This window comes from Streptomyces sp. NPDC049687, from assembly GCF_044465285.1.
Lineage (GTDB): Bacteria > Actinomycetota > Actinomycetes > Streptomycetales > Streptomycetaceae > Streptomyces.
Window position 1 is genome coordinate 114,773 of sequence record NZ_JBITLN010000006.1, and the last position, 113,226, is coordinate 227,998.

The window sequence follows — 113,226 nt, forward strand, 5'->3', positions numbered from 1 at the left end:
GGGGAGCGGCCCCGGTTCGTACCGTGCCGCACGGCACGCGCCCGCACCTCGCCGCGCAGGTCGACGGCACAGACGGCGAGATGGTCGACGCCGACCTCGGCTCCCAGCCCCGCCGGGCCGCGTCCGCTGACCGCGAGCGCCGACCCGGGCCTGCCCACCCGGCCGGGCCGCTCGGGCCCCAGCTCTTCCAGCAGTCCGGTGCGTATCAGCTCGTCGACGAGCGTGGACACCGCCGCACGGGTCAGACCGATGCGTGAGGCGACCGCCGCCCGCGACAGCGGCCCCTCGGCGCTGACGGCGTGCATCACCCGGGCCAGGTTGCGGCGGCGCATGCCCTGCTGGGTGTCGGGCAGCGCACGCCCCGGGCCGGTGGCGCGGGCCTCGTGCAGCGGTGCGGTCATCCCAAAGTCGATTCGTCGATGGTCAGCGGGTGTGGGTGCTCCGCTCCAGCAGCGGCGCCGCGTCGGAGAGTACCCCGGCGATCCTGGCCAGCGTCGCGTCGTCCCGCTCGACGGCGTCGAGCACCGGCCCGCGCGCGGTGTTCCAGCGGCGGGCGACCGCGCCCGGGTCCTCGCCGGTCAGCAGCCCCGCCGCCTGGGCCGCCGCGCCGAGCGCGACGAGCTCCCTCGCCTCGGGGATCTGCACCGGCCGTCCCGACAGTCGCCGTACGGTCTGCTGCCAGGCCGCGCCCCGGGCGCCGCCGCCGATCAGCAGCAGCGGAGCCGAACGGTCCGCGTCCTCGTCGAGCACCAGGTCGAGCGCGCCGAGCAGCGAGTGCACGGCACCGTCGTAGGCGGCCTGCAGGAGCTGTCCGGCCGTGGTGTCGTGGCGCAGGCCGTGCAGGAGGCCCGAGGCGTTCGGCAGATTCGGGGTGCGCTCGCCGTCCAGGTAGGGCAGGAGTGTGAGCTCCTCGGTGGGTTCCACGGCCTCGCGGTCCAGGCCCAGCAGGGCCGCGAGGCGGTCCACGGCGAGGGTGCAGTTCAGGGTGCAGGCCAGCGGCAGCCAGTCGCCGTGCGCGTCGGCGAAGCCGGCCACCGTGCCGGTCGGGTCGGTGGGGCGCCGCCTCGACACCGCGTACACCGTGCCCGACGTGCCCAGGCTCAGCACCGGAGTGCCGGGCCGCAGCCCGAGGCCCAGCGCGGCCGCCGCGTTGTCGCCGGTGCCGGGGGCGACCAGGGTGCCTTTGGCGAACGGCAGGTCGTGGCTGTCGCGCACGGTGCCCGCGACCTCGCCGGGCCGCACCACGCGGGGCAGCAGCGCCGGGTCGAGGCCCACGTGCGCGAGGATCTCCTCGTCGTAGCCCTCCGTCGCGGACGCCCACCAGCCGGTGCCGGAGGCGTCGCCGCGATCGGTGGTGCCCACGCCCGTCAGCCGCTCGGTGAGGTAGTCGTGGGGGAGCCGTACGGCCTTGGTCGCGCGCAGGGCCTCCGGCTCGTTCTCGGCCAGCCAGGCCCACTTCGTGACCGTGAAGGAGGCGGCCGGGACGGATCCGGTGCGCTCGGCCCAGAACTTCGCGCCGCCCAGCTCCTCGGTCAGCCGGCGGCCCTGCGGGGCCGAGCGTACGTCGTTCCACAACAGCGCCGGGCGTACCGGCTCGCCCCGCTCGTCCAGGGTGACGAGACCGTGCTGCTGCCCGCCGATCGACACCGCGGCGGCCTCGCGCGCGGCGTCACCGCACTGGCGCAGCGCCTCGTGCAGGGCGTCCCACCACTGCCGCGGGTCGCTCTCGCGGCCGGCCCCGGAGGACACCGTGTGGGGCGCCTGGCCGCCGGCGACGACCTCGCCGGTGGCCGCGTCGACGACCAGCGCCTTGGTGGACTGGGTGGACGAGTCCACGCCGACGACGAGCGGACCCTCGGCTGCTGACATCGGGCTCTCCCTCAAGTTTTTCCGCGGCTCTGCGGGATCTGTCTTCCCAGAGATGCGTCCGCATACTAATTTGTAAACGGCCATGACGAAATAGTCGGCGAGACAGTCTTCAAGCAAGGAGCCGCGGTATGAGCTACCAGCCCACCCCCGAGGACAGGTTCACCTTCGGCCTGTGGACCGTCGGCTGGCAGGGAAGGGACCCGTTCGGCGACGCCACGCGGCGCGCCCTCGACCCGGTCGAGACCGTGCAGCGCCTGGCCGAGCTCGGCGCCTACGGCGTGACCTTCCACGACGACGACCTGATCCCGTTCGGGTCCTCCGACAGCGAGCGCGAGGAGCACGTCAAGCGCTTCCGTCAGGCGCTGGACACCACCGGTATGACCGTGCCGATGGCCACCACCAACCTCTTCACGCACCCCGTCTTCAAGGACGGCGCCTTCACCGCGAACGACCGCGACGTGCGCCGCTACGCCCTGCGCAAGACCATCCGCAACATCGACCTGGCCGTCGAGCTCGGCGCGAAGACCTACGTCGCCTGGGGCGGCCGTGAGGGCGCGGAGTCCGGTGCCGCCAAGGACGTACGCGTGGCCCTCGACCGGATGAAGGAGGCCTTCGACCTGCTGGGCGAGTACGTCACCTCCCAGGGCTACGACCTGCGCTTCGCCATCGAGCCCAAGCCGAACGAGCCGCGCGGCGACATCCTGCTGCCCACCGTCGGCCACGCCCTGGCGTTCATCGAGCGCCTGGAGCGCCCGGAGCTGTACGGCGTCAACCCGGAGGTCGGCCACGAGCAGATGGCCGGTCTGAACTTCCCGCACGGCATCGCGCAGGCGCTGTGGGCGGGCAAGCTCTTCCACATCGACCTCAACGGCCAGTCCGGCATCAAGTACGACCAGGACCTGCGCTTCGGCGCCGGTGACCTGCGCTCCGCGTTCTGGCTGGTCGACCTGCTGGAGAGCGCCGGTTACGCGGGCCCGAAGCACTTCGACTTCAAGCCCCCGCGCACCGAGGACCTCGACGGTGTGTGGGCTTCGGCGGCCGGCTGCATGCGCAACTACCTGATCCTCAAGGAGCGCGCGGCCGCGTTCCGTGCCGACCCGGAGGTCCAGGACGCCCTGCGCGCCTCCCGCCTAGACGAGCTGTCCCAGGCCACCGCCGCCGACGGCCTGCAGAGCCTGCTGGCCGACCGCACCGCCTTCGAGGACTTCGACGTCGAGGCGGCCGCCGCCCGCGGCATGGCCTTCGAACGGCTCGACCAGCTGGCGATGGACCACCTGCTGGGCGCCCGGGGCTGACCCATCGCCCACGGAGCGAACCTCCGCACGGAATACGTCGGAATCATGCCCTCCGCGGCATGAGCCGGTATCAACTTCCGTGCGGAGGTTCCCGTCTCGAGCGGTTCGCGGGAACGCTGGACGCATGGCCATGCCCCCCGTACCGCCCCAGCCGCCCGGACCGCCGGATGACGTGCCGCCCCAGGGCGGCTTCGGACCACCCTCCTCCGGCTACGGACCCCCTTGCACAGGCTCCGGCCCCGGTGGCCGCGGGCGGCGCGGGAACCCGCTCTTCCTGGTGCTCGCGCTGCTGGTCGCCGCCGGAGCCCTCCTCGCCGTCGTGCTGATGGTCTCGGGCGGAGACGACTCCCCGGACGACGAGCCGACCGCCGGGAGCAGCACCGGTTCCTCTCCCGCCCCCTCGATCAGCCTTCCGGTGGAGCTGCCCAGCGGGTTGCCGAGCGAACTGCCGTCCCAGCTCCCGAGCACACTGCCGACCGAGATCCCCAGCGACCTGGAGTCGCTGTTGCCGTCCCTCAGTGAGCTGTTGCCGTAGCCGGCACGCGCGCGTGGAGTCCCCCACTCCGCAGACGCGCGCGTACCGAAAGCGGGAGGGGCCGGCCGTCACACGCCCCGCGGCAGCCGCACATAGTTCACCGTCGTCTCGATACCGCTGTCCACCAGCCGGCCCTGCGCGTCGAACGCGCCGGCGCCGTCCGTCATCCCGAAGTCGTTGTCGTTGATCAGGGCAAGGGTGCCGTGATCCACGCGCGCGACGCCCTCGATCTTCCCCGGCACCCCGGCGACCGCGCCCAGGTCGACGACCAGCCGCTTGGACAGCACCCGCACTCCCGAGGCGGTGGGGTCGTCCAGCTGCTCCAGCGACGGGGACGTCGTGTCGTCGTCCCAGCGGCTGCCCAGGATGTTCGCCCCGCGCCCGAGGCGGACGAGCTGAAGGCGGGCCGCCTTGTCGGTGCGCTCCTCGACGAGCACCCGGTCACCTCCCACGGCGACCACCGAGGAGATCTTGAGCTCGGAGGTGTCGTCCTCGCTCGGGTCGACGACGTCCACCGGATCGAAGCGGTACGCGTACTCGGCGGTTACCGCCTTCTTCCCGGGCGAGAAGCGCAACAGCCGCGCGGTGCGCGAGGACTCCCCGGCGTCCGTGTCGGGCAGCGACAGCGGGCTCTGTACGGCCAGTACCAGGTCGCCGCCAGGCAGCTGGGCGAGTCCCTCGAAGCCTCGGTTGATCTTCCGGTGCAGCAGCACCGAGGGCAGCGCCTCCACCACCGGGTAGTCGGTGCCGGTGAGGTTCAGTCCCTTGGGCACATAACGCGTAAGCACCTTCCCGCGCGCGGAGACGTGCACCAGCGAGGGCCCGTACTCGTCGGCGAGCCAGAAACTTCCGTCCGCCGCTCGCACGATGCCCTCGGTGTCCAGCCCGTTCGGGTGGTACGACAGCGGTGTCCGGGCGTCGTAGGAGTACGGCGCCTCGTCGCGCCCCGCCTGGTTCGGCAGACCCGTGACGCCCTTCCCGGAGGAGGTGGTGACCGGGATCGCCTCCAGCACCTTCACCGTCTCCCCGGTCACCTGGATCCGCACGATCGCCGGATCGAAGCCGGGGACCGGGAACGTGCGGCGCTTGGCCCCGTCGACCTTGATCTGGCCGTTGGGCCCACGGTCGGTGACCGTCCAGAACTCGCCCTTGCGGCCCGCCGGGTAGATGTCGCTTCCGATGCCGCCGAGGTCCACGCCCCGGTCGTCGTCCACCGTCCCGGGCAGCAGACCGTTGCTGAACGCCCCGAGCGGGATGTCGCCGAGCGTGGCGGCCCGCGTGACGTACGCCTGCCCGGAAGAGGTTCCCGCGGTCGCCGGGCCGGCCGTGACGAGGGCGGCCAGCACGGCGAGCGGTACGCCCGCCGCGACGGAACGGTGGACGCGGCGCCGGCCGGCGGAGTGCGAGGACATCGGGCCTCCTGAAGAGCACATTCGGTGACAGCGGCCAGAGTCGGGGCACCCGCCGAACGGTGTCCGACGCTCCGGTGAACGGGGGGCGTCGACCGCTCGACGGGCCGACGGGTACAGCACTCAGGGATGCCTCGGGGTGTACGTCAGGGACCTTTCAGGGGCGGGTCCGGAACCGCGCGCGGCGCGGACCCGTTTTCATGACAGAGAGCGGCAGGCGCCGCGAAGGAGGCGACACACATGTCGAGGAACGCGAAGATCGCCGCAGGAGGTGTGGCGGTCGGGATTCTGCTGTTGATCTGGCTGCCCTGGTGGGCGGCGCTGTTGATCGTGCTGGGAGCTCCGGCGGTGGCCTACCTCACGCTGGATCCCTCGCAGCGGCGCAGGCTGCGCCGTGTCACGCGCAAGGAGCTCGGCCGCTGAGAGCCGAGGACCGCGGTGGGGTGCGCGTCCCCTGTGGTGCGGCGGGGCCATGGCGGCCCCGCAGCCCCCACCGCGGGTCCTCGTGCCGTCTTAGAACGGGCGTACGGCCATCTTGTCGAGCGCCTCCAGGAGTCCCGGCAACTCCGGGCCGCGGCCGACCGTCAAGACCTCGCCGGGCCTTTCGTCGAGCAGCAGGAACGCGATGTCGTCGGTCCTGGCCACCAGGGACCAGCCGGGCCCGTCGGCTCGCAGGGTGCGGGCGTCGCCGCCGGCGAACGAGGACCGCACGCGGCCCAGCGGAGGCGGAGTGTCCACGTAGGTGCGGGCCTCGGCGAGCACGCGCCGTATCTCGCTGTCGCCCTGCGGCGTGGAATTCGCGCTCCCTGTCCCCGCTTCCCCGTCCGGCCCGTCCGATCCGTCTGATCCGTCGCTCGGGTCCGATCCGTCGTTCGCGTCGGCTCTGTCGCCGCCGTCGGATCCGCCGTCACCGTCCGCCCCCTCGACGCCTTCGGCCGGACCGCCCGCCTCGGTCCGGGGCGCGAACTCGGTGTCGTCTATCTGCCCGCGCCACAGGGTCCACTGGAGCGCGATCTCGTCGGCCCCCATGCGCCGCTGGGCCGGACCCCAGACGGTCGTGTCCGGTGGGGAAAGAGCCGGGCCGTCCGCGATCTCGGGCGCCGGATCATGCGGCGCGGGCACGCCGGGCGCCGCGACGGCGACCGCCAGGGGCCAGCCGGGGAGGGCCGCGACAACCGTCCGCTCGTCGGGCGACAGCTCGTGCTCCATGCCGCAGTCCCACGACGCGATGGCGACGGCCACCAGTGACACGTCGTCGATGACGACCGTCCACCGCGCGCCGGCGCCGTCCTGGCCCAGCACCAGGCCATAGCCGTCGGCCAGCGGCGCGAGGCCGAGCGCCGCACAGGCCTCCGGGTAGTCGTCGCCGAGCACACTCGGGAACTTCGCCGGCGTCAGCAGCGCCGCCGTGAGCACGTAGAGCGCATCGTCCGCGGCGGCGACGGCGTCCTCGTCCGTCCCGGCCATCCCAGCCTCCCCATCGGTTCGTCCAACGGCGCGCACCCTAGTGCGGCGGGAAGGCGCTTGTCACGACTCCCCGACACACCCGAGCTGCAGCTTTCCGACCTGACGGGGCGAATCGACCACCCTTCACCGTCCCGTCACACGGTCGGCAGCCCCAGAAGCGCCCGCGCCACGGTCCGGGGCGACTCGTCGCGCTCCCGGGCGAGCGCGAGGACGGCTCGGCAGGCGAGCTCGTTGACACCGAAGGACAGCGCCTCCGGCGACACCCACCCCGCCGCCTCGTCGATCCGGTCCTGATCGTCCTCCGCGCAGGCCGAGACGTAGGCGGCGGCCGCCTCGAACAGGTTGTGCGGGCGCTTCCCGGCAGCGGGCCGCTGCCCACCGGGATCGCCGGCACGGCCGGTGGCTCCGGGGCGCGGCTGTGTACGCAGTGCGCCGAGGAACCTCGCACAGGCCTTGCGGACCCTGTCGAACATGGTGATGACCTTCCCCCTGCGTGGGTGTACCAGTCGAACTGATCCTTTCATGTGCCTTTACCCAAACGTAGAGTTGGAGCCACGGCGGCAGAAGGGGGAGGGCGGTGAAGCGCTTCGAGAGGCTCGAACAGATCCGGCGCATGGACCCCTACGACGACGCGTTCGAGATCTACCGGCTCACCGCGGCGTACGAGTTCCCCTGGGACCTCACCCGCGCACTGGAGCTCGCCCTGTACCGCACGTACGCGGTGCCGAGCATCGGCCGGCTCCTGGCCGAAACGGCGGAACTCACGGACCGCCCCCAGAAGCGCTACGACGACACCTCGCTGCTCCTCGACGCCGTCGTCGAGTACGGCTTCGACAGCGACCGGGGTCGAACGGCCGTCCGCCGCATCAATCAGATGCACCGCGCCTACGACATCGGCAACGACGACATGCGCTACGTGCTCTGCACGTTCGTCGTGATGCCCAAACGGTGGATCGACGCCTACGGATGGCGGCGGATGTCCCGCCACGAGATCATCGCCTCCACCGTCCACTACGGCACTCTGGGCCGGCGTATGGGCGTCAAGGACATACCCGAGACCTACGAGGAGTTCGAGGACTGCGTCGATGCCTACGAGGGGGCTCATTTCGCCTGGGACGAGGGCGCCCGCCGGGTCTCGGACGCCACGCTCGACCTGATGGCCTCCTGGTACCCGCGACCGCTCGCCCCGGTCCTGCGCACCGCGACGCTCGCCCTGCTCGACGAGCCGCTCCTGAAGGCCTTCCGTTACACCCCTCCCGGCCCGGCCGTCCGCAGGCTGGTACGCACAGCGGTGCGCGCGCGTGGGCGCGTGGTCCGGCTGCTGCCACCCCGCCGCGCACCGCATCACGCGCGTCAGAACCGGGAGATCAAGGGCTACCCCGACGGCTACCGCCTGGACGAACTGGGCACCCACCCGGTCCCCGGCATACGGGGCTGCCCCGTACGGCACGTGATGGACGAGCCGCCCTCCCCGTGAGTCCAGTGTCTCGCTCGGCGGCCTGACCCCGGCCGTGCCGGGGGCGCATGAGCCTTCAGCCCTCCCGCACGGCCAGGGCCAGGAAGCGGGCGTCCTCGTCGACGTACGACGTCATCCGCCAGCCGGAACCGGCCAGCAGGGGACGCAGGTTCGGCTCGGCGCGCAGGTCCTGCGGGGTGATCTGCCGGCCCTGGCGGGCCGCGAGGGCCGCCCTGCCGATCGGGTGGAACAGCGCCAGGACGCCGCCGGGGCGCACCACCCGCGCAAGTTCCCGCAGATTCTCCGCCGGCTCGGGCAGATGGGCGATGAGCCCGGCCCCGAACACCGCGTCCAGCGACTCCGAACGCAGGGGAAGCGCGGTGACGTCGGCGAGCAGCAGCCGCCCGTCACGGTCCCGTCCGGCCCGCACGGCGGCCTGAAGCATGGCCGGGGTCAGATCCGCGCCGACGACCACTCCCGAGGGCCCCACGGCCGCACGCAGCGGCGTCAGCGCCCGCCCGGTGCCGCAGCCCGCGTCCAGCACACGGTCGCCCTCCCGCAGGCCGAGTTCGGCGACCGCGGCCGCGTAGGCGGGAGCGTCGTCGGGAAAACGGCTGTCCCAGTCGGCCGCGCGGGCGGTGAAGAACTCCTGGACATGTGTGTGGTCGTCGCTCATGTTCCGCATGATCCCTCACCGTGAGGAGGACGCTGTTGTGCGCACGTTCGAGCGTGCCGCGATCGGCTCGGCGCACATATGCGTCATATTCCATCACCTTTCGAAATGCGCCCCCTTTGTGCACCTGTGCCCCCGCTAACGTCCCCTGGCCATGGGACACCTGGACCACGCCGCGTTCGGCTGGCTGACCCCCGTGCTGTCGTACGCGATGGCCTGCATAGGCGCCGCCCTCGGGCTGCGCTGCACCGTGCGGGCGCTCGGCGCCACCGGGCGCTCGCGCCGCAACTGGCTGATCACCGCCGCATCCGCGCTCGGCACCGGCATCTGGACCATGCACTTCGTGGCCATGCTCGGCTTCGCCGTCAGCGGCACCGACATCCGCTACGACGTTCCGCTGACCGTGCTCAGCCTGCTCGTCGCCATGGTCGTCGTCTGCGCCGGCGTCTTCGCCGTCGGCTACAGCCGGGACCGCACGCGCGCGTTGCTGATCGGCGGGCTCACCACCGGTCTGGGCGTGGCGAGCATGCACTACCTGGGCATGGCCGCGGTCCGCCTGCACGGAGACGTCACCTACGATCCGACACTCGTCGGACTGTCCGTCCTGATCGCCGTCGTCGCGGCGACCGCTGCTCTCTGGGCGGCGCTCAACATCAAGTCGCCGATCGCGGTCACCGTCGCCTCCCTCGTGATGGGAGCGGCGGTCAGCAGCATGCACTACACCGGCATGTTCGCGGTGAGCGCGCACATCACGCCCTCCGGCGCGGCGCTGCCCGGGGCCACGGCGATGCAGTTCATCTTCCCCCTCGCCGTCGGCCTCGGGTCCTACCTCTTCCTGACCTCGGCCTTCGTCGCGCTGTCGCCCACCACGGGGGAGCGCGAGGCCTCCGCCTCGGCCCAACAGCCGGAGGAGAGCGTCACCGGCCGCCGACAGGCCCGGACCGTGTGACGGGCCCGGACGGCACGCCCCCCAACTTCTTCCGAGCGAGGAGGCCATGCGTACACCCCGTAGGACCCCCACGGCCGGCGCCGAGGCGCCGCCCCCCGTGCGCGGGCGTCGCGCCCACGCCGGGCCACCCGCAGACGAGGGGCCGGACACGCGGACCGGCGAGCCGGAGGACGCCATACCCACGCCCGCGGGACGTCGGCGCCTCCGGCCGCGTACCGTGCGAGCCAAGATCGTCTGTCTGTTGATGGTGCCGGTCGTCTCCCTGCTGGCCCTGTGGGCGTACGCCACCGTCAGCACCGCCCAGGACGTCTCCCGGCTGCGCCAGCTGCAGCGCGTGGACTACGAGGTCCGCGCCCCCGTCGCGGCCGCGGTGGCCGCCCTGCAGACCGAGCGGGCGGCCGCCGTACGGTACGCGACCGACCCGGACGCCGGACTGGACGCCGACCTCGGAAACCTCGCGGAGCGCACGGACGAGGCCGTGGCCAGACTCAGGCTCGGCGACCACAGCACCGTCGCGGACAGCCAGGAACTGCCCGCCGGAGTCGCCCAGCGGCTCGAGACGTTCGTCTCCGGCGCCGAAGGGCTCCGCTCGTTGCGGGCCGCCGTGCTCGACGGCAGCGCCGGCTGGCAGGAGACGTACGACCGGTACACGACGACGATCTCGGCGGCCTTCTCGATCGGCGGCGCGCTCTCCGGCATCCAGGACGCCGAACTCGGCTCCGACGCGCGCGTGCTTCTCGAGTTCTCCCGTGCGGGCGAGGCACTGGCCCAGGAGGACGTCGTCCTCACGGGTGCCCGCCTGCACGGACGCCTCGACGGCGAGCGGCTGCGGCTGTTCACCGGCGCCGTCGACACGCGCCGCACCCTGACGGAATCGGCCGTGGCCGACCTGCGCGGACCGGAACGCACTGCCTGGCAGCGCCTCGCCGCGGGCAGCGCCTACACCGCCCTGGCCGCCACCGAGGACAAGGTGCTCGCGGGCGGTCCGGGCACGAAGGCGCTGGCAGCGGCTCCGGCAGCCACCTGGGACAAGGCCCACGCGCGCGTGCGGGACGGCATGCGAGGCATCGAGGAGGACGCCGGACGTGAGGCGGCGGAGCGCGCCGACCCGTTCACCCGCGGACTGCTCACCCCCGCCGGCGCCGCGGTCCTGTTCGGCCTCGCCGCCGTCGCCGCCTCGCTCGTCATCTCGGTGCGCATCGGCCGCGGACTCGTCGTCGAACTCGTCAGCCTGCGCAACGGCGCCTTGGAGATCGCCCGGCGCAAACTTCCGGAAGCCATGCGGAAACTGCGCTCCGGAGAAGAGATCGACATCCAGGCCGAGGCACCGCCCGGACCACCCTCCGAGGACGAGACCGGCCAGGTCGCCGAGGCCCTGACCACCGTGCACCGCGCCGCGCTGCGGGCCGCCGTGGAACGCGCCGAACTCGCCAGCGGCATCTCCGGGGTGTTCGTCAATCTCGCCCGCCGCAGCCAGATCCTCGTCCACCGGCAACTGAGCCTCCTGGACAGCATGGAGCGCCGCTCCGACGACCCGAACGAGCTCAGCGACCTCTTCAGGCTCGACCACCTCACCACCCGTATGCGGCGCCACGCCGAGAGCCTGATCATCCTCTCCGGGGCGGCCCCCGGCCGGGCCTGGCGCATGCCGGTGTCCCTCACCAACGTCGTCAGGGCCGCCGTTTCCGAAGTCGAGGACTACGCGCGCGTGGAGGTGCGGCAGCTTCCCGAGGCGTCCGTCGTCGGCGCCGCCGTCGCCGACCTCACCCATCTGCTCGCCGAACTCGTCGAGAACGCGGCCCAGTTCTCACCCCCGCACACACGCGTGCGGGTCACCGGCGAACCCGTCGGCAACGGCTACGCCGTGGAGGTCGAGGACCGCGGACTCGGCATGGGCAAGGAGACCCTCGCCGAGGCCAACCGGCGCATCGCGCAGTCCGAGGCCCTCGACCTGTTCGACAGCGACCGGCTCGGTCTCTTCGTCGTCAGCCGGCTCGCCGCCCGCCACGGCGTCAAGGTGCACCTGCGGACCTCGCCCTACGGTGGCACCACCGCGGTCGTCCTGCTGCCCACAGCCCTGCTGCACAGCGCAAAGCCGGAACGTTCCGCCCGAGAGGTGGCCCAGGCCGAGCAGTCCGCGGAGCGCGCGTACGCGCGTGTGCCCGCCGCCGACCGGCCCGCCGTCGATCAGGAGGCCGTCACCGCGCCCGCCGACCGGCCCGCCCTGGTCGCCCCCGTCCGGGCCGCAGCCGAACCGGCGGCCGCCGACACCCCACCCCCCGGAGTCACCGCCTTGCGCCTGCACCGCTCCCCGGACGACTCCGACGGATCGGACGACCTGCCGCGCCGGGTACGGCAGGCGCACCTCGCCCCCCAACTGCGCAGGCCGCTCCCGGAGGAACCCGCCCAGGAGACCGGCCCGCGCGACGACGGGCGCACCCCCGAACTCGTCCGGGACCGGATGGCCGCCTACCGGGCCGGCTGGGCACGCGGCGGCGGCAGACGACCCGGCCGCGGTGCCACCCCCGATCCCGCACCGGGCAGTGACAGCAGCGAAGGAGACCCCGCATGATCCATGACCCGAGCACGAGGTCGGCCCAGCGGTCGGGCGAACTCGACTGGCTGCTGGACGACTTGGTGATGCGCGTGAGCGAGGTTCGGCACGCGGTGGTGCTGTCCAACGACGGCCTCGCCGTCGGCGCCTCCGGCGACCTCCGCCGCGAGGACGCCGAACACCTCGCCGCCGTGGCCTCCGGCTTTCACAGCCTAGCCAAGGGCGCGGGCCGGCACTTCGGCGTCGGCGGCGTCCGCCAGACCATGGTCGAGATGGACGACGGCTTCCTGTTCGTGGCCGCCGCCGGCGACGGCTCCTGCCTCGCCGTCCTCACCGCCGTGACCGCCGACATCGGCCTGGTCGCCTACGAGATGGCACGGCTGGTCAAGCGGGTCGGCGAGCATCTCCGCACGCCGACGCGCGTCGCCACGCGGCCGCCCGCCGCCGGATGAGGCGAGAGAGCGACCGGCGCAGATGACCGAGGACACGACCGGCGCCCGGCGCGAGCCGGGCAGCCAGTGGTACGACAACGAGGCCGGGCCGCTGGTGCGTCCGTACGCCATGACGGGCGGACGCACCCGACCAGGGCCCACCGGAGTGCGCTTCGACCTGATCGCCCTGGTGACCCTGGACCCCGGCGCGCCGGGCACGGACGGCATGGCGCTCGGGCCCGAACACCGGGCCCTCATGGGTCTGTGCCGCACGGAGACCCAGTCCGTCGCCGAACTCGCGGCGGGCGCGGACCTCCCCGTGGGCGTGGTCCGGGTCCTCCTCGGTGACCTGCTGGAACTCGGCTGCGTCACCGTCAGCCGTCCGGTGCCGCCCGCGCAGTTGCCCGACGAGCGGATTCTGCGCGAGGTGATCGAAGGGCTGCGGGCCCTGTAATGAACGTGCGGAACCATCCGGACGCGTACGAGCCCGTCCCGCAAGGGCTCGTGCACACCTACGGACACCGAACGCGCAACAACCGGTCAGATCGGGCAGACAGCGGTCGAACCCTCCGGGGGCGGACCGCGGTCGTCATGATGCTGACTTCGCACACCTGCGTCATAGCCGAATTCTCCCGAGAGAAGTGATCCATGGTCTCCGAGCACTCCGATGCCACGGGGGGCGACACGGCCCCCCTGGCGTTGAAGATTCTGGTCGCCGGCGGGTTCGGCGTGGGCAAGACCACCCTGGTGGGCGCGGTCAGCGAGATCAAGCCGCTGCGCACCGAGGAACTGCTGAGCGAAGCCGGCCAGTTGGTGGACGACACCGACGGCGTGGACCACAAGGTCACGACGACCGTCGCCATGGACTTCGGCCGGATCACCATCCGCTCAGGCCTGTCCCTGTACCTGTTCGGCACCCCGGGCCAGGACCGCTTCTGGTTCCTCTGGGACGAGCTGTCACAGGGGGCGCTGGGCGCGGTGGTCCTGGCCGACACCCGCCGCCTGGAGGACTGCTTCCCCGCGGTCGACTACTTCGAGCACCGGCACATCCCGTTCGTCGTCGCCGTCAACTGCTTCACGGGCGCCCGGACATACGGGGCCCAGGACGTCTCGCGCGCCCTCGACCTCGACGGCGGCACCCCCGTCGTCCTGTGCGACGCGCGGGACCGCGACTCGGGCAAGGAGGTGCTGATCCGGCTCGTCGAGTACGCCGGGCGGATGCACACCGCCCGCCTCCTGGACTCCGTGAGCTGAGGCGGCCGCTCGAGACGAACGCCCGACGTCCCTCATCGGTCATCTTCCGCGCCATGCCGCCATCCTCCTTGCTCCGTCGGCGGGTCCTGGGGAAGGCTGGCTGGCGGTTCCTCCCGCGAGACGGAGGAGCACGTGGGGACATCAGACGGGGAACGTCACACGGGGAGAAGGAAGATGGCGCACAACCAGGGACTGGGCTGGCTGCTGGACGACCTGACCGAGCGGGTCGACCACGTCCGGCACGCGCTGGTCCTGTCCAACGACGGGCTGGTGGCGGGCGCGAGCACCGGACTGCGCCGCGAGGACGCCGAGCACCTCGCCGCCGTGTCGTCCGGACTGCACAGCCTGGCCAAGGGATCCGGACGCCACTTCGGCGCGGGGCAGGTGCGGCAGACCATGATCGAGTTCGATGACGCGTTGCTGTTCGTCACCGCGGCCGGCAGCGGCAGTTGTCTGTGCGTGCTCAGCGGCGCCGAGGCCGACATGGGCCAGATCGCCTACGAGATGACCCTGCTCGTCAGCCGCGTCGGCGAGCATCTCACCGTTGACGCCCGCCAGCCCGATCGGGCCCCGCTGACAGACCTCTGACCTGCACCTTGTTCGACTCCCGGGGAGTTATCCACAGGCTCGCCACGAAATCCGCGATTCCGGCTACGGTTTTTTCCGGGCCACCGCGGACCGTGCGGGGCCGCCGCACTCCATTCCACTTCACTCCACGGGGGAGACCGATCATGCCCGGGCACACCGTCGCACCACAGCAAGCCCAGCTCTGCTCCGCGAGCCGAGCCGCACGGGAACTGAGTCTGAAGCGAGGCGAGTTCGACCTCGCTGTGCACCTGGGGCGCATCAGGACCGTGCCCGACGAAGGCGGAGGCGGACGCCGGGTGCCCCGCGCGGAGATCGACCGACTACTGGACTCGGCCGAGGAACTGCGCGAGCGCGTCCGGGTCGTGGGCACCGGCGAGGGCGCCGGCCTCATGAAGGTGCCGGCCGCCCGGTTCACCCGCCTCGCCCGGCTGGGGCTGGTCGTGCCGGTCCGCTTCTACCTGAACCGCTACCGTGCCGTCGTCTGGCTGTACCTGGCCGAAGAACTACGGCAGTTCGCCGCCGACGTGAACAACGCGCCCCTGCTCAGGGGCCGGGCGCCCGAGCCGATGCGGGCCCAGGTCGCCGCGGGTCTGGACCTCAGGCCCCGGAACTGGCGAGGGCGCCACCTGGGCTTCCTGCTCCGGCAGGCCGACGATCCCTGGCACCGGGCCGGAGCCCTGGCCTCGTTTCTCGATCCCGTGCAGATCGCGGAGATCGTCAAGGATCCCTGCGAACGTTCCCACCTGAACCGGTTCCGGCCAGGACCGCCCGCCCACGGCACCCCTGGCAGCCCGGCCGCGCACCTCGTCGAGAAGATCGCCACAGCGGCTGATCCCGACGAGATCGGGTGGCTCAGGTCCGACTTGGAACGCACCCTGGCAGAAGCCCGCGCACACCAGCCCGCACCGCGCCCGGCCCGGCAGCAGCACCCACCGCGCCCAGCGCGCGGACCGGAGACGACGGAGCGGCCTCAGCGCTCGCCACGCGGCCTGCTGAGGCTGCTGCGCCGCAGAAGCTCCTGACCCCGGCGCCCTACAGCGTCCGGAACAGCCCCTCCTGGACGACCGACACCAGCAGGCGCCCCCGCAGGTCGTAGATCCGACCGCGGGCGAGTCCGCGTCCACCCGTCGCGATCGGTGATTCCTGGTCGTACAGGAACCACTCGTCCGCGCGGAACGGCCGGTGGAACCACATCGCATGGTCCAGCGACGCCATGTCGAAGCTTCGCGGGCCCCACAGGGGTTCCACCGGCAGGCGGACGGCGTCCAGGAGGGTCATGTCACTGGCGTACGTCAGTGCGCAGGTGTGCACGAGCGGATCGTCTCCCAGGGGGCCGACCGCGCGCATCCACACCGCGCTGCGCGGCTCGGCGTCCTTGACCTCGTCCGCGCTCCAGCGCAGCCGGTCCGCATACCGGATGTCGAAGGGCTGGCGGCGTGCCATCCGCTCCAACTGCTCGGGCAGCGCGCCCAGATGCGTCCGGACCTCCTCCGCCACCGTCGGCAGGGACTCCGGGTCCGGGACCTTGCGGGACGGCGGCAGCTGGTGCTCGAAGGGACCTTCCTCAGGCTTGTGAAAGGAGGCGGTGAGATTGAAGATCGTGCGGCCCTGCTGCACGGCGGTCACCCGGCGGGTCGTGAAGGACCGCCCGTCCCGCACCCGTTCGACCTGGTACACGATCGGCACACCCGGCCGCCCCGGGCGCAGGAAGTACGCGTGCAGCGAGTGCACGGGCCGGTCGCCGTCGGTGGTCCGGCCCGCCGCGACCAGCGCCTGGCCCGCCACCTGGCCGCCGAACACCCGCTGCAGGGACTCCTGCGGGCTGCGGCCGCGGAAGATGTTGACCTCGATCTGCTCCAGGTCGAGCAGATCGACGAGCCTCTCGGCAGGGTTCGTCATCGGCGTGCTACTCCTGTGCCTCGCGCTGTGCTCACAGTTGGCCGACCTCCGTGACGCGGACGATCGCGCGGCCCTCCGCGTCGGAGGCCGTGAGGTCGATCTCCGCGCTGATGCCCCAGTCGTGGTCGTCGTTCGGGTCGTCGAAGATCTGACGGACCCGCCACAGACGGTCCTGCGGCTCCTCCTGGATGACGAGCAGCTTGGGACCGCGCGCGTCCGGACCGGTGCCGAGGTCGTCGTACTCGTCCCAGTACTTGTCCATCGCCTCGCCCCACGCCTCGGCGTCCCAGCCGGACTCGGCGTCCATCTCGCCGAGCTCGTCGACATGGTCGAGAGCGGCGAGCTCGACCCGGCGGAACATCGCGTTGCGGACCAGGACCCGGAAGGCGCGCGCGTTGGCGGTGACCGGCTTCACCTCGTCGGCCTTCTCCTGGGCCTCCTCGGCGGTCATCTCCTCCGGGTTGGCGAGCTGCTCCCATTCGTCCAGCAGGCTGGAGTCGACCTGGCGCACCATCTCGCCCAGCCACTCGATCAGGTCCTGCAGATCCTCCGATTTGAGGTCGTCGGGGACGGTGTGGTCGAGGGCCTTGTACGCACTGGCCAGGTAGCGCAGCACGATGCCCTCGGTGCGGGCCAGCTCGTAGTGGGACACCAGCTCCGTGAAGGACATCGCCCGCTCGTACATGTCACGGATGACGGACTTCGGCGACAGAGGGTGGTCGCCCACCCACGGATGACTCTTGCGGTACGTGTTGTACGCGTGGAAGAGCAGCTCCTCCAGAGGCTTCGGGTAGGTGATGTCCTGGAGCCGCTCCATGCGCTCCTCGTACTCGACACCGTCCGCCTTCATCGCGGCCACCGCCTCGCCGCGCGCCTTGTTCTGCTGGGCGGCCAGGATCTGCCGCGGGTCGTCCAGCGTGGACTCCACGACGGAGACCATGTCCAGCGCGTACGACGGCGACTCGGGGTCGAGCAGCTCGAACGCGGCCAGCGCGAACGTGGACAGCGGTTGGTTCAGCGCGAAGTCCTGCTGAAGATCCACGGTGAGGCGGACGACACGACCCGTGGCGTCCGGCTCGTCGAGCTTCTCGACGATCCCGCCGTCCAGCAGCGAGCGGTAGATCGCGATCGCACGGCGGATGTGCCGCAGCTGCTGCCGACGCGGCTCGTGGTTGTCCTCCAGCAGATGGCGCATCGCCTCGAAGGCGTTGCCCGGCCGTGCGATCACCGACAGCAGCATCGTGTGGGTGACCCGGAACCGGGACGTCAGCGGCTCCGGCTCCGACTCGATCAGCTTCTCGAAGGTGTTCTCCGTCCAGCCGACGAAGCCCTCCGGCGCCTTCTTGCGCACCACCTTGCGGCGCTTCTTCGGGTCGTCGCCCGCCTTGGCGAGCGCCTTCTCGTTCTCGATGACATGCTCGGGCGCCTGCGCCACCACGAAGCCCGCCGTGTCGAAGCCGGCCCGCCCGGCCCGGCCCGCGATCTGGTGGAACTCACGCGCCCGCAGCGTGCGCACCCGGTTGCCGTCGTACTTGGTGAGCGCCGTGAACAACACCGTGCGGATGGGCACGTTGACGCCGACACCGAGCGTGTCCGTACCGCAGATCACCTTCAGCAGACCGGCCTGCGCCAGCTTCTCCACCAGGCGCCGGTACTTGGGCAGCATGCCGGCGTGGTGGACGCCGATGCCGTGCCGCACGTAACGGGAGAGGTTGCGGCCGAACTTGGTGGTGAAGCGGAAGTTGCCGATCAGCGCGGCGATCTGCTCCTTCTCCTCACGCGAGCACATGTTGATGCTCATCAGCGCCTGCGCCCGCTCCACCGCCTGCGCCTGCGTGAAGTGCACGATGTAGACGGGTGCCTGCTTCGTCTCCAGCAGGTCGGTGAGCGTCTCCGTGAGCGGCGTGTAGCGGTACCCGTACGACAGCGGCACGGGCCGGGTCGCCGAGCGGACCACCGCGGTGGGGCGGCCGGTGCGCCGGGTGAGGTCCTTCTCGAAGAAGGACACGTCGCCGAGCGTCGCCGACATGAGGACGAACTGCGCCTGCGGCAGCTCCAGGATGGGGATCTGCCAGGCCCAGCCGCGGTCGCCCTCGGCGTAGAAGTGGAACTCGTCCATGACCACCTGGCCGACGTCCGCGTGCCTGCCGTCGCGCAGCGCGATCGAGGCGAGCACCTCGGCGGTACAGCAGATGATCGGGGCGTCGGAGTTGACGGACGCGTCGCCGGTCAGCATGCCCACGTTCTCCGTGCCGAAGATCTTGCACAGCTCGAAGAACTTCTCCGACACCAGCGCCTTGATCGGGGCCGTGTAGAAAGTGACCTCGTCCCGGGCGAGCGCCGCGAAGTGCGCGGCCGCCGCGATCATGCTCTTGCCCGAGCCGGTGGGCGTCGACACGATCACGTTCGCCCCGGAGACCACCTCGATCAGCGCCTCCTCCTGGTGGGGGTAGAGCGTCAGACCACGCTGCTCGGCCCAGGACTCGAAGGCTTCGTACAGGGCATCGGGATCTGCGGTCGGTGGCAACTGATCGATGAGGGTCACGACCCCATCTTGCCTGCCCGCGCGCCCGATGGGGGAATCGGCTGCGGACCCCAAGATCATGGCAGCTACGCTGTGTCGCCGACGGAGCGTCATCGCACCCGGTCAACTGGACAGCGGCACACGAGGAATAGGGCGGGCAACGGCCATGATGGGACCAGCACACTCACTGTCGGGCGCCGCCGCCTGGCTCGGCGTCGGCGCGGCGGCCGCAGCGGCCGGGCACACCATGCCCTGGCCGGTCCTCCTCTGCGGCGCGCTGATCTGCGCCGGTGCCGCGCTCGCCCCCGACCTCGACCACAAGGCCGCCACCATCTCCCGCGCCTTCGGTCCCGTCTCGCGCTGGCTGTGCGAGATCGTCGACAAGCTCTCCTACGCCGTCTACAAGGCCACGAGGAAGCAGGGCGACCCGCGCCGCTCCGGAGGGCACCGCACGCTCACGCACACCTGGCTGTGGGCGGTCATGATCGGCGCGGGCGCCTCGGCACTGGCGATCGCCGGTGGCCGCTGGGCGGTGCTGGCGATCCTCTTCGTGCACATGGTGCTGGCGATCGAGGGCCTGCTGTGGCGCGCGGCAAGGGGCTCCAGCAGCGATGTGCTGGTGTGGCTGCTGGCCGCGACCAGCGCGTGGATCCTCGCCGGCGTCCTGGACAAGCCCGGCAACGGCGCGGACTGGCTGTTCGCGGACCCTGGCCAGGAGTACCTGTGGCTGGGGCTGCCGATCCTGCTGGGCGCCCTGGTGCACGACATCGGGGACGCGCTGACCGTCTCGGGCTGCCCGGTCCTGTGGCCCATCCCGATCGGGCGCAAGCGCTGGTATCCCGTGGGTCCGCCGAAGCCGATGCGGTTCCGGGCGGGCAGCTGGGTCGAGCTGAAGGTGCTGATGCCGGTGTTCATGGTGCTCGGAGGAGTGGGCGCCGCGGCGGCGCTCAACGTCATCTGAGGCAGCGCGGGCACCGGGGCGACGGCTCAGCCGGTCCCGCCCTCACCGTAGCGGCGCTCGAAGCGGGCGATGCGGCCCTCCGTGTCCACCGTGCGGGCCTTGCCGGTGTAGAAGGGGTGGCTCTCCGAGGAGATCTCCACGTCCACCACGGGGTACGTCTCGCCGTCGTCCCAATCGATCGTCTGGTCGCTGCTCGCGGTGGACCGGGTGAGGAAGGCGTACCCGGCGGCACGGTCGCGGAAGACGACCGGGTGGTAGTCGGGGTGTTTGTCCTGCTGCATGAGTGCTCCTCGTCGTCGTGCGAAGGCCGGGTGGGCCGGTCAGCCGGACAGGGTGTCCTCGTCGACGATGTGCATCGCGGCCTCCTCGGCGGAGGCGGCCGCACCGTCGATGCCCACGTCGGTGGCGACCAGCGCGCTCTCCTCGTCCTCGTGGGCCCCCTCGTCCGGTGCCACGAGCCGGCCCGACCGGGCCGCGCCGACCTCGTTGTCGAGGAGTTCCCCGTCGGTGCCGTCGCAGTCGCCGAGGCCGTCCCCGTCGGGCACGGCGAGGTCGGGCAGTTCCTCCGCGAGCCGCTGGTCCAGGGTCTCGCCCTGTCGGCGCTCCGCGGCCGTCACCCCGGTGTGCTCCACGGCCCAGGGCCGCTCGGGAGGGGACCAGCCCCGGTCGAGCGGGTCTCCGACACCGTCGTTGTCCAGGGTGTCCTCCGCGTCGAGCAGTCCCGCGTCGTCCTGGATGTCGGAGGCATCGGGCTGGTAGACGTCGTCCCCCCATCCTTCGGCGCTGTTCACGGGTACCTCCAGGGGGTGACGGGCCCGTTCTCACCGCGGTCGGCGGTGGGGCACCGGCCGGGCCCGGCATGCGCCGGACGGATCCGGGCCGCTTCCCGCGCGGGTGCCGGTATCCAGCGTTCCATCCTGCTTCGGCACCGCGCAACGCCAAAGACGGAACCGCTGCGGGAGCCCGTCTCCGGGCCCTGGTCACAGCGTCGGCGAGCCGCGGCCACGGGCGACCCCCGCACCTCGCGCCGCGCGGCCGCGCCCGTTCCCGCCTCCGCCCGGTTCCCCTCACCCGTGCCAGGACCGCCACAGCGCCGCGTACGCTCCCTCCGCCGCGACCAGCTCGGTGTGGCTGCCCAGCTCGCTGATGCGGCCGTTCTCGACGACGGCGATGACGTCGGCGTCATGGGCGGTGTGCAGGCGGTGGGCGATGGCGACGACCGTGCGGCCGTCCAGGACGCGGGCGAGGGACCGCTCCAGGTGCCGGGCGGCACGCGGGTCGAGCAGCGAGGTCGCCTCGTCCAGGACCAGGGTGTGCGGATCGGCCAGCACCAGCCGGGCCAGCGCGATCTGCTGGGCCTGCGCCGGGGTCAGCGAGAAGCCGCCCGAGCCGACCTCGGTGTCCAGGCCGTCGTCCAGAGCCCGTGCCCAGCCGTCCGCGTCGACCGCGCCCAGCGCCGCCCACAGCTCGGCGTCCTCGGCGCCGGTCCGGGCGAGCCGGAGGTTGTCACGCAGGGAACCGACGAAGACGTGGTGCTCCTGGTTGACGAGCGCCACATGCGAGCGGACCCGTTCGGCGGTCATCCGCGACAGTTCGGCGCCGCCGAGGGTGATCCGGCCGTCCCGGGGTGCGTAGATGCCGGCGAGAAGCCGACCCAGCGTGGACTTTCCGGCGCCCGACGGGCCGACCAGGGCCAGCCGGGTGCCGGGGGCGACCTCCAGGGACACCTTGCGCAGCACGTCGACGCCCTCGCGGTAGCCGAAGTGGACCCGCTCGGCGAGCACGTCCCGTCCGTCCGGAGTCAGCCCGGTGTCACCGGCGTCCGGCTCGATGTCCCGCACCCCGACGAGACGGGCCAGCGACACCTGCGCGACCTGCAGCTCGTCGTACCAGCGCAGGACGAGATTCACCGGGTCGACGAGCATCTGCGCCATGAGCGCGCCCGTCGTCAGCTGGCCGACGCCGATCCAGCCCTGCAGGACGAAGACCCCGCCGAGCATCAGGACCGAGCCGAGGACCGTGACGTGCACCAGGTTGATGACCGGGAACAGCACCGACCTCAGCCACAGGGTGTACCGCTCCCAGGCGGTCCACTGCCGGATCCGCAGCTTGGACAGTTCGACACGGCGGTCGCCCAGGCGGTGGGCCTCGACGGTGCGGCCCGCGTCCACGGTCTCGGCGAGGGCGGCGGACACGGCGGCGTACCCGGCGGCCTCCGAGCGGTAGCCGGACGGCGCCCGCTTGAAGTACCAGCGGCAGCCGGCGACCAGCAGCGGCACCGCGAGCAGCACGGCGGGCGCCAGCGGGGGTGCCATGACGACCAGCCCGCCGAGCAGCAGTCCCGCCCACATCACGCCGATCGTCAGCTGGGGTACGGCCTCGCGCATCGCGTTGGCCAGTCGGTCGATGTCCGTGGTGATGCGCGACAGCAGGTCACCCGTGCCGGCCCGCTCGAGCACGCCCGGCGGCAGCCGGACCGACCGCACGAGGAAGTCCTCGCGCAGATCGGCCAGCATCCGCTCGCCGAGCATCGCGCCGCGCAGCCGTACCTCTCGGAAAAAGGCGGCCTGGACGGCCAGGGCAAGCACGAACAGCGTGGCGGTGAGACCCAGGTGGAGCTCGCGCGCTCCGTCGGACAGCCGTTCCACCAGGTCGCCGAGGAGCCACGGACCCACCATCGAGGCGACGGTGGCGACCGTGTTGACGAGAAGGAGGATCAGGAAGGCACGGCGGTGCCGGCGCAGTAGTTCGGCCACGTAGGCGCGTACGGTCGCCGGGGCGCCGACGGGCAGCGTGTTCGCCGTCGTCGGTGCCGCCGGGTCGTACGCGGGTGGCGGCACGCCGATCATGCGGTCTCCTCGATCTCTTCCAGTGCGTTCAGGTTGTTCTCGCCGAGTTCCGTCAGTGCGTCGCTCAGGGCGGCCTCTTCGTCGGTCTCGCGGGTGACCACGGCCCGGTACCGGGGCTCGGTGTGCAGCAGTTCGCGGTGTTCGCCGACCGCGGCGACCTCGCCCTCGTGCACGAGGACCACCCGGTCCGCCCGGTCCAGCAGCAGCGGGGACGAGGTGAACACGACCGTCGTGCGCCCGGCCCGCAGTTCCCGCAGCCCCTCGGCGATCCGTGCCTCCGTGTGCGAGTCGACGGCGGAGGTGGGCTCGTCCAGGACGAGGACCTCCGGGTCCGTCAGCAGCGAGCGGGCCAGGGCGAGCCGTTGCCGCTGGCCGCCGGACAGGGAGCGGCCGCGTTCGGTGATACGGGCGTCCATCGGATCGTCGGCGTCCAGGGAGCCCTGCACGAGGGCGTCCAGGACGTCCCCGCACTGGGCAGCGGCCAGCGCCGCCTGCGCGGCCACGGCACCGGAGGCGGGCACGTCGAGCAGATCGCGCAGCGAACCGGACAACAGCACCGGGTCCTTGTCCTGCACGAGGACGGCCGTACGGGCGGAGTCCAGTGGGAGTTCGTCCAGGGGCACGCCGCCGAGCAGCACCGACGGGCCGTCCTCGGGCGGATGGCCGCCCAGCCGTTCGGCGAGCCGTCCGGCCGCGTCCGGGTCGCCGCACACCACCGCGGTGAGCCGGGCGGCCGGGGCGAGCAGCCCGGTCATCGGGTCGTACAGGTCCCCCGTGGGAAGGTCCGCCGCGCGCGATCCGACGGCGTCGGTGACCCGCTCCAGGGACAGCACACCGGCGGCACGTTTGGCGGACGGGCGGGAGAAGGAGTAGGCCATCGCGATCTCCTCGAAGTGCCTGAGGGGATAGGTCAGGACCATGACCGAGCTGTAGACCGTGATCATTTCGCCGACGGAGATCCGGCCCTCGCGGACCAGATGGACGCCGTAGCAGACGACCACGATCAGCAGCAGGCCGGGCAGCAGCACCTGGATGGCGGAGATCAGGGCCCACATGCGGGCGCTGCGCACGGCCGCGTGCCGGACCTCCTGGGAGGCGCGGCGGTAGCGGTCGAGGAACAGGTCCTCGCCACCGATGCCGCGCAGCACCCGCAGGCCGGCCACGGTGTCCGCGGCCAGTTCGGTGGCGCGCCCGGCCTTCTCGCGCTGGAAGTCGGCCCGGCGCGTCGCGCGGGGCAGCAGCGGCAGCACGGCCAGCGCGAGGACGGGCAGACCGAGGGCGACCACGATGCCGAGCGCCGGCTGGTAGACGACGAGACCGACGCAGACCAGCAGCACTGTGAGGGCCGCGGCGGTGAAGCGGGAGACGGCCTCCACGAACCAGCCGATCTTCTCCACGTCACCGGTGGACACCGCCACGACCTCGCCGGCCGCGACCCGCCGGGTCAGCGCCGACCCCAGGTGCGAGGCCTGGCGGGCGAGCAACTGCTGCACGCGGGCGGCGGCGGTGATCCAGTTGGTGACGGCGGCCCGGTGCAGGAAGGTGTCCCCGATCGCGGTGGCCGCGCCGCACAGGGCCATCAGGACGCCGGTGAGGGCGAGCCGGGTTCCGGAACGGTCGACGACGGCCTCGATGGCGAACCCGACGCAGAACGGCTGCGCCGAGACGGCGACGAAGTGCAGCAGCCCCCAGGCCAGGGACTTCAGCTGGCCGCCCAACTGATTGCGGCCGAGCCACCACAGGAAGCGAGGTCCCGAGCGCGCGTCCGGCACACCCGGGTCGGGATACGGAAGGTCTTGGATCTGCATGACGTCCCAGTGGCTCGTGTCAGGAAGTGGGGGGAGAGACGGGTGAAGTAGGGGCCGCGGGCGCGGCAACAAACCGTGAAAGGTTCGCGCCGCAGCGTGGTCAGAATCAACCGGTTTTCCGGGGCGGGCCTCGGGATCCGGATGTTCGGTGACACGGTCGACATGTCTGCAATCTGACGTAAACGTTCGGAAAGTGATGCGAGCATGGGGCGATGCGACATGGCGGTGTGCGGTCCCAGGGGACCATGACGGTGGCCGGTGTTCTCCTTCTCGCGGCCCTGTCCGCGTGCGGTGCGGGCGCGGGGCGGGGCGGCGGCAGGGCGGTAGCGGGGGCCGAGGGACCCGGCGCCGCGTCGGGCCGGCCGGCGCGGACCGGGATCCCGTACGTCGGGGACCGGCTGCAGCGGCGGATTCCTGCCGCGTCCCGCCAGGTGGTGGCGGTGTACGGCGACGGAAAGGACTCCGCGGAGGCCACCGTGGTGTTCTACGCCAAGCACGGCCGGGTCTGGGACCGCGTCCGCGGCTGGCCCGCGCACAACGGCAAGAAAGGCTGGACCCTCGACCACCACGCGGGGGACAACCGCAGCCCCGTCGGCGTGTTCACCCTCACCGCCGCGGGCGGTGTCCTGGACGACCCCGGTACCCGTCTGCCGTACACGCAGTCCGAGGACTTCGCGGCGCCGCGCTGGTGGGACCGCTCGCACTGGCACGACTTCGACCACGTCATCGCCATCGACTACAACCGCGTCAAGGGCACCCCGCCCGACGATCCGACCCAGCCCGAGGGTGCGGACAAAGGGGGCGGGATCTGGCTGCACCTGGACCACGGCAGCGGTACGTCGGCCTGCGTCAGTCTGTCCAAGCCCGCGATGGAGTATCTGCTGCGCACGCTCGACCCGGATCGGCATCCTGTGGTGGTGATGGGGGACAGAACCGCCTTGAAGGCATAGTGCCGCTGGGGGAGGCGTCATTGCGGGGCGCGGCCGACTCCCCGTAGAACACCGGCCATGAAGAGACCAATTATCATGTCCATGCTCACCGGGGCGGCCCTCCTGGTGAGCACCCTCCTCGGGGCGGCCCCGGCCCGGTCGGCCGACGTCCCCGCCGAGTTCGGCACCGACTGGCACGACCCGGTGACCGCGGCGCCGGCCGTGGACCGGCCTTCGGGCAGGTCCTGCGAAGTCACCGTCGCCGAGGCGCAGTTCCGGGACTTCACCCCGTACCGGGGTACCTACACCCCGCCGGACGGCTGCGGCGACCGCTGGAGCAAGGTCGTGCTGCGCCTCGACGGCAAGGTCAAGGGGCGCCAGTTCGACCGGCTCGGCTATCTGCATGTCGGCGGCGTCGAGATCTTCCGTACGTCGACACCGGAGCCCTCGCCCGACGGCATCGAGTGGTCCGTCGAGAAGGACGTCACCCGGTACAGCGACACGTTCCGCTCACGCCAGGACGTCGAGATGCTCATCGGAAACGTCGTCGACGACACCTACACCGGCGTGATCGACGTGAAGGTCACGCTGACCTTCTACGCCGGGAAACCGGCCACTGCCCCCGACCGGGTCCTCACCCTCGGGGACGGCGGCGACACCCTCACCACCCCCCGGAACAGCGAACGTGTCGTCGCCGAGGTGTACGCCACCGGCTCCGGCGGCGGCTGCGAGGAGTACTGGTACCTGACGGTGCCGAAGGAGGCGCCCTACTCCTGCCAGGCGGACGACGGACCGTATCGCGAGGTGCAGGTCAGGGTGGACGGGCGACTGGCAGGCATCGCCACCCCCTTCCCGACCGTATGGACCGGCGGCTGGTCCAACCCCTTCCTCTGGTACGTGATTCCGGGCCCGCGTGCCTTCGACATCAAGCCGATCGAATACGACCTCACGCCCTTCGCCGGAATCCTCAACGACGGCCGTCCGCACCGCCTCGAGGTGTCCGTCGTCGGTGTGCCCGAGGGACAGAGCGGCTGGAGCACGCCCGTCAATGTGCTGGTCTGGCAGGACGCCGGGAGAGCCGTCGTACCCGGGAGGCTCCTCCGCGACGACACGGGTGACCTGACCGACTCCACCGCCTACACGCCCGGTACGGAGCACCGGCTCGACACCGAGGGAGGGCACCGCCTGACAGTGGCGGGGTACCTCGACACCTCGCACGGACGCGTGACGACCACCGTCACACGCACCCTGGCCCACACCTCCGTGCACCGGTGGACCGACGGCGAGAACGTGGACGGCCTCGACGCCACCTGGACGGACGACGAGGCCGTCACGGCCGACGGTCGCGGACCTGCCGTCACCACCCGGACGCACCGCGCGTACACCATGAACGGCACGACCACCGTCGGCGCGGACGACCGGCTGCGGACCGTGCTGACCCTGGGCGACCGTGCCGACGCCGTGACGACGCGCGGCGGCCGGCGCATGGCCTGGTCGCGGCTCGAGGACACCTATACGGGTGATGCCACGTACACCGTGGGCGTGCCCCGCGACCAGCGCCACGCGGTCGGCACGACGAGCGAGCACTATCTGCTACTCGGCTCGGGCGGCTGCCACGACCGGCGACTGACCACGGTTCAGGGGGTGCTCACCGAGGATCGCGGCGGCTGCTGATCGCCGAACGCGTGCGACGCGTCACGCATGGCGGGATTTACACGGCGGAAACGCGCAGGTCTCGTGCGCGATCAACAGCACCTTCAGAGTGATCGCCACGGAAACCGCTTTCCACATCGCAGAAGTCCTGCTCCCGTCCTCCTGGGGCTTCTGTGTGCCGTCGTCCCCCACAAGGAGTGCCCGTGCCGCCGTCCGTCCCGTCTCTGCCGCGACGCGTCGCACGCATACTGCGTACCTCACTCTTCGCGCAGGTCGCCTGTGCGCTCGTGCTCGGAATCGTCTTCGGGAAGCTGTGGCCCGATGTGGCCGCGGACCTCCAGCCGCTCGGCGACGGTTTCACCCGGCTCATCAAGACGATCATCTCCCCACTGGTGTTCTGCGTGGTCGTCGTCGGTATCGCCAAGGCCGGCGATTTGAAGGCGTTCGGCCGGATCGGGCTCAAGGCCCTGATCTGGTTCGAGGTCGCCAGCACCCTCGCCCTGATCATCGGGCTTCTCGCCGCCAACGTCGTCCAGCCCGGCTCGGGGATGAACGTCGACCCGTCCACGCTGGACACCTCGGCGGTCGACGCGAAGACGGGCGGCGGCTCGCTGCCCTCGACGACCGAGTTCGTCGTGAACGCGCTGCCGACCAGTTTCATCGGCGCCTTCGCCGAGAACTCCCTGCTCCAGGTGCTCATCCTGGCCTGCCTGGTGGGCGCCGCGCTGCTGCACATCGGGCACACCAGGGTGCCGCAGGTGCTGCCCGCGATCGAGCAGGCGCAGGAGATCATCTTCGCGATCGTCGGGTTCGTCATGCGGCTGGCGCCGGTCGCGGTGTTCGGCGCGATGGCCGTCCTGATCGGCAACTACGGGCTCGGTGTCATCGAGACCTACGCCAAGCTGATCGTCCTGTGCTACGCGGCAGCGGCCTTCTTCGTCGCTCTCCTCGCCGTGGCCCTGCGCATGGTCACCGGGCTCAGCCTCTGGAAGTTCCTGCGCTACATCCGTGAAGAGATGCTCCTCGCGCTCGGCACCGCCTCCACCGAGTCCGTGATGCCGCGCGTGATGCAGAAGCTGCGCAAGGCCGGCGCCCGTGACGACGCCGTGGGCCTGGTGCTGCCCACGGGGTACTCCTTCAACCTCGACGGCGCCTCGCTGTACCTGTCCATCGGCACGCTGTTCATCGCCCAGGCCGTGGGCGTGGACCTGAGCCTGGGCCAGCAGATCACCGTGGTCCTGGTGCTGATGCTGACCAGCAAGGGAATGGCGGGCATCCCCGGTTCCGCCTTCCTCGCCCTCTCCGCGACCGCGTCCTCGCTGGGCGCCATCCCGGCCGGCGCCGTCGCCCTGCTGCTCGGTGTGGACCGGATCATGGACTCGATGCGCGTGGTCACCAACCTGCTCGGCAACTGCGTCGCGGTCTTCGCGGTCTCCCGCTGGGAGGGCGCGCTGGATCTGGACCGGGCGAAGAGGGTCCTGGACGGCGAGGCGGTCGCCGAGGAAGAGGTACCCCCTACTCCGCAGCCGACGGCGGTCGTGGTGCCCGCCCAGAAGGAGACGGCCCCCGAGGCCGGCTGACGCCCCGGTCGGTGACCTTCGGGCGGTAGCTCCGGCTGCCGTGTTCCACGGGCCGCCGTGAGTCGTTCGTGGCCGGCCGCGCAGTCCCCGTGCCCCTTGAAGGCGGGTCCACCGGACCCGTCTGAAGGGGCGCGGGGAACGGCGCGATCAAGCCCCACGCGCCCGCAGCCGCCCGCGAGCCCTGACGCCCCCTACCGGCCGCGCCTCAGCAGCGCCCCTCCGGCACCCCGTCCACCAGCGTGTCCAGCAGCCCGCCCAATATCTCGCGCTGCCCGCTTGTCAGCGGTGCCAAGATCTCCTCGGCGGCCGACCGCCGCGCCCCTCGTAGCTCGCGCAGCGCCTTCATGCCGTCGTCCGTGAGTTCGATCCGGATCACTCGGCGGTTCGTCGGATCGGGGACCCGGCGCACCTTGCCGCCCGCCTCCAGCCCGTCGACCAGCGTCGTCACCGCCCGGGGGACCACCTCCAGACGCTCGGCGAGGTCGGCCATGCGCGGCGGCGAGGTGTAGCAGGCCAGTGTGCGCAGCAGGCGGGACTGGGCAGGGGTGACGCCGAGGCCGCACTGCTCGATGTGCCGCTTCTGGATCCGGTGCATCCGGCGGGTGAACCGCAGCAGTTGCTCGGCGAGCACGCTGTCCGAATCGGGGGTGGTCATGCGGGAACAATATCAGGATGCCGTTCATTGTGAGTATAGGTAACAATGAGCTATGCTCCGCCCGTCTCGGCCCTCTCACCTCCCGTAGGAGCCCATGCACCCCGACAAACCAGAATCCTGGACCCCGAACGCGGACGCCGAGGAACAGCCCCGGCAGGTGCGCCGCATCGTGAAGCTCTTCCGTCCCTATCGCGGCCGGCTCGCGATCGTCGGCGTCCTCGTCGGCGCCTCCTCGCTGGTCTCGGTCGCCACGCCCTTCCTGCTGAAGGAGACCCTCGACGTCGCCATCCCGGAGGGGCGCACCGGCCTGCTGAGCCTGCTGGCCCTCGGCATGATTCTCAGTGCCGTCCTCAGCAGCGTCTTCGGCGTCCTGCAGACGTTGATCTCCACGACGGTGGGCCAGCGTGTCATGCACGACCTGCGCACCGCCGTCTACGGCCGGCTGCAGCGCATGTCCCTCGCGTTCTTCACGCGTACGCGTACCGGCGAGGTGCAGTCCCGTATCGCCAACGACATCGGGGGCATGCAGGCCACCGTCACCTCCACGGCCACCTCCCTGGTCTCCAACTTCACCAGCGTGGTCGCCACGATCATCGCGATGATCGCCCTCGACTGGCGCCTGACGGTCGTCTCGCTGCTCCTGCTGCCGGTCTTCGTGTGGATAAGCCGCCGCGTCGGCAACGAGCGCAAGAAGATCACCACCCAGCGCCAGAAGCAGATGGCCGCCATGGCCGCCACGGTCACCGAGTCGCTGTCCGTCAGCGGCATCCTGCTCGGTCGCACCATGGGGCGCGCCGACTCGCTCACCCGGTCCTTCGCCGAGGAGTCCGAGCGCCTGGTCGACCTGGAAGTGAAGTCCAACATGGCCGGCCGCTGGCGCATGGCCGTGATCACGATCGTCATGGCCGCGATGCCGGCGGTCATCTACTGGACGGCCGGCATGACCCTCCAGCTCGGCGGCCCGGACGTCTCCCTAGGCACGATCGTCGCCTTCGTCTCGCTGCAGCAGGGACTGTTCCGTCCCGCCGTCAGCCTGCTCGCGACCGGCGTCCAGATCCAGACCTCCCTCGCGCTCTTCCAGCGCATCTTCGAGTACCTCGACCTGCCGATCGACATCACCGAGCGCGTGAACCCGGTCCATCTCGACGAGGTCAAGGGCGAGGTCGCGTTCGAGGACGTCGTGTTCTCCTACGACAACGACGACCGCGCGGCCGGAGCCGTCCTCGACGGCATCGACGTCACCGTCCCCGCCGGCGGCAGCCTCGCGGTGGTCGGCCCGACCGGTGCCGGCAAGTCCACGCTCGGCTACCTGGTGCCCCGCCTGTACGACGTGACCGGCGGCCGGGTCACCCTCGACGGCATCGACGTCCGCGACCTCGACTTCGACACCCTCGCGCGCGCGGTCGGCGTGGTCTCACAGGAGACCTACCTCTTCCATGCGACGGTCGCCGACAATCTGCGGTTCGCCAAGCCGGACGCCACCGACGAGGAGTTGTACGCCGCCGCGCGGGCGGCGCAGATCCACGACCACATCGCCGCCCTGCCCGACGGCTACGACACGGTCGTCGGCGAGCGCGGCCACCGCTTCTCCGGCGGTGAGAAGCAGCGACTGGCGATCGCCCGCACGATCCTGCGCGACCCGCCGGTGCTGATCCTCGACGAGGCGACCAGCGCCCTGGACACCCGCACCGAGCGCGCGGTCCAGGAGGCCATCGACGCACTCTCGGCCAATCGCACCACCCTGACCATCGCCCACCGGTTGTCCACCATTCGCAGCGCCGACCAGATCGTGGTCCTCGACGCCGGCCGAGTGGCCGAACGGGGTACGCACGAGGAGCTGTTGAAGCAGGACGGGCGGTACGCGGCCCTCGTGCGACGGGACGCCACTCTGGAGCCGACAAGATGATGATAGGCCGGGCCGCGACGAGTTATGTCGGGTTTGTGACCATTTGAGGGTTACCGTGCCCGCATGGAGATGAACACTCCGCCACGGAGCACGATTCGACTGACGCGCCGGGGCCGTTTGGCCCTCGTCGCGACCGGGGCCGTCGTGGCCGGTACCGCCGTGGCGGTGCCGCTGCTGAGCGTGGAGCACAAGGAGGAGGCCCCGAAGAAGCCGACCACCCTCGTCATCCCCGAGGGCTGGCGCGCGGGCCAGATCTACGAGGCCGTCGACAAGGCCCTGGCCCTGCCCGCCGGCACCACCAGGAAGGCGCTGCCCAAGGCCGCCCTGAAGCTGCCGAACGACGCCGAGGGCAACCCTGAGGGCTACCTCTTCCCGGCGACGTATCCGCTGGACAAGAAGGCGACCCCCGAGTCGCTGCTGGCGTACATGGTCGACACGGCGAACAAGAGGTTCAACGGGGCGCCGATCGCCGCAGGCGCGCAGCGCAACGCGATGAACGTCTACCAGGCGGTCACCATCGCCAGCCTCGTCCAGGCGGAGGCCGCCACCAAGGCGGACATGGGGAAGGTGGCCCGGGTCGTCTTCAACCGGTTGGAGCGAGGGATGCCGCTGCAGATGGACTCCACCATCAACTACGCCCTGAACCGCTTCACGGTGCGCACCACGGGGAGAGACACCCGTATCGAGAGCCCTTACAACTCCTACCAGCGCATGGGCCTGCCCCCGACGCCGATCGACAACCCCGGCGAGGAGGCGATGCGGGCCGCCATCAACCCCACCCCGGGCAACTGGCTGTACTTCGTCACGGTCAAGCCGGGCGACACCCGTTTCACCGCGAGCTACGAGGAGCACAAGCGCAACGTCGCCGAGTTCAACCGGAACCAGCAGAGCCCGGCGGCGAAGGCGGCGGCCAGGTGACGTGACGGTGCGGGGCAGCAGCCGGGCCGGCGCGGCGGGATGTCAGGCGGCGGCCTGCTCCGGTTCCCGCTCTGCGGCCCCTTCGGCCAGCAGCCGTCTGATATCCCGTACGGCCGCGCGTCCGGCCCGGTTGGCGCCGATGGTGCTGGCCGACGGACCGTAGCCGACCAGATGGATCCGCGGGTCGGCGACCGCGCGGGTGCCCTCGACCCGGATCCCGCCGCCCGGCTCGCGCAGCCGCAGCGGAGCCAGATGGTCGATGGCGGCCCGGAAACCCGTCGCCCAGAGGATGACGTCGGCGTCGACCCGCCGCCCGTCGTCCCACTCCACGCCCTGCGGGGTGATCCGGTCGAACATCGGCAGCCGGTCGAGGACCCCGTCCGTCAGGCCCTGCCGGATCGCGTCGTTCAACGGCAGCCCCGTCACGGACACCACACTTCTCGGCGGCAGCCCCAGCCGCACCCGTTCCTCCACGAGCGCGACCGCCGCGCGGCCCGCCTCCTCGTCGAAGGGCCCCTCGCGGAAGACGGGAGGCCGCCGCGTCACCCATGTCGTGGCGGCGGCGTACGGCGCGATCTCCAGCAGGTGCTGCGTACCGGACGCGCCTCCGCCCACCACGACCACCCGCTGCCCGGCGAACGACTCGGGCCCCGGATACCGCGCGGTGTGCAGCTGACGTCCGCGAAAGGTCTCCTGGCCGGGATAGCGCGGCCAGAACGGCCGGTCCCAGGTCCCGGTCGCGTTGATCAGGGCGCGCGTGGACCACGTACCGTCGGAGGTCTCGACGAGCAGCCGTCCAGCAGCCCCCTCGCGCACGGCGCGGACCTCCACCGGACGTCGCACCCGCAGGTCGAAGGCGCGCTCGTAGGTGTCGAAGTACTCGGAGATCACCTCGGACGACGCCCGCGCGGGATCCGCCCCCGTCAGCTCCATGCCCGGCAGCGCGTGCATGCCATGCACCTTGCCGTACGTCAGTGAGGGCCACCGGAACTGCCAGGCGCCGCCCGGACCGGGAGCGTGGTCCAGCACCACGAAGTCGCGCTCCGGCTCGAAACCGGTGCGCCGCAGGTGATAGGCGCCGGCCAGTCCGGCCTGACCGGCGCCTGTCACCACCACCTCGACCTCACGTGTTTCGTTCACGCTTCTACCAACAGTGCGGCCCGTACGGATCTTCCCAGTGCGGGGGGCCCGGACCGCGGATCTACGAGGAGACGCGTGCGGCAGTGGTGGAGGCGGGGAGATCACCGTTGTAGCGGGTGTCCACGAAGTCGGCGAAGTCGACCTTGCGGGGGATCAGCTTCAGCTCCGTGAACGTGTCGGCGATCTGCTGCTCGGAGGCGATGAGCGGCTTGTCGACCGCGACGGAGATCCGGCTGGCGTTCGTCCGCCTCACCGACGCCAGCGCCACCTCGTACGGCAGCCCCGTCTCCTTCGCCCAGACCTTCGCCCACTCCTCCTGATGGTCGTAGACCCAGTCCGTGGCGCGCCGCAGCCGCTCCAGATAGTCCTTGATCGCGGCAGCCTTCTCCTTGTCCTTCAGGGCGGACGGCGCGGCCGCCTGGAAGGTGAGGCCGTTGGTGATGCCGTCGCCGGTGGTCAGCACCCGCCCCTGCTTGGCCTGCAGCACCTGTGAGGTGTACGGGTCCCAGACCGCCCACGCGTCGACCTTGCCGGAGGTGAACGCGGCCAGGGCGTCGGCCGGCTGGAGGTACTTCACCTTGACGTCGCCGAGGGTCAGCCCGGCCGCCTTGAGGGAGGCCACCAGCTGGTAGTGCGCGGAGGACCCCTGCGCCACGGCGACGGATTTGCCCTTGAGCTGCTCGGGCTCGGTGAGCTTGGAGCCGTTCGGCACGAGGACGGTGTCGCCCTTGGACGTGCCGTGGAACGCTGCCACGACGGTGATCTTCGAGCCGGCGCCGGCCGCGAAGACGGGCGGGGTGTTGCCGACGCCGCCGATGTCGACGGCCTTGGCGTTGACGGCTTCCAGGAGCGGCGGGCCCGAGGTGAACGTGGACCACTTGATCTTGTAGTCGAGGTTCTTCAGCTCTCCGGCGGCTCGTAGGACGGCCTCGGAACCTCCCTTCTGATCTCCGACGTCGAGCGTGACAGAGCCCTTGCCGTCCGTGTCGCCGCCCGTGCCGGCGGACGCGTTTCCGCCGCAGGCGGTGAGCAGAAGGGCGAGGGGGAGGAGCAGGGCAGCGGGGACGAGTCGTCGTCGCATGGGGAATCCGTTTCCGAAAGCGGGGAGGGAGCGTGGGGGATCAGGCGGCTTCGGCGGCCGGGTCGACGCCGAGGCGGCGCAGCAGTCCGGCGCGCAGTCCGGCGAACCGGGGGTCGGCGATGTCGCGCGGGCGGTCGAGGTCGATCCGCTGCTCATGGGCGATGACCCCGCCGTCCATCACCAGGACGCGGTCGGCGAGCAGGACCGCCTCCTCGACGTCGTGTGTGACGAGCAGGACGGCGCAGCCGCGACGCTGCCACAACTCGCCGACCAGCCGCTGGGCGTTGATGCGGGTCAGTGCGTCGAGCGCGCCGAACGGCTCGTCGAGCAGCAGCAGATCGGGCTCGCGCACCAGCGCGCGGGCCAGGGATGCGCGCTGGGCCTCACCGCCGGAGAGGGTCTTGGGCCAGGCGTCGGAGCGGTGCCCGAGCCCCACCTCCTCCAGCGCCTGGTCGGCGACGGGCCGCGCGGGCCGGCCCGGCAGCCCGAGCAGCACATTGCGCCACACCTTCTTCCACGGCATCAGCCGTGGCGCCTGGAAGGCGACGGCCTTGCGGCGCGGCACCAGCACAGTGCCCTCGATGTCGCGGTCCAGCCCCGCGAGGACGCGCAGCAGCGTGGACTTGCCGCAGCCGCTGCGGCCGAGCAGGGCGACGAACTCGCCCGGCCGGATGTCGAGTCGGAGGTCGTCGATGACGGCACGGCCGTCGAAGGAGCGGGTGAGCCCCTCGACATGCACGGCCTGCCGGGTCACCGGCCGGTGAACGTCGGTCGCCATTGCAGCAGCAGCCTTTCGAGGGAGCGGACGACGAAGTCGGCGAGCAGGCCGAGGAAGGCGTAGACGACGAGGCAGACCACGATCACGTCGGTGCGCAGGAAGTCCCGTGCCTGCACCATCAGAAAGCCGATGCCGGAGTCGGCGTTGATCTGCTCGGCGAAGACCAGCGCGAGCCAGGCGATACCGAGCGAATAACGCAGCCCGGTCATCGCCGCGGGCAGCGCACCCGGCAGCACGACATGCCGCACGAGTCCCCAGCGCGACAGCCCGAGCGACTCACCGGCCTCGATCAGTTGCGCGTCGACGCCGCGGATACCGGCGTAGACGTTGAGGTACAGCGGGAAGGTCACTCCGAGCGTGATGATGGCGATCTTCGGGGCCTCGCCGATGCCGAACCAGATGATGAACAGCGGGATGAGACCGACGAACGGCACGGTCCGCAGCATCTGCACCGGGGCGTCGACCAGGTCCTCGCCGAGCCGGAACAGTCCCGACACCAGGGCGAGTCCGGTACCGATGGCCGTCCCCAGCAGCAGCCCCACGGCGACGCGCTGGAGCGAGGTGCCCATGGCCGAGGGGAGCGATCCGTCGGAGACCAGGTCCCCCGCGACCTGTGCGATCCGGCCGGGAGAGGCGAGGACGTCGGCTGTCAACAAACCCGCAGTGCTGAGGACTTGCCACAGCAGGAGGAGCAGGAGGGGGCCGGTGGTGCGGCGCAGCCAGCGGGGGAGACGGGTGCGGCGGGAGGAGCGGGGGAGCAGGGTGACGAGGGCGAGGTCGTGGCCGACGCTGACGTCGTCCCTGCCCCGGCCGCCCCTGGCGTCCTCGTTGACCTTGCCGGCCTTCTCGGCTTTCTCGGCCTTCGAGGCGGATATAGGGGAAATGTCGGGCTCGGGAGTTTCGGGTGGGGCATGGCTGATGCTCATGAGGGCTCCACGGGAACGAACGACGCCGGTGGGTGGGGGCGGGCGTACCTCGGCGCCGCCGCGTCACGGGGAGTTCAGCTCATGCCGGACGTGCGGGTGGGGCGGGCCAAGGGGAAACAGAAGGAGAGTGAAAAGGCGTCAGCAGCCGCGGCGACACGCGGCGGAGGCCACCCGCAGCAGGTCGATGTGACCGCGCGTGGTGAGCAGGGCTGAACGCAACATGGGCTGAACGTAGCCAAGCGGCATGGCCATGGTCAACGGCCGTCTCGCGCATCGGACTTCCCGTACCGCCCTCCGGGCGGTCGGGCAGGTGTGGAACCGGGCGTATGGGTCAGGATGGGGGCATGTCAGATGCGTTCACCACCCGAGTACTGCACATCGCCTCCGGCGCCCGGGAGAGGGTCGTCGACCTCACCCAGGACTGTGAGTCCTTTCTGCGGGAGGCGGCAGCCGGCCGCGACGGCCTCCTGAACGTCTTCGTTCCGCACGCGACCGCCGGCATCGCCGTGATCGAGACGGGCGCCGGCAGCGACGACGACCTCCTCGCCGCCCTGCACACCCTGCTCCCGGCCGACGACCGCTGGCAGCACCGGCACGGCAGCCCGGGCCATGGCCGTGACCACGTCCTCCCGGCTTTCGTCCCGCCCCATGCGACCCTGCCGGTCGTGGCCGGGAGGCTCGAACTCGGGACGTGGCAGTCGGTGTGCCTGGTGGACACGAACAAGGACAATCCCGACCGTCAGGTTCGGTTGTCCTTCCTCGGATAGCTCCCCGGAGGGCTGGCTCGGGAGACGGCCCTCCAGCGAGCGCATTCCTCCTGGTGAGAGCCGGTGCTCGTCGCATGGGCGACGACGGCTTCCGCTTCGCCGGGCGTCCCGGCGAGCCGAGCGTGCCGGGTGAGGAGAGTGAGAGGCCAGGCGGGTTCGTGGGGCTCGGCGTCGTCGAACGGATGCCAGTCCCACGGGCCGTCGAAGCGCCAGGCGCGGCCGGCGTCGTCGGCGACCTCGTCGCCTGGCTCCAGGAATGCGTAAGGGCGGAAGACCGGGTCGAAGGCGAGGGGGATGTCGTCGTCGGGGTCGAAACTCTCGCCCTGTTCCTCCAGGTGCGGGTCGAACGAGTGGCCGGCGGGCAGGACGACCACCAGCCGACGGGGACGCGGCAGCCGGCCGGTCTCCTGGGGCGGGGAGTAGCGGGCGACGTCGATGACGTGCACGAGCGTAGGCGGGATGCCGACGCGGCACACGTCGCCCCTCGTGAGCCAGTGAGGCGCCGGATCGGTGCGGAACAGCCCACGGTGCTGCTCGTCCTGCCCCGCGTCACCGTCGACGGCCACCTCGCCGTTCCAGTGGATCCATTCGCAGTCCGGGTCGAGCGACCACCACGGCCACCTGAGGACGACCTGCCCGTCTGGCCGCTGCCCTTCCGTGACCACGGCCTCCGTGAACGGACAGGAGATCCTGACGACGTCACCCACCCGCAGATCCATCACACCCCCCCGGCGGAGCGTATCGAGACCGTCAGCGGCGCGGACGCTCCAGCGTGAGGAGCAGGCCCTCGACCGCACCGGGCCCGATACGGCCCTTGACGTCGGCGGACGTGATCGCCTTGAGCGCCCAGCCGTCCTCGGCGTGCTTGTTCAGAACCTTCTCCAACTTGTCGCTGTCGAGCGCGTCTCCGATCAGTGACTCGCGGAAGGTGACGACCTTGTACTCGAGTGCGTAGGCATTGCTCATGTCTGGGGCCTTCCCTCGAACGGACTGGCTGACGGAACTGGGGACAGCCAATCACCTGGTCCGCGTGGCCGCATACGGCGGGGTGGGGCCGCGGCACCGGCGACGTCCATCTCGCGCAGCCCGGTGACGTCGCGCGCTCGGCCGACAGCCCGACAACGGTCCGGTGACGGGGGACATACGCGCCGTCGCGGTGAGCGAAGGGCAATGACTCCCGCCCTCTATGTCCGTATCCTCGTCATTGTCGGATTCTCGGGCAAGGTGGATGGGCGAAGGCGCGAGTGAGGCGAAGCGTGGTTCGGTCGGGCAGGATGTCGATACCGGCAGGGCGTGCGACAAGCGGCACGGGGCCCGCTGGTTTCCGTGAGCGGTTCATGCAGGGGGAAACCGTCCAGCAGGGTGTGCGGCCGTCGATCCTGGACTCGTGGCAGCGCTGCAGGACCCAGGGTCTTTCGCCGGACGGGTCCGACCTGCCCTTCCGCGAGGACTTCGAGCCGGACGGCCCGATCGTCCGCGCGGCTGTACCGGTGCTGGACCGACTGCAGTGTCTGTTCTCCGGCAGCGAGATCAACATCTCCGTCGCCGACGCGAGCGGAACGGTCCTGCTGCGCCGCTTCGGGGAGAAGTCCTTGGCCAGACGCCTTCCGGCGATCCAGCGAGTCCCGGGCTTCGTGTTCGCCGAACAGTTCGCCGGCACCAACGGCATCGGTCTCGCCCTGGCCGAACGGCAGCTCATCCGCGTCTACGGCGCCGAGCACTTCGCCGAGCGCTCCCAGGCGAACGCCTGCGTCGCGCTTCCCGTCCGTGACCCGCTCAGTGGGCGCATCGAGGGCGTCCTGTGTTTCGGTTATCCCCGAGGCCTCGAGAACCCCGCACTGGGCACCGTGATCCGCAAGGCGGCCCGGGCGATGGAGCGGCGGCTGCTGGGGCAGAGTTCGGCGCGGGAGCGGGAGTTGCTGCGGGCGTACCTGGCCGGCGGACCCGGCGCGGCTGTCGGGCCGCAGCGTGGCGGCGCGGTGGACGTGCCGGCCCTCGAACTGCCCGCCGGTGACCGGGCGGTCCTCATGGAGAAGGCCGCCGAGCTGATCTCCCGCGCACAGCGGGCCGCCGTCGAGGTGCCCCTGCCCGACGGCAGCCGGGTCACCCTCGTGAGCCGCCCGATGACAACCGCATCCGGGGTGGAGGGCGTCGCCATCGAGGCCGTACTCCCCGGTCTGCGGCGCAGTCAGCCCCTCGTGATCCCGGAGCAGGACGACGCCCTGCCGCTCTTGCGCGCCGAGCCCGCCGCAGCCGTCCCCCGCCTCGGCCTCGCACACCTCTCGGCCGCCTCGCCGTCCGCGGCGGACGGGCATCCCGAATCGGCGCGCCGCGCCGACAGCGCGGCGGACGGGCGCCCCGCACCGCCGGAGCCCGCCGACGGCACGGCCGACCGGAACCGCGAATCACCGCCCTCGGCCACAGGTCTCCTGATGGTGGGGGAGCCGCAGGTGGGCGCCTACGCCCTGGCCGCGCGCCGACGGCTGGAGCTGCTGTCCGAGGCCAGCGCCCGCATCGGCACCACCCTGGACGTGCGCCGCACCGCCGAGGAACTCGCCGAGACGGCGGTTCCGCGACTGGCCGACCACGTCACCGTCGACCTGCCCGAAGCCGTACTGCGCGGCGAGGAGGCCGCCGACCCCGTCGGCGACCTGCGCCGCACGGTGGTCCACGGCATCCGCGACGACCTTCCCTTCACCCCGGTCGGCAAGCGGTCCGACTTCGGCCCCACCGCGCCCCAGCTGCGCTGTCTGACCGGTGGTCGGGCGGTGCTCGAACCGGACCTGAGCAGCGCCGCGGGCTGGCTGGTGCAGGACCCCGAGCACACCGGAGAGCTGCTGGACCACGTGCACTCGCTCATCGCGGTCCCGCTGGTGGCGCGCGGTGTCGTCCTGGGCGTCGTCAGCTTCTACCGCGGTCAGGAGCCCGCCCCCTTCGGGGACGACGACCGCTCACTGGCCCAGGAGCTCGCCACCCGCGCCGCCCTGTCCATCGACAACGCCCGGCGCTACACGCACGAACGCGCCATGGTCCTGGCTCTGCAGCGCAGACTGCTCCCGCACGGGCTGCCCGACCAGGAAACCGTCGAGGTCGCCCACCGCTATCTGCCCGCCGAAGCCGACGTGGGCGGGGACTGGTACGACGTCATCCCCCTCTCGGGTGCCCGGATCGGCCTCCTGGTCGGCGACGTCGTGGGCCACGGCATGCTCTCCGCCGCCACCATGGGCCGGCTGCGCACCGCCGCCCGCAGCTTCGCCGAGCTCGACTTCCCGCCTGACGAGGTTCTCGTCCACCTCGACAACCTCGTGGCGCGCCTGGACCGTGAGGACTCCGACGGCGAGGGCGCCGGCATCATCGGCGCGACCTGCCTGTACGTCATCTACGACCCCACCTCGCAGCGGTGCGTGATGGCCCGCGCCGGCCACCCGCCGCCCGCGCTGGTCCACCCCGACGGCAGCGTGTCCTATCCCGACCTGCCCGCCGGGCCCCCGCTCGGCCTCGGCGGACTGCCCTTCGACGCCGTCGAGATCGACCTCCCCGAGGACAGCCAGCTGGTCCTCTACACCGACGGACTCATCGAGGACCGGCACCGCGATGTCGACTTCGTCCTCGACCAGCTGCGCGGGGCCCTGGCCCACCACCCGGAGCGCACGCCCGAGGACACCTGCCAGGCCATCCTGGACACCGTGGCACCCGCCCACCCGTGCGACGACATCGCCCTGCTCGTCGCCCGCACCCACGCCCTGGACCCGCGCCGGGTCGCCACCTGGGACCTGCCCGCCGACCCCGCGCTCGTCGGTGAGGTCCGCGCGTCCGCCCTCCGGCAACTGACCGACTGGGGAATCGACGAGGCCGCGTTCGCCGCCGAGCTGATCCTGAGCGAGCTGGTCACCAACGCCATCCGCCACGGCAGCGGACCGATCCGGGTACGGCTGCTGCACGACCGCACGCTGATCTGCGAGGTCTCCGACACCAGCAACACCGCCCCGCACCTGCGCCGGGCGGCCGGCACCGACGAGGGCGGACGCGGCCTGTTCCTCGTCGCTCAGCTGTCCCGGACCTGGGGCACGCGCTATCTCCCGGAAGGGAAGGTCATCTGGGCCGAATGCGGGCTCGACGCCGCGTAGGCAAATGTCAGAAATGGCGTGAATCGTGTAGATAGTATCCCCTCATGCATGACGCTCCCGGCCCGTCTGCGAAGGCGGCCGCGCCCTTCGCGTCGGAGCCCGTCGTCCGCATCCGCGGACTCGGCAAGCGGTTCGGCGGGACCCGCGCGCTGGCCGGGGTCGACCTGGACATCCACGCCGGCAGCGTTCTCGCCCTCCTCGGGCCCAACGGCGCCGGAAAGTCCACGCTCATCAAGGTGCTCGCCGGCGTCCACCACGCCGACTCGGGACGGATCACCGTGGACGGGCACCCGCTGGGAAGTCATGCCGCCGCCCGCAGCATGTCCTTCATCCATCAGGACCTCGGTCTCGTCGAGTGGATGACGGTCGCCGAGAACATCGCCCTGGGCACCGGGTATCCGCGCCGCGCCGGGCTGATCTCCTGGCGGCGGACCCGCGAGAGCTCCGCCGAGGCGCTGCGGACCGTCGCCGGGCAGCTCGACCCCGACGCGCCGATCGCGCGGCTCGCGCCCGCCGAGCGTTCGCTGGTGGCCATCGCCAGGGCCCTGACGGCCCGCGCCAGGCTGATCGTCCTGGACGAGCCGACCGCCCGCCTCCCGGCCCCGGACTGCGCCCGGCTGTTCCGCGTCCTGCACACCCTGCGCGATCGGGGGCACGCCATCCTCTACGTCAGCCATCGCCTGGACGAGGTCTACGAGGTCGCCGACACCTTCGCCGTCCTGCGGGACGGCCGTCTCGTCAGCCACGGCCCGCTCGCCGGCCACAGCCCCACCCGCCTGGTCCACGACATCGTCGGCGCGGAACCGGCCGGCCATCGGCCCGCCGCGACTCCGGCGGTCGGGCCGGCCGTGCTGACCCTGGACGGCGTACGGACCGCCGACGCGGGACCGGTCAGCCTGGAGGTGAGGGCGGGGGAGGCCCTGGGGCTCGTGGGTCTCTCGGGCGCCGGGCACGGGGAACTGGGCCGGGCCCTCGCCGGTTCCCTCCCCCTCCTCGACGGAAGCGTCCGTCTGGGCGACCGGCCCTATCGCCCCCGCACGGTCGCCGACGCCGTCCGGCTCGGCGTCGGCCTCGTCCCGGGGGACCGACTGCGGGAGGGCTGCCTCGCCGACCTGACCGTACGGGAGAACCTCCTGCCCGACCCCCGCGCGGGCGGCCGGTCGGCACTGCGCTGGATCGGCCCCCGCCGGGAACGTGCCGAGGCCGCTGCCCTGATCGAACGGTTCGCGGTGCGCCCGCGCGACAGCGAGGCACCCCTTGCGATCCTTTCCGGCGGAAACCAGCAGAAGGTCATGATCGGCCGGTGGCTCCGGACCGGCCTGCGGCTGCTGATCCTCGAGGAGCCGACGGCGAGCGTGGACGTCGGCGCCAAGGCGGCGGTCCACCGCTTGCTCGACGAGGCGCGGGCCGCCGGCCTCGCGATCCTGCTGGTCTCCACCGACTTCGAGGAGGTCGCGGGCGTGTGCCGGCGCGCCCTGGTCTTCGTCCGAGGGTCCGTGACGGCCGAGCTGAGCGGTACGGCCCTCACGGTGGCCGAGCTGACCCGGGCGGCCTCGGCCGTGCCCCCGACCGCCACCGGGACGCACCCGTGACCGCCCGGCACCGGCCGGCCGGACAGCTCATCGGCGCCTACGGCCTGCTCGCCCTCACCGCCCTGCTCTTCCTGGTCTTCTCCCTCGCCCTGCCGCGCACGTTCCCCACCCGGGACACCGTCGACTCCATCCTGTCCACCCAGTCGATCCCGGCGATCCTCGCGCTCGCCGCCATGGTTCCCATCGTCACCGGCGCCTTCGACCTCTCCATCGGCTACGGCCTCGGTCTCGCCCACGTGATGGTGATGCGGCTCGTCGTCCACGACGGCTGGCCCTGGCCGCTCGCCTGCCTCGCGGTGATCGCCGGAGGGACCGTCGTCGGCGTCCTCAACGGCGTCATCGTCGAGTTCGGCCGGATCGACTCCTTCATCGCCACCCTCGGGACCGGCAGCATGCTGTACGCCGTCACCGGCTGGATCACCGACGGCGGCCGGATCGTCCCCGGCCCCCAGGGCCTTCCGGCCGCCTTCACCGACCTCTACGACTCCACGTTCCTCGGCCTCCCGGTACCCGCCTTCTACGTCCTCGTCCTCACCGTCGTCCTCTGGCTGGTGCTGGAGCGGCTGCCGCTCGGCCGGTACCTGTACGTCGTCGGCTCTAACCCGCGTGCGGCCGACCTCGTCGGCATCCCGACCCGCAAGTACACCGTCTACGCCTTCGCCACGTCGGGACTGATCGTCGGCTTCGCCGGGGTGCTGCTCGCCTCCCAGCAGCAGATCGGCAATCCCAGCGTCGGGCTGGACTACCTGCTGCCCGCCTTCGCCGGCGCCCTCCTCGGCTCCACGGCGATCAAACCGGGCAGGCCCAACGCCCTCGGCACCCTGGTGGCCGTCGCCGTCCTCGCCGTCGGACTCACCGGCATCGGACAGCTGGGCGCCGACTTCTGGACCGTCCCGCTGTTCTACGGCGGCACCCTGCTCGTCGCGGTCGGCCTGGCCGGATACGCCGCCCGCCGCCGGCTGCGCAGCGGCGCCTTCGCGGCCCGCGACGCGCCTGACGCCTCCCCTCGGCCACCTTCGTCGCCGACGCAGGACGGGGGTACGGCGGACACCCCTCCTTGACCCGCCCCACCCCGTTGCATCCGCCCCGACCGCGTCCCCCCGGTCCTCCCGCTTGTCCCACGCGAGGAGCCCCCGTGCACGGCAACCGCAGCGCCATCCCCGGCGTCCCCAAGGTCCGGCTCGCCATCTGTGCCGCCCTGCTGGCAACGGCGACCGTGCTCGCCGGCTGCGAGCGCGGCTCGTCGCGCGATCCCGTGGAGTCCGCCACGGGCCCCAGCGGCTGCCCCGCCGTCCAGGCCAGGGCCCAGGCCGCCGTCAGGCAGGCGGAGCAGACCGATGTCCCCTGGGACGGGCCGACCGGCGGACCCCGGGCAGTGCCCGGCAGGACCCTCGTCTACGTCGCCCAGACCATGACCAATCCCGGAGTGGCGGGCGCCGCTCAGGGGGTGCGGGAAGCCGCGCGGGTCATCGGCTGGAGCGTCCGGGTGATCGACGGCGGAGGCACCCCCGCCGGCATCCAGGCGGCGATGAGCGAGGCCGTGGCCCTCAGGCCCTCGGGCATCGTCATCGGCGGCTTCGATCCCAGCTCCACGTCGGGGCAGGTCGCGCGGGCCGACGAGGAGGGAATCCCGCTCGTCGGCTGGCACGCGCTCGCCGCGCCCGGCCCCAGCCGGCGGCCCGAGCTGTTCACCAACGTCACCACCCGCGTCCAGGACGTGGCCGGGGTCAGCGCGCGGTGGATCATCTCCGACTCGAACGGCCGTGCCGGGGTCGTCCTCATCACCGACGCCTCGATCCCGTTCGCCCGGAACAAGTCCGAGCTGATCAGGAAGGAGCTAGCCACCTGTCGGGGTGTGAAGCTCCTCGCGTACGAGAACATCCCGATCCCTGACGCCGGCAGCCGCACGCCCCGGGAGATCTCCTCGCTCCTCGCCCGTTTCGGGAGCAGGTGGACCCACTCCGTCGCCATCAACGACCTGTACTTCGCTGACGCCGCCCCCGCCTTCCGCGCGGCCGGCGAGAAGGGCTCCGGGCCACCCTTCAACATCGGTGCCGGTGACGGCGATCCGTCCGCCTTCCAGCGCGTCAACAGCCGGCAGTACCAGGCGGCCACCGTGCCCGAACCGCTGTCCCTGCAGGGCTGGCAGATCGTCGACGAGTTCAACCGCGCCCTCTCCGGCCGGCCGGCCAGCGGCTACGTGGCCCCCGTCCACATCGCCACGGCCGACAACAGCGGCGGCGCCACCACCTGGGACCCGTCGGGCTACCGGGAGGCGTACCGGAAGATCTGGGGCAGGTGACACACGGCGTGGGGCGCCGGCCCATTGGACCGGCGCCCCCGCTCAGGGCTGCTGTCGGCCGGGACCGCAGATCGTGCCGCCCGCCGCGCCACGGCTCCGGGAGCGAGAACCCCACGAGGGTCCAGGTCCCGTCCCAGTCCCGGTTGACGGCCCCGGTCTGCCAGATCCGGTTGTGGCCGTCCCGCAGGACCGGTCAGACGGCCGCTCCGGTCAGCGGGTAGTGGCAGGCGGCCAGGCGCCCCGGGGCCGTCGGGACGAGCGGCGGCCGTTCCAGCGCGCAGCGCTCCCGCGCGTAAGGGCAACGGGTGTGAAAGGTGCATCCCGTGGGCTTGTCCGCCGGGCTGGGCACCTCGCCGGTGAGGACGACGCGTTCCCGGGCCGGTGACGTCGCGCTCCCGTCGTCGAGGTCCGGGACCGCGGAGAGCAGCGCCTGGGTGTAGGGGTGGGCGGGGGACTCGTACAGGGCCTCCGTGCCGGCGAGTTCGACGATCTCGCCCAGGTACATCACGGCGATCCGGTCCGAGACATGGCGGACCACGCCGAGGTCGTGGGCGACGAAGACGTAGGTGAGGGCGAACTCCTCCTGGAGGTCGGCGAACAGGTTCAGCACCTGGGCCTGGATGGACACGTCCAGCGCGGACACCGGCTCGTCGGCGACGATCAGCTTCGGGGCGGTGGCCAGGGCCCGGGCGATGCCGATGCGCTGACGCTGCCCGCCGGAGAACTCGTGCGGATAGCGGTCCAGATGCGCCGCCGCCAGGCCCACCACGTCGAACAGCTCGGCGACCCGACGCCGGACCGCCGCGGCCGTCCCGTAGCGGTGGACGAGCAGTGGCTCCGCCACGATGTCCCCGGCTCGGCGGCGGGGGTTGAGCGACGCCTGCGGATCCTGGAAGACCAGCTGCATCCCCGGACGGACGGGGCGCAGCCTGCGTGCCGACAGGGTGCTGATGTCCCGGCCGTCGAACTCCACCCGCCCGCCGCTGAGTTCGGTCAGCCGGACCAGACAGCGGCCGAGCGTGGACTTGCCGCAGCCCGACTCGCCCACCACACCCAGCGTTTCCCCTGCATGCACCTCCAGCGAGACGCCGTCCACCGCGCGCAGCACCCTGCGGCGCCGGGCGAGCCCGTCCGGGCGCAGCGGATAGTGCTTGGCGACGTCCGTGGCGCGCAGCAGCACCTCGCCGCGCGGGCCCGCCGTCTCGTCCACCGCCGTGAGGTCGTGCGTGGTCACGGTGCCACCTCCGCTTCCGTCTCCGAGTCCATGGCCGCCGTCCGTGCCGTCTCCCGCAGCGCCGCTCGGTCGTCAGGCGGCAGCCAGCAGGCGTCGCGGTGCCCGTCGTCACCGGGCCCCGGGGACAGGGCCGGCAACTCCTCGCACCGCCCGTGCCGCAGTCGGCAGCGCGGCGCGAACGCGCACCCGCGCGGCAGGTCGCCCGGCGACACGGGCACGCCCGCGATGGTCGGCAGCCGTCGCAGCCGGGGACCGCCCACCCGGGGCACCGAGTCGAGCAGCCCCCAGGTGTACGGGTGCCGCGGACGGTGGAACACCGCCCGGCGCGGTCCCTCCTCGGCGACCCGGCCGCCGTACATGACCAGGACCCGGGCGGCGATCTCGGAGACCACTCCCATGTCGTGCGTGATCAGGACCATGGCCGAGCCGCGTGCGTTGAGCTCCCGCATCAGGTCGAGGATCTGCGCCTGCACGGTCACGTCGAGGGCCGTGGTCGGTTCGTCGGCGATCAGCAGCGCCGGGGAGCAGGACAGGGCCATCGCGATCACGGCGCGCTGGCGCATGCCGCCGGAGAACTCGTGCGGGTAGGCCCTGGCCCGGGAGGCCGCGTCGGGGATGCCGACGTCGGAGAGCAGTCCCACGGCCCGGGCGTGCGCCTCCTTGCGGGACACCTGCTCGTGCGCCCGTATCTGCTCGGCGATCTGCCCGCCCACGGTGTGCACGGGTGTCAGCGCGGTCATCGGGTCCTGGAAGACCATGGCGATCTCCCGGCCCCGCACGGTCCGCATCTCCTTGTCGGGAAGAGCGAGCAAGTCCCGCCCCCGGAAGAGGACTTCGCCGGACACCGTCACGTTCGGGCTGGTCAGCAGGCGCAGTACCGCGAGCATCGACACGCTCTTGCCCGAGCCCGACTCGCCCACGACACCGAGGACTTCGCCGGGGGCGACCGAGAGGGAGAGTCCGTCGACGGCCGTGACCGTTCCGGTGCGGGTGCGGAACGACACTCGCAGGTCCCGTATGTCCAGCAGGGGTTCAGGCATGGCGGGCCCTCGGGTCGAGTCGCGCGTACAGGATGTCCACCAGGGCGTTGGCGAGGACCACGAAGAACGCGGCGTACAGGACGGTTCCCATGATCACGGGCAGGTCCAGGTTCTGCAGCGCGTCGAACGTGAGCTTGCCGATGCCGGGCAGGCCGAAGACCACCTCGGTCAGCAACGCGGCGCCGCCCACGAGCGCGCCGAAGTCCAGGCCGAACAACGACACGATCGGGATCAGCGAGCAGCGCAGGGCGTGCCGGACGAGGATGCGGCGCTCCGAGAGACCCTTGGCGCGGGCCGTGCGGACGTAGTCCTCGTTCAGGGCGGTGACGACCTCCCCGCGCAGCAGGCGCGCGTAGATCCCGGCGTACAGCAGGGCCAGGGTGAGCCAGGGGAAGCCGCTGGGAGGAGTTCGAGCAGCTCTTCGACCTACGGGGACTGGTGGAGGGCATGGTGGCCGCGACGGCGGCCCGGCGGCGGCGCCCCGGCGACCTCGAACCCATGCGGGACGCCCTGACCGCCTATCTGTCGGCGCGGACCCCGCGCGACGAACAGACCGCCGACAGCGCCTTCCACCAGGCCGTCTGCGCGGCCACGGGCAATCCGCAGATCGTCATGCTCAGCCGGGACCTGCTGGCCCGGATCAGCCTCGGCTTCCCGGTGGAGCCCTGGGGAAAGGGCGAGCGGACCCACTTCCACCGGGCCAGCCAGGACCACAAGGCCCTGTACGAGGCCATCGCGGCCGGTGAGCCCGAGCGAGCCGAGGAGATCGCCCGGGACCACTTCACGATCAGCGCCGACATGATCCGGGACGTTCTGGCCCGGGTCCGCGGCGTGGAGCCGTCCTGAGGCACGTGTCCACAGCCACTGCCGAGGCAAGCGCGAGATCATCGGCGCCGTAGCCCTCGAAGGAGCCGCCGAGATGGCCGCGGCGCCGCGGGCAGCGACTTCCGCCGTGGACGGCCCGCGCGCCCGGGTCCCCGCCCTCGCCCGTGCCTGCCTCGACCTCGCCGCACGCCACCCGGCGGTCCACGACGCCCTGGTGCAGCTCGACGGCGACCTGGCGTTCGCGAACCCCGCCCTCCGGGCAGACGGCGCTGCTCTGCGGACACCCCCTGGACGGTCGGGACAGCTCAGCCCAGCGCGCGGTCCAGGTTGAAGGCCGCGCTGATCAGCGCCAGATGGGTGAAGGCCTGGGGGAAGTTGCCCTGTTGTTCGCCGGTCTGGCTGATCTCCTCGGCGTACAGGCCGAGATGGTTGGCGTACGTCAGCATCTTCTCGAAGGCGAGCCGCGCCTCGTCGACCCGGCCGGCGTGCACCAGGGCCTCGACGTACCAGAACGAGCAGATGGAGAACGTGCCCTCGTCGCCGCGCAACCCGTCGGGGCTGGCCAGCGGGTCGTAGCGGTAGACGAGGGAGTCGGACACCAGATCGACGGTGAGCGCGTCGAGCGTGGACAGCCACTTGGGGTCGGTCGGCGCGATGAACTTGCTCAGCGGCATCATCAGCACCGCCGAGTCCAGCACGTCCCCGTCCTCGTGCTGCACGAAGGCCTGCCGGGTCTGCGACCAGCCCTTCCGGTGGATGCGCCGGTAGATCGCGTCCCGGCACTCCCGCCAGCGGGGCAGGTCGGCGGGCAGGCCGCGCCGGTGCGCCATGCGGATGGCCCGCTCGATCGCCACCCAGCACATCAGCCGCGAGTACAGGAAGTTCTTTCGGCCGCCCCGGGTCTCCCAGATGCCCTCGTCGGGCTGGTCCCAGTGGTCGCACACCCAGTCGACGAGCGCGCACACGTCGTCCCACTGGTCGCTGGAGATCGGCCGCGCCCACTTGTCGTAGAGGTAGATCGAGTCGATCAGCGCGCCGTAGATGTCGAGCTGGAGCTGATCCGCGGCGGCGTTGCCGACCCGTACCGGCGCCGAGCCCTGATGGCCCTCCAGATGGGTGAGTTCGGTCTCCGACAGATCGGTGCGCCCGTCGATGCCGTACATGATCTGCAGCGGCCCCGAGGGCTTTCCGTCGCCCGGGGTGATGTGCCGGGTCACGAACTCCATGAACGCCTCGGCCTCTCCGGTGAAGCCCAGCCGCAGCAGCGCGTAGACGCAGAAGGCGGCGTCCCGCACCCAGACATAGCGGTAGTCCCAGTTGCGCTCGCCGCCCAGCTGCTCGGGCAGGCTCGTGGTCGGCGCGGCGACGATCGCCCCGGTCGGCGCGTAGGTGAGCAGCTTCAGGGTGAGGGCGGAGCGGTGCACCCTCTCCCGCCAGCGGCCCCGGTACCGGGAGGCGGACAGCCAGCGCCGCCAGTACGCCACCGTCGTGGCGAACTGCTCCTCCGCCTCGGTCCGCGCGCACCGCCGAGGGGCCACCTCGCCGCCGACCTGGTCGAGGGCGAACACCGCCGACTCGCCCTCGGACAGCTTGAAGTCCGCGCACACGTCCGGCCCGTCGGTCTCCAGAGGCACCGTGGCGGTCAGGGAGAGGGACAACCCGTCGGACGCGAAGACGACCAGGTCACCCTCCCTGCGCAGGGTGTGCGGGCGGGCGCCGTAGTCGAAGCGCGGCGCCACCCGGGTACGGAACGGCAGCGAGCCGCGTGCGCACAGCACCCGGCGGATCAGCCGGTGGCGCTCGGCCTCGGTGGGCGCGTCCGTCACCGGCATGAAGTCCTGCACTTCGCCGACCCCGTCCTCGGTGAAGAAGCGGGTGATCAGGACGTTGGTGTCGGGGAAGTAGAACTGCTTGGTGCGCGCCGGGACCGCCGCCGACAGCTCGAAGCGGCCGCCACGCTCGGCGTCCAGGATCGAGGCGAAGACGCTGGGGGAGTCGAAGGCGGGACAGCAGTACCAGTCGATCGTGCCGTCCGTCCCCACCAGGGCCACACTGCGCAGGTCGCCGATGAGCCCGTGCTCGGCGATCGGCAGATAGCGGCCGCCCCCGTGCGCGTCCCGGTCGCCCGACGCTTCGGTCATCGCAGCCTCCCTGGCCCGGCCCGCCCTGGCGAGACCTCCAGCCTAGGCCGTGTGGTGAAAGTCCCGCCTGCCCGGCTCCGGGCGGACGGCGCTACTTTCACCACACGCCCTGGGCGGGATCGGTACCGGGGCCCCGCGCGGCTTCCATGCTGTGCCGCTGTGGCGTTCCCGTCCCGTTGGTGATCCCGGTCCGAGTCGTCCGTCCGCGCCGCCCCGGTGTCCGGGCCGCGCCGTGGGTCGATCGCGGCCGTGGACCTGACCCCGCCGTTGTCGTCGGTCCCACCCGTGATCCACCTGCCTTCCGGGTGACCGGGAATGACCTCGCCAGCGCGGCGTCCGTACCCGCGGGCCGGCCGGTCGCGCCGCCGCCGCACCGGACTTCACCGCGGAGGCGCGGACGCCCCGGACTTCCTGGTGGAAGTCGAGCGGATCAAGGCCTGGGAGGCGGCGCACGGGCCGCGGCCCGAGGGCGGCCGGGTGCTGTGCACCGGCTGGGACGCCCGCGCGCACTTCCGGGAGGCCTTCCTGGACGCGGACGAGAACAGCCCGCACACCCCCGTCCCCGGACTGCGCCCGCCGGGTGGCCCAGGAGTCACCGGTGACCGGCCTCGGAGCCGAGACGATGGGCACCGAGGCTCGAGGAGGCGTTCCGCGGACATGGAGAGGGACCCCCGCCTCACACCTCGTGCGGAGCGAAGAGCTCCAGATGCCCGCAGGCGCGGCAGCGGTGGGCGTCTATCTGGAAGCGGGGCAGCCCGAAGCGTTTGGCGTTGCCCAGCACACCCCGTCGCAGCGGCCCCGGGATCCAGCGCGCGTATCCCCGGGAGTGGTCACCCGAGTCCTCGACGAAACCCGGCTCCAGGTCGAAGCCCTGGCACTGTGAGCATCTGATCTCCATGCCCGCACTGTAGAAGGGGCGGCTAGCCGATCTCGACCACCCGGGCCCAGTCCGGCGGGGAGTCGGGCTCGTACTCGGGGTCGTCCTCGCGCCATGACGGCACCCCCTGCCGGGGGAAGAGGCCCACGACGGTACGGCACGGCGGGCGCGAGGCGGGCCACGGTGTCTGGCCGTCCGTCAGGACGACGACGACATCGGGCCCGGGGCGCGCCCGGACCGCCCGCGCGAAGCCCGTGCGCAGGTCCGTACCCCCACCGCCCAGCAGCGGAATGCCCTCGCCCCGGCACAGCGGGTGCACGATCCGGGCATCGGCGTCGCACGGCAGCACGGAGACCAGGTCACGACGGCCGCCCACGGCCCGGGAGATCGCGGCGACCTCGAGGATCGCGCTGCCCAGTTCGGCGTCACTGACCGACCCCGAGGTGTCGATGACGACCGAGACCCGGGGCGGTCTGCGCCGCAGGCTCGGCAGTACGACCCCGGGCACCCCGGCCGAGCGCCGCGACGGCCGGCCGTAGGAGTAGTCCTCTCCCGCCCCCGCACCGGAGGCGGCCGAGCGGATCGCCGCGCCCAGCAACGCCCGCCAGGGCTGCGGTGGATGGAACGCCTCCTCCGCCCACCGCCGCCACTGCTCCGGAGCGTGCCCCGGCCGGCCCTTGATGCCCTGCGCCACCCGGAAGCGGACCGCGTCCCGTTCCTGCTCGCTCAGTCCGTGCGCGCCGTCCGGTCCCAGCTCCCACTCCCGTTCCAGCCCGTCGGCGCCGCTGCCGCAGTCCAGCCAGGCCAGGTCCTGCGTGGCCAGCCCCAGGCTGAAGCCGCGCAGGTACTCCTCCATCAGCTTGCCCTCGGGCAGCCCCAGGGACTCCGGATCGACAGCGCCCTCGGGCCGGACGAGGCCGTCGCCGTACGCGTCGTCGTTGATCTCGCAGTCCGCCGCGATGTTCATCCGCAGCCGTTCCCCCGGACCGGTCAGACCACGCTCGCGGGCCACCCGGTCACTGCGCCCGTGATGATCGCGCAACAGGTGCGACACCTCGTGCACCCAGACCGCCGCCAGCTCCTCCACCGGCATCCGGTCCACGAACGCCGGTGAGACGTAGCACCGCCAGTACCGGTCGACGCCCATCGTCGGCACCCGCCGCGACTCCACGACGTGCAGGGCGAACAGCGCCGTCGCCAGGTAGGGCCGGGCCCGGGCGGCGTGCAGACGGGCGGAGAAGAGCTTGTCGCGGTCCAGGGGCGCCGGGATGTCCTGGGTCATCGGCCGCCCTCTCGCCGTGCCATCGCTCGTCATGCTTTCGCTCACCGTGCCTTCGCTCACCGTGCCTTCGCCCGTCATGCCTTCGCGGCGGCCGCCGCCCGGGCCGCCGCCCGGTCCGCGCGGCGGGACATCGAGACCACCCCGGCGAGCTCTTCGATCGACGCCGGTACGTCCCATTCCGCGCAGCGCAGCGCGGCGAGAGTCGTCGCGGGAACCACCACCAGGTCCGGCGCCCCGGTCTCCACCGCCCGCACCAGCAGCGCCCACGCCGCGTCCCAGCGGGCCTTGTCCGGGCGGGCACGCACCGCGGCCACCACCCCGTCGAGCACGGCCTGCCGCAGATCCCCGCGCTGCGGGAGCTCGGCGCCGGAGGGGTCGGCGAGCAGCACCTCGGGGTCCGGGAGGTCCAGCCGGTCCAGGCTCGCCAGCAGCTCAAGACCCGGACCATCCCCGACCGTGCCCCTGACCAGCGACGACAGCACCTCGCGGGAGGAGTCGGCCGCCGTCGCGAACGCGATCAGATGCAGGGTCATCTCCCAGCTGCGCGGCGACGGCCAGGCACCGCCGCGCCGGGTCTCGCTGCTGGGCAGCTGGTGGACGAGCTTGGGGCGGGCGGTGAGGAACGTGCACACGGCCCGCCGGGCGTACGCCACGGCCGGCGGGAGCTTCTCCGGGTCCAGCCGGGGCAGGGTGGCCCGCGGCCAGGTCCCGCCGAGACCGCGTACGACGACCTCGTGGTCGTGGGTCCACTGGAGGTGGACGAACCGGTTGGCCAGCGGCGGGCTCAGCTCCCAGCCATCGGCCGCCGAGGACCGGGGGTTGGCGGCGGCCACGATCCGCACGCCCGCAGGCAGCCGCAGAGCACCGATCCGCCGCTCCAGTACGAGGCGGAGCAGCGCGGCCTGCACGGCCGGCGGAGCGGTGGACAGCTCGTCCAGGAACAGCAGCCCCCGGCCGGCCCGCACCAGGCGCACCGCCCAGTCCGGAGGGGCCAGCGGGACGCCCTGCTCGGCGGGGTCGTCGCCGACGACGGGCAGCCCCGAGAAGTCGGACGGCTCGTGCACGCTGGCGATCACCGTGGTCAGCGGCAGGTCGAGGGCCTCGGCGAGCTGGGTCAGGGCCGCGGTCTTGCCGATCCCCGGCTCGCCCCACAGCAGCACGGGCAGATCGGCCGCCACGGCCAGCGTCAGGGCCTCCAGCTGGATGTCGGGGCGGGGTTCGGTGTCCGCGTCGCGCAGCAGGGTCAGCAGGTCGGCGGCGACGTCGAGTTGGGAGGCGTGGGCGGTGAAGGGGGTATCAGTGAGCATGTGTGATCACCTTTGGTCGGGGTGAGCCGGGTGAGGGAACGGAAAGGGAAGGGTTCCGGGGTCAGCGAAGGGCGGCGTCGCGGGGGTGCCCGCGCAGACGACGAGGCCGGCGGTCCTCGGGGCGGACGCGGGTGGGCCCGGGTCCCGCGAGACCCGACCGGAACAGCCCGTAGGTGGCCCGCCGCAGCGCGACCTCTTCCAGGGCGTCCCGCAGCGGACCGTCGCGCAGGAGCGCCTCGGGTCCCAGCAGGCCTTCGACCACGGCCAGCGCACCGCCGACGTCACCGTGGTTCAGGCGCTCGCGGACGCCGTCGAGGCAGTCGGGACGCCGGTGTGCCCGGTCGATCGCCTGGAGGCAGGGCAGCGGGGTGCCGGTCAGCGCGGCCAGCAGTTCCTCCCGCCGGATCTCGCCGGGGTCGTGGTCCAGCGGGGCCAGGACGCCGTCGACCAGCCCGATACGGTGCCGGGCGCCACGGCAGTCGACGAAACGCGCCCGTCCCGCCGGGTCCGCGTCCGCGGTCGCCGTGGGGCCGGCCGGTGACCAGCCCGCTACCAGGGCGGAGGCGACGAGCGGGTGCAGCCGGTCGGCGTCGATCGCGCCGGCGCGGAGCAGTTCCAGGTCGGGGAGCGTCCAGGTGGCCGCGTCGGGCAGGACCGGCAGTGCGGAGACACCACCGCCGGTGGGCGCCGCCGTGATCCTCGGTGCGGGCGGCCCGGCACCGTCGAGCTCCAGGGCCAGCCGACGCCGGCCCCCGAGCCGCACCATGACGGTGCCGTGGCCTCGGCCCTCGGCCTGGAGCAGGATCGCCGCCTCGGCCCCCCACCGGTCGACGGCACAGCCCCGCCCCGGCGGCACCGCCGCCGACAGCTCGGGCCGCACCCCGGGATCCGGGCCCGCGCCCGAGCGGAGCCGCAGCTCACCGGCCCGGCGCGCGTCCCACAGATGCCTGTGCAGATCGAGCCGGTACCGCCGGTTGGGGCAGGGATGCGGATGGTGCCGGGCCTCGGTTTCGGAGCGGGACCACAGGGCGAGGCTGAGCCGCTGCCCGGCGTCCGCCCAGGCCGGGGCGGTCCGCACCACGAGATGCACCGGGTGCCGGGCACCGTCGTACCGGGCCAGGGACAGGGTCAGTCCCGGCCGCAGCAGCCCGTCCGGTGCGATCCTCGGCAGGTGCCAGCGCAGCAGGTCGGGAGCGAGATGGCGAAGGTCTGCGCGGACCCGTGCCGCCAGTTCCCGCCCATGGGCGCGGGCGACGGAACGCGGAGTGAAGTCGACGTCGATGCCGGCGGCGGCACACGCTCCCGCCCAGTCCCCGGTCAGCCGGCGGGCGGTCGCGATCTCGATCATGGAGGGCGGCACCGCGAACTCGCGCACGCGCCGCCAGAAGGAAAGCCGGGAGTCCCCGTGCGCGATCAAGGTGAGCATCAGCACTCACCTTGCGCGGACGGGACCCCCAATCTGCGAGCAGAGTGAGTAGTCATCGCGAGGATCGTACGGATGATCGACTCGGCCCGCCAGGCATTTTCCGAGGGCGGCGTCCACCGTACGGCCCACCCCGCGCCGTCGGGGCCTCCGGGGCGTTGCGGCGACGTCCGATACGCCCGACTGCGGAGGCCGGCGCGGGCCTGGCGCCCCGGCGGCGCCGGGGCCCGTACCCGCGCGCGGAGCTCCCGTCATGACCGTGATCTGCGAGATCAACACCTCTGTCTGGCAGTCCTACGGCCGCGACGGCGACGAACTGACCAACCCGGGCCTGTTCGTCGCCCTGGAGCCCTGGCAGGCCTCGACGTCAGCCCATGCTCTTCGAGCCGTCCAGGGACTCACGGATGATGTCGGCGTGACCGGCGTGCTGGGCGGTCTCGGCGACGATGTGCAGCAGGACCCGGCGGGCCGACCAGCGCATGCCCGGCTCGTGCCACGGCGCCGACGGCAGCGCGTGGTCCGCGTCGAGGTCGGGCAGGGACGCGACCAGTTCGTCGGTCCCACGAGCCACCTCGGCGTAATCCCGCAGCACCCCGGCCAGCGTCTCGCCGGGCAGCATCCGGAACTCGGCGGCCCGCGCGGCCCAGTCCTCCTCGGTCATCTTGGTGAAGTCGGGCATCGCCGAAGGGCCCTCCAGGATGAAGGCCACCCAGTGCCGTTCGACGGAGGCGACGTGCTTGACCAGGCCGCCGAGACACAGCTCGCTGGCCGTCGTCCTCAGCCCGGCTTGCTCGTCGGTGAGGTCGCGGGTGGTGGAGCGCAGGAAGTGCCGCTGCTTGGCCAGTGCCTCCAGCAGGTCGGCGCGCTCGCCGGTGATGCTCTGGGTGAGGGTGGTGGACTCGCTCATGGTTCTCTTCCTCCGTGCGTCCTGTTCCTGCGGTCGAGAACCACACTAGGATCCATAGAGGTCAGATCCTGACCTAAAGAGGAGCCGTCGGCCGACTTCCCTGAGCAGGAAGCCCGGTTGCCTCCGTAAGCGCACCCCACGCCGCAGCGCACAGCGCCCGTTCCACCTCGTCGGTGTAGACGGCCGCCGCCAGCCAGGCCTCGGCGAAGCGGTCCGTGTCGGCGGGGAGCAGCCTGCCGAAGGCGTCACGGGTCCGGTCCGCGGCCCCGGCGTGGAGTCCGTCCAGGAGGCCGGCCGCCGTGGCGAGGCCGGCGCTCCGCAGCCGCGCGCCGTCGCCCGCCCCGCCTCCGGGGAACGCCAGCACGCGGCGGCCCCCGGACACGGCCTGGTGCACCCGGCGCCGCAGCAGGTGCAGCGGCGCCTCGTCCACCACGGGCGCCATGACGGGCGGGGACTGCGGCACGGGCAGATCCGCGCGTTGCAGCCGGTCCAGGCCGAGGTCGACCCGGGCCTCGGGCAGGGTGGGGTGCTCGGCGGCGAGCAGCAGGGCGCGCGGGAGCGGTCCCGGCGCGAGCCGGGCGACGATCCGCAGGCGGCTGCCCCGGGCGGCGGCGAGCAGCCGGAGGTTGTCGCGGTAGGGGAGGGCCGGGTCGTCGTGGGCGACGGCGAGCCGGAGGGCGAGGCCCCCGCAGTCCGCCAGCAGACAGTCGCCCGTCGCCTCGCGGACCGTGCCCAGGAGGGTCACGTCGAGGAAGAGCAGGTCATGGCCGTCGCCCAGGGCGCGCGCGACCTGCTCGGCGACGGGAGTCGCCCACAGCCGGCCGAGCGGCTCGGCGCTCCACGCGGCACCGGAGGCGCGAACCGCCCGTACCCCCGCCCCCGCGCCGAGCCGGCCGGTCGGCGAGACGGTGGCCCCGGAGACCGCGAGCCCCGCCCGGGACAGCTCACGATGGGTCAGTGCCGTATCGCCGACGCGTACGGTCCGGTCGGCGGCACCGGTCGCCCGGCCGGGACCGCCCGGGGCCACGTCGGACACCGTGTACAGACGGCCCTCGGAGTCCGCGGTCCAGGTGACCGCGCCCGCGTAGCCCGTCGCCGTCAGCACCGGTTCGGAGAACAGCCCGTACAGCCGCAGCGAGCCGTCCGGGGTGTACGGCTGCCGTACCGTGCCGCGCAGGTCGGCCAGCTCCGCGCCGGTGCAGTGGGGCAGACGGTGGGCCACGCCCAGGACCGCGCGGAGGGTGCCGACGAGGTCCGGGAGACGGTACGCCGGGTCGGCGGAGCGCGCCGCGCGCACCCCGGTGACAACGGAGACCGCTGCGGCGGAGGCCCGGGGCAGACCCGCGAGCCTGGCGGTGTGCGCGGCGCGCAGCAGCTCCGCCTGGAGTACGGCACCGGCGCCGTCCGTACCGGCGTCGAGCACGGCGGCCGCCGCGCCGAACACGGCCCGCGCGGCGGCGAGTTGCTCGGGGGAGGGGAGGTCGGTCTCCGGTTCCGGCATCTGTTCCGGCGGCTCCTCGGCCGCGGCTTCCCGTGCGGGCGCCGGGATGTCCTCCGCGACCGGCGCCGCCGAGGCCGCCGCCGCCCGGTGCAGACAGTCCGGGGCCAGCAGACAGCCGCAAAGGATCGCGTCCGCGCGGGTCACCGTCCCGCCGGGGGCGTGCAGTTCGAGATCGGTGTCGTCGTCGACGGCGACACGTACGGTGTCGCCGTCGCGGACGGCGGGCCGGGCCGCCAGTTTGGCGACGCCCGCGTCCAGCCGCTTGCGCAGCCGGGGCGACAGCGCCTCGACGAGTTCTGCGGTGACGGACGGGGCGACCGGAGGCAGACCACGGATCGTGCGGTCCGGAGACAGGTCCGGGCTCTTGCCGTCCGGAGACAGGTCCGGGCTCATGCGATCTTCTCCCCTACCCAGCGGGCGAGTTCGAGCGGACTGAGGGCGGCCACGGGCATGCCCGCGGAGACGAGCTGACCCGCGACCCCCGTGGAGTAGCGCGGCCGGCCCGTGTCGTCGAGACTGGCGCACCCCAGGACGTGACAGCCGGCGCCGACCAGCGCGCGGACCTCGGCGAGCAGGCCGCCCAGCGGATAGCCCTCCTCGAAGTCGCTGACGACCACGACGAGCGTGCGCGAGGGCACGGTCACCAGCTCGCGCGCGTGCCGCAGCCCCGCCGCGATGTGCGTGCCGCCGCCGACGCTCACTTCCAGCAGCAGCGAGAGCGGGTCCTGGACATGCCCGGTGAGGTCGATGACCTCCGTGGAGAAGGCCAGGAAGTGCGTGGACAGGGTCGGTACCCCGGCCAGCACCGAGGCGGTCAGCGCGGCCCACACCGTGGACGCCTCCATGGACCCCGACACGTCAGTGACCAGGATCAGCCGCCAGTCGGAGGCCCGCCGGGCTCGCGTCCGGAACACCGGGCGCTCGGGGACGACCCGGACCGTGCCGTCCGGGCCGCGCCGCGCGGTCGCCAGGTTCGCGCGCAGGGTGCGGGGCAGGTCCAGACCGCCTCCCGGACGCCGGCTGGGGCGCGGCAGGGCCGTGCCGTGCAGGGCGGGCCGCAGCCGGGTGGCCAGCTCCCGGGTCAGTGCCTCCACCAGCCGCCGCACCAGCGGACGCAGTGCCGCCAGCCGGGCCTCGGGCAGGCCGCCGGCGTGCCGCAACACCGTGCGCAGCAGGTCCACCGAAGGCCGCACGCTGTCGGCGTCCAGCTCCGTGAGCACGTCCTTGCGGCCCGCCGTCGCGGCCGCCGCCAGCACCTCCTCCCGGATGCCCGGCCCGAACAGCGCCGCCAGCTCCTGCGACCACTCCCGCACCCCGGGATACGGCGCCTCCCGTCCGCCGCCGGTCCCCGCACCGGTCAGATCCCCCCGGCTGCCCTCGCCGCGCCCGCTGCCGTACAGCTCGTCCAGCGCGGTCGCCAACGGCGCGGCGGACGCGGGCAGCCGATCCGTACGGCGGCCCAGGACGAGCCGCCAGCGGTCGACGGGAGCGATGAGCCGGTCCTCGGCCACGGGCACGCCGGTCCCGGCGGTGACGCCGGGCAGCGCGACCTCGGCCGGCGCCGGCAGCAGCCCGAGGGAGCGCAGGGCGGCACGGGCGGCGAGGTCCGCCTGCGTCCAGACGGCCAGCGCCACCGGGTCGACCCCGCCCGTGTCGGCGAGACGGGTGGCGTCGAGGTGCTCCTCCACCGCCGAGAGAAGCCGGTCGCGGGCCGCGGGGCTCAGGGTGTCGAAGCCGCCCCGCAGCGCCGGGAGCCGGTCCAGGAACGCACGGTCGGCGAGCTCCGACACCCGGTCCAGCAGCGGCTCCAGGGCCTCGGCCGCCGCCTCCAGCAGCGGCCCCGCGGCCGTCAGCAGCCCGCTCAGCCGGGCGGTCAGGGCGGAGCGTGCGTCGGCGTCCACGGCCCCGTCCACCCATGAGGCGACACGGTCGCCGAACACCCGGGCGTCCTCCTGCCCGAGCAGCACCCGGACCGCCCCGGCGGCACCGCGCATCAACGGCGACCCGTCGGCGGCCAGCCGCGCCAGGGCGTCGGTGAGCCGGATCCCGCCCAACAGGTCGGCGCGATGGGCGAGTTCGAGCAGGGCGTGCGCGTCGGCGGGGTCCTCGGACCCGGTCAGTCCGTCCACCTGCCGCACCGCCGCCGAGGTCAGCAGCTCGGCCACGGCCGCCGCGCGCTCCGTACGCCTCTCGTCGGCGGCGAGCCCGGCGATGTGACCGGACCCCAGCCGGTCCAGCAGGGCGAGCCCGGCGAGGAGTTCGGGGAGCGTGCCGGCCTGGGGCAGCACCTCGGCGACATCGTCGAGCCGCTCGTCCACCAACGCGGGCAGACCGCACTCCGCCGCCCGCGCGAGCCCCTCCAGCACCTGCGCCCCGGTCGAGCCGCCCTCGTCGCGCTCCGCGCGCCGCCGCTCCCGCAGCACACCCTCGGCGGCCTGGGCCGCGGTGACCCCGCGCACCCCCGCCGCCGTCAGCATGGCCGCGGTCGCAGGCGTCCAGCGCACTTCCCAACGGGAGGTCAGCGCCTCGGCCCCGCCCGCGCCGACGACATCCTTGGCCTCCCCGTACGGGACCCCGCACACCGTCAGCCGACGCAGCAGCAGCTCCCGGCGCCGGTCGAGGTCGGAACGCAGCGGGTCGAGCCGCAGATCCTTGACCGCGCCGCTGCCGCCGCTGCTGACTCCGCCGCTCTCCGGTCCGGGCAGGCCCAGCGCCGCGACCTCGGCCTCGACCGCGGGGATGAGACCGCTGCGCGGCGCCCGCGAGGCGGGCCGCCCGGTGCGTGTGCCGACCAGCACCCGCTCCATCGCCCGCGCCACGGCCCGGCCCCGCCCGTACGGCTCCCCTTGTGCGAGCACCGTCTGCACGGCTTCGACCAGTTCACCCCGCCCCGCCGCCGGCAGCCCGCGCAACCGGGCCAGGTCCGAGGCGAGCCGGCTGATCTCCCGTGCGTCGGCGGGCCCCGACGGATGCCCGAGCCCCCGCAACTCCGCGCACACCCGCACGGCCGCCCGCGTCAGCGCCTCCTCCAGCGCCGTCGGATCCCCCGCCGCCCGCAGCACCATGTCCTGCCACTCCGGGTCCCGGATCCCGGCCGGATAGCCGGAGCGTTCGTCCAGGAGGGCGTAGGTGTACGGGATCAGCGACGTCGTCCAGGAGAGCTCGCCGGCACCGGAGACTTCGTCGCCCTCCTCGCCGGCCGGCCCGGTGAGCGCCGGTGCGTGGAAGGCGCCGACGATCACGGCGGCCCGCTCCCCGCCCGCGGTGGCCTCGGAGATCCGGGCCCGCATCCACCGCTCCCGCCGCAGGTCCAGCTCGGGCACCCCGCCCCCGGCGGCCGCGTCCGCGCGCAGCGCCCACCCCGTCAGCAGGGCCGCCCGGCGCAGTGCCTCGGGCGGGGAGCCCGGGGCGGTGGCCTCGACGAGCCGGTCCCACAGATCGTCCCCCGGCCGGCCCGTCAGCCGGGACCGCAGCGCGGTGGTGAGGCCGAGGGACTCCCCGTGCGCCGCGCTCCCGCGCCCCTCGCCCCACGCCCGGTGCGCGAGCGGCAGATCGCAGGCGACCACCGGCACGCCGTGCCGGTCCGCCCAGCGCACGGCCGCCAGTTCGGGCGAGAAGTCGGCGAACGGATAGAACGCCGGGCCCTCGCCGCCCCGCCCGTCCCGGGGCGCGGCGGCGAGCGCGACCGGGGCCCGTGTCTCCTCGTGCCCGAGCCAGGGCAGCCACTCCTGCATCTCGGCCGGCAACTCGACGAGCACCACCTCCGGCTTCACCCCGTCGAGCAGCGCGGGCACGGCCGCGGCCAGGGCCGGCGAGTGGTGCCGTACGCCGATGAGACAGGGCGCGGCCGGATCGGTGAGGGCGGCGAGGGCCTCCTCGGGTGAGCCGGGGGCGGCGGTGGGAAGCGACACGGCCGTCAGCCCTCCAGGACCGTACGCAGGTCCCACAGGGTCCGCCAGGTGGCGGAGCCCTGTTCGGCGCGGCGCCGGACGGGACCGTCCCAGTAGCCGCGCAGCCGGGCCGCGTCGGCCGGGTCGTCCTTGCGGACCACGCCCAGCAGGTGCCCCGGCAGCAGGCCGAGCACATCACGGTCCCCCGGGAAGTAGGCCGCCGCGAGCCCCAGCGCGCCCGCGACGGACACCGCCTCCGCCGTGCTCATCACCGTCGACGGCCGCTCCACCTCCCAGCCCTCCGCCGACCGGCCTTCGCGCAGGTCACGGAAGGCGGTGACCAGCGCCTCCAGCACCGCGTCGTCGACCTGGAAGGGCGCCCCGCCACGCTCCACGGAGGCCCGCGCCTGGCTGCGCACCAGCGCGGTCTCCGCGTCGAGGTCCGGAATGGGGCCGACCGTCTCGAAGTTGAAGCGGCGCTTGAGGGCCGCGGACATCTCGGAGACGCCCTTGTCGCGCAGGTTGGCGGTGGCGATCAGGTTGAATCCGGGCGCGGCGTGCGCCAACGCGTCGTCCGTGCCCGCCAGTTCGGGTACGGCGATGCGTCGCTCGGACAGCAGCGACACCAGCGAGTCCTGCACCTCGGGCAGACAGCGGGTGACCTCCTCGACCCGGGCGATGCCGCCCCGGCGCATGGCGGTCAGCACCGGCGAGGGCACCAGCGCCTGCCGGCTGGGGCCCTGGGCCAGCAACAGGGCATAGTTCCAGCCGTACTTGAGCTGGTCCTCGGTCGTGCCCGCCGTGCCCTGCACGACCAGCCCGCTGGTGCCGCACACGGCGGCCGACAGCAGCTCGGACAGCATCGACTTGGCGGTGCCGGGCTCACCGACGAGCAGCAGGCCGCGCTCACCGGCGAGCGTGACGACACACCGCTCGACCAGAGCCCGGTCGCCGACGAACTTCCCCTCCACCACCAGCCGGCGCGGCACCCCGTCGGGCACCTCGGCGCCCTCGGGCAGCTTCAGGGCCCGGCCGTCGCTGCCCATGACGAAGGTGACGACCGAGCGCGGCGTGAGCCGCCAGGCGGGCGGACGCGGACCGTCGTCGTACGCGGCGAGGAAGGCCAGTTCGGCGCCGTACCGGTCCTCGGGCGGGACGATCTGGCGGGTGGGCTCGGGGGACGGCGTGGTGGTCATCGCGGTGTGTTCTTCCAGGCGGGGCGGGACGGTGGTCATCGGCGGCGGCCCTTGCGGGTGGCGCGGGTGGTGAGCTGCTCGTACGCCGGGGCGTCACCTGCGCGGACCCGGTCCCACGCCCGGGTGAACAGCTCGGGCACCGGCACCAGCGGGACGGCCCGGCCGTAGCCGTGGACCGGGTAGAGACCCCGCTTCCAGAGCTCCACCGGCAGCGCGGGCGACTTCAGGTCCAGCCAGCCGCACGGCAGGAAGAGGGTGCGTCCGGCACGTGGCCGCTTCGCCTCGACGACCAGGTCGGTCGCCGCGAGTTCGGCGCGGGCCTTCTTCATCCGGGCGGGCTTCCAGCCGGTCCAGCGGGCGCAGTTGCGGTCCGTGGGGTCGGGCAGGGCGAGCAGCATCAGATAGAGCGCCGCCGCGTCGGCACCGAGGCCGTGCTTCTCGGCGACCTCGGCGACCAGGGCGGGCACGCCGACGGTCGGGTCCTGCGCGTATCCCAGGGGTCCTTCGGAACCGATGCCGGCGGCGAGAGCGCGGGCGAGGTCCTCGTCGAGGATCGTCCGCAGGGCCCACATGCCCTGCCCCCGGCCGAGCCCGACGAGCCCCTCGAGAAGCCCGAACACCGGGTCCTCGGGGCCGTGGAGCGCGCCCGGCCGGACCAGGACGGTCTCCTGGTCGCCGTACCAGGGGCGCAGCACCAGTGCCTCGCCCACGGGTGTCAGACCGTGCGCGTCGGCGCCGCCGGTGGCGGGCAGCCCGTAGGCCTTGCGCAGTTCGACGGCGGTCGGATCGGCCTTCGCCGTCCACGCGACGTCCAGGTCGACCAGCAGCCCCGGGTCGGCGACACGGCGGCGCAGCGCGGCGAGACTCCCCGGCAGCGCGGCCCGCAGCGTGTGCCCGTATGGCAGGGAGTAGGCGAGCCCGGCCAGGGCGGCCACGGCGCGCGTCAGGTCGTACCGGCCGGGCAGCGCCTGCGGGTCCTCCGCGACGAGGTCGCCGTCCTTGTCGGGCCGCTGGACCGTGGTGCGGCTGATCCAGGGGGTCCGCCCCGGGTTGAGCACCTCGTCGACGGACCCGGTGGGCAGGCCGTCCAGGGCGAGCTCTCCGGCGAGGTCCTCCGGCAGCCGGACGACTCCGTCGAACCGCTCGGCCCACACCCGGCCCGCCGCCTCCGTGTCCGGGCCCGCCGTCCACAGGTCTCCGGTCTCGCGCGGCAGCAGCGCGCCGACCAGCGCCACCCGGTCCTCGCCCCCCACCGAGCTCAGCAGGCCTTCACCGACGGTCTTCTGACGGGGCTTCAGGCCGGTGGCGGCGATCACCTCGTCGGTGAGCTGCGCCGGAAGGCCGGCCAGCAGCAGGGCCGCCTGCACGGGCCCCAGCCCGTCGCGCGTGGCGGCGGCGAGGGCGGTGGGCGCCTCCGGCTGCCAGGGCGCCGGGCCCTTGTCCCGGACGAGCCTGGTGACGGCCCCGAGGGCGTCGGCGGGGAAGGCCGCGGGGTGCGCGGTCTCCCGCTCCAGGGTGAAGTGCGCCACCGCGCCGAAGGCCCCGGTCGGATCGTGGTCCAGGGCGAGCCAGTTCACGAGGTCGTGCTGGTGGTCGACGCTCCTGCAGGCGAGCACCACGACGGTACGGCCGTCCCGGCGCAGCACCTGACCGACACGCTCCTGCTTGTCGTGCGGCTCGCTCAGCACGATCTCGCGCAGGGCGCCTCCGGGAGCGGCCAGCGGCCCGTCCGTGATCGCCTCGAACAGCAGGAGCAGGGCCTGACGGTGCGTCTCGGTCACCGTCGACGAGGCGGCCCGGTAGGCGAGCGGGCGCAGCACGTCCAGCACGGACGTCCACACCGCGCCGCCCCCGGGGACGGTGAACTCGTCGCTGCGCCACCCCTCGGCGGTGCCCGTGAGCCGCATGGCCTCGGCGAGGGGCTTGCCGTCGGCGGGCCCGCCGGACAGCACATGGTTCACGGCGCGGATCTGCCGCAGCGTGCTCCAGCTCGGGGCGCCGCCCCACCAGCCGTGCAGCCCCGCGAAACCGGTCACGGCCTCGCGCAGCGTCGTGTCGTCGCCGTACTCGGGGCTGTAGTCGAAGAACATGCCTTCGGTGCGCGCGGTCTCCTTCCTCGGCCGCTCCGCCGGAGGCGCCACATACGCGGCGGTCAGCTCGGCGTGCCGCAGCATCGCGCGCACCAACTGGCCCACTCCGACGGCGAGCCGGGGGTCGCCCAGGGCGGGCAGCGCGTCGGACACGACCTGGCTCAGCACCTCGTCGGCCGTCGGGACCACGGCCTTGGCGGCAGAGGTCCCGTCGACCGCCCCGGCCGCCGCCAGCTTCTCCTGCCGCTCGGCCAGCGCCCGGTCTCCGGCGTGCAGCAGCTCGGCCGCCTGCTCGTCGGTCAGCGCGCGCAACACGGCCGACGCCCGCTCGTCACGCGGACGCAGCGCGTGCCAGAACTCGACCGGCGGCACGAACCGGGTGCCGTGGGCGAACTCACCGCCGCGCTCCATCGGCGTGACCCGGCCCAGCTCCCCGGCGGCGGACGTGTCGCCCGCCGTGTACAGGGCGATCTGCCGGTGGGCGCGGACCACCACGGGCTCGGCACCCCCGGGCAGCCGCAGCGCGCCGAGCGGAACGCCCGGGGCGTTGGCACCGGCCTCCGGCAGGGCGACGGTCCGGCCGTCCGGGGTGCCGGCGACCGTGCGGGCCTGCGCGCCCTCGCCCTCCGTGCGCACCCAACGGCCCAGGACCGTGCCGTCGGTGCCGAACGGGCTCTGCTCCAGCCCGGGTTGGAGCGGCAGCACCTCGCAGTGCTGCTGCAGCAGGGTGGCGTCCTCCCGGATGCCGCTCCGCAGGAACGCGGGCAACGAGGCACGCCCATGCTCGCCGGTGGCCGGGTCGTACTCCAGCCACACCTGCTGTCGGCCCTGCCTGCCCTGACGCCAGTACGAGGTGCCGTCGCCGAGGATGCTGCGGCGGGGCGGCAGGACGGTGTCGCCGGCGTGCAGGGTGCGTCCGCCGGTGGCCCGGCCGCCGCCGCGCAGCGGGATCGAGGGTTCGCCCGCGTCACCGGCGCCGTACCAGTAGTGGGGGATCTGCTCACCGCCCACCGGGAACACGTCGGCCGGGCGGGCGGACCAGTAGCCGAACTGCTTGCCGTCCTGACGCCACATCACCAGCAGCTCGCCGTCCGCGTAGCGGAACGACGGCCGGTGCCAGCGGTCGGGATCGACGGGCAGGCGCAGGTCGTGCTCCAGCAGGATCTCCTCGGGGCCGACGACGAACACCTTGTGGCCGCGGGAGAGGATCAGCGCCGGCCAGGCCTCCTGGACGGTCATCGTGGTGTCGTGGTCGCGCTGGACCTTGGTCTCGGCGTGGATCCGGCGCACCGCCTCCTCGAGCGCGGGCCAGCCCAGTTCGTCCAGGAGGCCGGCGCGCAGGGTGTGCCCGAGCAGCGGGGCGGCCTCGTGCGCGGCGACCTGGGCCACGGCGGCCGGGGCGACCCGGGCGGCCACGGCACGGAAGGGCCGCAGCCGCTCCAGCGCCGTGCGGGCCGCGGGCAGGCCGACGGCGGCGGTCAGCTCCCCGGCCGCGTCCTCCAGCCACTCGCGCAGCACGTCACGGAGGACGGGGTGGGCCGCCAGTGCCTCCAGCACCTCGGGGTCGGGGCGGTGACCGCCCACGGTGCTGATCTCGCCGTACAGCAGCCGCCGGTAACGCTGGTCCGCCGCGGTCGCGGTCAGGTCGCGGCGGCCGGGCCGGTCCCCGGACAGCCAGCGGTGCAGGCCCAGGTGGACGACGTCACCGTCGCCGGCCGGCGTCAGCGGGACGCCCTCCGCCACGCACAGGTCCAGCAGATCGAGGTCGGCACCGGCGTGCCAGCGGCCCGTCACGAGGTCGACCGGGCGGCCCCGGTCACGCAGCCGGGGCGCCATCCGCTCCACGAGCGCGAGGGTGGCCGGAGAACGCTCGCAGCTGTTGCCGCCGTGCTTGCGGTGCAGCGCCCAGCGGGTGAGCCAGTCCGCCGCGTCGACCTCGTCCGCCGCCGCACCGGCCTCGCCGGTGAGCAGCAGATCCGCCCCGCACTCCGCCAGCAGCTCCAGCCAGAACGCGTCGTCCTCGACGGACCGGCCGAGACCGGCCGGCATGATCTCCAGCAGCCTGCCCCGCACCTGCGGCTCCCGCTCGGCGAGCACGACCAGCGTCGCCCGGTAGGAGTTCCAGAAGGAGGCGGGAGCCCGGACCGCCGCGGGCGAGGCGAGCAGGTCGGCGACCAGCCGGCACTCCTCGGTGACCCGGTCCAGCTTCGCCGCCTTGATCAGCCCGCGCGCGTCCTGCGGCAGCGACGCGTACGGCGGCATGCCGGCCGCGCAGCGCTCCACCGTCAGCTGCCGGAACTGCGCCCAGGCCTCGGCCGGGCTGAGCCGCGCGGCGAGCGCCTTGACGTGCTCCTTGAGCGCCTTGACGGTCAGCGCGCCCGCGAACGCGAACTCCAGGAACACGGCACGCTGCCGCTCCTCGTCCACCTTCAGCGCGTGCACCCGCTCGGCTTCCCGGGCCTTGCCGAAGAAGGCGGCGGCGTAGGTGGTGTTCTCCTGCTGGAGGAAGACCCGCGCGGCCTGCTCGTAGAACGTCGGCAGGAAGTGCGGCACGGCCCGGCCGAGCCGGGTGCCGAGCTCCTCGAAGCCGTCCTTGGCGGCGCCGGGGCGGGACTTTGCCTGCCGCCCGAGCCGTTCGACGTCCTTGACCAGCGCCAGCGCGTGGTGGCCGTTCGCCGGGTCGTTGACCAGCGCCCAGGCCGGGAAGCCGAGGGTCTCCCGGCGCACCTGCCCCACCTCGGGGACCTCCGCGTCCCGCACCAGACCCAGGAAGTCCAGCGCGAGGTCCTCGGCCTCGCCGAGGGTGCCCGGCACCAGCCGGACGATGTGCCGGTCGTCCAGCGCGGGATGGGTGTACGTACGGACGGTGAGCGTGTCGGCGTCCTCGCGGCCCGTGCTGCCCGGGGGCAGGACCGCGCCCGCGTCCAGGAGCGCGCCCGCGGTGGCCTCGTCGTAGGTCGTCATGCCGCGCGCTCCTCGTCCTCGATGTCGCGTCCCGCGTACAGCGCGGCCGCCATCCGCATGCCCTCCGACCAGGCCACCGGCCCCACCTGTCCGAGCTTCAGCACCCGGCCCGCGGGATCCGTGAACACCAGCGGACCGGTCTCGGACTCCTCGTAGCCCTCGTAGTCGCCCACCCACACCCGGGCCTCGACGGCGTGGCCGTCCTCCAGGACGGAGTGGACCGCGTTGCCACCGCGCACGCGGTAGCCGAGCTGGGTCACCCGGCCGTGCAGGAACCGCTGCTGCTTGAACGCCCCGCCCGCGTACTCCTCGACCGAGGTGCCCTCGGCGTCGAGCGCGGCGGGCTTGTGCCAGACCTCGCGGAAGAGCTGCTGGGCGCGCTGCTCGACACCGAGCTCGACGGCGAACTCCCGCAGCTCCTCCAGTTCGTCGAGGAGCACCGGGTGCGGCAGGCGGACCAGATCGGGGGTGATGCGCACGGTGTCGCCGTCGAGATCGACCAGGCCGAGGCCGCGCTCGCGGTCGGCGTCCCGCAGGAATCCGGCCACCTCGCCGTCGGCACCGGTGACGACGAGGTCGCGCAGGGCGGCCCGCCAGGCCGGGTCGGGCCACACGCGTGCGACGACCGCGAACGGCACCGGCAGCGAACGCACCATCCACCGCTCCACGTCGGCCAGGCACTGCCGTTCATGCCGCTCCAGCCATTCGACGAGCTGACGCAGCCCCACCACCACCGGATCATCGGCGATCTTGGGCGGCACCGACTTCAGCACCCGCCCCGCCGTGTTGCGGCACACCACCTTGCCGTCGTCGAGGGCGACCTCGTAGTCGCCGGCCGACACCCACCCCATGCGCGCCTCCCGCACCCGCAGTGATCAAGTGACGGGAACTGTAGGGCAGGCCACTGACAACGGGGCCCCGGCCGAGGAACGGCCGGGGCCCCGTCGGCGGTTTCGGGGCGCTCAGCCCTCGACCCAGCCGTGGTTCTTCGCGAACTGCGCCAGCCCTCCCCGCACCTGGACGATCTGCTCTCCGGTGAGCGAGGGCGCCGCGCTCAGCAGTGCCTCGGTGACGTCCCGGACGAACTCCTCGGTGCTGAGCACGTCGCACAGCTCGTCGTCCGCCGCGAGCGGCTTGCCGTCCGCGCCCCGCGCGAGCCGTACCCCGGACGCCTTCGGGCCGCGCTCGCCGTCCTCGATCTCGAACTCCACGACGACGCCGCGCCGCACCTGCGACTCCGGCATCAGCATGTCGTTGACGTGCAGGAAGACATCCTCCCCGCCGTCGTCGGGCGCGATGAACCCATAGCCTCGCTGGCTGTCGAAGCGCACCACACGACCAGCAACCATCCCAACCCCCAGCAACCTCGAAACACCCACGTCGGTGAACCTGCCCCGATCGTAGTCAAACCGACTGCCCGCGGGCGACTCCCGGGTCGTCATCGCGCGCGCTACCGCCCGGTGAGCAGCTCCATCACGGCTCGGCGGTCGACTCGGCGGTCATACCGATGCTGCGTCCGGCGGCGATCACCGTCAGCCAGTCGTCGACGTCGTGCGTCTCCTTCGTGGCGGGCCGGGCCTCCGGCGGTCAAAGCTCGGGCGTGGCCGTCCCCGTACGCCGGTCGATCAGTTCACCCTGCGGCATGTGCCCCCGCCGCGTTCGGCCCGTTCATGAGCGTCACCCGGTGCTCGCGGCACTGGTCGGCCGGATCGCGCTGACCAGGACCTCGGCCCGGGCGGCCGGTCGGCGATCGCGGCGGTCGTCTGTGCCAACGCCCTCGGCATCCTGGCGCCGACCCGACGACCGGGGTGATCAGTCCTCGGCGGCCGCCCGCTCGGCGTCCCGCTTCCTGAGGCGGGCCGTCTCCTTGCGGACCTCGGCCTGCGTGGCGCGCTCCTTCTCCAGCCAGGCGGGCTTGGCGTCCTTGAGTGCCTGGATCTCCTCGGTGGTCAGCGCCTCCGTCACCCCGCCCCTGGCCAGGCCGGCGATCGACACGCCCAGCTTGGCCGCGACCACCGGACGGGGGTGCGGGCCGGTCTCGCGCAGCTTCCGCAGCCACTCGGGCGGGTTCGCCTGGAGCTCGTTCAGCTCGGCGCGCGAGACGACACCCTCCTGGAACTCGGCGGGCGTGGCGGGGAGGTACACACCCAGCTTCTTAGCCGCGGTGGCGGGCTTCATCGTCTGGGTGGTCTGCTGCGACTTCATGCGGTCCAGGGTATCGGCCGCCGACGAGACCTCCGACCACAGCCGGTAACCTGGCGGGATGACCGACTCGGCGGAGACCCCCTCGTTCCGGCTCGCGTACGTCCCCGGAGTGACGCCCGCCAAATGGGTGCGGATCTGGGAGGAGCGCCTGCCCGACACCCCTCTCACCCTCCTCCAGGTGACGCCCGCCGAGGCCTCCGACGTCCTGCGCACCGGCGCCGCGGACGCGGCCTTCGTCCGCCTCCCGGTCGACCGTACGGTGTTCAGCGCGATCCCCCTCTACACCGAGACGACCGTCGTCGTGGTCCCCAAGGACCATGTGATCACCGCGGCCGAGGAGATCACCCTGGACGACCTCGCCGACGAGGTGGTGCTGCACCCCCTCGACGACGTCCTCGGCTGGGAGCAGCCGCCCGGCGAGCCCGCCTTCGAGCGCCCCCCGACCACGGCGGACGCGATCGAACTGGTCGCCGCGAACATCGGCGTCCTGGTCGTCCCGCAGTCCCTGGCCCGCCTCCACCACCGCCGCGACCTCACCTACCGCACGGTCGTGGACGCCCCCGAGTCCGGTGTCGCCCTGTCCTGGCCCGAGGAGGCGACCACCGACCTGGTCGAGGACTTCATCGGCATCGTCCGCGGCCGCACGGTCAACAGCACCCGCGGCCGCGCCCCGCAGGCACCCGCGAAGGAGCGGCAGCCGCGTACCAAGACGCAGTCCGGCGGCGCGCCCCGCAAGAGCACCGGGGGCAGAGCCGGGGGCGCGAAGAGCGGCGGCGGTGCGAAAAGCGGCGGCCGGCGCGGAACCGGCGGCGGCAAGCCCCGCCGCCGCTCCTAGGGCACAAAAGTCGCCCCCCGTGCCGTACTCACCACCTTCTCCCCGTCGGCCCTCGCGAGCAGCCCGGCGGCCACCCATGCGTCCACCACGGTCCGTACGCGCGTGACCAGTGCTCCCTTGGACGCGAACGGTGCCCCCGCCCACACCTCGTCGAGCAGCGTCGTCCCGTCCGCCTTCGCCGGGTTGGCCACCCCCGAGTCGCTGTTCCCGAACACCACCCGGGGTTCGGCCCTGCGCACATACGCGTGCGTAGGATCCTCGGTCCCTTCGAAGAAGGGCGCGAACTCGGTGCCGTCGAGCGTGAAGTGCAGCGGCTTTCCGCTCACCGGCGCGAGGGAGGGCAGCAGATCGCCGGACAGGGCCGCGTTCCGGTACAGCCCGAACTCCAGGTACGTGGTGGAGGGGTGGCGGGCGACGAGATTGACCGGACCGTGGAACAGCGTCTGCAGGGAGGGGTCGTCGAGGGCCTTCTCCACCCGCAGCCGGAACGGCATCGCCACCCGGACGACGTCACCGTCCCGCCAGGTCCGCGCCACAGTGAAGTAACTCCCTGGCATGGGCGTCCCGTCGACCCGCCGCCCGTTGACCGTCACCCGGAACCCGGCGGTCGCCCAGGCAGGCACCCGCAACCGCAGCGCGAAAGCCGAGGTCCGCCCCTGAACCGTCAGGGTGGTGCCCTGCTCGCTGGGGAAGCCGGTGGTCTGCGTGACGGTGACGCCCTTCTCGGACCAGGTCAGCGCGGACGGACTGTAGAGGTTGACGTACAGCGAACCGCCGTCTGCGGCCTTGAAGTACACCGAGTCCTGGTACTTGGTGGCGCTCTCCATGCCGGTGCCCTCGCAGCAGGTCGTGCCCTGCTTGGGCGTGTAGTCGCGCACATGGCCGGGGGTGAGCCCGATGAAGTAGGTGACCAGCGGCTTCTCCGCGTCGGCGGTGTCCTGCTTGGAGCCGAGGACCTGGTTGTACAGGGCCCGCTCGTAGTAGTCCATGTAGGCCGGGTCCTGCTCGTGGAAGAACAGCGTCCGGCTCAGCTTCAGCATGTTGTACGCGCAGCACGTCTCGGCGGTCGTCTCGCTGATCGTCCCCGCGATGACGTCCCGCGCCCTCCAGAACTCGGCCGTGCTGGTGCCGCCGATGCCGTACATGCGGTGCGGCACGACCATGTCCCAGAAGTTCCGGGCGGCCGTGAGGTAGCGCTCCTCGCCCGTCGCGTCGTACAGCCGCAGATAACCGGTGAAGATCGGGATGTGCTGGTTGGCGTGCAGCCCGTCCAGGATGTCGGTGTTCGCGGCGCAGGCGTCGATGAGCTTGTCCAGGTCGAACAGGCGGGCCAGCGCGAGGTGTTCGGGCTTGCCGCCGATGGCGTGGAGATCGCAGATCGCCTCGACGATCCCGCCGAACTCGCCGCTGGAGAAGATCCCCCACATCCGCTGCAGGGTGGCGGCGGGCAGTTTCGACAGCCGGGAGTACATCCAGTCGCCCATGCCGGACGCCAGGTCCAGGGCCCGGTCGTCGTCGGTGGCGAGGTAGGCGTCCAGCAGGCCGCGGAGGATCTTGTGCGCGGTGTAGTACGGCGCCCACACCTTCGTGTAGTCGCCGCCGGTCATCGACTCCAGCTGGATGAACTGCGTCTCCGGGTAGGCCGCGAGGAATCCGGGGTGGCTGGGCCCGCCCCAGGTGCGGCGCAGGGTCGCGGTCAGACCGCGACCGGAGGCGTCGGCGAAGACGGACCCGGAGGTCTCGTCGAAGGCGTAGGAGACGAGGTCGCCGGTCCCCCGCGCGCTCTGCAGGCCGGCGATCTCGTCGGCGCCCAGGGCGCGCGACCACACGTCGAACCCGCCGAAGGCGCCCGCGAAGACGGGGTCGGAGGCGTAGTGGGACCGGCCGAGCCAGTGGTGGGCGAGGGTGCCGAGGGCGGCCGGGGTGAGGGACATGCCGGTGTTCCGGGCGACATCCGTGCCGTTGACGTAGAGCGTGCCCGTGCCGTCCGCGATGGTCACCGCCAGATGACTCCACCGGTCCAGGGGCAGCGCCGCGGTGCCGTTGAGCCCCTGTTCGCCGCCCGCGCCGGTGGTCGTGATCGCGAACCGGGGCACCCCGCTCGCGTTGCGTGCCGCCAGATACAGGTACCGGGTAGTGTCGTCGCCGAAGTCGAAGACGCGCGCCCAGTTCCCGTCGTGGGTGGGTTTCACCCAGGCGGCGAGGGTGACCGCGCCGGCGCCGCCGAGGGCGGCTGAGGGCAGGTCGACGTACCGGTAGGAGCCCCGGACGTGCTCCACGGCCGTACCGAACCGCCCCGGGACGCTCAGCACGGCCGGATCGTGCCGCAGCGCCTCGCGCACCTCGGTCAGCGCGCCGACCATGGTGCGGATCCTGTCCGTGAAGGCCTGGTCGCCGGTGCTCGCGTGCGCCTGGGAGAGCATCGTCAGGAAGTGGCCGGTGTAGTGGCCGCGCAGATTGCCGTTCGCCTCGCCGTCGAGGCCCTCCCAGCCGCCGGGGGCGACCGCGCCGAGGGTGGAGAGGCCGGCGTTGGCGCGGAAGACCTGCAGCAGCCGGTTCACGTCGTAGCCGCGGGCGTGGTCGAGCATCAGCTGCCGTTTCGCGGCGAAGATTCCGGGGCCGAGGGCGACGTCCTTCAGGGGGAAAGGCCGGAGCGTCCAGGAAGCCGGCGGCGGCAGCGTGGCCGCCGAGGCCGCGGGCGCCGCCGCGGCACCGGCTCCGGGGACGGCGGCGGCGAGGATCGCGCTCTGGAGAAGGGTCCGTCTGGTGAGGGGCGGTGCCATGTGCTGCTCCTCCGGTCCACGTGGGGGAATGTTCGGTATCCCGAACGATGTGCGGATGGTCGACCAGACGTTAGGTGGGGGACGGAGCGGCGTCAACGGTCCTGACAGGACGGAAAGTTGCGGACGAGGCGCTACTTCGCGGCCGCGCGGCCGATCGACTCCACCAGCGGCAGCAGCCGGTGCGGCACCCGCTCCCGCAGCGCGACCTCGGTGCGGGTGCGGACCACGCCCGGGAGGCTGATCAGCTTCTGGATCACGTCCTCCAGATGGGCGTTGTCACGCGCCACGACCCGGGTGAGCAGATCCCCGCCGCCGGTGATGGAGAAGGCCTCGACGATCTCCGGTACGGCGGCCAGCGCGTCGCCCACGTCGTCGAGATGGCCCTGGGTGACCTCGATGTGCACGAACGCGAGCACCGGGTGGCCCAGCGCGGCGGGGGAGAGGGCGGGGCCGGTTCCGGTGATCACGCCGTCCCGCTCCAGCCGGTCCAGCCGGGCCTGGAGGGTGCCGCGCGCGACGCCGAGGACCCGGGCGTACTCCCGCACGCTGGTCCGCGGCTGTTCGAGCAGCAGCCGCAGGATGCGGGTGTCGAGCTCGTCGACGGCCATGGTGCCCGGTCTCCTCGCGTGCGGCGGATCGTCGCCGACTGTACCAATGGCCCCGCTCCGCGCGTTCCGTGTGGACCGGTCGTCGCCGGCCTCCGCGCTCGGCCGATCGGGTGGCGCGGCCGTGTCGGGCGAGTGTTTCGCGCGGCAGGGGTACTCGCCTGCCGGGCCGACGGCTAGTGCTGTGACCGGAAGGGTCCACCGGCTCGCGCGGACCTTTCCGGTCACAGCACTGGGCATGGCCTGAACGCAGGTCCGGAGGGAGGCGGTCCGTGGACGGTGAGCGCGGCGGTGCGGTCCGGAGGGCCGTGGACGCGACCGATGCGCGGCTGCCGGTGTACGACGGGGGCGGCGGGCTGCTGCGCAAGGCGTTCCCCCACCACTGGTCGTTCTTCCTCGGCGAACTGGCGCTCTACAGCCTGATCGTCCTGCTGCTGACGGGCGTCTGGCTGACCTTCTTCTTCCAGCCCGAGATGCGCGAGGTCGTCTACCACGGCTCGTACGTGCCCCTGCAGGGCATCCGCATGTCCGCGGCCTTCGACTCCACCCTCCACATCAGCTTCGACGTGCGCGGCGGACTGCTCATCCGGCAACTGCACCACTGGGCGGCCCTCGTCTTCGTCGCCGCGATCGGCGTGCACCTGCTGCGGATCTTCTTCACCGGCGCCTTCCGCAGGCCCCGGGAGATGAACTGGGTCATCGGCGTCACCCTGCTGGTGCTCGCCCTGGCCGAGGGGTTCGCCGGCTACTCGCTCCCCGACGACCTGCTCTCCGGCACGGGTCTGCGCATCGCCCAGGGCATCATGCTGTCCGTCCCGGTGGTGGGCACCTACGTGAGCATGTTCGCGTTCGGCGGCGAATTCCCGGCGCAGGACATCGTGCCCCGGCTCTACAGCCTGCACATCCTGCTGCTGCCCGGAGCGCTGATCGCCCTGGTCACCGTCCACCTGATCCTGGTCTTCCATCTGAAGCACACCCAGTGGCGCGGCCCGGGCAGGACGAACGCCAACGCCGTGGGCAAGCCGATGGTCCCGCAGTTCTCGGTGGCCTCCGCCGGCCTGTCCTTCATGGTCTTCGGCGTGCTGACCCTGCTCGCCGGACTCGCGCAGATCAACCCGGTCTGGGTCTACGGCCCCTACCGCCCGGACGTCGTGTCCACCGGCTCCCAGCCCGACTTCTACGTCGGTTTCCTGGAAGGCGCGCTACGGCTCGTGCCGCCCTGGGAGACGAACCTCGCCGGGCACACCCTCATGTGGAACGTCCTGCTGCCGGCCGTCGTCCTTCCGGGTCTGTTCTTCCTCGTCCTGTACGTGTATCCGTTCGTCGAGCAGCGGATCACGGGGGAGTGGGAACAGGAGCACCATCTCTGCGACCGCCCGCGCGAACGCCCCGTGCGCACCGGGCTCGGTGTCGCCGGCATCGTCTTCTACGGCGTCCTGCTGCTGGGCGGCGGCAACGACATCATCGCCCAGACGTTCCGCATCTCCGTGAACGCCCTCACCTGGATCCTGCGCGTCGCCCTCGTCCTGGGCCCGGTCCTGGGCTTCATGGTCACCCGGCGCCTGTGCCACGCCCTGCTGGACGCGGAGCGCGAACGCCTCACCGAGGGGGAGGAGAGCGGCGAGGTGCGTCAGTCCGTCGCCGGGGGCTACGAGAGCGACCACGTGCCGGTGGAGAAGTTCCGGCCCGGCGCCCCCAGGACACCGGTCAGCCCTCCCGGCCGGAGTCCCGGTCGGCGTACTGGAACACCATTCCGGACACCCCGGCTCCCAGTACGCCGACGCCGATGAGGAACAGCCACAGCCCGTACACCACCCCGGTCGCGGCGATTGCGAACCCGGCGGCGGTCACGATCGGCCAGCGGCTCTGCGGCGGGAAGAACTCCAGCGGCCCGGCGCCGTCGGCCACCTCGGCCTCGGGGCGGTCCTGCGGCCGCCGGCCCCTGCGCCGGTAGTTCATCGCGCAGAAGAACGAGATCACCGCGGCCATCAGACAGGCGACGATCAGCGCCGCCGTACCGGCCGGATCGGCGTGCGCCCAGACGCCGTAGAGCACCGCCGTGCCCCCGAAGAAGACGGCGACACCGCCGAACAGCAAGGCCTCAGTCCGCATGCGGCAAGTGCTCCTGTCTGCGCTGCTCGATGGCCGGATGGTGCAGATCGAAGGCCGGGGCCTCCGAGCGCACCCGGGGCAGCGCCACGAAGTTGTGCCGGGGCGGCGGACACGACGTCGCCCACTCCAGCCCCCGCCCGTAGCCCCACGGGTCGTCCTCGGTGACGCGCCGGCCGTACCGGGCCGTGTGCCACACGTTGTAGAGGAACGGGAGGGTGGAGATGCCGAGCAGGAACGCGCCCACCGACGACAGGGTGTTCAGCAGCGTGAAGCCGTCCGAGGGCAGATAGTCGGCGTACCGGCGGGGCATGCCCTCCTCGCCGAGCCAGTGCTGCACCAGGAACGTCAGCTGGAACGCCGGGAACAGCAGCCAGAAGTGCAGCTTGCCCAGCCGCTCGTCCAGCATCCGCCCGGTGAACTTGGGCCACCAGAAGTAGAAGCCGGCGAACATCGCGAACACCACGGTGCCGAACAGCACGTAGTGCAGATGCGCCACGATGAAGTACGAGTCGGTGAGGTGGAAGTCCAGCGGAGGCGACGCGATGAGCACCCCGCTCAGCCCGCCCAGCAGGAACGACATCAGGAACCCCATCGCCCACAGCATCGGCGTCTCGAAGGACAGGGACCCCTTGTGCATCGTGCCGATCCACGCGAAGAACTTGATGCCGGTCGGCACGGCGATCAGGAACGACATCAGCGCGAAGAACGGCAGCAGCACCGCGCCCGTCGCGAACATGTGGTGCGCCCACACCACGGCCGACAGCATCGTGATCGTGATCGTCGCGCCGATCAGCGGCACATACCCGAACAGCGGCTTGCGCGCGAACACCGGAATGATCTCCGTGATGATCCCGAAGAACGGCAGCGCCACGATGTACACCTCGGGATGCCCGAAGAACCAGAACAGGTGCTGCCAGAGGATCGCGCCACCGTTCGACGCGTCGAAGACGTGCGAGCCGAACTTCCGGTCCGACTCCAGCGCCAGCAGCGCCGCCGTCAGCACCGGGAACGCGGGCAGCACCAGGATCGACGTGAACAGCACGTTCCAGGTGAAGATCGGCATCCGGAACATCGTCATCCCCGGCGCCCGCAGACACATGATGGTGGCGATGAAGTTGACCGCGCCCAGCGTGGTCGACACCCCGGTCACCACCAGCCCCATCGTCCACAGGTCACCGCCCGCGCCGGGGGAGTAGTAGGAGCTGTTCAGCGGCGCGTACGCGAACCAGCCGAACGCCGCCGCCCCGCCCGGCACCACGAACCCCGACACGACCATGAGACCGCCGAACAGGTACATCCAGTACGACAGCGCGTTCAGCCGGGGGAACGCCACGTCCGGCGCGCCGATCTGCAGCGGCATCACGGCGTTCGCGAACCCGGCGAACATCGGCGTGGCGAACAGCAGCATCATCACCGTGCCATGGACGGTGAAGAGCTGGTTGTAGCCCTCCTCGCTGACGAACTGCAGCCCCGGACGGGTGAGCTCGGCACGCATCGCGAGCGCCAGCAGACCGCCGAAGAGGAAGAAGCAGAACGCCGTGACCATGTACAGGCGGCCGATCACCTTGTGATCGGTCGTGGTCGCCCAGCGCAGCAGCGTACGCCCGAACGAGTGCGGGGAGACGGCGCGGCCGGCTTCGTCGTCGACCCGGTCCGACAGTCCGGTCATCGTCCTCCTCCATGGTCCCCGGGAGCCGTGCCGCCGGGCGGGGGCGCCTCGCGAGTGCCCGGGCCGCGCCGCGGAAAACCGGCGGCGAGCGGATGGGGGACGCGGAGTGAACCCGCATGACAGCGCCGACGCTACTGCCGCGCCCCGCCCGATCCGGCCGCGCCACGCCTCCTGTCCGCCGTCAGGGTGCCGGGTGGTCCGCGGGGGGATGCACCCGGCGTGCGCGGGTACCCGCCAGCCATGCAGATGACCTACGAAGCGGCGGCGGCGAGTTCCGTGTTCGGCGTGGTGGCCGTGCTCGTCGGTGGTGTGGTGATCACCGGTGCGCTGATCTGGGCCGTACGCCTCGGCACCAAGGTCCGACGCCGAGAACAGCAGCCCGGCCGGCCCCCCAGCAGGCAGCCCACCCCTCCGGCGTCCGGCTCCCCCCACGACGAGCGCGAGATCCGGGAACCCGACGAGGTGCCCCGGGCCGCCGACGGCGAGCGCCTCACCCCCCACCAGCTCAATCCCTCGGGCACCAAACGCAGCGAGGACCAGACCCGTCCGCGCTGGGAACCCGGCTCCAGCGGCTCGTTCGGCGGGGGCGGGCCGGGCGGGAGGTGAGCGGCCGCGCCTCTGCGCGGCGCCGCCGTCGGCTCACCGACCGGTCGCCCCCGGGTGCGCCAGGGCGAGCGTGCCGTCCGGGGCCTGGGTGATACGGACGCCCCCGCTGATCCGGTTCAGGGTCGTGGTGAGCCAGGCGCGGTCCGCGGCCGGGGCGGGCTCGAGCCGCATACGCCGTGCCCGCAGGGGCACCATCCGCAGCCCCGCCAGTCGGCCCGTGTCCGCCGCGACCCGCACGAGGTAGGCGATGCGCAGGTCGTCGCGGTACTCCGGGTAGCCGGAGATGCCCTCGTAGTCGTCGATGAAGTCGCCGCAGCCGTGCAGAACGAGGCGGTCGCGGTAGACCTCGACGGGGCGCGGATGGTGGGAGGAGTGGCCGTGGACGAGGTCCACCCCGCCGTCCACCAGGGCACGGGCGAAGCGGACCTGATCGCGGGACACCCGGTAGCCCCAGTTGGAGCCCCAGTGCACCGACACGACGGCGAGGTCGCCCGCGCGTTTCGCCCGGCGTACACGCCGGACCACCGCGGCGGCGGTGCCCGCCGACAGTTCGGGCAGGTAGGCGACGCCGGGCAGGGTCGGGGTCGCCGCCCAGTCGGGCGGTATGCCGCTGGAGCTCGCTCCCAGCGCGAACACCAGCACCCGGCCACCGCCCGGCACCGGCACCTCGGCGGGCGCGTAGGCCTCGTCGGGCCCCCGTCCCGCACCCGCCGTCCGCAGGCCCGCCGCGCCCAGCGAGTCGAGGGTCTCCGCCAGGCCCGGGCGGTCGAAGTCCAGCACATGGTTGTTGGCCAGGACGCACACGTCGGGCCGGGCCACCGTGAGAGCGGGCAGGTTGGCCGGGTGCATCCGGTAGTGCACCGCCTTGCCGGGCGCGAACGCCTCGCACCGCGTGACGGAGGTCTCCAGGTTCACCACCCGGACATCCGGACCGGCCTCGTCGAGCACCCGCAGTGCCTCGCCCCACGGCCAGGACACCGGCACGGGCACGGGGACCGGCCCGTGCACCGCCTCCGCCAGCCGGACGTAGTCCCGGGCGTCCGCGACATACTCCTCCCGCAGCCGAGGACTGCCCGGATGCGCCAGGATCTGATCGACGCCGCGCCCCAGCATCACATCGCCACACAGGAACAGCGTCACCACACCGCCGCCCACGCCCCCACCGTACGCCTCACCTGCCGACGGTCACCGCGCACGACCAGCCGTACGGATCCGGCCCCATGCGCAGCTCGTGCCAGGCCACGGACGTCGGCACCGAGCCGACGATCTTCACGTCCGCCAGCGCGGCGACCGCCAGCCGCACGTCGAGCCCGCTGTCCGTGGCCTCCGCCTCCAGGTCCACGGGCACCTGCCCGCGTACCTCCAGCCGGTGCGCGACCTCGTCCAGCAACGCGCTCAGCAGATCGTCGTCGGCGGCCTCCGCGAGCTGGATCCGCTCCACGGCGGTGGGCCGCACCGCCGTGACGTCGGCGAAGCACTCCACCATCCCCAGGGCCGCCTCCACCAGACAGCGCTCGCGGCTCGTGCCCCACGCGTCGACACGGATGTCGGTGGGGTGCGGCACCGTCCGGTGGCCGCTCTCGCCCTGCCTCCGTGCCTGCCGCTCGTCGTCCAGGTCGCCCACCATGCCCGCCACCACCCGTCCCGGGCCGCCACGGCGGCCAGGGTGTCCGAATCGGTCGTGTCACCGCCACGGGTACCCGGGTTGACCGGCCGCAGTCTGGATACCCGGACAGCGTGCCGGCGCCGGGTGGGGCACGAGTGGCGCCCCGGCACCGGCCCGAGAAAGAAGATGACCGCCATGCTCTCCCAGCTGGTCCGCGTGCCCGTCGACGACGCGGCGCTCGCGGGTGACCTCGTCGCACCGACGCCGGCCCGGGCCATGGTGCTGTTCGCCCACGGCAGCGGAAGCTCCCGGCACAGCCCCCGCAACCGCATGGTCGCCGCCGAACTGCGCACCGCCGGTCTGGGCACCCTGCTGATCGACCTGCTCACCGAGGACGAGGACCGCGAGGACGCCGCGACGGGCGTCCACCGCTTCGACATCCCGCTGCTGGGCCGCCGTGTGGTCGCCGTCATGGACTGGCTGGCCGCACAACACGAGACCGGGGTGCTCCCCGTCGTCCTGTTCGGCGCCAGCACCGGCGCGGCAGCGGCCCTGGTGGCCGCCGCAGAGCGGCCGGACCGGGTGCTGACCGTGATCTCCCGCGGCGGGCGGCCCGACCTGGCGGACGCCGCCCTCGACCGTGTCCGGGCACCGGTGCTGCTGCTCGTGGGCGGCCGGGACACCGAAGTGCTGCGCCTGAACCGGGAGGCGGCCCGCCGGCTGAGCGCCCCGTCCGCCCTCCATGTGGTGCCGGGCGCCACCCACCTCTTCGAGGAGCCCGGCGCGCTGGAGCAGGTCGCCGAGGCGGCGACGCAGTGGTGCGACGACCGTCTGAGGTCCGTACCGCTCGAGGCGTGGGGGGACTGATCGGAAGGAGTGGCGGTCGCCATGCAGTTCCGTGACCGCGGGCAGGCCGGACGTGAGCTGGCCGGAGTGCTGCGGACCCGGCAGGAGAAGGGCGAACTGCCCGACCCCGTCGTCCTCGCCCTGCCCCGGGGCGGCGTGGCCGTGGCCGAGGAGGTCGCCCGGGCGCTCGGCGCCCCGCTCGACGTGCTCGTCGTACGGAAGATCGGCGCCCCGTTCCAGCGGGAGCTCGGCGTCGGCGCGCTCGTCGGCGACGACGAACCCCTCTTCGACGACGACGCCCTCGACCGACTCGGCCTCACCCCTCGCGACCTCGCCCCGGTGGTAGTGCGGGAGCGCGCCGAACTCCAGCGCCGTGAGCGGCTCTACCGCCAAGGCCTGCCCGCCCTCGACCTGCGAGGACGCACCGCGATCGTCGTCGACGACGGCCTGGCGACCGGAGGTACGGCCCGTGCCGCGCTTCGCTCCCTGCGGCGCGCCGCGCCCCACCGCACGGTCCTCGCCGTGCCGGTCGGCTCCCCCGAGGCGGTGGACCTGCTCCGGCCCGAGGCTGACGAGGTGATCTGTCTCCAACAGCCGTCCGTCTTCATGGCCGTCGGTCTCTGGTACGAGGACTTCGAGCAGCTCACCGACGCCGACGTGCTGCACGCCCTGCACACGGCCGCCGAACGCCGAGGCCGTGGCGCGCGGACGTGACCACGGACGCGCGCAGTGCGCGGAGAACACCGGGGAGTGCCCCTCACCCGTTCCGGACGCGCAGCGGGGACAGCAGGGTCAGGGACGCGGCCGTGACCTCCCCGGCGCCGATCCGCAGCAACTGGGGGTCTGGGAGGACGCCGTGCGGGTCGCCGGGCGGTCCGGGCTTCCACAGGGCGAGGTGCCGAGGATCGCGGGGCGGGCCCCACAGGCGGGGCGACACCGGGCCGAAGAGCGTCACGGACGGCGTCGCGTGGGCCACGGCGAGATGCGCGAGGCCGGTGTCGCCGCTGACGACGAGCGAGGCACGGGCCACCAGGGCCGACAGCTCGCCGAACGGCAGCCCGCCGCGCAGCACGTCCCGCACCGGCACCCCCCCGCGCGCCGCGACGTCCAGGACGAGCGCGTCCTCCTTCGGGCCGCCGGTGACGACGACGCGGTGGCCGGCCGCCCGCAGCCGCCGGGCGAGGAGGGCGAAGCGTCCGGCAGGCCAGCGGCGGGACGCCGACTCCGCACCGGGATGTACGACCACCGCGCCGGGCGCCGGTGACGCCGCTGCGGGCATGGGCAGCCGTACGTCGTCGGGGTCCGCGGCGATGCCGTACGCCCCGAGGAAGCGACACCAGCGTGCGCGCTCGTGCTCGTGCGGACACCAGACCGGCGGGCGGGGGAGCGACGGGTCCGGGTGGGCGTGGGCCAGCAGCCGGCGGGGTGCGAGGGCGGCGAGCGCGTCGCGGCTCTCCGGTCCGTTGCCGTGCAGGTCGATGGCCACGTCCGGGGGCGGGCCCCGCCAGCCGTCCAGCGCCGGTACGCCCCGGGCCGGGGCCTCGGCCGGCAGCACGGCGTCGACGGCCCCGGTGGCAAGCGCGGCCTCTTCGAGCGCGGCGGGTAGGGCCAGGACGACGTGATGGCCCGGGAAGGCCCGGCGCACCCCGCGCAGCGCCGGCACCCCCGCGAGGAGATCGCCCAGCCCCAGCGCCCGCAGCACCAGCAGCCGGGGCGCATCGGGCCGGCCCGCGGGGGCCGTGGGACGCGGCACCGACCGCCCGATCACGGTCGTCTCCGACCCGCGGTGTGGACAGGACGCGGGCTCGAGGCGGCACGGCGTGCGATGCCGGTGGTGGAGCGGCCGTCCAGATAGGGGAACAGGACGACCTGCCCTCCCCAGCTCTCCACCAGTGACGCCTCCGGCAGCCGGGACAGGGCGTAGTCGCCGCCCTTGGCCCAGATGTGCGGACGCAGCTCGCCGAGCAGCCGCTCGGGCGTGTCCTCCTCGAACACGGCGACCGCGTCCACGCACTCCAGCGCCCGCAGCACCCGCACCCGGTCCGCCAGCGGCACGAGGGGCCGGCCGGCGCCCTTGCGGCGGCGCACCGACGCGTCCGAGTTGACGCACACCACCAGGCAGTCGCCGGCCCGGCGGGCAGCCTGCAGCAGGGCCACATGGCCGGCGTGCAGCAGGTCGAAGCAGCCGCCGGCGGCCACGACGGTCCCGCCGGCGGCCCGCACCCGGGCGGCCGTGCGCAGGGCGTCGTCCGTCGGCTCACCGCAGTCCGGCCGGTCCGCGGACGGCGCGGCATCCACCGCGAGCGAGCGGACACCACCCTCGGCCACGTACCGCGTGGCGGCGTGCACGGCGGCCCGGACGGCGGTCTCGGTGAGCTCGCCGTCCGCCAGCAGCCCGGCCGCGGTGGCCGCGAGCCGGTCACCCGCGCCGCAGGCGTCACCCTCGGCGGTGACCGGTGACGGCACCAGCAGCGGGGTCTCCCCGTGCGACAACAGCGCGCCCCGCCCGCCCAGCGTGACGGCCACCGAGGCCACCCGCCAGCCCCGCACGAGCCTCCCGGCGTCCCGAGCGGCACCCTGCAGCCCACCGCCGGGACTCCCGGGCTCCCCGGCCGCCGCCCCCGGCCTGCCGGCGTCCCGCGGGGTGTCGCCGTCCCGGTCGCCGCCGCCCTCCAGCCGGGCGGCGAAGCCGCGTGCCTCCGTCGCCGAGGGGGTGGCGAGGCGGACGCCGGGTACCGGGGGGTTGCCTCGCGGGTGCGGGTCCCAGACCACCGGGACCCGTGCCGCCGCTGCCGTCAGCGCCTCGCGCAGGACGTCGGCGGTGCCGCGGCCGTAGTCGGCGACCAGGACGGCACGCGCCTCGGCCACCGCCCGGCACGCCTCCTCCGTCGCCTCCTCCGCACTGCCCTCGCCGTCGTCCAGGCGCAGCAGCGGCCTGCCCTGGGCGAGGATCCGGGTCTTGCTGGACAGCGTGCCGGTCAGCGGCAGCCGGATGAGACGCACCCGTCCCGCCAGCAGCCGGACCAGAGCCTCGCTGGCCTCGTCGTCGCCCAACGCGGTGACGAGGGTGACGGGACGGCCGTCGGCCGCGGCCAGCCAGGCGGCGAGGGCGGCTCCGCCGGGCCGGGACGTGCGCCGGGCCGCGCTGACCACCGGCACGGGCGCGTCGGGCGCCAGGCGCTCGGCGCGGCCGCACAGGTCGTGGTCGAGCAACGCGTCCCCCACGACCAGCAGCGGGGCCGGGGTCCTCATATGCCGTCCCCCTCCGTCACGGGGTCCGTCCACCGCCGGTCCACGGACGGCCGCAGTCTCCCCACGGCCGCGTCGAAGGACTCGCAGAGCATGTGCACGGCCACCAGATGCAGCTCCTGGACGGTGGCGGCCGTCGCAGCGTCCACGCACAGCGCCTCGTCCCCGGCCCTCTGCAGCGGATTGGGTGCCGGACCGGTCAGCACCCGGACGGTCATGCCCAGGCGCCGGGCCTCCTCCGCGGCGACGAGCAGATTCTCGCTGGCGCCGCTGGTCGACAGCAGCATCAGCACGTCCCCGGCCCGTCCGTGCGCCGCGACCTGCCGGGCGAAGATCTCCTGCACGCCGTAGTCGTTGGCGATGGCGGTGGTCGAGGAGGTGTCGGCGTGCAGAGACAGCGCGGAGAACGGCGGGCGGTCGTCGCGGTAGCGGCCCACCAGCTCGGCGGTCAGGTGCTGGGCCTGGGCCGCGCTGCCGCCGTTGCCGGCGACGAGCAGCCGGGCGCCCGAGCCGAGCCGGTCGGCGAGGTCGGCGCCCCAGCGCCTCAGCACGGGGGAGGCGTACCGGCGGAATCCGTCGAGGGCCTTCATCAGGTCGTCGCAGTGGGTGACCTCGGTGGCGAGTTTCATCGGGCGACTCCCGAGAGCGAGGGGACGGCGGACACGGCACCGTAGACCCGGGTCACCGCGTCGGCCACGCGGTCCCAGGTGTACTGCGCGAGGACGCGGCGTCGGCCGGCGGCGCCGTACCGGCCGAGCCGGACCGGGTCGTCGAGCAGGTCCCGGATGGTCCCGCCGAGGTCGTAGTCGTCGTCGGAGGGCACCAGGACGCCGGTGACGCCGTCCACGACGGTGTCGAGCTGCCCGCCGACGGCGGTGGCCAGAACGGGCGCGCAGCACGCCATGGCCTCGACGGGGACGATGCCGAACGGCTCGTAGCGGGGCACGGACAGCACCAGGTCCGCGCCGGACATCAGCCGGGGCATCCGCGCCCGGCTCACCCCGCCCAGCAGCGTCACCCGGTCCGCCACCCCGCAATCCTCGGCGATCGCCCACAGCCGCTCCGCCTCCGGTTCCGCGCCGAGCAGGGCCGGTTCGGGCCCGCCCGCGACCAGGAGTTCGGCGTCGGGCACCCGCGCGAGGGCGCGGATCGCCCGGTCGAAGCCCTTGCGGGGCACGAGGCGGCCGACGGTGAGCAGCCGCCGGGGTGCCGAAGCGGCCCGCCGGGCTCCCGCGACCGGCGCGAACCGCTCGGGATCCACCCCGCACGGCACGACATGGACCTTCCGGCGGGACAGGCCCATCGCCTCGAGTTCTGCCAGCTCGTCCTCGCAGGTGGCGATGATGCCCGCGCACTCCCGTCCCACGGCCGTCTCGATCGCGATCCGCTCGGGCGGGCTGGTGTCGGCGGCGCCCTGGTAACGCTTCTTCACCGTGCCGAGCGCGTGGTACGTCTGCACCACGGGCACACCCGGGGCGCGCGCCCCGGCCACCGCTGCCATGCCCGACATCCAGAAGTGCGCGTGCACCACGTCGGGCGGCTCCGCCTCCCACCGTCGTCCCAGCCAGGCCCCGAACTCGCGCATGTACGGCAGGAGTTCGTCCTTCGGTATCGGTGCCGGCGGTCCGGCGGGCACATGGACGACCTGCACACCGTCGTCCGTCACGACGCGTTCCGGCAGCCCCGGATCGTCGCGCCGGGTGTAGACGACGACTTCGTGGCCCCGGCGCGCCAACTGCCCGGCGAGCTGGGCCACGTACACGTTCTGGCCGCCCGCGTCCGGGCCGCCGAGCTCGGCCAGGGGGCTGGCGTGCTCGGAGACCATGGCGACGCGGCCGGCCGGTCGATGGCTGCGGCTCATGGGGTGACCTCCTTGATCAGGCGTTCCCAGTCGTCCAGGAAACGGCGTTCCGAGTAGCGGGCCTGTGCCGCGGCCCTGGCGGCCTCCCCGGTCAGCCGGGCGTGGACGGGATCCACGAGGAACCGGCGGACGGCGTCCTCGAGGACGTCGAAGCGGTTGGAGACCACACCCGCCTCCTCGGGCACGGCCTCCCGCACCTCGGTCGTGTCCAGCGCGACCACCGGCATCCCGAGGAACATGGCCTCCAGCAGGGACAGCCCGAGCGACGTCCACCGGACCGGGTGCAGATACAGCCGGCAACGGGCCATCGCCGGGTGCAGCTCGCCCTGGGGCAGGTCATGGCTGCGGCAGCGACCGGGGGACAGCCCCAGATGGTCGGCGAGTCCTCCGGTGCGCATGCCGAAGACCTCCAGCGGGACCGTGCGCGCGAACGCCGGCAACAGATCCGTCCCGGTCGTACGGCCGCGTCGTACGGGGTCGTTGACGACGACGGCCGCACGCGGCTCCTCGCCGGTCCACAGGGGGCCGGGGTCGATGATCCCGTGCTCGATCACCTCGGTCGGCGCCCGGCCGTTGTCCCACATCAGACGATTGAAGTGGGTGACGTGCACGAGCGGGATGTCGGTCCGGTCGGCGAGCGGGTGCCGGGTGTCGACCGCCGACTCATGCGGGCTGTTGTGCTCGACGTACACCGCGGGCACGTCGACGCCCGGCCGGCGGCCCGTCCACCGCCGGGCCAGCGCGAGCTCGTGCGGCCGTTGCAGCACCATGAGATCGACGGGTGCCTCGCGCAGCTCCTCCGGGCTCACCTCCCGTACCGTCGGCGGCCATTGCCAGGTTCTGGCCCGCCCCAGCCCGTTCGGTCCGCGATCGGGTGTCACCGGGACGAGGAAGTCGTACGGCCCCTGCACCAACGAGGTCAGCCACGAACCGTGCACATGCCAGACCAGGATGTTCATGCGCTCACCTCGTTCCCGTGCTCCTGGTTCATGAGCTCTCCTTGAGCAGCTTCTGGACGGCCGCCACCACGTCGGTCCCCGTGACCTCCTCAAGGCAGGGATGACCCGGCACGGGACACCGCAGGGCCCTGCTGTCCGCGCACGGCGCGTGCTGGTCGCCGAGCACCACGCTCGGCACCCCGTAAGGCGCCCAGCGCTCCGCCGGGACGACGGGCGCGAACAGCGACACGACCGGGGTCCCGACGGCCGCGGCCAGATGCGCCGGGCCGGTGTTGCCGCTGACCACGACCCCGGCCGCGCGCAGCACGCCCGCCAGGGTGCAGGGGTCGGTCCTGCCGCCCAGGTCCACCGCGGTGTCCCCGCTCACCCGCCGGGTCAGCTCCGTCTCGCCGGGGCCGCCGGTGACGACGACCCGGTGGCCGGCGTCGGCGAGCAGTGCCACGGCCTCCGCGCAGCGTCCGGGACTCCAGGCGCGGGCGGGCGCGCTCGCGCCGGGGTGGAGGACGACGTACGGACCGTTGCCCGTGAGCGAGGCGGTGTCGGGCGACGGCACGACCCGCAGCCGGCCGTCGTCCCCGGGCGGCGGGAGGAAACCCATCGCGGCCGCAGTGTCGAGCGCGGCCTCCACCTCGTGCCGGCCGGGCAGCCGCCGGTGCCGCACGTCGAGCAGCCGGCCCGGGTGGTCGACGCTGTCGGCGCCGATCCTCGGCACGCCGGCCAGCCGCAGCAGCAGCGCGGTCGGCAGCGGGCTCTGATGGAAGGAGGTGAGCACGAGCGCGGTGTCGAACGCGGCCCGCCGCAGCCGCCGTACCAGGCCGTCGACGTCCGCCTCCGGCACGGAGGGCGGATCGAAGCCCTCCCAGGGCGCCGCCCACACGAGCACCTCGTCGACACCGGGCAGCATCCGTGCGGCCGGTTCGCCGAGCGGGCCGCAGAGCAGCGTCACACGGGAGCTGTGCGCGGCGACCGCGCGGACGGCGGGCCCGGCCAGCAGGACGTCACCGAAGCTGTCGAGCCGTACGACCAGTGACCTCACGACCGCTCACCCCCGCTGTCGCCCAGGATGAGACGCACCGCCGTCAGCAGGTCGGGGGCGGTGCGGGGCGCCGCCTCGACCTCCTCGGGGAGCGTCGCCGCCGTCGGCACCAGCACGCCCCGCGCGCCCGCCGCACGGGCGGCCAGCACATCGGCGCCGATGTCACCGATCACCACACAGTCGCGCGGCGCCACGCCCAGCCGCCGGGCCGCCTCGAGCACCAGCCCGGGCCGGGGCTTGCGGCAGGCACAGCGGGCGGCGGGGGCGTGCGGGCAGTACACCCAGGCGCCGAGGCCGCCGAGCAGGGCGTCCGCGCGCTCGTTGACCCGCCGGACCTGAGCGTGCGTGAGCAGCCCGCGCCCGACTCCCGACTGGTTGCTGACGACCCCGGTGGCGATGCCCGCCGCACGCAGCAGGTCCAGGGCGTGCCGGGCGCCCGGCACGGGCCGTACCCGGCCGGGGTCGCCGTTGTAGGGGACGTCCTCGACGAGCGTGCCGTCGCGGTCGAAGAGGACGGCGGCGACCCGGTTCACGGCGCGCTCCCCGGTGGCGCGCCGGGTGCGGGGGCCTCGGGCAGACTCTCCAGCCGTGTGGCCCGGCGGTGGCGTACCAGGCCGTGGAGCCAGTGGCGGACCGCCAGCGGCGGGATGACCACGCTGGTGGTCACCATGGTGGCGGTCTCCCGCCGGGTGCGCGGACCCGGCCCGATGCGGGCCAGGGCGAACTCGGCGGTGCCCAGCGCCCATACGGCACCGGCGACCCCGGCGGCCGCGCGCCGGCCGGTCAGGGCGCAGGTGAGCGCGGTGAGCGCGGCGGCGGTGACGAGGGTGTGCCGGCGGAGCCGGCCGCGGGGCGCCTCGGCGCGCGTCCACCAGTCGCGGCCGTGCAGCCGGGTCATCAGGACGTCGTCGGCGTTGCCGCGCTGGGCGCGCACCGACACCCAGCGGTCGGCGGGGCGGACCGGATGACGGGTCGTCCGCCGGCCCCTGCGCAGCCGCCAGCCCGCGTCCCGCACCCGCAGCGCCAGATCCGCGTCCTCCCGGAAGGCCCGGCGGAACCGCTCGTCGAAGCCCCCGACCTGCGCCAGCGCCACCGTCCGGTAGGCCATGTCGGCGGTCGCCCAGGCGGCCTGCTCCAATCCCGCCGTGCCCCGCTCCCAGTCGGTCGGCCTGCGGTCCTCGGGCAGGGGTACGGTCAGCCGCCCCTGGATGCCGCCCGTGGCCGCACCCGCCGCCGCCAGGTCGTCCGAGAGCCGCCGCGACCAGTCCGGCAGCACCTGGACGTCGTCGTCCAGGAAGACGGTCCACCGCGTGGTGACCGAACGCCAGCCCGCGTTGCGGGCGGCCGCCGGACCCCGGCCGCCGGTCCGCAGGGTGCGTACCCGGTCGAGCAACGCACCTGCCGCGTGCAGCGGCAACTCCCCGACGGGCTCCGGCCGGTCGTCGACCACGACGACCTCATGCGGCGGGGGCCCGTCGCCCGCCTGGGCGAGGGCACGCAGACAGTCGGCGAGGCAGGGCCGGCCGATCGTCGGGATCACCACGGAGTAGGTGAGGGGGTCCGTCATGCGAACACCCGCCTCCGGCGCACCGCGAAGGGTCCCAGCGCCAGCAGGTCCACCGGCGCGGACCCGAAGCACTCCAGGGCGTCCCGCGGGTCGTCGACCATGGGCCGTCCGGCGGTGTTCAGACTGGTGTTGACCACCACGGGCAGACCGGTCCGGCGCTCGAACCCGTCGATCATCCGGGCCACCAGCGGCTCGTCCGCCCGGTCCACGGTCTGGATCCGGGCCGTGCCGTCCACGTGCACGACGGCCGGGATCCGCTCCCGCCATCCGGCGGCGACCTCGTGCACGAACAGCATGTAGGGGCTGGGCAGCGGCCCGTCGAAGAGCTCCGCGGCCCGCTCCGCCAGCACCATCGGGGCGACCGGACGGAACTCCTCCCGCCCCTTCACGGCGTTGAGGCGTTCCAGGTTCTCGCCGCGCCCCGGATGGGCCAGCAGCGAACGGTGGCCGAGCGCCCGCGGGCCGTACTCACTGCGCCCCTGGAACCAGGCCACGATGCCGTCCCCGGCCAGTTCCTCGGCCACCGTCTCCGCGATGTCCTCGGGCTCTTCGTACGGTACGGCCGCCCGCTCCAGCCAGTCGCGCAGCTCGGCGTCGCTCCAGCCGCGTCCCAGGGCGGCGGTCGGCATGGCCTCCACCGTCTCCTTGGCCTGGGCCACGTGCAGGGCGGCACCGAGCGCGGTGCCCGCGTCCCCGGCGGCCGGCTGCACCCAGATGCGGCGGAACGGCCCTTCCCGGTGCAGCCGGGTGTTGGCCACGCAGTTGAGCGCCACCCCGCCCGCGAGCGTCAGCACCTCCTCGCCCGTACGGTCGTGCAGCCACCGCGCCAGGTCCAGCAGGACCTCCTCCAGACACGCCTGGGCGCTCGCGGCGGCGTCGGCGTGCTGCTGCGTCCAGGCGGCGCCGGGCGCCCGCGCCGGGGTCAGCGACGACCACGGGACGGGCCGGGCCCGGAAGCCGCCCCGGCCGTCCGGACGGACGTACTCGCGCAACTCGTCGAGGAAGCGCGGCCTGCCGTACGAAGCCAGCGCCATCACCTTGAACTCGTCGCTGCTGCGCAGGAATCCGAGGTGCTGGGTGAGCTCCTCGTAGAACAGGCCCAGGGAGTCGGGCAGTGACTGCGTGCCGAGGACGGTGAGTTCGCGGTTCGCGTAGCGGCCGGCGAGGTGGGAGCCGCACTCGCCCCGGCCGTCCAGTACCAGGACGGCGCAGTCCGGATACGGGGACGCCTGCCCGGCCGAAGCGGCGTGCGCCACGTGATGCGGGACGAAGCGGACCTTGGCCGGATCGAGGCCGGGCAGGGCCTCGGCGAGGAACTCCGGGGCCCGGCGCGCGTATTCCTGGCGGAGCTGGTCCCAGGGGTCGTCCAGACCCAACCGGTCGGCCGGGCGGGCGAGTTCGGGATCGTACGCATAGGCCACCGCGTCCAGTTCGGACGGGGCGAGCCCGGCCCGGTCCAGGCACCAGCGGGCGGAGAGTTCCGGCAGTTCCCACGCGGAGAAGGGGACGGGCCGCTTGCCGTGCTTACGCCGGCTGAAGCGCTCCTCCTCCGCCGCCGCCACGATCCTGCCGTCCATGACCAGAGCGGCGGCCGGGTCGTGGAAGAGGGCGTTGATTCCCAGAACACGCATGCGGTGCCTCCGTGGCGGCGAGATGGCTCATCGGACCTGCGGAGCCGGTTCTTCGGCCGGCCGGGTCGCGGCGAAGTAGGCGATGGTCTGCTTGATCCCTTCCTCCCAGGGCACCTTCGGCTCCCAGCCCAGGAGTTCGCGGGCCAGAGCGGTGTCCGGGCGGCGCCGCTGGGGATCGTCGGCAGGACGGTCGACGAAGTCGATCCGCGAGGACGAGCCCGTCAGCTCCACGATCCGGCGGGCGATGTCGCCGACCGTGACCTCGTCGGTACCGCCGATGTTCACCGGGCGCACGGAATGGCTCCCGGCCACCAGCAGCACGCCGTCGACCGTGTCGTCCACGTAGCACAGGGACCGGGTCTGCCGGCCGTCCCCGGCCACGGTCAGCGGTTCACCGGCCAGGGCCTGACAGACGAAGGTCGGCACGGCACGCCCGTCGTGGGCCCGCATGCGCGGACCGTAGCTATTGAACAGCCGTACGATGCCCGCGTCCGTGTCCCGGGCCCGCACATGGGCGGTGACCAGGGCCTCCGCGAACCGTTTCGACTCGTCGTACACACTGCGGGGGCCCACCGGATTGACGTTGCCCCAGTAGTCCTCGCGCTGCGGATGGACGAGGGGATCGCCGTACACCTCGGACGTCGAGGCCAGCAGGAACCGTGCCCGGTCCCGCTCCGCCACGGCCAGCATGGCGCGCGTCCCCAGACTGCCGGCGTCCAGTGTCTCCAGGGGAAGCCGGAGGTAGTCGGCGGGGGAGGCGCAGCAGGCGAAGTGCAGGACCAGGTCGTAGGGCCCGGTCAGGGTCCGAACGCACTCCGGTGCCGACACGTCGCACTGGACGAACCGGAAGCCGGGGCGGTCCTCGAGATGGGCGACGTTCTCGTGCGATCCGGACAGCAGGTTGTCCACACAGTCGACTTCGACACCCGAATCCAGCAGGCGCTCGCACAGATGGCTGCCGAGGAAGCCGGCACCGCCGGTCACCGCGGCCCGGCGCCACGACACGCAGGGGTTCGCATCAGTCATGGGAATCCTTCGGCCGCGTGCGGACAGGCCCGGGAACGGGCGTGAGGCCCGGAGCGGCGGGGAGACTGCTGTGCAGAAGGTGAAAGATCGGATGAAGCAGGACGCTCGGTCCGCGCCACGCGGCAGGACCGTCCTGACCGCCGCCGTTTTCCCGACGGCACCGGCACGGAGGCCGTGCCAGTTGGGTTCACACGTTGATGTCCATTGTGTACGCGTACCGGTCGGCACGCGACTCGGTGAGCGACGCTCCACCACGCGGCGTGCATGATCCAACGGGGGCGCCGAGCGTGTGAGCAACCGCACTCACCAGGGCAAATGCCGAACCAGCGGGGGTATTTGGCCCTCTGGGCGGCTCCGCGGGGTGCCCGACTGCCGTCGCCTCCCGCACCCCGTCTGCCACGATGGTCCGCGCCATGACCGACATGGTGGAGCGGCCGCGCGGTGCAGCCGGCGTTCCTCGGTTCCGCCGCGCTCTTCGACCGCCACTCGCCCTCGGGTACAGCACTGTGTCTTCCGCACCCCTTCCCGCCCCCGCCCCCGCCCCGGACCTCGCCCCGCCCCCCGCGCCCGCCAAGGCGCCGTCACGCTCGCCGTGGCGGTCCCTGAGGTACCGCGGCATGCGCTGGTGGTCCGTCGCGAACCTCGTGTCCAACACCGGCACCTGGATGCAGCTCACGGTGCAGAACCTGCTCGTGCTCCAGATCACCGGCTCCGCCGCCGCCACCGGCCTGTCCATGTCCGTCCAGGCCGCCCCCGCCCTCTTCATGAGCCTGGTGGGCGGCGCGGCCGTCGACCGCTGGCCGCGTCGGCTGACGGCCGCCGTCAGCCAGCTCCTTCTCGGCGCGGTCGCCTTCACGACCGCCGTACTGGTGGCACTGGACCGGCTCGACATGACCTCCCTGCTGGTCCTGGCCGCCGTGACCGGCACCATCGCCACCGTCGACGCGCCGGCCTGCGCCCTGTTGGGCAACGACCTCGTCCCCGTGGAGGACGTCCCGTCCGCCATCGGCGTGGGCGCGCTGGTGCACAGCGCGGGCCGGCTCGCCGGCACGGCCCTGGCCGGTGTGACCGTGGGCTTCCTCGGCACGGCCGCCGCGTACGCCGCCAACGGCCTGTCCTTCGTCCTCGTCGCCTCGGTGATCCCGTTCCTGCGGCCCGCGCCGGGGGCCGCCGTGCGGCCGCCGGCCGCTCCGGCGCCCCGCACCGGCGAGCGTGAGACCGGGATGACCATCCGTGAGGGACTGGTGTTCTTCGCACGCCGGCCCCGCCTGGTCGCGCTCGCGGGCATCTCCGGCATCAGCGCCGTCTTCGGCCGCAACTACGGTCTCACCCTCGCCGTCCTCGTCACCGGGCCGCTCGCGGGCGGCGCCGGGGCCTTCGGGACCGTCTCCACCGTGCTGGCCGTCGGCGGCATCCTGGGAGCCGTCCTCGGCGCCCGGCTGCACCGGCCCTCGGTCCGGGTCGTCGGCACCCTGGCGGCCGCGGGCGGGCTGCTCCAGGTGGCGGCGGGACTGTCCCCGTCACTGGCGGTGCTGCTGGTGCTGGTCCTGCCGATGGCGGTGGTGGAGTCCGTGTCGGACACCGCCGGCACGGCCGTCCTGCAGACCGACCCGCCCGCTCACCTGCGGGGACGAGTGCTCGGCGTATGGAGCAGCATCAGCACGGTGTGGGGCCTCGGCGGCCCCCCGATCCTGGGTCTGCTCATGGAACTGGCCGGCGCCCGCGGCGCCCTCGTCAGCGGCGGACTGCTCGTCGCCGGCGCGATCGGGGCCGGTCTCCTCACCCGGGGCCGCCGGGTTCCGGCGACGGTGACCCTGCCGAGGCAGCGGGGCGAGGCCGAGCTGCCGGGCCGGGAGGCTTTGAGCACGGCCGCCTGAGGCGGTCAGTGGTGGGTGCGCGGCCTCGACCAGCGGCACAGCAGACGGAAGGCCTGCAGCAGGGTCAGCGACCAGACCGCGGCGAAGGCCCAGATCACCGCGCGGTCCGAGGTACGGATGCCGATCACCAGGAGGAAGACCGAGGCCGCCCCGAGCAGGGTCACCGCCGTCGCCAGCCAGGGATCATGCCTGGGCGCCCGCACCCCGGGGCCCGCGCGCAGCGAGCGGTTCAGGCGGCGGTCGCGCCGCAGCTCGTTCTCGATGTGCTTGAGCACGAGGCGCTCTCGGAACGAGAGCCGGGCGCCGGGGTCATCCAGCATGGCGGCCTCCTGGGTCGTACGAAGGTGGCCCACGGGTACCCGTACGGCCGCACGGCGAATCCGGTGGTCCGTTGGCCCTCCAGTGGTACCGGGATGGCCGCCGCGGCTTAGCCATTGGCCCAGTGATGGCGCAGCCTGTTGAACCACCTGCCGCGCAAATGCTCCTATGTACCCGTCGATGGCGCTGCGGGACCCCGCGGCGCCTTTTCCGTGCGGGCGTCCGGCAGGGGTGGGAAACAGTGTTGAAGAGGGTGTTCACGGCTCCGGACCCGGGGCGGACGCGGCTGCGCTTCGCCGCCCGGGCCGTCCTGGGCATCGGTCTCGCCGTCGTGGGGAGCGGCCTCGCCGGCCACTCCCTCCCCGGCGCAGTCACGGGCGGGCTGGCGGCCCTGCTGGCCCTGTTCACCGTCGCGGACGCCACCGTGCGCGGCCAGGCGGTCACCACCGCGCTGCTGCCCGTCGTGGGCCTGCCCGTCCTCACCGCGGCGGCCGTCCTGCACGACCACCCCGTGGCCCGGGACCTCACCTTCCTCGCCGTCATCGGCGCGGGCGTGTACGCCCGCCGCTGGGGGCCTCGCGGGCACAGCCTGGGCGTGTTCGCGTTCATGATGTTCTTCGTCGCCCAGTTCCTGCACGCGACGGCCGGACAGCTGCCCGAGCTGTACGCCGCCGTCGCGCTGGCCCTGGCGACGGCGGCGGCGGTGCGCTTCGGGGTGTGGTGCTACGAGCGCAGGCTGCCCCCGGCACCGGTGCCCGCCCCGCCGGGCGGCCGCGGCCTGGCCCGCGTCACCACCCGCCAGGCCGTCCAGGCCACGGCCGGCGCGGGCTTCGCGCTCATCGTGGGCCAGCTGGTGTCCGGGCAGCGCTGGTACTGGGCCGTCGGCGCCACCTGGTGGATCTTCGTCAACACCGCCTCGCGCGGCGAGACCCTGATCCGCGGCTTCCGCCGGGTCCTCGGCACCGTGATCGGCATCGGCCTCGGCCTGCTGGTCGCGGTCCCCCTGAACGGCGCGCCGGGCCCCACCGCGGCCGTGGTCACCGTCTGCGTCTTCGGCATCTTCTACACGGCCGCTGTCTCCTACACCTGGATGATGCTCTGGGTGACCCTGCTCGCCGAACTCCTCTACGGCCTCCTCGGCGTCCTCACTCCCGGACTGCTGGCGCTGCGGCTCGCGGAGACCGGCGTGGGCGCGCTCGGCGCCGCGCTGGCCGTGCTGCTCGTCCTGCCGGTCACCACCCACACCATCACCGACGCCTGGATCGAGCGTGCCCTGCGCTGCGTCCACGCCTGCGCCGCGGAGGCCGCCGCCCGACTCGCCGGCGACCCGACCGCCGACCCCGCGGCGCGCGTCGCCGAACTGGAGCAGCTCCTCGGCCGGGTACGGCTCGCCGTCGCACCGCTCCTCCACCCCTTGAACCCGATGCTCGCCCGCAAGCGGCGCGCCCGCCAGGTGCTGGCCTCGCTGGACGCCAGGGCCCGCGAGAGCCGCGACCTGGCCGCCGTCGCCGCCGGCTCCGGCACCTCCCGGCACGCGGCGGCGTCATTGAGCCCCTCCGGCGTTTGAGGACGAGGCCCCTTCATGGCCGAAGCGGCCCTGCCGCGGCGGCAGCCCCAGCCACCGCGCACAGGACGACAAGCCACCGGACACCCTCCTGGTCTAGACCGCCGCTGATCGCTGCTACCGTCACCCCGAACAGCGGTGACCGAGAGGGGACAGCGGTGGCAGACCTCGGCGGACGGATTCGGCGGGCGTTCATCGGCTCGTTCACGGCGGCCGGAGGGCCCGGGATCGTGACGGCCGCCGTGGACCGGGACAGCGGGGCGCTCACCGTCCTCAACACCCTGAACACCCTCCCCGACCCCTCCTACCTGGTCCTGTCACCCACCGGCGGCACGCTGTACGCGGTCAGTGAGACCGCCGACGGCGCGGTGGCCGCCTACCGCGTCACGGGCGACGTGCCGGAGCCGGCCGGCGCGCCCGTGCCCGTCGACGGCAGCGGCCCCACCCACCTCACCGTGTTCGACGGACACGTCCTGACCGCGAACTACGGCTCCGGCAGCGTCACAGCCGTCCCGGTGCGCGCGGACGGCAGCCTCGCCAAGGCTGCCTCCGGGGTCCTCCACCACACCGGCTCCGGCCCGCACACCCGGCGCCAGCAGGGCCCGCACGCCCACCAGGTGCAGCCCGACCCGAGCGGGCGCTGGGCCGTCAGCGTGGACCTCGGCACCGACTCGGTGCGGGTGTGCACCCTGCGCGAGGGCACCCCCGTCCCGCACCGCGAACACGCGCTGCGCCCCGGCTCCGGCCCACGCCACCTCGCCTTCCACCCGCACGGGTCGTACGCCTACGTCGTCAACGAACTCACCCCCACCGTCACCGTCTGCCGCTGGGACGCCCTCGACGGCTCCCTGAAGCCCCTGGCGGAGACCGCGGTCCTGCCCGGTGCCCCCGACGGGGACGCCTACCCGTCGGGCATCGCCGTCGCGCCCGACGGCCGGTTCGTGTGGACCGCGACCCGCGGGGAGGACGTGCTCTCCGTGTTCGCCGTCGAGGGAGAGGGCGACGCGCTCCGCCTGGTCGCCACGGTCCCGTGCGCCGGCCACTGGCCACGAGCCCTCACCGTCGCCGACTCCGGCGGCTTCCTCTACGTGGCCAACGAACGCTCCGGCGACATCACCTGGTTCACCGTGGACCAGGCGACCGGCCTGCCCCATCCCACCGGCTCCCTCCCGGTCCCGGCCGCGTCCTGCGTGATCCTCGACTGACCTCGCCGCCGCTCCCGGAGGCCTGCCCCTCAGGCACGGCGAAGGGCCCGCTCCTCGCCCGGAGCGGGCCCTTCGCGTCGTACGGCGTCCTTGACGGCGGTGTCGGTCAGCGGACCGGTGCCCCCTGCGGCTGGGGGGCGATGCCCAGGGCGGTCGTGTACTTGGCCAGCGCGAGCTTGCCGATCGCCGGGTACGGGCCGAGCGCCTCGGCGGCGGAGCAGCCCGCCTCCTTGGCCGCCTCCTCGATCAGCGCGGCATCGATCTCCGGGCCGATCAGGTACGGCGCCAGCGCCAGCTGCTGCGAGCCGGAGGAGCGCAGCTGCTCCGCCACGGAGGCGATGGAACCCTCCTGGTCGAGCGCCGCGGCCATCACCGGCACGGCGAGCCGCGCGGCGAGCAGCATGCCGGTGATCCCGGCGGCCTGCACGGCCTCGTCGCCGCCCACGGAGGCCAGGATGATGCCGTCCGCGGCCGTCGCCACGGTGAACAGGCGGGCACGGTCCGCGCGGGCCAGGCCGGCCTCGGAGAGCCGCACGTGCAGCCCCTCGGCGAGCAACGGGTGCGGTCCGAGCACATCGGTCAGGTCCGCGGCCACCCGGCTCTCCATGACCGCCTGGCGGACCTGGCGCAGCAGCGCGCTGTCGGGGCCGGCCAGCAGCGGCACGACGACGGCGACCGGCCCCTCGGGCTCCTTGACGTCGAGACCGGCGGCGCGGGCCTGCTCATAGCGGGCGGCACGCTCCTCGGCGGCGTGCGCGAGCACCGCCTGCAGGGCGGGGAATTCGCCGTCGTCCCCGTCCAGGTACCCGATGCGCGCGTCGAGACCGGGCAGCTCGGAGCGGGCGATGCTCACGATCTCCTCGGCAAGGCCGCGGGTGGCCGCACTCGGCGTGCCCGGCACCGCGAGGACGAGTGAGGGCGCGCCCTCGGGAGCCGCCAACGGCTCGGGTCGGCGGTGCCGCCCGGGCTGGCGGGGGCGCGGCATTCGTACTGGCAGGCCGGACGCGGGCCCAGTGGGGGAGCTCATGGCGCCGCATGTTACTTGTTTCCTGGGCTTCCCTGTTCGGGGAGGGTGCAGGTGAACGGTATCCGTCCGGTTTTGTCTGATGAGTTACGTACGGATCAGAAGTGATCAGCGTGTTTTCCGGGCGACTTGCCCTCGAAGGGAGTAATCGCTCTTTTGGGTAACGGTGTACGACTCATTCCGTACGTTTCATTCCGTACGCCCCCTACGCACGGCTCACCACCGACAGCAGCACCCCGTCGGCCGGCAGGGCGAGTCGGCCCTCCGCCAGGTCGGCGGCGATCCGCACCGCGCCGTGCAAAGGATCCCCCTCGGCGGAGACCCGCCGCGCATGCGGCAGCCGGGTCACCAGTTCCCCCGCCAGCGGTACGAGGAGGGAGTCGCCCAGCTTCGCCAGGCCCCCGGTGAGGGCGAACGGGGGCTTCCCGTCCGGGGGGCAGACGGCGGCGGCGGACTCGGCGATGTGCCGGGCCGCAGCACGCAGAATGCCCGCGGCCACCGGGTCGTGCCCGGCGCACGCGGCCACCTCGGGCGCGAACGAGGCGAGGACGGCCGCCCGGTCCGGCCGTGGGTAGAGCAGGCCCGGCAGCCCGGCCGGCGGTCCGAACCGCTCCTCGACGCACGCCAGAAGCCGGGCCGACCCGCCGGGCCGCCCGTCGTAGGCGCGCAGCGCCGCCTCCAGCCCCGCCCGCCCGATCCAGGCGCCGCTCCCGCAGTCACCCAGCAGATGGCCCCAGCCGTCCGCCCGGTGCCACCCCGTCAGATCCGTGCCGATCGCGATCAGACCGGTGCCGGCGGCGACCACGGCACCCGCCCGCGCTCCGAGCGCGCCGGCGTAGGCCGTCACGGCGTCGGCGGCGAGCGCGGTCGTGCGCACCCCGAACTCCCGCGCCAGGGCGTCCGGAAGCTCGGCCCGCAGGGCGTCGCCGAGACTGCTCAGCCCGGCCGCGCCCACCACGGCCGTCGTCGGCGCGGCGATGCCCGTCTCCGCCGTCAAGCCCCGCACCATCGGCACCAGTTGGTCCATGAGATGCCCGGGGTCGACACCCCTCTCACCGGTCCGCACCGGCACCCGGGAGGACCGCTCGGCCAACGCGCCCCGTCCGGCGGTCCCGAGCGCGACCCGCAGACCGGAGCCGCCCGAGTCCACGGCGAGGATGCCGTGGCCGCGGTCCCGGTCCGCGGGAGCCGTCACGGCAGGCGCCAGTCCACCGGCTGGCCGCCCTGCCGGATCAGCAGGTCGTTGGCCCTGCTGAACGGCCGTGAGCCGAAGAAGCCGCGATCCGCCGACATGGGGGAGGGGTGAGCGGACTCCACCGAGGGCAGATCGCCCAGCAGCGGACGCAGGTTGCGGGCGTCCCGGCCCCACAGGATGGACACCAGCGGCTTGCCGCGCGCCGCCAGCGCCCGTATCGCCTGTTCGGTGACCTCCTCCCAGCCCTTGCCCCGGTGCGCGGCCGGCTTGCGCGGGGCCGTGGTGAGCGCCCTGTTGAGCAGCAGCACGCCCTGCCGCGTCCACGGCGTCAGGTCGCCGTTGGAGGGCTGGGGCAGGCCCAGGTCGGCGTTGAGCTCCCGGTAGATGTTGATCAGGCTGCCGGGGAGCGGGCGTACGTCCGCCGCGACCGAGAACGACAGTCCCACCGCGTGTCCGGGCGTGGGATAGGGGTCCTGTCCGACGATCAGGACACGGACGTCGTCGAAGGGCTGCTGGAAGGCCCGCAGGACGTTCTGCCCGGCAGGGAGATAGGTGCGTCCCGCGGCGATCTCCGCGCGCAGGAAGTCACCCATCTCGGCGATCCGTCCGGCCACGGGTTCCAGGGCCTTCGCCCAGCCCGGTTCGACGATTTCATGCAGGGGTCGTGGTGCCACGGGCGTCACCCTACTGCCGTACACACGGCGGTGATCAACCGGTGGCCAACGCCTCGCGGCCCCCCCGCCGGGCTCATCCGACGACCGCGGCGCGCACGCAGAGGACGTCCGGCAGATGCGACGCCAACTGCCGCCAGCTGTCGCCGTCGTCGGCCGAGGCGAACACCTCGCCGTTGCGGTTGCCGAAGTAGACGCCCGCCGGGTCGGCGTCGTCCGTGCGCAGCGCGTCGCGCAGGACCGTGCCGTAATGGTCCTCCTGCGGCAGGCCCGCCGTGAGCGGCTCCCAGCTCCGGCCCGCGTCCGCCGTACGGAACACCCGGCAGCGGCGGTCCGCGGGGACCCGGTCCGCGTCCGCGTTGATCGGGAAGACGTACGCCGTGTCCGGGCGGGTGGGGTGCGCGGCGACGGCGAAGCCGAACGTGGACGGCAGGCCCTCGCCGATGTCCGTCCAGTTCCGGCCGGCGTCGTCGCTGCGGTACACGCCCCAGTGGTTCTGCAGGTAGAGGCGGTCCGGGGTGGCCGCGTCCTGTGCGATCTTGTGCACGCACTGGCCGAACTCCGGGTGCGGATCCGGCAGGAATACCGCGGAGACACCGGAGTTGGAGGGCTCCCAGCTCGCCCCGCCGTCGCTCGTACGGAAAACTCCGGCCGTCGACACGGCGACCGTCACCGCCCGCGCGTCGCGCTCGTCGGTGAGGATCGTGTGCAGGCCCTCTCCGCCGCCGCCCGGCACCCACTTCGAGCGCGTGGGGTGCTCCCACAGCGGGCGGACCAGTTCGAAGGTCTCCCCGCGGTCCTCGGAGCGGTACAGCGCCGCCGGTTCCGTCCCGGCGTAGACCACGTCCGGCTCGGCCGCCGCCGGGTGCAGCTGCCACACCCGCTCCAGCGAAGCCTCCGTGTCCGGTGGGAACTTGACGGCCGGTTTGGCCGGTTCGGTCCAGGTCCGGCCGAGGTCGTCGGAGTGGAACACCGACGGGCCCCAGTGCGCGCTGTCACCGCCGGCCAGCAGCCGCGGCCGCTCGCCACGGGTGTCGATGGCGACCGAATAGATCGCCTGTGCGTTGAAATAGGGGGATTCGTCGAACTCCCATGTGCTGCCCCGACGACGCCCGATGAACAGGCCTTTGCGGGTGCCCACGGCGAGCAGTACCTCGGTCATGGCGCTCTCCTCCGCTGTGTCTTCGACCTCGTTGTCCCAGACACCGGCCAGTCTGCACCCCGCCACTGACAGTCACCCCCGGGAAGCCCGTCACCGCAGGTCACAGCGGTCGTGCCGACCCGGGACCGCAAGACGTCGGCCACTTTCCGACGGACGCCTGCGCCGGTGGCGGGGGCATGGGACCGTCGGGACGAGGGACTCGCCCTGAGCATCAGGACCGTCCGCCCCGTATGGGAGGGCGGTCCGAGGATGTTCGTGCGCTCATGAGGAGGAAGCCTTCGATGGCGTTCCGTGGTCCGAAGGTGTGGCTGTGGCGCTGGCGGCGCAACCCGCTCAGGCGTCGCGCCGACACGGTGGAGGCCTGGGTCGTGCTCGGTGTCTGGGCGCTGACCGTCCTTTCCGGGATCCTGGCGGGATGGGGGGCCGCCGGCTCGGTCGAACACGGGCTGGCCCGGGAACGCGTCGAGTGGCGCCCCCTGGAGGCCCGGCTCACCGAACCGGCGCCGGGGAAGGCCGCCGTGCGGAGCGGCTCCTCCGGTGCCGACCAGGTCTGGGCGAAGGTCGGCTGGACCGGCCCGGACGGCTCCGAGCACACCGGCCAGGTCCGGGTCAGCCCCGGCAGCGCCACCGGCACCCCGGTCACCGTCTGGACGGACCGCCAAGGGCGCCTGGTCACCCAGCCGGCCACGCCCGCCCAGGCCAGGCTCCGTGCCACGCTGGTCGGTGGCCTGGCGGGGGTCTGCGCGGCCGCCCTCCCCCTCGCGTGCGGCCGCCTCGTGCGCGCCCGTCTGGAACGCCGGCGCGTCGAACAGTGGGACACCGACTGGGCCCGCTTCGACGCCCTCTGGGGACGCCCGACGGGCTGAGCGGCCCCACGGCCTGGGCGGCCAGCCGGGCCGGTCGCATCAGGCCGGGCCGGCCGGTCGCATCAGACGGACGGGCCCTACGCTCCGTCCGCCGCCGGTACAGCCGCGGCAACTCCTCGTCCCCCGGCATGTCATGGCTGCCGTGGCCGCCGGGCCGGGCGGTGTGGCGGCGGGGGCGCGGCGAGTTCCCCCGCGGCCGGGTCCCCCGGCTCGCGCCGGCGGGGCCGAGCGCCGCCTGGCAGGTGGCGATGCCCACGCGCGCGTGCGGGTGCTCGGCCCGGCTGGAGCGCAGTCCCGCGGCGACGGCCGGCTCCACCTCCCCGGTGATCCGGGCGCCGGCACACGCGGCCGCCGCCCGCTCCCGCCGCGGCCATGACGAGGACGTCGTCCGGCCCAGTGCGGGCAGCGCCGGACGCATGCCGCCGAGCCGCGTACGGCACGAGCGCCGTGGCCCGGCGCGTCCGGCGTCCGCATTTCCGGCCAGCAGCGCGTCGGCGGCCGGGGCAGAAACGGAACGCCAGGCGAGCGTCGAGTCGTACACCTTCCCCTGGCCGTGCACCGCGCCGTACGTCCGGTCCAGCGCCCGGTGTCGCGCGTCGGGCTCCTCGGAGGTGAGCCCCTGAGCAGAATCGAGCGCCGGTCGGTCCGTGACGCCGGTCAACTCGCCCCGGGCAGACTCCGTCCCAGGATTCCGTCGACGTCGGCTCCGTCGGGGAGCGTGCCGAAGGCGTGTCCCCAGTCGCCGCCGAGCCGGGTCGCGCAGAAGGCGTCCGCGACCGCGGCCGGCGCGTGCCGGACCAGGAGGGAGGCCTGAAGGGTCAGGGCCATCCGCTCCACCAGACGGCGGGCACCGGCCGGTGTCGCCTCGCCCACCTGCGACTTCAGCCGTAGGACGGCAGCGTCGAGGCGGGTGTCCGCCCCCCGCGCCAGGGCGAGTTCGCCGAACAGAGCCTCCGCCGTCGCCGGTTCGCGGGTCAACGCCCGCAGTACGTCGAGGGCGTTGACGTTGCCCGAGCCCTCCCAGATCGACAGCAGCGGCGCCTCGCGGTAGTGCCGGGGCATCCCGGAGTCCTCCACATAGCCGTTGCCGCCCAGGCACTCCAGGGCCTCCGCGGCGAACACCGGACCCCGCTTGGTCACCCAGTACTTGCCGACGGCCGTGGCGATCCGCCGGAACGCCTGCTCGGGCCCCTGGCCGCCGTCCCCGCGCACCGCCCGGTCGGCCGCCCCGGCCAGCCGCAGCGTCAGCGTGGTCGCGGCCTCCGACTCCAGCGCCAGGTCGGCCAGGACGTTGCGCATCAGCGGCTGGTCCAGCAGCCGGGCGCCGAAGGCGCTGCGGTGCCGCACGTGATGACCCGCCTCGACGAGCGTCTTCCGCATCAGCGACGCCGACATCATCACGCAGTCCAGACGGGTGCAGTTGACCATCTCGACGATGGTCTTCACCCCCTGCCCCTCGGGGCCGACCAGCCAGGCCACCGTCCCGTCGAACTCCGGCTCGGAGGACGCGTTGGACCGGTTGCCGAGCTTGTCCTTCAGCCGCTGGATGCGGAACGTGTTGCGGGTGCCGTCCGGCAGCACGCGCGGCACGAGGAAGCAGGACAGCCCGCCGGGAGCCTGCGCCAGCACCAGGAACAGGTCGCACATCGGCGCCGACGTGAACCACTTGTGCCCGCGCAGGGTGTACACCCCGGGTTCCGCCGTGGGCGAGGCGGCCGTGGTGTTCGTCCGGACGTCCGAGCCGCCCTGCTTCTCGGTCATCCCCATGCCGGCCAACAGCCCGCGCTTATCCGTCGGCACCCGCAGTCCCGGGTCGTACTCCCGGCCGGTCAGCAGCGGCTCGTACACCTTCGCGAGCTCCGGCTGCCGGCGCAGGGCGGGGACGGCGGCGTACGTCATGGAGGTGGGCAGCCGTGCCCGGCCTCCGTGTGCCCCCACACCAGTCCGCCTGCCGTCCGGGCGACATGGGCGCCGGGCCGGTCGTCGGCCCAGGGCGCACCGGCCAGGCCCTCGGCGACCGCCACCCGCATCAGCTCGTGCCAGCTCGGGTGGAAGTCGACCTCGTCGACGCGGTGACCGTACCGGTCGTGCGTACGCAGCACGGGCTCGTGCCGGTTGGCCAGCTCACCCCACTCCTGCGCCTCCACACCTCCGGCCAGCGTCCCGAGCCGCCGCACGTCCTCCTCCGCCCAGCCCGCGCCTTCCCGGCGCAACCCCTCCAGCAGGGCGGCGTCCTCGGCGGCGTCGTACGGGCTCAGCGGCGGAGCCTGATTGGTCACTTCATGCGTGCCGGTCACTTCCCGCGTGCCGTACGGCGGTGAGGGCGCGAGTATCGAGTCCATGCGCTCATGTTGCGCTTTTTCTGCGACTGTAGCAATAGTGCAACAACGGCAACGGCACGTAAAGTACGACGTCATGCGGATCAACGTGTCGAGGGAGTCGGCCTCGGGCGAGGTCGACCTGCGCCCGCTGTCCGCGCGGTCGGTGGTCCTGAGCCTGCTGCTGGGGACGCATCCGCCCGAGCTGCCGGCGCGGGACCTGGTGCGCGGGGTGGAGCCCTTCGGGGTCGGCGGGTCGACCGTACGGGCCGCGCTCAGCCGGATGGTGGCCGCCGGTGACCTGCGCCGGACCGACACCGTCTACCGGCTCAGCGACCGGCTGCTGGAACGCCAGCGCCGCCAGGACGACGCGGTGAGTCCCGACACGCGCGCGTGGGACGGCGACTGGGAGATGGCCGTGATCACGGCAACGGGCCGTGGCCCGGCCGAACGTGCCGAGCTGCGCACCCGGCTGACGGCCCTGCGGCTCGCCGAACTCCGCGAGGGGGTCTGGCTGCGCCCCGCCAACCTGGGGCGCCCCTGGCCCCCGGACCTCGACCAGGTGTTCCAGCACTTCACCGCCCGCCCGGCGACCCCGGCCCGCCGGCTCGCCGCGAGCCTGTGGCCGCTCGACTCCTGGGCGGACACGGCCAGGGCCCTGCTCTCCCACGTGGAACGTTCACCCCGGTCCGCCGACCGCTTCACGGCGCTCGCCGCGGTGGTACGGCATCTGCTGGCCGACCCCGTGCTGCCCGCCGGACTCCTGCCCGCCGACTGGCCGGGACCGGCCCTGCGCGTCGCGTACCGGGAGCACCGGCGCGACCTCGTCGGCGTCGCGCTCGGGCCGTAGACACGGCAGCGGCCGTGCGAAGCGCCGTGCGGGGACGCTTCGTACGGCCGCGTTCACCGTGGGGGGACGGTGGGGGAGGGGGCTACTTGTAAGTGATGTCCGACGACGCGTACTTGCAGTAGGTCCCGTCGGGACCCGAGCCGTTGGTGCTCGGCTCCGCGCCCGTGTTGTTGCCGATGTACTTCTGGCAGGGGACGATCTTCTTGCTGCTGTCCCCGACGATCGTGATCCCCCTCAGGGTCGCGCTGTCACCGTAGTTGGTGTTGATGCCGACGAGCTTGTTGCCCTTGTAGGTCGCCTCGATGGTGTTGAGGTTGATCGTGCGCTTGTACTGCGTCTTGCAGTTGCCGCAACTGCGCACGAAGGTGCCGAAGTTCTTCACGGCGAAGTTCGAGACGTTCAGCGTGCCGGCGCCGTTGAACTGGAACACCTTGTCGCTGGCCTCCTTCGCCCCGCCGCCGGAGACGGTGTAGACGCTGGACGACGAGGAGCCCTTGAAGGTCGCCGCGTCCTCGCCGACGTCCTCCCACCAGACGTTCTGCAGCGTGCAGCTGCCCAGGCAGTGGATGCCGTCGGCGGCGGGCGCGCCGATGATGACGTTCTTGAGGACGGCGCCGTTGGCCAGTTCCAGGATCGGCCCCTGGTCCTCGTCCTGGTTGTCGCTGCCCAGTTCCCCGGTGCCGTAGAGGCGCTTCATCCCGTAGTCCTTGGTGCCGGAGACCGGGATGGTGGCGGAGACCGCCTGGCTGCCGTTGGCGGAGGGCCAGGTGGCGGCGCTCGCCGACGTCAGTGCTCCGCTCGTCATGATCATGCCAAGCGACAGTCCGACGGCTGCCAGCGCGCCGGTGAGGGCACGCGCGTGGGGGTGTCGAGTTGCTGGTGAAGTCATGTCCCTATGCCTTCTTCCAGAGGGGTTTCGCGGGCTCAGAGCTTTCCTGCGCCCGCGCCGGACGTCACCGAGGCGACCACGGACGAGGCCGGCTCGGCGGTGTAGCTGTACGGCGGCTTGGTGAACGTCCCCACCTGCGAGACCTCGGTCGCGGCTCCGCCGAGGTCGTTGCCGGTGAGGTTGGCGTAGCCGTCCACGTCGCTGTCGCGGTTCGTGGTCACGGCGACCGCCGTCGAGCGGAAGACGTTGTTCTCGACGAGCATCTGGGCGCCCATGCGTGAATGGACCGCCGTCTCGGCGCCGACGACGTAGTTGTCGTAGAAGTGTCCGGTGCCGAAGCGCAGGCTGGGGATGCGCGAGTACACGTTGCTGAAGAGGTTGTGGTGGTACGTCACCCTCAAGTGACCGGTGTCCTCGCTCGCGTTGTTGTCGCTGTGGCCGACGAGCGAGCCCTTGAAGTGGTCCTTGAAGGTGTTCCAGGAGACCGTCACGTGGTCCGAGGCGTGGTTGATGTCCAGCAGACCGTCGTAATAGTCCTTGTCGTGGTCGCGGTCGGCCGAGAAGGAGTTGTGGTCGATCCACACCTTGGTGGAGGCCTGGATTTCGATGCCGTCGGCGGGCTTGAGCGGCCTGCTGATGTTCAGGTTGCGGATGACGACGTTCGTCACCTTCTTCAGGCGCAGCCCGCCCCCGGTGAATCCGGACGACGAACCGACACCCAGGACCGTGGTGTTGGACCCGATGTCGACCTGACCGCTCAGTGAGATCAGGCCATTGACCTTCACCACCTTCGAAGCGCTCCCGGTCACGGCCGACTTGAAGGCGTCCGGGGTCGAGACGGTGACCGCGCCGGAGCTTCCGCCGCCGGTCGTCCCGGCACCGAACCCGACCGGCGCGCTGTCGGCCGCGTCGGCCGACTGGGGGAGGGCGAGGGCCGCCGCCGTGGCGAGCGCGGCGGCCGCGGCGACGAGAACGGATCTTTGCGCCTGTGTATGTGGGGGGCCAGTACGCATGCGGGTGCGTCCCTTCGGGAGGGTGGGGAGAACGCATATATGAACGATGAACGCCATGTTGAACGGAAAACTGCGGACAGTGGGGCCATTGGGGACCTGGGGGAGCGGCTTGGTCACACTGTTGAACGGACCGTAGGGGGTAAGCGCTTTCTAGTCAACGCTTTGCGCAGAAGGTATTGAGTGCGTATCCGGCCCACCCCGCGAACGGGTGGAGCACGTCGGCGAGTTGGCGTGGGAGCGCTTCCATGACAGGCATGTGCATGCCACCATGCGAGGCGGACGCTTCCCTTGATGCACCGTCAGAGAGGGGCGAGTCGATGCCGACCGCGCGCACGCGTACGTACCCGGGCTCTCCCCGATCGGCGACACCGCCGAGGCCTGGAACCCGGGCCACACCGGCGCCCCGCACGTACGAGGTCCCCCGAGCCGCTACCAGAAAGGGGCAAGCACGTGTCCAACTCCCCAAGAAGAGGAGTGAGTTCGCTGTTCGCCGCGCTGGCTCTCCTCCTCGCCGCGGCCCTTCTCGCCGCGCCCGCCGCCACCGCCCGGCCGCAGGCGGCGGCCCCCGTCCCCGCCGCCACCCTCACCGAGGTCACCGGCTTCGGCACCAATCCCAGCAACCTCCAGATGTACGTGTACGCACCGGCCACCGTCACCGCCCACCCGGCCGTGCTCGTCGCCGTCCACTGGTGCGGAGGTTCGGGACCGGCGATGTACTCCGGCACTCCCTACGCCCAACTCGCCGACCGCTACGGGTTCGTGATCGTCTACCCGTCCGTCACCCGCAGCAGCAAGTGCTTCGACGTCTCCTCGCCCCAGGCGCTCAAGCGCGGCGGCGGCAGCGACCCGGTCGGCATCAAGTCGATGATCGACTGGGTGACCACCACCTACACGGCCGACACCAGCCGCGTCTACGCCACCGGCATCTCCTCGGGCGCGATGATGACCAACGTCCTGCTCGGCGACTACCCCGACGTCTTCGCCGCCGGATCCGCCTTCGCCGGGGTGCCGTTCGCCTGCTTCGCCACCACCGACGGCTCCGAGTGGAACAGTGCCTGCTCCGGCGGCACCGTGATCCACACCGCCCAGGAGTGGGGCGACCTGGTCCGCGCCGCCTACCCGGGCTACAGCGGCGCCCGCCCGCGTATGCAGCTGTGGCACGGCACCGAGGACGACGTGCTGCGCTACCCCAACTTCGGCGAGGAGATCAAGCAGTGGACCAACGTACGGGGAGTGGGCCAGACCGCGGCCGCCACCGACTCGCCCGCCTCCGGATGGACCCGCACCCGCTACGGGGCCACCGGTGACCAGGCCCCCGTCGAGGCCATCAGCCTCCAGGGGGTCGGCCACAACCTGTACACCTGGGACATGGCCGACCGCGTCATGGCCTTCTTCGGCCTGGACAGCTCCGGCCCCGCCCCACAGCCCCAGCCCGGCACCTGCAAGGTGACCGCCACGACCAGCGCCTGGAACACCGGCCTGACCGCCTCCCTGACCCTCACCAACACCGGCACCACGACGATCGACGGCTGGCGGCTCGCCTTCACCCTGCCCGCCGGGCAGACCATCACCAACGGCTGGGGCGCCACGTACACCCCAGCCTCCGGTGCGGTGACCGCGACGAACGCGACGTACAACGGCACCCTCGCGCCGAACGCCGGCGTCACCATCGGCTACCAGGCCACTCACACGGGCAACAGCACGGCACCGGGCACGTTCACGCTCAACGGGGCCTCCTGCACGGTGGGCTGACGATCGGCGGGTGACCGGGGCGCCGGTCACCCGCGCGAAGATCGCGAGCATGCGCCGCCCACCTTCGTCCATGAGGGCGGCCGGTACCGGTCGTGCGGGGTGATCGGCCGCCCTCGTGGACACCGACGGCGTGGCGCGTGGAAGCCTGTCGGCATGGATACCTTCACAGCCCGGCTGGACGGCGCATGGCGGTGGTGGTCCGCCGCCATCGAAGATGCGCAGGAAGGGTGCTGGGTGCGTGACGCCGTGGAACGGCGGGTGATGGCGGACATCAGGGCGGCCACCAACGCCCTGCACGGTGGCCGGTCGGCGCCTTTCACCGACGACTCGTGGCACGTGCGTACCGGGCGGATCGCCAACTGGGCGGGGGTGCTCCGGCTGGCCGCCCGGGCGGGCGGATGGCAACTCCGACCCGTCGTCGGGCACAGCCCGGCGCGCCCTGCGGGCATGGCCGAGCTGCTGTCCGGGATCTACGCGATCGGCGAGCAGGGCGAGACATGGATGAAGCAGTTGCGAGAGGTCGGGCCGCCACCGGAACATGAGGTGGCCAAGGCGGAGCGCTTCCTCACCGGGCCGGGTTCCGTGGAAGACCTTGAGCTGTTCTTCTACGACTGAAGGTCGGGCAGGGGCTCCGCCGGGGACTTCCGCGGAGCGACCGCCTTCGGTGTCGCATCGCCCTTCGCCGGAAGGTGGTTGAAGAGCAGGTTGAGCACGATCGCCGTCACACAGCCCGCGCTGATGCCGCTGTTCATCACCGTCTGGAACCAGTCGGGGAACTTCGCGTAGATCGTCGGCACGCCGACCGGCAGCACACCCATCGCCACCGACACGGCCACCACGGTGAGGTTGCTGTTGCCCTTGAAGTCGACCTGGGCCAGCGTCCGCAGACCGCTCGCGGCCACGGTCCCGAACATCACCAGCCCCGCACCGCCGAGGACCGGCGCCGGAACGGCCGCGACCACCGCGCCCAGCTTGGGCAGCAGGCCGAGCAGCACGAGGATGCCGCCGGCGGTGGCGACGACCCAGCGGCTGCGTACCCGGGTCATGCCCACCAGGCCGACGTTCTGCGCGTACGCCGTGTAGGGGAAGGTGTTGAACACACCGCCCAGGACGGTCGACAGGCCGTCGGCGCGCAGGCCGTCGGAGAGCGAGCGGGGCTCGACCCCGCGTCCGGTCATCTCGCCGACCGCGATCAGGTCACCGGTCGTCTCGGTCATCGTCACCAGCGCCACGACCAGCATCGAGACGATCGCCGAGGCCTCGAACGTGGGCGCCCCGAAGTGGAAGGGAGCACTGATCCCCACCCAGTCGGCGTCGCCGACCCCGCCGAAGTCCGTGAACCCGAACGGCACCGCGACCGCGAGCCCCACCACGATGCCGATCAGCACCGCGATCCGGCTCAGGAAGGAGGGCGCGAACCGCTGCACGCCCAGCACCACCGCGAGGACGAACGCGGCCAGCGCGAGGTTCTTCGGCTCGCCGAAGTCGTTCGAACCGACGCCGCCCGCGGCCCAGTTGCCCGCGACCGGCAGCAGCGACAGTCCGATGACCAGGATCACCGTGCCGGTGACGAGCGGCGGGAAGAAGCGCAGCAGCCGGCCGAACACCGGCGCCAGCAGCACGATCGCGAGCCCCGCAACGATCACCGACCCGTAGATCGCGGGCAGCCCGCCGCCCGTCGTCCCGATCAGCACCATCGGCGACACCGCCGCGAACGTACAGCCCTGCATGATCGGCAGCCGCACACCGAAGCGCCAGAAGCCGACGCACTGGATCAGTGTGGCGATGCCGCACACCAGCAGATCCGCCGTGATCAGATACGCCAGGTCGGCGGGCGACAGCCGCATCGCCCCGCCCACGATCAGCGGCACCGCCACCGCGCCCGCGTACATCGCGAGCACGTGCTGCAGGCCGAAGGCGGCCAACTGCCGTACCGGGGGCACCTCGTCGACGGGATGAACGGGCGCGGTCGTAGCCATGGGCACTCCAGAGCGGCGCGACGATCGGGACAGCACGAGACGGTACGACGCTTAAACAGATTGTTGATTTCTGGCGTGTTGCCGCCGCGTGTCCTGCCCGGCGGCCCGCTCCCGGCCCACGGCCGCCCACAGCGCGCCCCAGTCCGGCAGCTTCACCGCACCCCGCCCCAGCGAGGCCCCGAGCTCCGCCTCGGCCCGCTCGATCGCCAGCCATCCGTCCCATTCGACCGGCTCGACCCCGGCCGCCCGCAGCAGCGGCAGCGGATCGGCCGGCACGTCCTTCCGTACGAGGACGGAGGCGTCCTCCAGCAGCGAGGTCACCGTCTCCTTCGCGCACGGCCGGTTGGTGCCGATGACCCCGGTCGGGCCCCGCTTGATCCAGCCCGCCACGTACTCGCCCGGCGCGACCGTGCCCGCCCGCAGCACCCGCCCGGCGAGATGCGGCACCGTGCCCCGTTCCGTGTCGAAGGGCAGTCCCTCCAGCGGCACCCCGAGATACCCCACCGACCGCAGCACCAGTTGCGCCTCGACGTCCTCGTAGCGGCCGGTGCCGGTGACCCCGCCGTGCCCGTCGGCCGCGGTCCGCTCGAAGCGCACCGCGCCCACCCGGCCGGCCTCGGCGAGCAGTTCGACGGGCCGCAGGAAGAAACGGAGATGAATCCGCCGTCGTACGTCCCGTGGTGGCAGGGTGCTCCAGCCGCGCAGCACCTCCACGTTGCGGCGCTGCGCGGCCGGCAGCCCGGACGGGTCGCCGTACGCCGGGTCGAGCGCCAGCTCCGCCGCGTCCACGCGCACGTCGGTCTCCGGCAGGGCGCCGAGTTCCCGCAGCTCCTTGGTGGTGAAGCGGGCCTGGGAGGGGCCGCGCCGCCCCACCATGCGGATGTCGCTGACCCCGCTCGCGGACAGCGCGGTCAGCGCCGCCTGGGGCATGTCCGTGACGCTCAGCTCGGTCGCGCCGCGCGCCAGGATCCGGGTGACGTCCACCGCGACGTTCCCCACGCCGATCACCACGGCCGAGCGGGCGCCCGGCAGGAAAGCGTCGCCGACGGCGTCCGGGTGGGCGCTGTACCAGGACACGAACTCCGTCGCCGACCAGCTGCCCGGCAGCTCCTCGCCGGGGATGCCCAGTCGCCGGTCGGCCGCCGCGCCCACGCAGTACACGACGGCGTGGTACAGCTGCGCCAGCCGTGTGACGGGCACTCCGCCCGAGCCGATCTCGACCCCACCGAGGAAGCGCACCCGCTCGTGTTCCAGCACCGCGCGCAGGTTCTGCTGGAGCGACTTGATCTTCTCGTGGTCCGGGGCGACGCCGTACCGCACCAGGCCGTACGGGCACGGCAGCCGGTCCAGGACGTCGACGAGCACCCCTGGGTCCTGCTGGACCAGGCTCTGGGCGGTGTAGACACCACTCGGACCCGAGCCGACGACGGCGACATGCAGCACGGCGGAACTCCTTACCCTGCGGGACGGAGGAGATCGCTGGTGTCTCCAGCATCGCACCGCCGGTGCTCCGCTGACAGGGCGCCGGGCGGTCGGCGTGCTCATCCGTCCCTACGGAAAGCGATCGTCAGGTTACGTTGCGTGTGTACCAGACGCATCGTTCCCCAAACTCGCTGATCGTTCCGCCAAGGACGGGGCCGTGTCCGTGCGGCCGGCCTGGGAACCGAGGACGGCGGCTAGGGCGGGTTGTGAAAGTCCCGTCTGCCCGGCGGCGGGGGGGGGCCCCGCGGGCGGGGGTGGGGGGGGGGGGCCCCCCATAACGCACTCTTGGGGGGGCCCCCGATACATCCAGTATCGGGGCGACCCTCCGCCTTGCGATCGCACGCACCAGGCACCGCCGGGCCCGCCCTCCGGGCGGACGACGCTACTTTCACAACACGCCCTAGGCGTATTGATCACGACCGTTGTTGACACTCGACGGTGCTTGATCATGGCGAAGACCTCCGGTGTGGTGGAGCTGTCTAGGACTGCACCGCACGGAGGTCTTCGTGTCCCACTGTAATGCCCCGCTGACCCCGACCGGCAGGCTCCGTCTGGCCCGGTGCGTCGTGGACGACGGCCGGCCGCTGCGCCGGGCCGCGGAACGCTTCCGGGTCAGCACACCACCGCCGCGCGTTGGGCGAGCCGCTACCGGCAGCTCGGCGAGGCCGGGATGCGGGACCGCTCCACCGCCCGCACCGTCAACCGCCCCTGGTCGTCACGTCGACGCGCGGACGATCAGTTCCGGTACCACCCACGCGCCCTCTCCCACCGCGGGCTCCTTGCCTTCGAGCATCTGTGCCACCTGCTCGACGGCGAGGCGGCCGACCTGGCGCTTGTCGATGCACAGGGTGCTCAGCGCCGGCTCGACCAGTTCACCCAGGGTCAGTCCGTCGACGCCGAGGAAGGCGATGTC

General features: G+C 72.9%; 97 protein-coding genes and 6 pseudogenes (2 of these 103 only partly in view). 38 read left to right on the forward strand and 65 right to left on the reverse strand.

Annotation, left to right across the window (positions count from 1 at the left end):
• Positions 1-401, reverse strand: the 5' end (the start) of a protein-coding gene (locus tag ACIBVL_RS20030) for an ROK family protein (protein ID WP_399098539.1). It extends 808 nt beyond the left edge of the window; only the first 401 of its 1,209 coding nucleotides appear in the window; it begins with the start codon at positions 399-401; its stop codon lies off the left edge, out of view.
• A gap of 22 nt (positions 402-423) precedes the next feature.
• A complete protein-coding gene (xylB, locus tag ACIBVL_RS20035) occupies positions 424-1,869 on the reverse strand; it encodes a xylulokinase (protein WP_399098540.1) in 1,446 nt (481 codons plus the stop codon).
• A gap of 128 nt (positions 1,870-1,997) precedes the next feature.
• On the opposite strand from xylB, the gene xylA reads away from it, so the two are divergent.
• Together xylA and ACIBVL_RS20045 are read left to right on the forward strand one after the other, a co-directional pair.
• A complete protein-coding gene (xylA, locus tag ACIBVL_RS20040) occupies positions 1,998-3,164 on the forward strand; it encodes a xylose isomerase (RefSeq protein ID WP_399098541.1) in 1,167 nt (388 codons plus the stop codon).
• A gap of 124 nt (positions 3,165-3,288) precedes the next feature.
• Positions 3,289-3,699 (forward strand): hypothetical protein, encoded by a 411-nt coding sequence (locus ACIBVL_RS20045; RefSeq protein ID WP_399098542.1) that lies wholly within the window; start codon positions 3,289-3,291, stop codon positions 3,697-3,699.
• Between the two features lie 68 nt (positions 3,700-3,767).
• Here the strand turns inward: ACIBVL_RS20045 and ACIBVL_RS20050 are convergent, their stop codons facing one another.
• A complete protein-coding gene (locus tag ACIBVL_RS20050; protein WP_399098543.1) occupies positions 3,768-5,111 on the reverse strand; it encodes an esterase-like activity of phytase family protein in 1,344 nt (447 codons plus the stop codon).
• Positions 5,112-5,348: 237 nt separating this feature from the next.
• Between ACIBVL_RS20050 and ACIBVL_RS20055 the strand changes: the two genes are divergently transcribed.
• Positions 5,349-5,531: a hypothetical protein gene (locus tag ACIBVL_RS20055; RefSeq protein ID WP_399098544.1), complete on the forward strand. Its 183-nt coding sequence runs from the start codon at positions 5,349-5,351 to the stop codon at positions 5,529-5,531.
• A gap of 90 nt (positions 5,532-5,621) precedes the next feature.
• Here ACIBVL_RS20055 and ACIBVL_RS20060 read toward each other — a convergent pair whose 3' ends face one another.
• Together ACIBVL_RS20060 and ACIBVL_RS20065 are read right to left on the reverse strand one after the other, a co-directional pair.
• Positions 5,622-6,575 carry a hypothetical protein gene (locus ACIBVL_RS20060; RefSeq protein WP_399098545.1) on the reverse strand — a complete coding sequence of 318 codons (954 nt, stop codon included), beginning with the start codon at positions 6,573-6,575 and terminating at the stop codon, positions 5,622-5,624.
• Positions 6,576-6,709: 134 nt separating this feature from the next.
• A complete protein-coding gene (locus ACIBVL_RS20065; protein ID WP_399098546.1) occupies positions 6,710-7,048 on the reverse strand; it encodes a hypothetical protein in 339 nt (112 codons plus the stop codon).
• A gap of 104 nt (positions 7,049-7,152) precedes the next feature.
• On the opposite strand from ACIBVL_RS20065, the gene ACIBVL_RS20070 reads away from it, so the two are divergent.
• On the forward strand, positions 7,153-8,052 hold the full coding sequence (locus ACIBVL_RS20070; RefSeq protein WP_399098547.1) for an oxygenase MpaB family protein: 900 nt from the start codon (positions 7,153-7,155) through the stop codon (positions 8,050-8,052).
• 55 nt (positions 8,053-8,107) lie between these two features.
• Here the strand turns inward: ACIBVL_RS20070 and ACIBVL_RS20075 are convergent, their stop codons facing one another.
• The gene (locus ACIBVL_RS20075; RefSeq protein ID WP_399098549.1) at positions 8,108-8,707 is read right to left on the reverse strand and encodes a class I SAM-dependent methyltransferase; all 600 of its coding nucleotides are present in this window, start codon (positions 8,705-8,707) and stop codon (positions 8,108-8,110) included.
• Positions 8,708-8,858: 151 nt separating this feature from the next.
• On the opposite strand from ACIBVL_RS20075, the gene ACIBVL_RS20080 reads away from it, so the two are divergent.
• The 7 genes from ACIBVL_RS20080 to ACIBVL_RS20110 all read left to right on the forward strand — a co-directional run bounded on the left by ACIBVL_RS20080 (position 8,859) and on the right by ACIBVL_RS20110 (position 15,502).
• Entirely contained in the window at positions 8,859-9,653 is a 795-nt protein-coding gene (locus ACIBVL_RS20080) for an MHYT domain-containing protein (RefSeq protein ID WP_399098551.1), read from the forward strand.
• A gap of 46 nt (positions 9,654-9,699) precedes the next feature.
• Entirely contained in the window at positions 9,700-12,225 is a 2,526-nt protein-coding gene (locus ACIBVL_RS20085; RefSeq protein ID WP_399098552.1) for a nitrate- and nitrite sensing domain-containing protein, read from the forward strand.
• On the forward strand, positions 12,222-12,659 hold the full coding sequence (locus ACIBVL_RS20090) for a roadblock/LC7 domain-containing protein (RefSeq protein ID WP_399098553.1): 438 nt from the start codon (positions 12,222-12,224) through the stop codon (positions 12,657-12,659). The genes ACIBVL_RS20085 and ACIBVL_RS20090 overlap by 4 nt, the downstream gene beginning before the upstream one ends.
• 22 nt (positions 12,660-12,681) lie before the next feature.
• Positions 12,682-13,092, forward strand: a complete 411-nt coding sequence (locus ACIBVL_RS20095) for a DUF742 domain-containing protein (protein ID WP_399098554.1) — start codon at positions 12,682-12,684, stop codon at positions 13,090-13,092.
• A gap of 194 nt (positions 13,093-13,286) precedes the next feature.
• On the forward strand, positions 13,287-13,892 hold the full coding sequence (locus ACIBVL_RS20100; protein ID WP_399098555.1) for a GTP-binding protein: 606 nt from the start codon (positions 13,287-13,289) through the stop codon (positions 13,890-13,892).
• A gap of 174 nt (positions 13,893-14,066) precedes the next feature.
• Positions 14,067-14,480 (forward strand): roadblock/LC7 domain-containing protein, encoded by a 414-nt coding sequence (locus ACIBVL_RS20105; protein ID WP_399098556.1) that lies wholly within the window; start codon positions 14,067-14,069, stop codon positions 14,478-14,480.
• 143 nt (positions 14,481-14,623) lie between these two features.
• Positions 14,624-15,502, forward strand: coding sequence for a DUF6397 family protein (locus ACIBVL_RS20110; RefSeq protein ID WP_399098557.1), 879 nt, complete (start codon positions 14,624-14,626; stop codon positions 15,500-15,502).
• A 10-nt stretch (positions 15,503-15,512) separates the two neighbouring features.
• Here ACIBVL_RS20110 and ACIBVL_RS20115 read toward each other — a convergent pair whose 3' ends face one another.
• Both ACIBVL_RS20115 and ACIBVL_RS20120 read right to left on the reverse strand, forming a co-directional pair.
• Positions 15,513-16,379 (reverse strand): acyl-CoA thioesterase, encoded by an 867-nt coding sequence (locus ACIBVL_RS20115; protein WP_399098558.1) that lies wholly within the window; start codon positions 16,377-16,379, stop codon positions 15,513-15,515.
• Positions 16,380-16,410: 31 nt separating this feature from the next.
• Positions 16,411-18,924 carry a DEAD/DEAH box helicase gene (locus ACIBVL_RS20120; RefSeq protein ID WP_399098559.1) on the reverse strand — a complete coding sequence of 838 codons (2,514 nt, stop codon included), beginning with the start codon at positions 18,922-18,924 and terminating at the stop codon, positions 16,411-16,413.
• A gap of 145 nt (positions 18,925-19,069) precedes the next feature.
• Between ACIBVL_RS20120 and ACIBVL_RS20125 the strand changes: the two genes are divergently transcribed.
• A complete protein-coding gene (locus ACIBVL_RS20125; protein WP_399098560.1) occupies positions 19,070-19,864 on the forward strand; it encodes a metal-dependent hydrolase in 795 nt (264 codons plus the stop codon).
• A 26-nt stretch (positions 19,865-19,890) separates the two neighbouring features.
• Here ACIBVL_RS20125 and ACIBVL_RS20130 read toward each other — a convergent pair whose 3' ends face one another.
• From ACIBVL_RS20130 to ACIBVL_RS20145, 4 genes are all read right to left on the reverse strand, one after another.
• Positions 19,891-20,145, reverse strand: coding sequence for a type B 50S ribosomal protein L31 (locus ACIBVL_RS20130; RefSeq protein WP_399098561.1), 255 nt, complete (start codon positions 20,143-20,145; stop codon positions 19,891-19,893).
• 39 nt (positions 20,146-20,184) lie between these two features.
• Positions 20,185-20,655: a DUF5709 domain-containing protein gene (locus tag ACIBVL_RS20135; RefSeq protein ID WP_399098562.1), complete on the reverse strand. Its 471-nt coding sequence runs from the start codon at positions 20,653-20,655 to the stop codon at positions 20,185-20,187.
• Between the two features lie 276 nt (positions 20,656-20,931).
• On the reverse strand, positions 20,932-22,713 hold the full coding sequence (locus ACIBVL_RS20140) for an ABC transporter ATP-binding protein (protein ID WP_399098563.1): 1,782 nt from the start codon (positions 22,711-22,713) through the stop codon (positions 20,932-20,934).
• Positions 22,710-24,521, reverse strand: a complete 1,812-nt coding sequence (locus ACIBVL_RS20145) for an ABC transporter transmembrane domain-containing protein (protein WP_399098564.1) — start codon at positions 24,519-24,521, stop codon at positions 22,710-22,712. Before ACIBVL_RS20145 ends, ACIBVL_RS20140 begins: the two co-directional genes overlap by 4 nt.
• A 212-nt stretch (positions 24,522-24,733) precedes the next feature.
• On the opposite strand from ACIBVL_RS20145, the gene ACIBVL_RS20150 reads away from it, so the two are divergent.
• The 3 genes from ACIBVL_RS20150 to ACIBVL_RS20160 all read left to right on the forward strand — a co-directional run bounded on the left by ACIBVL_RS20150 (position 24,734) and on the right by ACIBVL_RS20160 (position 28,683).
• Entirely contained in the window at positions 24,734-25,471 is a 738-nt protein-coding gene (locus tag ACIBVL_RS20150; RefSeq protein ID WP_399098565.1) for a L,D-transpeptidase family protein, read from the forward strand.
• A gap of 57 nt (positions 25,472-25,528) precedes the next feature.
• The gene (locus ACIBVL_RS20155; protein WP_399098566.1) at positions 25,529-27,124 is read left to right on the forward strand and encodes a peptide-N4-asparagine amidase; all 1,596 of its coding nucleotides are present in this window, start codon (positions 25,529-25,531) and stop codon (positions 27,122-27,124) included.
• A gap of 182 nt (positions 27,125-27,306) precedes the next feature.
• The gene (locus ACIBVL_RS20160) at positions 27,307-28,683 is read left to right on the forward strand and encodes a cation:dicarboxylate symporter family transporter (RefSeq protein ID WP_399098567.1); all 1,377 of its coding nucleotides are present in this window, start codon (positions 27,307-27,309) and stop codon (positions 28,681-28,683) included.
• A gap of 205 nt (positions 28,684-28,888) precedes the next feature.
• Here the strand turns inward: ACIBVL_RS20160 and ACIBVL_RS20165 are convergent, their stop codons facing one another.
• A complete protein-coding gene (locus ACIBVL_RS20165; protein ID WP_399098568.1) occupies positions 28,889-29,338 on the reverse strand; it encodes a MarR family winged helix-turn-helix transcriptional regulator in 450 nt (149 codons plus the stop codon).
• A gap of 94 nt (positions 29,339-29,432) precedes the next feature.
• Here ACIBVL_RS20165 and ACIBVL_RS20170 point away from each other — a divergent pair, with 94 nt between their 5' ends.
• Entirely contained in the window at positions 29,433-31,244 is a 1,812-nt protein-coding gene (locus tag ACIBVL_RS20170) for an ABC transporter ATP-binding protein (RefSeq protein WP_399098569.1), read from the forward strand.
• A 63-nt stretch (positions 31,245-31,307) separates the two neighbouring features.
• Positions 31,308-32,162, forward strand: coding sequence for an endolytic transglycosylase MltG (gene mltG / locus ACIBVL_RS20175; RefSeq protein ID WP_399098570.1), 855 nt, complete (start codon positions 31,308-31,310; stop codon positions 32,160-32,162).
• A gap of 42 nt (positions 32,163-32,204) precedes the next feature.
• On the opposite strand, the gene ACIBVL_RS20180 is transcribed toward mltG, so the two are convergent.
• The 5 genes from ACIBVL_RS20180 to ACIBVL_RS20200 all read right to left on the reverse strand — a co-directional run bounded on the left by ACIBVL_RS20180 (position 32,205) and on the right by ACIBVL_RS20200 (position 36,339).
• Positions 32,205-33,302, reverse strand: a complete 1,098-nt coding sequence (locus ACIBVL_RS20180; protein ID WP_399098571.1) for an NAD(P)-binding domain-containing protein — start codon at positions 33,300-33,302, stop codon at positions 32,205-32,207.
• Positions 33,303-33,363: 61 nt separating this feature from the next.
• The gene (locus ACIBVL_RS20185) at positions 33,364-34,383 is read right to left on the reverse strand and encodes an ABC transporter substrate-binding protein (protein WP_399098572.1); all 1,020 of its coding nucleotides are present in this window, start codon (positions 34,381-34,383) and stop codon (positions 33,364-33,366) included.
• Between the two features lie 40 nt (positions 34,384-34,423).
• A complete protein-coding gene (locus tag ACIBVL_RS20190; RefSeq protein WP_399098573.1) occupies positions 34,424-35,161 on the reverse strand; it encodes an ABC transporter ATP-binding protein in 738 nt (245 codons plus the stop codon).
• A complete protein-coding gene (locus tag ACIBVL_RS20195; RefSeq protein ID WP_399098574.1) occupies positions 35,134-36,087 on the reverse strand; it encodes an ABC transporter permease in 954 nt (317 codons plus the stop codon). Before ACIBVL_RS20195 ends, ACIBVL_RS20190 begins: the two co-directional genes overlap by 28 nt.
• Positions 36,088-36,225: 138 nt before the next feature.
• Positions 36,226-36,339, reverse strand: a complete 114-nt coding sequence (locus ACIBVL_RS20200) for a putative leader peptide (protein ID WP_399098575.1) — start codon at positions 36,337-36,339, stop codon at positions 36,226-36,228.
• 92 nt (positions 36,340-36,431) lie between these two features.
• Here ACIBVL_RS20200 and ACIBVL_RS20205 point away from each other — a divergent pair, with 92 nt between their 5' ends.
• Complete coding sequence (locus ACIBVL_RS20205) at positions 36,432-36,854, forward strand: secondary thiamine-phosphate synthase enzyme YjbQ (RefSeq protein WP_399098576.1); 423 nt, start codon at positions 36,432-36,434, stop codon at positions 36,852-36,854.
• Here ACIBVL_RS20205 and ACIBVL_RS20210 read toward each other — a convergent pair.
• Both ACIBVL_RS20210 and ACIBVL_RS20215 read right to left on the reverse strand, forming a co-directional pair.
• Entirely contained in the window at positions 36,827-37,573 is a 747-nt protein-coding gene (locus ACIBVL_RS20210) for a hypothetical protein (protein ID WP_399098577.1), read from the reverse strand. The two genes, ACIBVL_RS20205 and ACIBVL_RS20210, sit on opposite strands and share 28 nt — an antisense overlap.
• A 31-nt stretch (positions 37,574-37,604) precedes the next feature.
• The gene (locus ACIBVL_RS20215) at positions 37,605-37,820 is read right to left on the reverse strand and encodes a DUF4177 domain-containing protein (RefSeq protein WP_399098578.1); all 216 of its coding nucleotides are present in this window, start codon (positions 37,818-37,820) and stop codon (positions 37,605-37,607) included.
• Between the two features lie 290 nt (positions 37,821-38,110).
• Here ACIBVL_RS20215 and ACIBVL_RS20220 point away from each other — a divergent pair, with 290 nt between their 5' ends.
• The 4 genes from ACIBVL_RS20220 to ACIBVL_RS20235 all read left to right on the forward strand — a co-directional run bounded on the left by ACIBVL_RS20220 (position 38,111) and on the right by ACIBVL_RS20235 (position 44,875).
• The gene (locus tag ACIBVL_RS20220; protein WP_399098579.1) at positions 38,111-40,981 is read left to right on the forward strand and encodes a SpoIIE family protein phosphatase; all 2,871 of its coding nucleotides are present in this window, start codon (positions 38,111-38,113) and stop codon (positions 40,979-40,981) included.
• A 44-nt stretch (positions 40,982-41,025) separates the two neighbouring features.
• Entirely contained in the window at positions 41,026-42,573 is a 1,548-nt protein-coding gene (locus tag ACIBVL_RS20225; protein WP_399098580.1) for a sugar ABC transporter ATP-binding protein, read from the forward strand.
• Complete coding sequence (locus ACIBVL_RS20230) at positions 42,570-43,634, forward strand: ABC transporter permease (protein ID WP_399098581.1); 1,065 nt, start codon at positions 42,570-42,572, stop codon at positions 43,632-43,634. The genes ACIBVL_RS20225 and ACIBVL_RS20230 overlap by 4 nt, the downstream gene beginning before the upstream one ends.
• A 74-nt stretch (positions 43,635-43,708) precedes the next feature.
• On the forward strand, positions 43,709-44,875 hold the full coding sequence (locus ACIBVL_RS20235) for a substrate-binding domain-containing protein (RefSeq protein WP_399098582.1): 1,167 nt from the start codon (positions 43,709-43,711) through the stop codon (positions 44,873-44,875).
• Between the two features lie 22 nt (positions 44,876-44,897).
• Here the strand turns inward: ACIBVL_RS20235 and ACIBVL_RS20240 are convergent.
• The 4 genes and pseudogenes from ACIBVL_RS20240 to ACIBVL_RS20255 all read right to left on the reverse strand — a co-directional run.
• Positions 44,898-45,065 (reverse strand): annotated as a pseudogene (locus ACIBVL_RS20240) (PaaX family transcriptional regulator); the annotation flags it as partial.
• 3 nt (positions 45,066-45,068) lie between these two features.
• Positions 45,069-46,109 carry an ABC transporter ATP-binding protein gene (locus tag ACIBVL_RS20245; protein WP_399098583.1) on the reverse strand — a complete coding sequence of 347 codons (1,041 nt, stop codon included), beginning with the start codon at positions 46,107-46,109 and terminating at the stop codon, positions 45,069-45,071.
• Complete coding sequence (locus ACIBVL_RS20250; protein ID WP_399098584.1) at positions 46,106-47,149, reverse strand: ABC transporter ATP-binding protein; 1,044 nt, start codon at positions 47,147-47,149, stop codon at positions 46,106-46,108. Before ACIBVL_RS20250 ends, ACIBVL_RS20245 begins: the two co-directional genes overlap by 4 nt.
• Positions 47,142-47,528 (reverse strand): ABC transporter permease, encoded by a 387-nt coding sequence (locus ACIBVL_RS20255; protein WP_399098867.1) that lies wholly within the window; start codon positions 47,526-47,528, stop codon positions 47,142-47,144. Before ACIBVL_RS20255 ends, ACIBVL_RS20250 begins: the two co-directional genes overlap by 8 nt.
• 47 nt (positions 47,529-47,575) lie before the next feature.
• Between ACIBVL_RS20255 and ACIBVL_RS20260 the strand changes: the two are divergent.
• Together ACIBVL_RS20260 and ACIBVL_RS20265 are read left to right on the forward strand one after the other, a co-directional pair.
• Positions 47,576-47,995 (forward strand): annotated as a pseudogene (locus ACIBVL_RS20260) (FadR/GntR family transcriptional regulator); the annotation flags it as partial.
• A gap of 7 nt (positions 47,996-48,002) precedes the next feature.
• Positions 48,003-48,218 (forward strand): annotated as a pseudogene (locus ACIBVL_RS20265) (TetR family transcriptional regulator); the annotation flags it as partial.
• A gap of 61 nt (positions 48,219-48,279) precedes the next feature.
• Here the strand turns inward: ACIBVL_RS20265 and ACIBVL_RS20270 are convergent.
• From ACIBVL_RS20270 to ACIBVL_RS20335, 14 genes and pseudogenes are all read right to left on the reverse strand, one after another.
• Positions 48,280-50,115: a glycoside hydrolase family 15 protein gene (locus tag ACIBVL_RS20270; protein WP_399098585.1), complete on the reverse strand. Its 1,836-nt coding sequence runs from the start codon at positions 50,113-50,115 to the stop codon at positions 48,280-48,282.
• Positions 50,116-50,791: 676 nt separating this feature from the next.
• Positions 50,792-51,013 (reverse strand): hypothetical protein, encoded by a 222-nt coding sequence (locus ACIBVL_RS20275; protein WP_399098586.1) that lies wholly within the window; start codon positions 51,011-51,013, stop codon positions 50,792-50,794.
• A gap of 22 nt (positions 51,014-51,035) precedes the next feature.
• Positions 51,036-52,274, reverse strand: a complete 1,239-nt coding sequence (locus ACIBVL_RS20280; protein WP_399098587.1) for a VWA-like domain-containing protein — start codon at positions 52,272-52,274, stop codon at positions 51,036-51,038.
• 74 nt (positions 52,275-52,348) lie between these two features.
• Complete coding sequence (locus ACIBVL_RS20285; protein ID WP_399098588.1) at positions 52,349-53,581, reverse strand: AAA family ATPase; 1,233 nt, start codon at positions 53,579-53,581, stop codon at positions 52,349-52,351.
• Positions 53,582-53,642: 61 nt separating this feature from the next.
• Complete coding sequence (locus ACIBVL_RS20290) at positions 53,643-55,007, reverse strand: hypothetical protein (RefSeq protein WP_399098589.1); 1,365 nt, start codon at positions 55,005-55,007, stop codon at positions 53,643-53,645.
• Between the two features lie 364 nt (positions 55,008-55,371).
• Entirely contained in the window at positions 55,372-55,911 is a 540-nt protein-coding gene (locus tag ACIBVL_RS20295; RefSeq protein ID WP_399098590.1) for a DinB family protein, read from the reverse strand.
• 73 nt (positions 55,912-55,984) lie between these two features.
• On the reverse strand, positions 55,985-57,805 hold the full coding sequence (locus ACIBVL_RS20300; protein ID WP_399098591.1) for a hypothetical protein: 1,821 nt from the start codon (positions 57,803-57,805) through the stop codon (positions 55,985-55,987).
• The gene (locus ACIBVL_RS20305) at positions 57,802-61,332 is read right to left on the reverse strand and encodes a DUF5682 family protein (RefSeq protein WP_399098868.1); all 3,531 of its coding nucleotides are present in this window, start codon (positions 61,330-61,332) and stop codon (positions 57,802-57,804) included. Before ACIBVL_RS20305 ends, ACIBVL_RS20300 begins: the two co-directional genes overlap by 4 nt.
• Complete coding sequence (locus ACIBVL_RS20310) at positions 61,329-62,498, reverse strand: AAA family ATPase (RefSeq protein WP_399098869.1); 1,170 nt, start codon at positions 62,496-62,498, stop codon at positions 61,329-61,331. The genes ACIBVL_RS20305 and ACIBVL_RS20310 overlap by 4 nt, the downstream gene beginning before the upstream one ends.
• 35 nt (positions 62,499-62,533) lie before the next feature.
• Entirely contained in the window at positions 62,534-67,552 is a 5,019-nt protein-coding gene (locus tag ACIBVL_RS20315) for a hypothetical protein (RefSeq protein ID WP_399098592.1), read from the reverse strand.
• Complete coding sequence (locus tag ACIBVL_RS20320) at positions 67,549-68,403, reverse strand: DUF4132 domain-containing protein (protein WP_399098593.1); 855 nt, start codon at positions 68,401-68,403, stop codon at positions 67,549-67,551. The genes ACIBVL_RS20315 and ACIBVL_RS20320 overlap by 4 nt, the downstream gene beginning before the upstream one ends.
• 111 nt (positions 68,404-68,514) lie before the next feature.
• Positions 68,515-68,901: a cold-shock protein gene (locus ACIBVL_RS20325; RefSeq protein WP_399098594.1), complete on the reverse strand. Its 387-nt coding sequence runs from the start codon at positions 68,899-68,901 to the stop codon at positions 68,515-68,517.
• Between the two features lie 133 nt (positions 68,902-69,034).
• A pseudogene (locus ACIBVL_RS20330) lies at positions 69,035-69,181 on the reverse strand (LysR family transcriptional regulator); the annotation flags it as partial.
• A gap of 183 nt (positions 69,182-69,364) precedes the next feature.
• Complete coding sequence (locus ACIBVL_RS20335) at positions 69,365-69,757, reverse strand: DUF5997 family protein (protein ID WP_399098595.1); 393 nt, start codon at positions 69,755-69,757, stop codon at positions 69,365-69,367.
• Positions 69,758-69,815: 58 nt separating this feature from the next.
• Here ACIBVL_RS20335 and ACIBVL_RS20340 point away from each other — a divergent pair, with 58 nt between their 5' ends.
• Positions 69,816-70,592, forward strand: a complete 777-nt coding sequence (locus ACIBVL_RS20340) for a LysR family substrate-binding domain-containing protein (protein WP_399098596.1) — start codon at positions 69,816-69,818, stop codon at positions 70,590-70,592.
• Here ACIBVL_RS20340 and ACIBVL_RS20345 read toward each other — a convergent pair.
• Positions 70,589-73,375 (reverse strand): beta-L-arabinofuranosidase domain-containing protein, encoded by a 2,787-nt coding sequence (locus ACIBVL_RS20345; protein WP_399098597.1) that lies wholly within the window; start codon positions 73,373-73,375, stop codon positions 70,589-70,591. The two genes, ACIBVL_RS20340 and ACIBVL_RS20345, sit on opposite strands and share 4 nt — an antisense overlap.
• Before the next feature lie 131 nt (positions 73,376-73,506).
• Entirely contained in the window at positions 73,507-73,983 is a 477-nt protein-coding gene (locus tag ACIBVL_RS20350) for an Lrp/AsnC family transcriptional regulator (protein ID WP_399098598.1), read from the reverse strand.
• Positions 73,984-74,252: 269 nt separating this feature from the next.
• Here ACIBVL_RS20350 and ACIBVL_RS20355 point away from each other — a divergent pair, with 269 nt between their 5' ends.
• The gene (locus ACIBVL_RS20355) at positions 74,253-75,770 is read left to right on the forward strand and encodes a cytochrome bc complex cytochrome b subunit (protein WP_399098599.1); all 1,518 of its coding nucleotides are present in this window, start codon (positions 74,253-74,255) and stop codon (positions 75,768-75,770) included.
• Here ACIBVL_RS20355 and ACIBVL_RS20360 read toward each other — a convergent pair.
• Complete coding sequence (locus tag ACIBVL_RS20360; RefSeq protein WP_399098600.1) at positions 75,688-76,092, reverse strand: cytochrome c oxidase subunit 4; 405 nt, start codon at positions 76,090-76,092, stop codon at positions 75,688-75,690. The genes ACIBVL_RS20355 and ACIBVL_RS20360 overlap by 83 nt on opposite strands.
• Positions 76,082-77,761: a cytochrome c oxidase subunit I gene (gene ctaD / locus ACIBVL_RS20365; RefSeq protein WP_399098601.1), complete on the reverse strand. Its 1,680-nt coding sequence runs from the start codon at positions 77,759-77,761 to the stop codon at positions 76,082-76,084. The genes ACIBVL_RS20360 and ctaD overlap by 11 nt, the downstream gene beginning before the upstream one ends.
• A gap of 240 nt (positions 77,762-78,001) precedes the next feature.
• Here ctaD and ACIBVL_RS20370 point away from each other — a divergent pair, with 240 nt between their 5' ends.
• Positions 78,002-78,367 carry a DUF6479 family protein gene (locus ACIBVL_RS20370; RefSeq protein WP_399098602.1) on the forward strand — a complete coding sequence of 122 codons (366 nt, stop codon included), beginning with the start codon at positions 78,002-78,004 and terminating at the stop codon, positions 78,365-78,367.
• Positions 78,368-78,400: 33 nt separating this feature from the next.
• On the opposite strand, the gene ACIBVL_RS20375 is transcribed toward ACIBVL_RS20370, so the two are convergent.
• Together ACIBVL_RS20375 and ACIBVL_RS20380 are read right to left on the reverse strand one after the other, a co-directional pair.
• A complete protein-coding gene (locus ACIBVL_RS20375) occupies positions 78,401-79,522 on the reverse strand; it encodes a CapA family protein (RefSeq protein ID WP_399098603.1) in 1,122 nt (373 codons plus the stop codon).
• Between the two features lie 16 nt (positions 79,523-79,538).
• Entirely contained in the window at positions 79,539-79,994 is a 456-nt protein-coding gene (locus ACIBVL_RS20380; RefSeq protein ID WP_399098604.1) for an archease, read from the reverse strand.
• Between the two features lie 174 nt (positions 79,995-80,168).
• Here ACIBVL_RS20380 and ACIBVL_RS20385 point away from each other — a divergent pair, with 174 nt between their 5' ends.
• Together ACIBVL_RS20385 and ACIBVL_RS20390 are read left to right on the forward strand one after the other, a co-directional pair.
• Complete coding sequence (locus tag ACIBVL_RS20385) at positions 80,169-80,840, forward strand: dienelactone hydrolase family protein (RefSeq protein ID WP_399098870.1); 672 nt, start codon at positions 80,169-80,171, stop codon at positions 80,838-80,840.
• Between the two features lie 21 nt (positions 80,841-80,861).
• The gene (locus ACIBVL_RS20390) at positions 80,862-81,533 is read left to right on the forward strand and encodes a phosphoribosyltransferase (protein ID WP_399098605.1); all 672 of its coding nucleotides are present in this window, start codon (positions 80,862-80,864) and stop codon (positions 81,531-81,533) included.
• 43 nt (positions 81,534-81,576) lie between these two features.
• On the opposite strand, the gene ACIBVL_RS20395 is transcribed toward ACIBVL_RS20390, so the two are convergent.
• The 10 genes from ACIBVL_RS20395 to ACIBVL_RS20440 are packed head-to-tail and all read right to left on the reverse strand — an operon-like array spanning position 81,577 to position 92,148.
• On the reverse strand, positions 81,577-82,572 hold the full coding sequence (locus ACIBVL_RS20395; RefSeq protein ID WP_399098606.1) for a glycosyltransferase family 9 protein: 996 nt from the start codon (positions 82,570-82,572) through the stop codon (positions 81,577-81,579).
• Positions 82,573-82,583: 11 nt separating this feature from the next.
• Positions 82,584-84,071: a D-glycero-beta-D-manno-heptose 1-phosphate adenylyltransferase gene (gene rfaE2 / locus ACIBVL_RS20400; protein ID WP_399098607.1), complete on the reverse strand. Its 1,488-nt coding sequence runs from the start codon at positions 84,069-84,071 to the stop codon at positions 82,584-82,586.
• Positions 84,068-84,697, reverse strand: a complete 630-nt coding sequence (locus ACIBVL_RS20405; RefSeq protein ID WP_399098608.1) for an SIS domain-containing protein — start codon at positions 84,695-84,697, stop codon at positions 84,068-84,070. The genes rfaE2 and ACIBVL_RS20405 overlap by 4 nt, the downstream gene beginning before the upstream one ends.
• Complete coding sequence (locus ACIBVL_RS20410; RefSeq protein WP_399098609.1) at positions 84,694-85,929, reverse strand: glycosyltransferase; 1,236 nt, start codon at positions 85,927-85,929, stop codon at positions 84,694-84,696. Before ACIBVL_RS20410 ends, ACIBVL_RS20405 begins: the two co-directional genes overlap by 4 nt.
• The gene (locus ACIBVL_RS20415) at positions 85,926-86,888 is read right to left on the reverse strand and encodes a glycosyltransferase (RefSeq protein ID WP_399098610.1); all 963 of its coding nucleotides are present in this window, start codon (positions 86,886-86,888) and stop codon (positions 85,926-85,928) included. Before ACIBVL_RS20415 ends, ACIBVL_RS20410 begins: the two co-directional genes overlap by 4 nt.
• Before the next feature lie 28 nt (positions 86,889-86,916).
• Positions 86,917-87,924 carry a glycosyltransferase family 9 protein gene (locus ACIBVL_RS20420; protein ID WP_399098611.1) on the reverse strand — a complete coding sequence of 336 codons (1,008 nt, stop codon included), beginning with the start codon at positions 87,922-87,924 and terminating at the stop codon, positions 86,917-86,919.
• On the reverse strand, positions 87,921-88,457 hold the full coding sequence (locus ACIBVL_RS20425; RefSeq protein WP_399098612.1) for a D-glycero-alpha-D-manno-heptose-1,7-bisphosphate 7-phosphatase: 537 nt from the start codon (positions 88,455-88,457) through the stop codon (positions 87,921-87,923). The genes ACIBVL_RS20420 and ACIBVL_RS20425 overlap by 4 nt, the downstream gene beginning before the upstream one ends.
• A complete protein-coding gene (locus tag ACIBVL_RS20430) occupies positions 88,454-89,491 on the reverse strand; it encodes a glycosyltransferase family 2 protein (RefSeq protein ID WP_399098613.1) in 1,038 nt (345 codons plus the stop codon). The genes ACIBVL_RS20425 and ACIBVL_RS20430 overlap by 4 nt, the downstream gene beginning before the upstream one ends.
• The gene (locus tag ACIBVL_RS20435) at positions 89,488-91,122 is read right to left on the reverse strand and encodes a carbamoyltransferase (protein ID WP_399098614.1); all 1,635 of its coding nucleotides are present in this window, start codon (positions 91,120-91,122) and stop codon (positions 89,488-89,490) included. Before ACIBVL_RS20435 ends, ACIBVL_RS20430 begins: the two co-directional genes overlap by 4 nt.
• 27 nt (positions 91,123-91,149) lie before the next feature.
• Positions 91,150-92,148 (reverse strand): NAD-dependent epimerase/dehydratase family protein, encoded by a 999-nt coding sequence (locus ACIBVL_RS20440; RefSeq protein ID WP_399098615.1) that lies wholly within the window; start codon positions 92,146-92,148, stop codon positions 91,150-91,152.
• Between the two features lie 617 nt (positions 92,149-92,765).
• Here ACIBVL_RS20440 and ACIBVL_RS20445 point away from each other — a divergent pair.
• The gene (locus ACIBVL_RS20445) at positions 92,766-94,025 is read left to right on the forward strand and encodes an MFS transporter (protein WP_399098616.1); all 1,260 of its coding nucleotides are present in this window, start codon (positions 92,766-92,768) and stop codon (positions 94,023-94,025) included.
• Positions 94,026-94,030: 5 nt separating this feature from the next.
• Here ACIBVL_RS20445 and ACIBVL_RS20450 read toward each other — a convergent pair whose 3' ends face one another.
• Complete coding sequence (locus tag ACIBVL_RS20450; RefSeq protein ID WP_399098617.1) at positions 94,031-94,345, reverse strand: DUF3040 domain-containing protein; 315 nt, start codon at positions 94,343-94,345, stop codon at positions 94,031-94,033.
• A gap of 239 nt (positions 94,346-94,584) precedes the next feature.
• Between ACIBVL_RS20450 and ACIBVL_RS20455 the strand changes: the two genes are divergently transcribed.
• A complete protein-coding gene (locus tag ACIBVL_RS20455) occupies positions 94,585-95,910 on the forward strand; it encodes an FUSC family protein (protein ID WP_399098618.1) in 1,326 nt (441 codons plus the stop codon).
• Positions 95,911-96,065: 155 nt separating this feature from the next.
• Entirely contained in the window at positions 96,066-97,112 is a 1,047-nt protein-coding gene (locus ACIBVL_RS20460) for a lactonase family protein (RefSeq protein WP_399098619.1), read from the forward strand.
• Positions 97,113-97,218: 106 nt separating this feature from the next.
• Here ACIBVL_RS20460 and ACIBVL_RS20465 read toward each other — a convergent pair whose 3' ends face one another.
• From ACIBVL_RS20465 to ACIBVL_RS20480, 4 genes are all read right to left on the reverse strand, one after another.
• Positions 97,219-98,139, reverse strand: coding sequence for a sirohydrochlorin chelatase (locus ACIBVL_RS20465; protein ID WP_399098620.1), 921 nt, complete (start codon positions 98,137-98,139; stop codon positions 97,219-97,221).
• 202 nt (positions 98,140-98,341) lie between these two features.
• Entirely contained in the window at positions 98,342-99,331 is a 990-nt protein-coding gene (locus tag ACIBVL_RS20470; protein WP_399098621.1) for an N-acetylglucosamine kinase, read from the reverse strand.
• Positions 99,328-100,005, reverse strand: coding sequence for a uracil-DNA glycosylase (locus ACIBVL_RS20475; protein WP_399098623.1), 678 nt, complete (start codon positions 100,003-100,005; stop codon positions 99,328-99,330). The genes ACIBVL_RS20470 and ACIBVL_RS20475 overlap by 4 nt, the downstream gene beginning before the upstream one ends.
• 73 nt (positions 100,006-100,078) lie before the next feature.
• Positions 100,079-101,230 carry a WD40/YVTN/BNR-like repeat-containing protein gene (locus ACIBVL_RS20480; RefSeq protein ID WP_399098624.1) on the reverse strand — a complete coding sequence of 384 codons (1,152 nt, stop codon included), beginning with the start codon at positions 101,228-101,230 and terminating at the stop codon, positions 100,079-100,081.
• A gap of 215 nt (positions 101,231-101,445) precedes the next feature.
• Between ACIBVL_RS20480 and ACIBVL_RS20485 the strand changes: the two genes are divergently transcribed.
• Together ACIBVL_RS20485 and ACIBVL_RS20490 are read left to right on the forward strand one after the other, a co-directional pair.
• Entirely contained in the window at positions 101,446-102,030 is a 585-nt protein-coding gene (locus tag ACIBVL_RS20485; protein ID WP_399098625.1) for a hypothetical protein, read from the forward strand.
• A 128-nt stretch (positions 102,031-102,158) separates the two neighbouring features.
• Positions 102,159-102,653, forward strand: coding sequence for a hypothetical protein (locus tag ACIBVL_RS20490; RefSeq protein ID WP_399098626.1), 495 nt, complete (start codon positions 102,159-102,161; stop codon positions 102,651-102,653).
• Between the two features lie 34 nt (positions 102,654-102,687).
• Here the strand turns inward: ACIBVL_RS20490 and ACIBVL_RS20495 are convergent.
• Positions 102,688-104,372, reverse strand: a pseudogene (locus ACIBVL_RS20495) (acyl-CoA dehydrogenase family protein).
• Between the two features lie 73 nt (positions 104,373-104,445).
• Here ACIBVL_RS20495 and ACIBVL_RS20500 point away from each other — a divergent pair.
• On the forward strand, positions 104,446-105,198 hold the full coding sequence (locus tag ACIBVL_RS20500; protein WP_399098627.1) for a PaaX family transcriptional regulator C-terminal domain-containing protein: 753 nt from the start codon (positions 104,446-104,448) through the stop codon (positions 105,196-105,198).
• Between the two features lie 82 nt (positions 105,199-105,280).
• Here the strand turns inward: ACIBVL_RS20500 and ACIBVL_RS20505 are convergent, their stop codons facing one another.
• Both ACIBVL_RS20505 and ACIBVL_RS20510 read right to left on the reverse strand, forming a co-directional pair.
• A complete protein-coding gene (locus tag ACIBVL_RS20505) occupies positions 105,281-106,087 on the reverse strand; it encodes a pectate lyase (RefSeq protein WP_399098628.1) in 807 nt (268 codons plus the stop codon).
• A gap of 35 nt (positions 106,088-106,122) precedes the next feature.
• A complete protein-coding gene (locus ACIBVL_RS20510; RefSeq protein WP_399098629.1) occupies positions 106,123-107,100 on the reverse strand; it encodes a polysaccharide lyase family 1 protein in 978 nt (325 codons plus the stop codon).
• Positions 107,101-107,550: 450 nt separating this feature from the next.
• On the opposite strand from ACIBVL_RS20510, the gene ACIBVL_RS20515 reads away from it, so the two are divergent.
• Together ACIBVL_RS20515 and ACIBVL_RS20520 are read left to right on the forward strand one after the other, a co-directional pair.
• Positions 107,551-108,852: a PHB depolymerase family esterase gene (locus ACIBVL_RS20515; RefSeq protein ID WP_399098630.1), complete on the forward strand. Its 1,302-nt coding sequence runs from the start codon at positions 107,551-107,553 to the stop codon at positions 108,850-108,852.
• 153 nt (positions 108,853-109,005) lie between these two features.
• Positions 109,006-109,467, forward strand: coding sequence for a hypothetical protein (locus tag ACIBVL_RS20520; protein WP_399098631.1), 462 nt, complete (start codon positions 109,006-109,008; stop codon positions 109,465-109,467).
• On the opposite strand, the gene ACIBVL_RS20525 is transcribed toward ACIBVL_RS20520, so the two are convergent.
• Together ACIBVL_RS20525 and ACIBVL_RS20530 are read right to left on the reverse strand one after the other, a co-directional pair.
• On the reverse strand, positions 109,458-110,831 hold the full coding sequence (locus tag ACIBVL_RS20525) for a nucleobase:cation symporter-2 family protein (protein WP_399098632.1): 1,374 nt from the start codon (positions 110,829-110,831) through the stop codon (positions 109,458-109,460). The two genes, ACIBVL_RS20520 and ACIBVL_RS20525, sit on opposite strands and share 10 nt — an antisense overlap.
• 51 nt (positions 110,832-110,882) lie before the next feature.
• A complete protein-coding gene (locus ACIBVL_RS20530; protein ID WP_399098633.1) occupies positions 110,883-112,274 on the reverse strand; it encodes an FAD-dependent oxidoreductase in 1,392 nt (463 codons plus the stop codon).
• A 545-nt stretch (positions 112,275-112,819) separates the two neighbouring features.
• Here ACIBVL_RS20530 and ACIBVL_RS20535 point away from each other — a divergent pair.
• Positions 112,820-113,019 (forward strand): annotated as a pseudogene (locus tag ACIBVL_RS20535) (helix-turn-helix domain-containing protein); the annotation flags it as partial.
• Between the two features lie 9 nt (positions 113,020-113,028).
• Here ACIBVL_RS20535 and ACIBVL_RS20540 read toward each other — a convergent pair.
• On the reverse strand, positions 113,029-113,226 hold the 3' portion of the coding sequence (locus tag ACIBVL_RS20540; RefSeq protein ID WP_399098871.1) for a LacI family DNA-binding transcriptional regulator. Its footprint extends 840 nt past the window's final position; 198 of the gene's 1,038 nt are visible here — the last part of the coding sequence; its start codon lies off the right edge, out of view — the gene reads right to left on this strand; the stop codon is at positions 113,029-113,031.

Bases quoted from the DNA above. Each gene is read 5' to 3' on its own strand.
- ACIBVL_RS20380 (WP_399098604.1), bottom strand. From the start codon at position 79,994: ATGGTGGGCGACCTGGACGACGAGCGGCAGGCACGGAGGCAGGGCGAG.
- ACIBVL_RS20165 (WP_399098568.1), bottom strand. From the start codon at position 29,338: ATGACCACCCCCGATTCGGACAGCGTGCTCGCCGAGCAACTGCTGCGG.
- ACIBVL_RS20280 (WP_399098587.1), bottom strand. From the start codon at position 52,274: ATGACCCAGGACATCCCGGCGCCCCTGGACCGCGACAAGCTCTTCTCC.
- ACIBVL_RS20150 (WP_399098565.1), top strand. From the start codon at position 24,734: ATGCGACATGGCGGTGTGCGGTCCCAGGGGACCATGACGGTGGCCGGT.
- ACIBVL_RS20360 (WP_399098600.1), bottom strand. From the start codon at position 76,092: ATGCGGACTGAGGCCTTGCTGTTCGGCGGTGTCGCCGTCTTCTTCGGG.
- ACIBVL_RS20250 (WP_399098584.1), bottom strand. From the start codon at position 47,149: ATGCCTGAACCCCTGCTGGACATACGGGACCTGCGAGTGTCGTTCCGC.
- ACIBVL_RS20300 (WP_399098591.1), bottom strand. From the start codon at position 57,805: ATGAGCCCGGACCTGTCTCCGGACGGCAAGAGCCCGGACCTGTCTCCG.
- ACIBVL_RS20140 (WP_399098563.1), bottom strand. From the start codon at position 22,713: ATGATCGGCGTGCCGCCACCCGCGTACGACCCGGCGGCACCGACGACG.
- xylB (WP_399098540.1), bottom strand. From the start codon at position 1,869: ATGTCAGCAGCCGAGGGTCCGCTCGTCGTCGGCGTGGACTCGTCCACC.
- xylA (WP_399098541.1), top strand. From the start codon at position 1,998: ATGAGCTACCAGCCCACCCCCGAGGACAGGTTCACCTTCGGCCTGTGG.
- ACIBVL_RS20430 (WP_399098613.1), bottom strand. From the start codon at position 89,491: ATGACGGACCCCCTCACCTACTCCGTGGTGATCCCGACGATCGGCCGG.
- ACIBVL_RS20055 (WP_399098544.1), top strand. From the start codon at position 5,349: ATGTCGAGGAACGCGAAGATCGCCGCAGGAGGTGTGGCGGTCGGGATT.
- ACIBVL_RS20520 (WP_399098631.1), top strand. From the start codon at position 109,006: ATGGATACCTTCACAGCCCGGCTGGACGGCGCATGGCGGTGGTGGTCC.
- ACIBVL_RS20185 (WP_399098572.1), bottom strand. From the start codon at position 34,383: ATGCGACGACGACTCGTCCCCGCTGCCCTGCTCCTCCCCCTCGCCCTT.
- ACIBVL_RS20155 (WP_399098566.1), top strand. From the start codon at position 25,529: ATGAAGAGACCAATTATCATGTCCATGCTCACCGGGGCGGCCCTCCTG.
- ACIBVL_RS20270 (WP_399098585.1), bottom strand. From the start codon at position 50,115: ATGACCGAAGCGTCGGGCGACCGGGACGCGCACGGGGGCGGCCGCTAT.
- ACIBVL_RS20405 (WP_399098608.1), bottom strand. From the start codon at position 84,697: ATGAAACTCGCCACCGAGGTCACCCACTGCGACGACCTGATGAAGGCC.
- ACIBVL_RS20210 (WP_399098577.1), bottom strand. From the start codon at position 37,573: ATGGATCTGCGGGTGGGTGACGTCGTCAGGATCTCCTGTCCGTTCACG.
- ACIBVL_RS20350 (WP_399098598.1), bottom strand. From the start codon at position 73,983: ATGGCCGTCGACGAGCTCGACACCCGCATCCTGCGGCTGCTGCTCGAA.
- ACIBVL_RS20450 (WP_399098617.1), bottom strand. From the start codon at position 94,345: ATGCTGGATGACCCCGGCGCCCGGCTCTCGTTCCGAGAGCGCCTCGTG.
- ACIBVL_RS20445 (WP_399098616.1), top strand. From the start codon at position 92,766: ATGCGCTGGTGGTCCGTCGCGAACCTCGTGTCCAACACCGGCACCTGG.
- ACIBVL_RS20050 (WP_399098543.1), bottom strand. From the start codon at position 5,111: ATGTCCTCGCACTCCGCCGGCCGGCGCCGCGTCCACCGTTCCGTCGCG.
- mltG (WP_399098570.1), top strand. From the start codon at position 31,308: ATGGAGATGAACACTCCGCCACGGAGCACGATTCGACTGACGCGCCGG.
- ACIBVL_RS20295 (WP_399098590.1), bottom strand. From the start codon at position 55,911: ATGAGCGAGTCCACCACCCTCACCCAGAGCATCACCGGCGAGCGCGCC.
- ACIBVL_RS20075 (WP_399098549.1), bottom strand. From the start codon at position 8,707: ATGAGCGACGACCACACACATGTCCAGGAGTTCTTCACCGCCCGCGCG.
- ACIBVL_RS20500 (WP_399098627.1), top strand. From the start codon at position 104,446: ATGCGGATCAACGTGTCGAGGGAGTCGGCCTCGGGCGAGGTCGACCTG.
- ACIBVL_RS20340 (WP_399098596.1), top strand. From the start codon at position 69,816: ATGACCGACTCGGCGGAGACCCCCTCGTTCCGGCTCGCGTACGTCCCC.
- ACIBVL_RS20440 (WP_399098615.1), bottom strand. From the start codon at position 92,148: ATGACTGATGCGAACCCCTGCGTGTCGTGGCGCCGGGCCGCGGTGACC.
- ACIBVL_RS20510 (WP_399098629.1), bottom strand. From the start codon at position 107,100: ATGCGTACTGGCCCCCCACATACACAGGCGCAAAGATCCGTTCTCGTC.
- ACIBVL_RS20310 (WP_399098869.1), bottom strand. From the start codon at position 62,498: ATGACCACCACGCCGTCCCCCGAGCCCACCCGCCAGATCGTCCCGCCC.
- ACIBVL_RS20465 (WP_399098620.1), bottom strand. From the start codon at position 98,139: ATGAGCTCCCCCACTGGGCCCGCGTCCGGCCTGCCAGTACGAATGCCG.
- ACIBVL_RS20125 (WP_399098560.1), top strand. From the start codon at position 19,070: ATGATGGGACCAGCACACTCACTGTCGGGCGCCGCCGCCTGGCTCGGC.
- ACIBVL_RS20370 (WP_399098602.1), top strand. From the start codon at position 78,002: ATGCAGATGACCTACGAAGCGGCGGCGGCGAGTTCCGTGTTCGGCGTG.
- ACIBVL_RS20385 (WP_399098870.1), top strand. From the start codon at position 80,169: ATGCTCTCCCAGCTGGTCCGCGTGCCCGTCGACGACGCGGCGCTCGCG.
- ACIBVL_RS20205 (WP_399098576.1), top strand. From the start codon at position 36,432: ATGTCAGATGCGTTCACCACCCGAGTACTGCACATCGCCTCCGGCGCC.
- ACIBVL_RS20145 (WP_399098564.1), bottom strand. From the start codon at position 24,521: ATGCAGATCCAAGACCTTCCGTATCCCGACCCGGGTGTGCCGGACGCG.
- ACIBVL_RS20505 (WP_399098628.1), bottom strand. From the start codon at position 106,087: ATGACTTCACCAGCAACTCGACACCCCCACGCGCGTGCCCTCACCGGC.
- ACIBVL_RS20485 (WP_399098625.1), top strand. From the start codon at position 101,446: ATGGCGTTCCGTGGTCCGAAGGTGTGGCTGTGGCGCTGGCGGCGCAAC.
- ACIBVL_RS20435 (WP_399098614.1), bottom strand. From the start codon at position 91,122: ATGCGTGTTCTGGGAATCAACGCCCTCTTCCACGACCCGGCCGCCGCT.
- ACIBVL_RS20390 (WP_399098605.1), top strand. From the start codon at position 80,862: ATGCAGTTCCGTGACCGCGGGCAGGCCGGACGTGAGCTGGCCGGAGTG.
- ACIBVL_RS20095 (WP_399098554.1), top strand. From the start codon at position 12,682: ATGACCGAGGACACGACCGGCGCCCGGCGCGAGCCGGGCAGCCAGTGG.
- ACIBVL_RS20195 (WP_399098574.1), bottom strand. From the start codon at position 36,087: ATGAGCATCAGCCATGCCCCACCCGAAACTCCCGAGCCCGACATTTCC.
- ACIBVL_RS20090 (WP_399098553.1), top strand. From the start codon at position 12,222: ATGATCCATGACCCGAGCACGAGGTCGGCCCAGCGGTCGGGCGAACTC.
- ctaD (WP_399098601.1), bottom strand. From the start codon at position 77,761: ATGACCGGACTGTCGGACCGGGTCGACGACGAAGCCGGCCGCGCCGTC.
- ACIBVL_RS20275 (WP_399098586.1), bottom strand. From the start codon at position 51,013: ATGGAGATCAGATGCTCACAGTGCCAGGGCTTCGACCTGGAGCCGGGT.
- ACIBVL_RS20080 (WP_399098551.1), top strand. From the start codon at position 8,859: ATGGGACACCTGGACCACGCCGCGTTCGGCTGGCTGACCCCCGTGCTG.
- ACIBVL_RS20170 (WP_399098569.1), top strand. From the start codon at position 29,433: ATGCACCCCGACAAACCAGAATCCTGGACCCCGAACGCGGACGCCGAG.
- ACIBVL_RS20410 (WP_399098609.1), bottom strand. From the start codon at position 85,929: ATGAGCCGCAGCCATCGACCGGCCGGCCGCGTCGCCATGGTCTCCGAG.
- ACIBVL_RS20085 (WP_399098552.1), top strand. From the start codon at position 9,700: ATGCGTACACCCCGTAGGACCCCCACGGCCGGCGCCGAGGCGCCGCCC.
- ACIBVL_RS20190 (WP_399098573.1), bottom strand. From the start codon at position 35,161: ATGGCGACCGACGTTCACCGGCCGGTGACCCGGCAGGCCGTGCATGTC.
- ACIBVL_RS20490 (WP_399098626.1), top strand. From the start codon at position 102,159: ATGTCATGGCTGCCGTGGCCGCCGGGCCGGGCGGTGTGGCGGCGGGGG.
- ACIBVL_RS20525 (WP_399098632.1), bottom strand. From the start codon at position 110,831: ATGGCTACGACCGCGCCCGTTCATCCCGTCGACGAGGTGCCCCCGGTA.
- ACIBVL_RS20200 (WP_399098575.1), bottom strand. From the start codon at position 36,339: ATGGCCATGCCGCTTGGCTACGTTCAGCCCATGTTGCGTTCAGCCCTG.
- rfaE2 (WP_399098607.1), bottom strand. From the start codon at position 84,071: ATGAGGACCCCGGCCCCGCTGCTGGTCGTGGGGGACGCGTTGCTCGAC.
- ACIBVL_RS20320 (WP_399098593.1), bottom strand. From the start codon at position 68,403: ATGGGGTGGGTGTCGGCCGGCGACTACGAGGTCGCCCTCGACGACGGC.
- ACIBVL_RS20100 (WP_399098555.1), top strand. From the start codon at position 13,287: ATGGTCTCCGAGCACTCCGATGCCACGGGGGGCGACACGGCCCCCCTG.
- ACIBVL_RS20415 (WP_399098610.1), bottom strand. From the start codon at position 86,888: ATGAACATCCTGGTCTGGCATGTGCACGGTTCGTGGCTGACCTCGTTG.
- ACIBVL_RS20345 (WP_399098597.1), bottom strand. From the start codon at position 73,375: ATGGCACCGCCCCTCACCAGACGGACCCTTCTCCAGAGCGCGATCCTC.
- ACIBVL_RS20290 (WP_399098589.1), bottom strand. From the start codon at position 55,007: ATGCTCACCTTGATCGCGCACGGGGACTCCCGGCTTTCCTTCTGGCGG.
- ACIBVL_RS20110 (WP_399098557.1), top strand. From the start codon at position 14,624: ATGCCCGGGCACACCGTCGCACCACAGCAAGCCCAGCTCTGCTCCGCG.
- ACIBVL_RS20060 (WP_399098545.1), bottom strand. From the start codon at position 6,575: ATGGCCGGGACGGACGAGGACGCCGTCGCCGCCGCGGACGATGCGCTC.
- ACIBVL_RS20215 (WP_399098578.1), bottom strand. From the start codon at position 37,820: ATGAGCAATGCCTACGCACTCGAGTACAAGGTCGTCACCTTCCGCGAG.
- ACIBVL_RS20130 (WP_399098561.1), bottom strand. From the start codon at position 20,145: ATGCAGCAGGACAAACACCCCGACTACCACCCGGTCGTCTTCCGCGAC.
- ACIBVL_RS20065 (WP_399098546.1), bottom strand. From the start codon at position 7,048: ATGTTCGACAGGGTCCGCAAGGCCTGTGCGAGGTTCCTCGGCGCACTG.
- ACIBVL_RS20115 (WP_399098558.1), bottom strand. From the start codon at position 16,379: ATGACGAACCCTGCCGAGAGGCTCGTCGATCTGCTCGACCTGGAGCAG.
- ACIBVL_RS20285 (WP_399098588.1), bottom strand. From the start codon at position 53,581: ATGCTCACTGATACCCCCTTCACCGCCCACGCCTCCCAACTCGACGTC.
- ACIBVL_RS20315 (WP_399098592.1), bottom strand. From the start codon at position 67,552: ATGACGACCTACGACGAGGCCACCGCGGGCGCGCTCCTGGACGCGGGC.
- ACIBVL_RS20335 (WP_399098595.1), bottom strand. From the start codon at position 69,757: ATGAAGTCGCAGCAGACCACCCAGACGATGAAGCCCGCCACCGCGGCT.
- ACIBVL_RS20045 (WP_399098542.1), top strand. From the start codon at position 3,289: ATGGCCATGCCCCCCGTACCGCCCCAGCCGCCCGGACCGCCGGATGAC.
- ACIBVL_RS20225 (WP_399098580.1), top strand. From the start codon at position 41,026: ATGCATGACGCTCCCGGCCCGTCTGCGAAGGCGGCCGCGCCCTTCGCG.
- ACIBVL_RS20325 (WP_399098594.1), bottom strand. From the start codon at position 68,901: ATGGTTGCTGGTCGTGTGGTGCGCTTCGACAGCCAGCGAGGCTATGGG.
- ACIBVL_RS20105 (WP_399098556.1), top strand. From the start codon at position 14,067: ATGGCGCACAACCAGGGACTGGGCTGGCTGCTGGACGACCTGACCGAG.